At 68.9% G+C, this 109,814-nt stretch carries 107 protein-coding genes, 4 tRNA genes, 1 other RNA gene and 1 pseudogene (1 of these 113 only partly in view); 52 read left to right on the top strand and 61 right to left on the bottom strand.

The features are described 5' to 3' along the window. Window positions 1–42, bottom strand: partial view of a nucleotide exchange factor GrpE gene (gene grpE, locus VGU65_RS08800; RefSeq protein WP_327474782.1) — the 5' portion only. It extends 480 nt beyond the left edge of the window; the window shows 42 of its 522 coding nt (coding positions 1–42); its start codon is at window positions 40–42; its stop codon lies off the left edge, out of view. Between the two features lie 83 nt (window positions 43–125). Further along, window positions 126–1,184 carry a heat-inducible transcriptional repressor HrcA gene (gene hrcA, locus VGU65_RS08795; protein ID WP_327474781.1) on the bottom strand — a complete coding sequence of 353 codons (1,059 nt, stop codon included), beginning with the start codon at window positions 1,182–1,184 and terminating at the stop codon, window positions 126–128. 143 nt (window positions 1,185–1,327) lie between these two features. Between hrcA and recN the strand changes: the two genes are divergently transcribed. Beyond that, entirely contained in the window at window positions 1,328–3,001 is a 1,674-nt protein-coding gene (gene recN, locus VGU65_RS08790; protein WP_327474780.1) for a DNA repair protein RecN, read from the top strand. A gap of 58 nt (window positions 3,002–3,059) precedes the next feature. On the opposite strand, the gene VGU65_RS08785 is transcribed toward recN, so the two are convergent. Next, window positions 3,060–3,698 carry a response regulator gene (locus VGU65_RS08785; RefSeq protein ID WP_327474778.1) on the bottom strand — a complete coding sequence of 213 codons (639 nt, stop codon included), beginning with the start codon at window positions 3,696–3,698 and terminating at the stop codon, window positions 3,060–3,062. A 167-nt stretch (window positions 3,699–3,865) separates the two neighbouring features. Between VGU65_RS08785 and VGU65_RS08780 the strand changes: the two genes are divergently transcribed. Beyond that, the gene (locus VGU65_RS08780) at window positions 3,866–5,461 is read left to right on the top strand and encodes an MASE1 domain-containing sensor histidine kinase (RefSeq protein WP_327474776.1); all 1,596 of its coding nucleotides are present in this window, start codon (window positions 3,866–3,868) and stop codon (window positions 5,459–5,461) included. A gap of 315 nt (window positions 5,462–5,776) precedes the next feature. Here the strand turns inward: VGU65_RS08780 and fur are convergent, their stop codons facing one another. Continuing rightward, window positions 5,777–6,193, bottom strand: coding sequence for a ferric iron uptake transcriptional regulator (fur, locus tag VGU65_RS08775; RefSeq protein WP_327474774.1), 417 nt, complete (start codon window positions 6,191–6,193; stop codon window positions 5,777–5,779). A gap of 75 nt (window positions 6,194–6,268) precedes the next feature. On the opposite strand from fur, the gene VGU65_RS08770 reads away from it, so the two are divergent. Further along, complete coding sequence (locus VGU65_RS08770; protein ID WP_327474772.1) at window positions 6,269–6,721, top strand: outer membrane protein assembly factor BamE; 453 nt, start codon at window positions 6,269–6,271, stop codon at window positions 6,719–6,721. Window positions 6,722–6,724: 3 nt separating this feature from the next. Here VGU65_RS08770 and VGU65_RS08765 read toward each other — a convergent pair whose 3' ends face one another. After that, complete coding sequence (locus VGU65_RS08765; protein WP_327474770.1) at window positions 6,725–6,985, bottom strand: RnfH family protein; 261 nt, start codon at window positions 6,983–6,985, stop codon at window positions 6,725–6,727. Window positions 6,986–6,989: 4 nt separating this feature from the next. Next, window positions 6,990–7,418 carry a type II toxin-antitoxin system RatA family toxin gene (locus tag VGU65_RS08760; RefSeq protein WP_327474769.1) on the bottom strand — a complete coding sequence of 143 codons (429 nt, stop codon included), beginning with the start codon at window positions 7,416–7,418 and terminating at the stop codon, window positions 6,990–6,992. A gap of 71 nt (window positions 7,419–7,489) precedes the next feature. On the opposite strand from VGU65_RS08760, the gene smpB reads away from it, so the two are divergent. After that, window positions 7,490–7,981, top strand: a complete 492-nt coding sequence (gene smpB / locus VGU65_RS08755; protein WP_091336452.1) for an SsrA-binding protein SmpB — start codon at window positions 7,490–7,492, stop codon at window positions 7,979–7,981. A gap of 77 nt (window positions 7,982–8,058) precedes the next feature. Then, window positions 8,059–8,412, top strand: a transfer-messenger RNA (tmRNA) gene (ssrA, locus tag VGU65_RS08750). Between the two features lie 77 nt (window positions 8,413–8,489). On the opposite strand, the gene VGU65_RS08745 is transcribed toward ssrA, so the two are convergent. The 11 genes from VGU65_RS08745 to serC form a co-directional block, all read right to left on the bottom strand. Beyond that, window positions 8,490–8,948 carry a response regulator gene (locus VGU65_RS08745; protein WP_327474765.1) on the bottom strand — a complete coding sequence of 153 codons (459 nt, stop codon included), beginning with the start codon at window positions 8,946–8,948 and terminating at the stop codon, window positions 8,490–8,492. Between the two features lie 18 nt (window positions 8,949–8,966). Continuing rightward, window positions 8,967–9,053 (bottom strand) — tRNA-Leu (locus VGU65_RS08740). Between the two features lie 143 nt (window positions 9,054–9,196). Next, window positions 9,197–9,270, bottom strand: a tRNA-Cys gene (locus tag VGU65_RS08735). Window positions 9,271–9,339: 69 nt separating this feature from the next. Next, window positions 9,340–9,415, bottom strand: a tRNA-Gly gene (locus VGU65_RS08730). A gap of 125 nt (window positions 9,416–9,540) precedes the next feature. Then, window positions 9,541–9,616: transfer RNA gene (locus VGU65_RS08725), tRNA-Gly, on the bottom strand. A 37-nt stretch (window positions 9,617–9,653) separates the two neighbouring features. Further along, the gene (pgsA, locus tag VGU65_RS08720) at window positions 9,654–10,268 is read right to left on the bottom strand and encodes a CDP-diacylglycerol--glycerol-3-phosphate 3-phosphatidyltransferase (RefSeq protein WP_327474763.1); all 615 of its coding nucleotides are present in this window, start codon (window positions 10,266–10,268) and stop codon (window positions 9,654–9,656) included. A 49-nt stretch (window positions 10,269–10,317) separates the two neighbouring features. Further along, window positions 10,318–12,144, bottom strand: a complete 1,827-nt coding sequence (uvrC, locus tag VGU65_RS08715) for an excinuclease ABC subunit UvrC (RefSeq protein ID WP_327474761.1) — start codon at window positions 12,142–12,144, stop codon at window positions 10,318–10,320. A gap of 107 nt (window positions 12,145–12,251) precedes the next feature. Beyond that, window positions 12,252–13,028 carry a 3-deoxy-manno-octulosonate cytidylyltransferase gene (gene kdsB, locus VGU65_RS08710; protein ID WP_327474759.1) on the bottom strand — a complete coding sequence of 259 codons (777 nt, stop codon included), beginning with the start codon at window positions 13,026–13,028 and terminating at the stop codon, window positions 12,252–12,254. A gap of 94 nt (window positions 13,029–13,122) precedes the next feature. Continuing rightward, on the bottom strand, window positions 13,123–14,451 hold the full coding sequence (aroA, locus tag VGU65_RS08705) for a 3-phosphoshikimate 1-carboxyvinyltransferase (RefSeq protein WP_327474757.1): 1,329 nt from the start codon (window positions 14,449–14,451) through the stop codon (window positions 13,123–13,125). Then, window positions 14,448–15,536, bottom strand: a complete 1,089-nt coding sequence (gene pheA, locus VGU65_RS08700; RefSeq protein ID WP_327474755.1) for a prephenate dehydratase — start codon at window positions 15,534–15,536, stop codon at window positions 14,448–14,450. The genes aroA and pheA overlap by 4 nt, the downstream gene beginning before the upstream one ends. Window positions 15,537–15,580: 44 nt before the next feature. Further along, window positions 15,581–16,666, bottom strand: a complete 1,086-nt coding sequence (gene serC / locus VGU65_RS08695; protein ID WP_327474753.1) for a 3-phosphoserine/phosphohydroxythreonine transaminase — start codon at window positions 16,664–16,666, stop codon at window positions 15,581–15,583. Window positions 16,667–16,814: 148 nt separating this feature from the next. Between serC and VGU65_RS08690 the strand changes: the two genes are divergently transcribed. Further along, window positions 16,815–17,951: a GNAT family N-acetyltransferase gene (locus VGU65_RS08690; protein WP_327474751.1), complete on the top strand. Its 1,137-nt coding sequence runs from the start codon at window positions 16,815–16,817 to the stop codon at window positions 17,949–17,951. Next, window positions 17,948–18,670, top strand: coding sequence for a leucyl/phenylalanyl-tRNA--protein transferase (gene aat / locus VGU65_RS08685; RefSeq protein ID WP_327474749.1), 723 nt, complete (start codon window positions 17,948–17,950; stop codon window positions 18,668–18,670). Before VGU65_RS08690 ends, aat begins: the two co-directional genes overlap by 4 nt. Before the next feature lie 236 nt (window positions 18,671–18,906). Here the strand turns inward: aat and ispG are convergent, their stop codons facing one another. Together ispG and VGU65_RS08675 are read right to left on the bottom strand one after the other, a co-directional pair. Then, complete coding sequence (gene ispG, locus VGU65_RS08680) at window positions 18,907–20,166, bottom strand: flavodoxin-dependent (E)-4-hydroxy-3-methylbut-2-enyl-diphosphate synthase (RefSeq protein ID WP_327474747.1); 1,260 nt, start codon at window positions 20,164–20,166, stop codon at window positions 18,907–18,909. 591 nt (window positions 20,167–20,757) lie between these two features. Further along, window positions 20,758–21,240 carry a hypothetical protein gene (locus VGU65_RS08675; RefSeq protein ID WP_327474745.1) on the bottom strand — a complete coding sequence of 161 codons (483 nt, stop codon included), beginning with the start codon at window positions 21,238–21,240 and terminating at the stop codon, window positions 20,758–20,760. On the opposite strand from VGU65_RS08675, the gene VGU65_RS08670 reads away from it, so the two are divergent. Together VGU65_RS08670 and VGU65_RS08665 are read left to right on the top strand one after the other, a co-directional pair. Next, a complete protein-coding gene (locus tag VGU65_RS08670; protein WP_327474743.1) occupies window positions 21,239–22,537 on the top strand; it encodes an NAD(P)H-binding protein in 1,299 nt (432 codons plus the stop codon). The two genes, VGU65_RS08675 and VGU65_RS08670, sit on opposite strands and share 2 nt — an antisense overlap. Further along, the gene (locus VGU65_RS08665; protein WP_327474741.1) at window positions 22,537–23,004 is read left to right on the top strand and encodes a DUF2269 family protein; all 468 of its coding nucleotides are present in this window, start codon (window positions 22,537–22,539) and stop codon (window positions 23,002–23,004) included. Before VGU65_RS08670 ends, VGU65_RS08665 begins: the two co-directional genes overlap by 1 nt. Here VGU65_RS08665 and VGU65_RS08660 read toward each other — a convergent pair. Further along, window positions 22,988–24,940 carry an acetyl-CoA hydrolase/transferase C-terminal domain-containing protein gene (locus VGU65_RS08660; RefSeq protein WP_327474739.1) on the bottom strand — a complete coding sequence of 651 codons (1,953 nt, stop codon included), beginning with the start codon at window positions 24,938–24,940 and terminating at the stop codon, window positions 22,988–22,990. The genes VGU65_RS08665 and VGU65_RS08660 overlap by 17 nt on opposite strands. A gap of 62 nt (window positions 24,941–25,002) precedes the next feature. Between VGU65_RS08660 and VGU65_RS08655 the strand changes: the two genes are divergently transcribed. The 3 genes from VGU65_RS08655 to VGU65_RS08645 all read left to right on the top strand — a co-directional run bounded on the left by VGU65_RS08655 (window position 25,003) and on the right by VGU65_RS08645 (window position 29,390). Then, window positions 25,003–26,445 carry a phospholipase D-like domain-containing protein gene (locus VGU65_RS08655; protein WP_327474738.1) on the top strand — a complete coding sequence of 481 codons (1,443 nt, stop codon included), beginning with the start codon at window positions 25,003–25,005 and terminating at the stop codon, window positions 26,443–26,445. Window positions 26,446–26,536: 91 nt separating this feature from the next. Continuing rightward, the gene (xseA, locus tag VGU65_RS08650) at window positions 26,537–27,892 is read left to right on the top strand and encodes an exodeoxyribonuclease VII large subunit (RefSeq protein WP_327474736.1); all 1,356 of its coding nucleotides are present in this window, start codon (window positions 26,537–26,539) and stop codon (window positions 27,890–27,892) included. Between the two features lie 64 nt (window positions 27,893–27,956). Next, entirely contained in the window at window positions 27,957–29,390 is a 1,434-nt protein-coding gene (locus tag VGU65_RS08645) for an aldehyde dehydrogenase family protein (protein WP_327474734.1), read from the top strand. Window positions 29,391–29,397: 7 nt separating this feature from the next. On the opposite strand, the gene VGU65_RS08640 is transcribed toward VGU65_RS08645, so the two are convergent. After that, window positions 29,398–30,165, bottom strand: a complete 768-nt coding sequence (locus tag VGU65_RS08640; protein WP_327474733.1) for a YdcF family protein — start codon at window positions 30,163–30,165, stop codon at window positions 29,398–29,400. 124 nt (window positions 30,166–30,289) lie between these two features. Between VGU65_RS08640 and VGU65_RS08635 the strand changes: the two genes are divergently transcribed. The 5 genes from VGU65_RS08635 to VGU65_RS08615 all read left to right on the top strand — a co-directional run bounded on the left by VGU65_RS08635 (window position 30,290) and on the right by VGU65_RS08615 (window position 37,688). Next, window positions 30,290–30,886 carry an IMPACT family protein gene (locus VGU65_RS08635; RefSeq protein ID WP_327474732.1) on the top strand — a complete coding sequence of 199 codons (597 nt, stop codon included), beginning with the start codon at window positions 30,290–30,292 and terminating at the stop codon, window positions 30,884–30,886. Window positions 30,887–31,026: 140 nt separating this feature from the next. Beyond that, window positions 31,027–33,042 carry an OPT family oligopeptide transporter gene (locus tag VGU65_RS08630; RefSeq protein ID WP_327474730.1) on the top strand — a complete coding sequence of 672 codons (2,016 nt, stop codon included), beginning with the start codon at window positions 31,027–31,029 and terminating at the stop codon, window positions 33,040–33,042. Window positions 33,043–33,168: 126 nt separating this feature from the next. Then, the gene (locus tag VGU65_RS08625) at window positions 33,169–34,935 is read left to right on the top strand and encodes an ABC transporter transmembrane domain-containing protein (protein ID WP_327474728.1); all 1,767 of its coding nucleotides are present in this window, start codon (window positions 33,169–33,171) and stop codon (window positions 34,933–34,935) included. A 168-nt stretch (window positions 34,936–35,103) separates the two neighbouring features. Next, window positions 35,104–36,093, top strand: a complete 990-nt coding sequence (locus VGU65_RS08620) for a ligase-associated DNA damage response exonuclease (RefSeq protein ID WP_327474726.1) — start codon at window positions 35,104–35,106, stop codon at window positions 36,091–36,093. Continuing rightward, the gene (locus VGU65_RS08615; protein ID WP_327474724.1) at window positions 36,093–37,688 is read left to right on the top strand and encodes an ATP-dependent DNA ligase; all 1,596 of its coding nucleotides are present in this window, start codon (window positions 36,093–36,095) and stop codon (window positions 37,686–37,688) included. The genes VGU65_RS08620 and VGU65_RS08615 overlap by 1 nt, the downstream gene beginning before the upstream one ends. A 27-nt stretch (window positions 37,689–37,715) precedes the next feature. Here VGU65_RS08615 and VGU65_RS08610 read toward each other — a convergent pair whose 3' ends face one another. Further along, window positions 37,716–38,483 carry an FHA domain-containing protein gene (locus VGU65_RS08610; protein WP_327474722.1) on the bottom strand — a complete coding sequence of 256 codons (768 nt, stop codon included), beginning with the start codon at window positions 38,481–38,483 and terminating at the stop codon, window positions 37,716–37,718. Between the two features lie 98 nt (window positions 38,484–38,581). Between VGU65_RS08610 and VGU65_RS08605 the strand changes: the two genes are divergently transcribed. Then, a complete protein-coding gene (locus VGU65_RS08605; RefSeq protein ID WP_327474720.1) occupies window positions 38,582–38,866 on the top strand; it encodes a polyhydroxyalkanoic acid system family protein in 285 nt (94 codons plus the stop codon). 83 nt (window positions 38,867–38,949) lie between these two features. Next, entirely contained in the window at window positions 38,950–39,168 is a 219-nt protein-coding gene (gene infA / locus VGU65_RS08600) for a translation initiation factor IF-1 (protein ID WP_019466733.1), read from the top strand. A 126-nt stretch (window positions 39,169–39,294) separates the two neighbouring features. Here the strand turns inward: infA and clpA are convergent, their stop codons facing one another. Next, the gene (gene clpA / locus VGU65_RS08595; protein WP_327474677.1) at window positions 39,295–41,565 is read right to left on the bottom strand and encodes an ATP-dependent Clp protease ATP-binding subunit ClpA; all 2,271 of its coding nucleotides are present in this window, start codon (window positions 41,563–41,565) and stop codon (window positions 39,295–39,297) included. A gap of 64 nt (window positions 41,566–41,629) precedes the next feature. Continuing rightward, a complete protein-coding gene (gene clpS, locus VGU65_RS08590; RefSeq protein WP_091332759.1) occupies window positions 41,630–41,956 on the bottom strand; it encodes an ATP-dependent Clp protease adapter ClpS in 327 nt (108 codons plus the stop codon). Between the two features lie 129 nt (window positions 41,957–42,085). On the opposite strand from clpS, the gene VGU65_RS08585 reads away from it, so the two are divergent. The 3 genes from VGU65_RS08585 to hflD are packed head-to-tail and all read left to right on the top strand — an operon-like array spanning window position 42,086 to window position 44,326. Next, the gene (locus VGU65_RS08585) at window positions 42,086–42,574 is read left to right on the top strand and encodes an NUDIX hydrolase (RefSeq protein WP_327474671.1); all 489 of its coding nucleotides are present in this window, start codon (window positions 42,086–42,088) and stop codon (window positions 42,572–42,574) included. Beyond that, window positions 42,571–43,683 (top strand): tRNA 2-thiouridine(34) synthase MnmA, encoded by a 1,113-nt coding sequence (gene mnmA / locus VGU65_RS08580; protein WP_327474670.1) that lies wholly within the window; start codon window positions 42,571–42,573, stop codon window positions 43,681–43,683. Before VGU65_RS08585 ends, mnmA begins: the two co-directional genes overlap by 4 nt. 19 nt (window positions 43,684–43,702) lie before the next feature. Further along, a complete protein-coding gene (gene hflD / locus VGU65_RS08575; RefSeq protein ID WP_327474898.1) occupies window positions 43,703–44,326 on the top strand; it encodes a high frequency lysogenization protein HflD in 624 nt (207 codons plus the stop codon). Window positions 44,327–44,393: 67 nt separating this feature from the next. On the opposite strand, the gene VGU65_RS08570 is transcribed toward hflD, so the two are convergent. Beyond that, window positions 44,394–45,305 carry a LysR family transcriptional regulator gene (locus VGU65_RS08570; RefSeq protein WP_327474669.1) on the bottom strand — a complete coding sequence of 304 codons (912 nt, stop codon included), beginning with the start codon at window positions 45,303–45,305 and terminating at the stop codon, window positions 44,394–44,396. A 252-nt stretch (window positions 45,306–45,557) separates the two neighbouring features. Between VGU65_RS08570 and acnA the strand changes: the two genes are divergently transcribed. Beyond that, complete coding sequence (acnA, locus tag VGU65_RS08565; RefSeq protein WP_327474668.1) at window positions 45,558–48,236, top strand: aconitate hydratase AcnA; 2,679 nt, start codon at window positions 45,558–45,560, stop codon at window positions 48,234–48,236. A 155-nt stretch (window positions 48,237–48,391) separates the two neighbouring features. On the opposite strand, the gene VGU65_RS08560 is transcribed toward acnA, so the two are convergent. Then, on the bottom strand, window positions 48,392–48,742 hold the full coding sequence (locus tag VGU65_RS08560) for a hypothetical protein (protein WP_327474666.1): 351 nt from the start codon (window positions 48,740–48,742) through the stop codon (window positions 48,392–48,394). A 187-nt stretch (window positions 48,743–48,929) separates the two neighbouring features. Between VGU65_RS08560 and VGU65_RS08555 the strand changes: the two genes are divergently transcribed. Then, window positions 48,930–50,615: an AMP-binding protein gene (locus VGU65_RS08555; protein WP_327474664.1), complete on the top strand. Its 1,686-nt coding sequence runs from the start codon at window positions 48,930–48,932 to the stop codon at window positions 50,613–50,615. A gap of 40 nt (window positions 50,616–50,655) precedes the next feature. On the opposite strand, the gene VGU65_RS08550 is transcribed toward VGU65_RS08555, so the two are convergent. Beyond that, window positions 50,656–51,024: a PilZ domain-containing protein gene (locus tag VGU65_RS08550; RefSeq protein WP_327474662.1), complete on the bottom strand. Its 369-nt coding sequence runs from the start codon at window positions 51,022–51,024 to the stop codon at window positions 50,656–50,658. 731 nt (window positions 51,025–51,755) lie between these two features. On the opposite strand from VGU65_RS08550, the gene VGU65_RS08545 reads away from it, so the two are divergent. Genes VGU65_RS08545 through arsC form a run of 4 tightly spaced genes read left to right on the top strand, consistent with a single transcriptional unit; the run spans window position 51,756 to window position 55,322 of the window. Continuing rightward, window positions 51,756–52,658 carry a segregation and condensation protein A gene (locus VGU65_RS08545; protein WP_327474660.1) on the top strand — a complete coding sequence of 301 codons (903 nt, stop codon included), beginning with the start codon at window positions 51,756–51,758 and terminating at the stop codon, window positions 52,656–52,658. A gap of 28 nt (window positions 52,659–52,686) precedes the next feature. Then, window positions 52,687–53,547 carry an SMC-Scp complex subunit ScpB gene (gene scpB, locus VGU65_RS08540; RefSeq protein WP_327474658.1) on the top strand — a complete coding sequence of 287 codons (861 nt, stop codon included), beginning with the start codon at window positions 52,687–52,689 and terminating at the stop codon, window positions 53,545–53,547. Continuing rightward, window positions 53,544–54,959 (top strand): pseudouridine synthase, encoded by a 1,416-nt coding sequence (locus VGU65_RS08535; RefSeq protein WP_327474656.1) that lies wholly within the window; start codon window positions 53,544–53,546, stop codon window positions 54,957–54,959. The genes scpB and VGU65_RS08535 overlap by 4 nt, the downstream gene beginning before the upstream one ends. Window positions 54,960–54,971: 12 nt before the next feature. Continuing rightward, on the top strand, window positions 54,972–55,322 hold the full coding sequence (gene arsC, locus VGU65_RS08530) for an arsenate reductase (glutaredoxin) (RefSeq protein ID WP_327474654.1): 351 nt from the start codon (window positions 54,972–54,974) through the stop codon (window positions 55,320–55,322). 92 nt (window positions 55,323–55,414) lie between these two features. Here arsC and VGU65_RS08525 read toward each other — a convergent pair whose 3' ends face one another. Genes VGU65_RS08525 through VGU65_RS08515 form a run of 3 tightly spaced genes read right to left on the bottom strand, consistent with a single transcriptional unit; the run spans window position 55,415 to window position 58,384 of the window. Beyond that, window positions 55,415–56,230, bottom strand: a complete 816-nt coding sequence (locus VGU65_RS08525; protein WP_327474652.1) for an amidohydrolase — start codon at window positions 56,228–56,230, stop codon at window positions 55,415–55,417. Next, window positions 56,218–57,363, bottom strand: a complete 1,146-nt coding sequence (locus VGU65_RS08520) for a pyridoxal phosphate-dependent aminotransferase (RefSeq protein ID WP_327474650.1) — start codon at window positions 57,361–57,363, stop codon at window positions 56,218–56,220. The genes VGU65_RS08525 and VGU65_RS08520 overlap by 13 nt, the downstream gene beginning before the upstream one ends. Before the next feature lie 43 nt (window positions 57,364–57,406). After that, window positions 57,407–58,384 carry a LysR substrate-binding domain-containing protein gene (locus tag VGU65_RS08515; RefSeq protein ID WP_327474648.1) on the bottom strand — a complete coding sequence of 326 codons (978 nt, stop codon included), beginning with the start codon at window positions 58,382–58,384 and terminating at the stop codon, window positions 57,407–57,409. A gap of 118 nt (window positions 58,385–58,502) precedes the next feature. Here VGU65_RS08515 and VGU65_RS08510 point away from each other — a divergent pair, with 118 nt between their 5' ends. From VGU65_RS08510 to VGU65_RS08470, 9 genes are all read left to right on the top strand, one after another. Continuing rightward, window positions 58,503–59,087 (top strand): FMN-dependent NADH-azoreductase, encoded by a 585-nt coding sequence (locus VGU65_RS08510; protein ID WP_327474646.1) that lies wholly within the window; start codon window positions 58,503–58,505, stop codon window positions 59,085–59,087. Window positions 59,088–59,240: 153 nt separating this feature from the next. Further along, window positions 59,241–60,902: an amidohydrolase gene (locus tag VGU65_RS08505; protein ID WP_327474644.1), complete on the top strand. Its 1,662-nt coding sequence runs from the start codon at window positions 59,241–59,243 to the stop codon at window positions 60,900–60,902. Between the two features lie 406 nt (window positions 60,903–61,308). Continuing rightward, the gene (locus VGU65_RS08500) at window positions 61,309–61,629 is read left to right on the top strand and encodes a hypothetical protein (RefSeq protein ID WP_327474642.1); all 321 of its coding nucleotides are present in this window, start codon (window positions 61,309–61,311) and stop codon (window positions 61,627–61,629) included. A gap of 3 nt (window positions 61,630–61,632) precedes the next feature. Next, complete coding sequence (locus VGU65_RS08495) at window positions 61,633–62,007, top strand: GntR family transcriptional regulator (protein ID WP_327474640.1); 375 nt, start codon at window positions 61,633–61,635, stop codon at window positions 62,005–62,007. Then, a complete protein-coding gene (locus tag VGU65_RS08490; RefSeq protein ID WP_327474638.1) occupies window positions 62,004–62,861 on the top strand; it encodes an ABC transporter ATP-binding protein in 858 nt (285 codons plus the stop codon). The genes VGU65_RS08495 and VGU65_RS08490 overlap by 4 nt, the downstream gene beginning before the upstream one ends. Continuing rightward, on the top strand, window positions 62,858–63,841 hold the full coding sequence (locus tag VGU65_RS08485) for a hypothetical protein (RefSeq protein ID WP_327474636.1): 984 nt from the start codon (window positions 62,858–62,860) through the stop codon (window positions 63,839–63,841). Before VGU65_RS08490 ends, VGU65_RS08485 begins: the two co-directional genes overlap by 4 nt. A 124-nt stretch (window positions 63,842–63,965) precedes the next feature. Next, a complete protein-coding gene (locus tag VGU65_RS08480) occupies window positions 63,966–64,664 on the top strand; it encodes a YggN family protein (protein WP_327474634.1) in 699 nt (232 codons plus the stop codon). 271 nt (window positions 64,665–64,935) lie between these two features. Beyond that, on the top strand, window positions 64,936–66,456 hold the full coding sequence (locus VGU65_RS08475; protein ID WP_327474632.1) for a DNA-3-methyladenine glycosylase 2 family protein: 1,521 nt from the start codon (window positions 64,936–64,938) through the stop codon (window positions 66,454–66,456). Beyond that, complete coding sequence (locus tag VGU65_RS08470) at window positions 66,453–66,980, top strand: methylated-DNA--[protein]-cysteine S-methyltransferase (RefSeq protein ID WP_327474631.1); 528 nt, start codon at window positions 66,453–66,455, stop codon at window positions 66,978–66,980. Before VGU65_RS08475 ends, VGU65_RS08470 begins: the two co-directional genes overlap by 4 nt. Before the next feature lie 20 nt (window positions 66,981–67,000). Here VGU65_RS08470 and VGU65_RS08465 read toward each other — a convergent pair whose 3' ends face one another. Further along, window positions 67,001–67,420, bottom strand: a complete 420-nt coding sequence (locus VGU65_RS08465; protein WP_327474630.1) for a hypothetical protein — start codon at window positions 67,418–67,420, stop codon at window positions 67,001–67,003. 46 nt (window positions 67,421–67,466) lie between these two features. On the opposite strand from VGU65_RS08465, the gene VGU65_RS08460 reads away from it, so the two are divergent. Together VGU65_RS08460 and VGU65_RS08455 are read left to right on the top strand one after the other, a co-directional pair. Then, entirely contained in the window at window positions 67,467–68,711 is a 1,245-nt protein-coding gene (locus tag VGU65_RS08460) for an alkaline phosphatase family protein (RefSeq protein WP_327474629.1), read from the top strand. Between the two features lie 99 nt (window positions 68,712–68,810). Beyond that, complete coding sequence (locus tag VGU65_RS08455; protein WP_327474627.1) at window positions 68,811–70,052, top strand: alkaline phosphatase family protein; 1,242 nt, start codon at window positions 68,811–68,813, stop codon at window positions 70,050–70,052. A gap of 86 nt (window positions 70,053–70,138) precedes the next feature. Here VGU65_RS08455 and VGU65_RS08450 read toward each other — a convergent pair whose 3' ends face one another. The 3 genes from VGU65_RS08450 to VGU65_RS08440 all read right to left on the bottom strand — a co-directional run bounded on the left by VGU65_RS08450 (window position 70,139) and on the right by VGU65_RS08440 (window position 73,225). After that, the gene (locus VGU65_RS08450; protein ID WP_327474626.1) at window positions 70,139–71,398 is read right to left on the bottom strand and encodes an MFS transporter; all 1,260 of its coding nucleotides are present in this window, start codon (window positions 71,396–71,398) and stop codon (window positions 70,139–70,141) included. Between the two features lie 219 nt (window positions 71,399–71,617). Continuing rightward, a complete protein-coding gene (locus VGU65_RS08445; RefSeq protein ID WP_327474624.1) occupies window positions 71,618–71,770 on the bottom strand; it encodes a hypothetical protein in 153 nt (50 codons plus the stop codon). A 75-nt stretch (window positions 71,771–71,845) separates the two neighbouring features. Continuing rightward, window positions 71,846–73,225, bottom strand: a complete 1,380-nt coding sequence (locus tag VGU65_RS08440; protein ID WP_327474622.1) for a formimidoylglutamate deiminase — start codon at window positions 73,223–73,225, stop codon at window positions 71,846–71,848. A gap of 99 nt (window positions 73,226–73,324) precedes the next feature. Between VGU65_RS08440 and VGU65_RS08435 the strand changes: the two genes are divergently transcribed. The 3 genes from VGU65_RS08435 to hutI are packed head-to-tail and all read left to right on the top strand — an operon-like array spanning window position 73,325 to window position 77,589. Beyond that, window positions 73,325–74,890: a GNAT family N-acetyltransferase gene (locus tag VGU65_RS08435; RefSeq protein ID WP_327474620.1), complete on the top strand. Its 1,566-nt coding sequence runs from the start codon at window positions 73,325–73,327 to the stop codon at window positions 74,888–74,890. A gap of 42 nt (window positions 74,891–74,932) precedes the next feature. Further along, the gene (locus VGU65_RS08430) at window positions 74,933–76,363 is read left to right on the top strand and encodes a chloride channel protein (protein WP_327474618.1); all 1,431 of its coding nucleotides are present in this window, start codon (window positions 74,933–74,935) and stop codon (window positions 76,361–76,363) included. Further along, window positions 76,360–77,589, top strand: coding sequence for an imidazolonepropionase (hutI, locus tag VGU65_RS08425; protein ID WP_327474616.1), 1,230 nt, complete (start codon window positions 76,360–76,362; stop codon window positions 77,587–77,589). Before VGU65_RS08430 ends, hutI begins: the two co-directional genes overlap by 4 nt. A gap of 101 nt (window positions 77,590–77,690) precedes the next feature. Here the strand turns inward: hutI and VGU65_RS08420 are convergent, their stop codons facing one another. The 8 genes from VGU65_RS08420 to gltX form a co-directional block, all read right to left on the bottom strand. Further along, the gene (locus VGU65_RS08420) at window positions 77,691–78,494 is read right to left on the bottom strand and encodes a cysteine hydrolase family protein (protein WP_327474615.1); all 804 of its coding nucleotides are present in this window, start codon (window positions 78,492–78,494) and stop codon (window positions 77,691–77,693) included. Between the two features lie 8 nt (window positions 78,495–78,502). Then, on the bottom strand, window positions 78,503–78,970 hold the full coding sequence (locus tag VGU65_RS08415) for a PA2171 family ribosome-binding persister protein (RefSeq protein WP_327474613.1): 468 nt from the start codon (window positions 78,968–78,970) through the stop codon (window positions 78,503–78,505). A 144-nt stretch (window positions 78,971–79,114) separates the two neighbouring features. After that, window positions 79,115–79,276, bottom strand: a complete 162-nt coding sequence (locus VGU65_RS08410) for a 30S ribosomal protein THX (RefSeq protein ID WP_327474611.1) — start codon at window positions 79,274–79,276, stop codon at window positions 79,115–79,117. A 103-nt stretch (window positions 79,277–79,379) separates the two neighbouring features. Continuing rightward, entirely contained in the window at window positions 79,380–80,315 is a 936-nt protein-coding gene (locus tag VGU65_RS08405) for a cation diffusion facilitator family transporter (protein WP_327474610.1), read from the bottom strand. Window positions 80,316–80,362: 47 nt separating this feature from the next. Further along, the gene (locus VGU65_RS08400; RefSeq protein ID WP_327474608.1) at window positions 80,363–80,785 is read right to left on the bottom strand and encodes a MerC domain-containing protein; all 423 of its coding nucleotides are present in this window, start codon (window positions 80,783–80,785) and stop codon (window positions 80,363–80,365) included. Window positions 80,786–81,026: 241 nt separating this feature from the next. Next, window positions 81,027–81,479 (bottom strand): transcriptional repressor, encoded by a 453-nt coding sequence (locus VGU65_RS08395; protein ID WP_327474606.1) that lies wholly within the window; start codon window positions 81,477–81,479, stop codon window positions 81,027–81,029. Between the two features lie 102 nt (window positions 81,480–81,581). Beyond that, a complete protein-coding gene (locus tag VGU65_RS08390) occupies window positions 81,582–81,854 on the bottom strand; it encodes a hypothetical protein (RefSeq protein ID WP_327474604.1) in 273 nt (90 codons plus the stop codon). 16 nt (window positions 81,855–81,870) lie between these two features. Beyond that, on the bottom strand, window positions 81,871–83,271 hold the full coding sequence (gltX, locus tag VGU65_RS08385) for a glutamate--tRNA ligase (protein WP_327474602.1): 1,401 nt from the start codon (window positions 83,269–83,271) through the stop codon (window positions 81,871–81,873). A gap of 91 nt (window positions 83,272–83,362) precedes the next feature. On the opposite strand from gltX, the gene VGU65_RS08380 reads away from it, so the two are divergent. Then, entirely contained in the window at window positions 83,363–84,091 is a 729-nt protein-coding gene (locus VGU65_RS08380) for a transporter (protein ID WP_327474600.1), read from the top strand. A gap of 18 nt (window positions 84,092–84,109) precedes the next feature. Here the strand turns inward: VGU65_RS08380 and VGU65_RS08375 are convergent, their stop codons facing one another. Beyond that, entirely contained in the window at window positions 84,110–84,427 is a 318-nt protein-coding gene (locus VGU65_RS08375; protein WP_327474598.1) for a hypothetical protein, read from the bottom strand. A gap of 401 nt (window positions 84,428–84,828) precedes the next feature. On the opposite strand from VGU65_RS08375, the gene VGU65_RS08370 reads away from it, so the two are divergent. Together VGU65_RS08370 and VGU65_RS08365 are read left to right on the top strand one after the other, a co-directional pair. Further along, the gene (locus VGU65_RS08370; protein WP_327474596.1) at window positions 84,829–85,986 is read left to right on the top strand and encodes a glycosyltransferase family 4 protein; all 1,158 of its coding nucleotides are present in this window, start codon (window positions 84,829–84,831) and stop codon (window positions 85,984–85,986) included. Then, complete coding sequence (locus tag VGU65_RS08365; protein ID WP_327474594.1) at window positions 85,964–86,506, top strand: phosphatase PAP2 family protein; 543 nt, start codon at window positions 85,964–85,966, stop codon at window positions 86,504–86,506. The genes VGU65_RS08370 and VGU65_RS08365 overlap by 23 nt, the downstream gene beginning before the upstream one ends. A gap of 350 nt (window positions 86,507–86,856) precedes the next feature. On the opposite strand, the gene accD is transcribed toward VGU65_RS08365, so the two are convergent. From accD to trpB, 3 genes are all read right to left on the bottom strand, one after another. Beyond that, window positions 86,857–87,726 carry an acetyl-CoA carboxylase, carboxyltransferase subunit beta gene (gene accD / locus VGU65_RS08360; protein WP_327474592.1) on the bottom strand — a complete coding sequence of 290 codons (870 nt, stop codon included), beginning with the start codon at window positions 87,724–87,726 and terminating at the stop codon, window positions 86,857–86,859. 90 nt (window positions 87,727–87,816) lie between these two features. After that, entirely contained in the window at window positions 87,817–88,617 is an 801-nt protein-coding gene (gene trpA, locus VGU65_RS08355; protein ID WP_327474591.1) for a tryptophan synthase subunit alpha, read from the bottom strand. After that, on the bottom strand, window positions 88,614–89,825 hold the full coding sequence (trpB, locus tag VGU65_RS08350; protein ID WP_327474590.1) for a tryptophan synthase subunit beta: 1,212 nt from the start codon (window positions 89,823–89,825) through the stop codon (window positions 88,614–88,616). Before trpB ends, trpA begins: the two co-directional genes overlap by 4 nt. A gap of 124 nt (window positions 89,826–89,949) precedes the next feature. Here trpB and VGU65_RS08345 point away from each other — a divergent pair, with 124 nt between their 5' ends. Then, window positions 89,950–90,840, top strand: coding sequence for a LysR family transcriptional regulator (locus VGU65_RS08345; RefSeq protein ID WP_327474589.1), 891 nt, complete (start codon window positions 89,950–89,952; stop codon window positions 90,838–90,840). Here VGU65_RS08345 and VGU65_RS08340 read toward each other — a convergent pair. The 9 genes and pseudogenes from VGU65_RS08340 to prmB form a co-directional block, all read right to left on the bottom strand. Next, window positions 90,837–91,454 (bottom strand): phosphoribosylanthranilate isomerase, encoded by a 618-nt coding sequence (locus VGU65_RS08340; protein ID WP_327474587.1) that lies wholly within the window; start codon window positions 91,452–91,454, stop codon window positions 90,837–90,839. The two genes, VGU65_RS08345 and VGU65_RS08340, sit on opposite strands and share 4 nt — an antisense overlap. Beyond that, window positions 91,451–92,218 carry a tRNA pseudouridine(38-40) synthase TruA gene (truA, locus tag VGU65_RS08335; protein WP_327474585.1) on the bottom strand — a complete coding sequence of 256 codons (768 nt, stop codon included), beginning with the start codon at window positions 92,216–92,218 and terminating at the stop codon, window positions 91,451–91,453. Before truA ends, VGU65_RS08340 begins: the two co-directional genes overlap by 4 nt. A 157-nt stretch (window positions 92,219–92,375) precedes the next feature. Then, the gene (locus VGU65_RS08330; RefSeq protein ID WP_327474583.1) at window positions 92,376–94,697 is read right to left on the bottom strand and encodes a motility hub landmark protein FimV; all 2,322 of its coding nucleotides are present in this window, start codon (window positions 94,695–94,697) and stop codon (window positions 92,376–92,378) included. A gap of 160 nt (window positions 94,698–94,857) precedes the next feature. Further along, window positions 94,858–95,154 (bottom strand): hypothetical protein, encoded by a 297-nt coding sequence (locus VGU65_RS08325; protein WP_327474581.1) that lies wholly within the window; start codon window positions 95,152–95,154, stop codon window positions 94,858–94,860. A gap of 2 nt (window positions 95,155–95,156) precedes the next feature. After that, complete coding sequence (locus VGU65_RS08320; protein ID WP_327474579.1) at window positions 95,157–96,188, bottom strand: aspartate-semialdehyde dehydrogenase; 1,032 nt, start codon at window positions 96,186–96,188, stop codon at window positions 95,157–95,159. Continuing rightward, window positions 96,185–97,225, bottom strand: a complete 1,041-nt coding sequence (locus VGU65_RS08315) for a 2-hydroxyacid dehydrogenase (protein WP_327474577.1) — start codon at window positions 97,223–97,225, stop codon at window positions 96,185–96,187. The genes VGU65_RS08320 and VGU65_RS08315 overlap by 4 nt, the downstream gene beginning before the upstream one ends. A 21-nt stretch (window positions 97,226–97,246) precedes the next feature. After that, window positions 97,247–98,335, bottom strand: coding sequence for a chorismate synthase (gene aroC / locus VGU65_RS08310; protein ID WP_327474575.1), 1,089 nt, complete (start codon window positions 98,333–98,335; stop codon window positions 97,247–97,249). Between the two features lie 65 nt (window positions 98,336–98,400). Beyond that, a pseudogene (locus VGU65_RS08305) lies at window positions 98,401–98,834 on the bottom strand (GNAT family N-acetyltransferase); the annotation flags it as partial. A gap of 123 nt (window positions 98,835–98,957) precedes the next feature. Then, window positions 98,958–99,878: a 50S ribosomal protein L3 N(5)-glutamine methyltransferase gene (gene prmB, locus VGU65_RS08300; RefSeq protein ID WP_327474573.1), complete on the bottom strand. Its 921-nt coding sequence runs from the start codon at window positions 99,876–99,878 to the stop codon at window positions 98,958–98,960. 98 nt (window positions 99,879–99,976) lie between these two features. Here prmB and asd point away from each other — a divergent pair, with 98 nt between their 5' ends. Next, a complete protein-coding gene (gene asd / locus VGU65_RS08295) occupies window positions 99,977–100,828 on the top strand; it encodes an archaetidylserine decarboxylase (RefSeq protein ID WP_327474571.1) in 852 nt (283 codons plus the stop codon). 124 nt (window positions 100,829–100,952) lie between these two features. Here the strand turns inward: asd and VGU65_RS08290 are convergent, their stop codons facing one another. After that, complete coding sequence (locus VGU65_RS08290; RefSeq protein WP_327474569.1) at window positions 100,953–102,437, bottom strand: transglycosylase SLT domain-containing protein; 1,485 nt, start codon at window positions 102,435–102,437, stop codon at window positions 100,953–100,955. 140 nt (window positions 102,438–102,577) lie between these two features. Here VGU65_RS08290 and VGU65_RS08285 point away from each other — a divergent pair, with 140 nt between their 5' ends. Genes VGU65_RS08285 through greB form a run of 3 tightly spaced genes read left to right on the top strand, consistent with a single transcriptional unit; the run spans window position 102,578 to window position 104,718 of the window. Further along, window positions 102,578–102,952, top strand: a complete 375-nt coding sequence (locus VGU65_RS08285; protein ID WP_327474567.1) for a helicase HerA-like domain-containing protein — start codon at window positions 102,578–102,580, stop codon at window positions 102,950–102,952. A gap of 3 nt (window positions 102,953–102,955) precedes the next feature. After that, on the top strand, window positions 102,956–104,215 hold the full coding sequence (locus tag VGU65_RS08280; protein ID WP_327474565.1) for a phosphatidylglycerol lysyltransferase domain-containing protein: 1,260 nt from the start codon (window positions 102,956–102,958) through the stop codon (window positions 104,213–104,215). Next, on the top strand, window positions 104,212–104,718 hold the full coding sequence (gene greB, locus VGU65_RS08275) for a transcription elongation factor GreB (RefSeq protein ID WP_327474563.1): 507 nt from the start codon (window positions 104,212–104,214) through the stop codon (window positions 104,716–104,718). The genes VGU65_RS08280 and greB overlap by 4 nt, the downstream gene beginning before the upstream one ends. On the opposite strand, the gene VGU65_RS08270 is transcribed toward greB, so the two are convergent. The 3 genes from VGU65_RS08270 to rimO form a co-directional block, all read right to left on the bottom strand. Then, window positions 104,703–105,107: a YidH family protein gene (locus VGU65_RS08270; RefSeq protein ID WP_327474561.1), complete on the bottom strand. Its 405-nt coding sequence runs from the start codon at window positions 105,105–105,107 to the stop codon at window positions 104,703–104,705. The two genes, greB and VGU65_RS08270, sit on opposite strands and share 16 nt — an antisense overlap. Window positions 105,108–105,224: 117 nt before the next feature. After that, window positions 105,225–106,022 carry a DUF3025 domain-containing protein gene (locus tag VGU65_RS08265; RefSeq protein WP_327474558.1) on the bottom strand — a complete coding sequence of 266 codons (798 nt, stop codon included), beginning with the start codon at window positions 106,020–106,022 and terminating at the stop codon, window positions 105,225–105,227. 6 nt (window positions 106,023–106,028) lie between these two features. Then, window positions 106,029–107,366, bottom strand: coding sequence for a 30S ribosomal protein S12 methylthiotransferase RimO (rimO, locus tag VGU65_RS08260; protein ID WP_327474556.1), 1,338 nt, complete (start codon window positions 107,364–107,366; stop codon window positions 106,029–106,031). 104 nt (window positions 107,367–107,470) lie between these two features. Here rimO and VGU65_RS08255 point away from each other — a divergent pair, with 104 nt between their 5' ends. Together VGU65_RS08255 and VGU65_RS08250 are read left to right on the top strand one after the other, a co-directional pair. Beyond that, the gene (locus VGU65_RS08255) at window positions 107,471–108,139 is read left to right on the top strand and encodes a dienelactone hydrolase family protein (RefSeq protein ID WP_327474554.1); all 669 of its coding nucleotides are present in this window, start codon (window positions 107,471–107,473) and stop codon (window positions 108,137–108,139) included. After that, window positions 108,136–108,555: an HIT domain-containing protein gene (locus VGU65_RS08250; protein ID WP_327474552.1), complete on the top strand. Its 420-nt coding sequence runs from the start codon at window positions 108,136–108,138 to the stop codon at window positions 108,553–108,555. Before VGU65_RS08255 ends, VGU65_RS08250 begins: the two co-directional genes overlap by 4 nt. A 68-nt stretch (window positions 108,556–108,623) precedes the next feature. On the opposite strand, the gene VGU65_RS08245 is transcribed toward VGU65_RS08250, so the two are convergent. Next, complete coding sequence (locus VGU65_RS08245) at window positions 108,624–109,115, bottom strand: hypothetical protein (RefSeq protein WP_327474550.1); 492 nt, start codon at window positions 109,113–109,115, stop codon at window positions 108,624–108,626. A 98-nt stretch (window positions 109,116–109,213) separates the two neighbouring features. Continuing rightward, window positions 109,214–109,780, bottom strand: coding sequence for a dCTP deaminase (gene dcd / locus VGU65_RS08240; RefSeq protein ID WP_327474548.1), 567 nt, complete (start codon window positions 109,778–109,780; stop codon window positions 109,214–109,216). Between the last annotated feature and the right edge of the window lie 34 nt (window positions 109,781–109,814).

Here is a 109,814-nt window from a genome sequence, read left to right as displayed (position 1 = left end):
TGCTTCGTGCACCTGTCCCGGCGTCTGCTCGTTGTTCTGCATGCATTACTCCCAAACGAAAGTCCGGGCCGGCACCTCCGTGCCGACCGAAAGAAACCTGCGGGAAACCCGCCCTCCGGGGGCGGTTATAGGGACGTCGCGGCGCGATTCAAGGCCTCGCTGAGCAATCCGGCGGTGGCCTGCACCACCGGGATCACCCGCTCGTAGGCCATTCGGGTCGGTCCGATCACGCCGATCGCTCCCAGCACCCGTCCCTGCACGCCGTAGCTGGCGGTCACGACGCTGCAACCGTCGAGCGCCGCGAAACCCGATTCCTCGCCGATGAACAGGCGCACGCCTGGCGCCCGCGCGCACACTTCCATGAGCTGCAGCAGCTCGTTCTTCTTCTGGAACGCCTCGAACAGCTCGCGCAGGCGGTCCAGGTCGGCCAGTTCGGCATAGCCCATCAGGTTGGTCTGGCCGCTGACCAGGACGTCTTCGCCCCCCTGCGGCGCGAAGGAAGCTGCCGCCAGTTCGGTTGCGCTGGCCACCAGGCGGTTCAGCTCGCTGCCGGCCTCGCGCAGTTCGCGCAGCAGGTGGGCGCGGATGTCGTCCACCCGCAGCCCGGCGAAATGCGTGTTGAGGTAGTTGGCCGCCTGCTCCAGCTCGCGGCCGTCCAGCGGCTTGGCCAGCTGCACGATGCGGTTCTGCACCTGGTTGTCGGAGAACACCAGGATCACCAGCACGCGCGCGTCGGGCAGCGGCACGAAGTCGATGTGGCGCAGCGGAAAGTCGCCCTGGCGCGGCACCGTCACCACGCCGGCGAAATGGGTCATCGCCGAGAGCAGGGTCGAGACGTTCCCCAGCAGGTCGCGGGTGGTGGTCGGGCCGGGCGGAAGTTCCCGCTTCAGGCGGGCCATCTCCTCGCGCGGCAGCGGCTGCAGCTCGATCAGGCTGTCGACGAAAAGGCGCAGGCCACGCGGCGTCGGCACGCGCCCGGCCGAGGTGTGCGGCGAGGCGACCAGGCCTGCCTCCTCCAAGTCGGCCATGATGTTGCGGATGGTCGCCGGACTCACGTCCAAGCCGGAGGAGCGCGACAAGGTGCGCGACCCGACCGGCTCGCCGTCGGCCAGGTATTGCGCGATCAGCGTGCGCAGCAGGCGCCGGGCACGGGCATCGAGGTCGTGGCCATGGGAGAGAGGCATGCGCGTTGCAGGTGGTGAGACAGCACACAAATAAGGTGCCCCGCCAAAGAATGCAAGAAAACCGTGCCGCCGCGCGGCGTACGCCGCTACTCGCCCTTCGCCCCTGCCCTTACAATCGCGCGACCTCATTCCGCCCCTAGTCCATGCTCACCTCACTCTACGTCCGCCATTTCGCCGTTGTCGAAGAAGCCGAGGTCACGTTCGGGCCCGGCCTGACCGTGGTCAGTGGCGAGACCGGCGCCGGCAAGTCGCTTCTGGTCGATGCGCTGATGCTGTTGGCCGGCGCCCGTGCGGACAGCGGCATGGTGCGCGAGGGTTGCGACCGTGCCGAACTGGCGGCGGAGTTCGACCTGTCCGCCCTGCCCGATGCGCGCGCATGGCTCGAGCGCGAGGAGCTCGACGACGAGGGCGCCTGCCAGCTGCGCCGGGTGATCCGCGCCGAAGGCAGCTCGCGTGCCTGGATCAATGGTCGTCCCGCCAACGCCAGCCAGCTCGGCGAGCTGGCCACCTTGCTGGTGGAGATCCACGGCCAGCACGAACACCAGGCGCTGCTCTCGCGCAACCACCAACTCGCGCTGCTCGATGCCTTTGCCGGCCACGAGGCGCTTGCCGCGCAGGTGCGCGAGCTGGCGACGCAATGGCGCGAACTGGGCGCACGCATCCGCAAGCTGAGTGGCGGGGAGAATCGCGAACAACGGCTCGAACTGCTGCGCCACGAGACGGCCGAACTGGAAAAGTGGGCGCTGCCACCCGCCGAGCTGGCAGAACTGGAAGCCAGCCACAAGCGCCTGTCCAATGCCGGCCGGCTGGCCGAGGGTGCCGCCGGCGTGGTCGAGCTGCTCGACGGCGACAGCGAGTTCGCGCTGCGCCGCGCGCTGGGCCGGGCACACGCCGAACTGGGCAAGCTCGCCGCGATCGATCCGCGCCTGCGCGCCATGCTGGAACTCCTGGACGACGCCTCGATCCAGCTCGGTGAAGCGGCGGACGGGCTAGGCCGCTACGCGCAGGACGTGGACCTCGATCCCGAACGCTATACCGAAGTCGACAATCATCTCGCGCGGCTGCACGAACTGGCCCGGCGCCACCGCCTGCCCGCCGCCGAGCTGCACGAGCGGTGGGCAACGCGGCAGGCGGAACTGGCCGAACTGGAAGGCGCAGGCGGCGTACTCGAAAAGCTGGCCAGCGAGCGCGTCCGCCTGGAGCGCGACTACGCGGCGGCGGCCGGCGAACTGGGGCAGTCCCGCCGCGACGCCGCCGGACGGCTAAGCGGCGAAGTCAGCGCGCTGATGGCCGAGCTGGGCATGGCGGGCGGCCGGTTGGTGGTCGAAGTCGAGCCTGCCGAGGGCGATGAGCCGGACGCACAGGGGCGCGAGCGCTGTGAGCTGCTGGTCAGCGCCAACCCGGGCCAACCGCCACGGGCGTTGCGCAAGGTCGCCTCGGGCGGAGAACTGGCGCGCATCAGCCTGGCCATCGAAGTGGCGACCCTGGGCAAGGACAGCATCGGAACGATGGTGTTCGACGAGGTCGACACCGGCATCGGCGGCGCCGTAGCCGAAGTGGTGGGGCAAAAACTGCGGGCGCTGGGTGCCGAGCGCCAGGTGCTGTGCGTCACCCACCTGCCGCAGGTCGCCGCGCAAGGCCACGCCCACCTGCGCGTGAGCAAGCACAGCGAGGGCGACACCACCCGCACGCAGATCGACAAGCTCGATGATCCGGGCCGCCGCGACGAACTGGCGCGCATGCTGGGCGGGGTGGAGATCTCCCGCGAAACTCGAGCTCACGCCAAGCAGATGCTGGAGCGCGCGCAGAGCGCTTGAACGGTCTGGCTACGGAGCGGGGGCTCGGAATCGCCGCGGGGACGATTAGGACCGTTGCCTACCCCTTGCGCTCCGACAGCAGACCGCGCTCGCTCGCCATGCGGTACAGGTCCAGTTCCGAGCCGGCACCGAGCTTGCCCATCAGGCTGGCGCGGTGGATGTAGATCGTCTTCTGACCCACGCCGAGCGCCGCGGCCACCTGCTTGGGGGCTTTGCCCGCGGCCAGCAGCAGGAAAACCTCCCGCTCGCGCACGGTCAGCCGGTTGACCGGGTCGAGCGCTTCGCTCGGCCGCTCGGCACGACGCTGGCGCAGGTCGGAGCTGAGGAAGGTGTCGCCCTGCATCACCTGTCGCAGGCCGGCCACCAGTTCTTCCGGCGCGGCGCCCTTGGTGACGTAGCCGCTGGCGCCGCGGCGCAGCGCTTCGGATACGTAGGGCTCGCCGTCGTGCATGCTGAGCACGACGATATGCGTATCCGGGGCGAGGCTGTGCAGGTGCTCGATCAGAGGCAGGCCACTGCCGTCGGGCAGGGAAAGATCAAGCGCGACCAGGTGCGGCCGGCGATGGTTGATCGCCTCGACCGCGTCGTCCGCACAGCGGCACTCGGCGATGACCTCCAGATCCGGCTCCATCTCGATCAGCCGCTTGAATCCCTCGCGGACGATGGCGTGGTCGTCGACCAGAACGATGCTGTACATGGTGCCCCGCTGGCTTCCAGGTTTCGGGCGATCCCACGGCCCGGCCGCCGCCCGCATCGGGCGCGCCGCGTCACCGCCTGTCCCTGAGGAGTCTATAAGAAGAAGGGCCACCGCCCGCAAGGCCGCCCGCGCTCTGGGCAGGCGCCACGGGCATGTACCATCCGCGCATGCGATCGAAGCCATTTTCCTTGCCCGACTCCGGTCCACTGCTGGGCGTGATCTACGTGTCGCTGTGGCTGGTGCTGCTGCCTACCCAGCAGCCCTACTGGATGCTGCCGTTCGGCCTGCGTTTCGCTGCCCTGCTGATAGTGCCGATACGCCAATGGCTTTGGCTGCTGGGGCTGGAACTGGCCGCAACGATCATCCTCGACCTGCGCTCCGGGCTGCCGGCGGTGTGGGAAACCTTCGTGGTGGGCGACCTGCCCGAGCCGCTGGTGATGCTGGTGAGCTTGTGGCTGCTGCGGCGAGTCAACCTGCATGCGAACCTGCGCGACCCGGAGGAAGCCACGCGCCTGTTGCTCTCGGCCGTGCTGGTAGTGGGCGCGGTCGCGGCCGCCGACGCGGTGATCCTGGCGCTGCTGCACGAGAACACCGATCCGGCCGCGATGGCGCGAGCGCTCGGGCGCGAACTGCTGGGCAACTATCTGGGTGTCCTGCTCATCACGCCGCTGGCGATCATGTTGCTGCGTGCTCGCCCCAGCCGGAAGATGGTGGCCAGCCTGGTGATGGACGGCCTGCTGGTGATGCTGCCGGCCATGGCTTTACTGTTGATGCTCTCCGAGCACGCCGCACCGCAGCCGGAGTTCGCCCGCGTGCTGTCGCTGGCGCCCGTGCTGTTCTTCGCGTTCCGGCACGGTTGGCGTGGCGCCACGCTGGCCATGCTGATCTCCTGCCTGGGAATGACCGCGGTGGACCACCAGCCCGGCCATCCTCAGAACGCGGCAGGCTACCTTTTCCTGGCCGTGGCAGGCACAGGGGCGCTGATGCTCGGCGCCGCAACCGATGCCCTGCGCCGAAGCAGCGAGCGAGTCGCCGAGCAGAACGTATACCTCGGCGCCGTCAACCGCCGCCTCGACCAACTCGCACGCCAACTACGCGATGCCGCCCGCGGCAACCTGCAGGCGGAAGAGAGCCAGCGCCGGCACATGGCGGCCGAATTGCACGACGAACTGGGCCAGAACATCACCGCCATCCAGACCCACATGAAGCTCGCCCAGGCGCGCCTGCGCCTGGCCGGGCTGGAAGACATCAGTGTTTCGGTCAACACGATCCTGGGCTACATGCGCCGGGCGCTGCACCGGCTGCTGGACGACCTGCGCCCGGCCGTACTGGACGAATTCGGCCTGCTGCGCGCATTGGACGAAGGCCCGATCCGCGACCTGCTGACCACGGCAGGCATCGCCTTCCACACCGACATGCGCGGCGATCCGCGGCTGCTCGACGAAGACACCCGCACGGCGGTGTACCGACTGGTACAGGAAAGCGCCACCAACGCCGTCAAACACGCCCAGGCCAGCGAATTCCGGTTGCGGCTGCGCATCGGCGAACGCCACGGTGGCGTGCTGGCCCTGCTCGATATCCGCGATGACGGCGTCGGCCTGCCCAGCCGCCTGCCCCGCGGTGGCCGCGGCCTGCAAGGCATGCGCGACCGTGTCACCTCACTCGGCGGCCTGTTCCGGCTGCGACCCAACCATCAGGGCGTGCACCTGCGGGTTTTGTTGCGGAGCAGCACGCCCGGCCGCGATCCGGGGCGTCTGGCCTAGGAATTTTTCCAATACCGCGGTCGTGAACACATCGTTAGCATCGTTCCATCGATGTGGGGGAGCCGCCATCGCAAGATGGCGTGCCGTGGGCACCGTGGGGACGGTGGCCACGAAGAACGGCAGGATGCCGTTCCGCCGATACCAGCGGCGCCGCCGGGCAAGCGAGCAATTCGCACAGGCCGGGCGTCAGGTACCGGATCAGCCGTGGGTGGACAGGAGTCCTCCCGCGGCTTTTTTTATGTCCGCTCTCCAGGGCAGATCGGACGGCCGGGTGGGGGAACAGACGACCCGCCCGAGGGCTAGCCGTTCAGCCCCTCAGCGCCCTTTCCCCTTCGAGCGCACGTACAGCACCAGGCTGTGGTCCTCCAGCACGTAGCCGTGCTTGGCGGCGATCTCCTGCTGCAGCCGCTCGATCTCCTCGCTGACGAACTCGATGACCTTGCCGCTGTCTACGTCGATCATGTGGTCGTGATGCTTGCCGCGGTCGAGCTCGTAGACGGCATGGCCGCCTTCGAAGTTGTGCTTGACCACGATGCCCGCGGCCTCGAACTGGGTCAGGACGCGGTAGACGGTGGCAAGTCCGATGTCTTCCTGGTCCGCGAGCAGCTTCTTGTAGATATCCTCGGCGGTGAGGTGCTGCACGCCCTCCTCCTCGAAGATCTGCAGGATCCGCATGCGCGGATGGGTGACCTTCAAGCCGACCCGGCGCAGTTCTCTGGTTTCCTGTTCCATAGCAAGTTCCAAGCACGGCGCACCAAGGCCGTTAGTGTATCATCCGACACCTTTACGATCCGGACGCAAACACGCATGCACAAGCTGATTCGCACGCTCGGTTCGGCCATGCTGGCGCTCTCGCTGGCAGGCTGTGGACTGGTCTATGTCCCCGACGTGCAGCAAGGCAACGTCCTGGACAAGAAAATCGTCGACCAGCTCCAGCCCGGCATGACCAAGCATCAAGTGCTCGTGTTGCTGGGTTCGCCGTCGGTGCATACGCCGTTCAACGACAACCGCTGGGACTACGTTTCCACCCAGCAGCATCGCGGTGGAGCGATCAAGATCCGCACGTTCACGCTCACCTTCAACAACGACACCCTGGTGCGTACCGAGGGCGACTTCTTCGCGCAGGATCCGGAACAGATGCTCAAGGACAGCAAGAAGTACCACGCCTCCTACCCGGTCGATGAAACCCAGGGCGACAAGAGCAAGAGCGGCGGCGAAGACAGCGGCTCCGGCATGCCCGGTGGCAGCGGCACGCCCTGATCGTTAGCGACCGCGGGCGCGACGGCGCCTCGCGTCCTTGGGATCCAGCGTGAGCGACCGGTAGAGCTCGACCCGGTCGCCATCGCGCAGCCGCTGGTCCGGCGCCACGCGCCGGCCATAGATGCCCAACCGCTGGTGATCGACCGACACGCCCTCGCCTTCCAGGCCTGCGGCGGCGACCGCCTGGGCCACGGTAGCGTCCGCAGCGAGATGCACCCGCCGCAGCAACACGCGCTCGGGCAGCGCCAGTACTACCTCCACCATGATCTCAGCCGTAGGCACGCCGGGCCTCGCGGCTGAAATCCTCGACCATGCGCGTGGCAAGGCCCTGGAAACCCAACTTGATCGCGCCGGCGCCCAAACCTACGTAATCGAAATCCAGCGCGAAGGCGATCTTGCAGCCGTGCTCGCCCAGCGCAACGAACGCCCATACCCCATCCAGGCTGCGGAACGGACCTTCCACCAGATGCATGTGCAGGCGCTGCGGCGGCTCGGTGGTATTGCGGGTAGTGAAGCTCTGGCGCAAGCCGGCGAACTTCAGGTCCAGGCGCGCCACCAGCACGTCACCCTCGCGCTCGAGCACCTGCGCGCCGGCACACCAGGAGAAGCGCTTTGGGTATGCTTCCACATCGTTGACCAGATCGAACATTTGCGCCGGCGTGTAGTTGACCAGGGCGCTTCGTCGGATTTCGATCACGGGTGACCTCACTCATCATGCCCGGTGCCCCGGATTCCGGCGGCATCGGCAAAGGCGCAAGTCTAGCGGACATGGCAAAAGCGAAGGACAAGGACAAGCACGCCGGCGGCACCATCGCGCTCAACAAGCGCGCTCGGCACGAGTACCACATCGACCAGCGCTACGAGGCCGGCATCGCCCTGCAGGGCTGGGAGTTGAAGGCGCTGCGCGCCGGCCGGATCAACTTCGGCGACGGTTACGCGGTGGTGCTCAAGGGCGAGATCTTCCTGGTGGGCACCTCGATTCCGCCGCTGATCAGCGCCTCCACCCACGTGATCGCCGAGGACCGCCGCACGCGCAAGCTGCTCCTGCACAAGCAGGAGATCGACCAGCTGATCGGCGCCGTCGAGCGCAAGGGCTACACCCTGGTGCCGATCGCGATGTACTGGAAGGGCAACAAGGTCAAGGTGGAGATCGGCCTGGCGCGTGGCAAGCAGGCGCACGACAAGCGCGACGCTGAAAAGGAACGCGACTGGCAACGCGAGAAGCAGCGCACCATGCGCGCCCACAACCGCGAGGCCTGAACGCTGAGCTCCGCGCGCATTGAAGCGCATGGCGCCGGCCCATATACTTTCACGACTGACCAGCTCAGCGTTTCCCCGGGGGTGTCCTGGCTTCGACGGGGGTAGTGAGATGGCTTGGTGCATGCCGAGGGGGCAGCTTTCCTCGTAAATCCAGCCGCAAACTCATAGTTGCCAACGACGACAACTACGCTCTGGCCGCTTAAGGCCTAGCCCCGAACCCACTTGTGCCTGTGCTCGTGGATGTAGGGTCATCATCACAGGATCGCTGGAAACGGCCGTCTGCCAGTTTTCGGCTAACTCCTAGCAGACTGGTCCTTCGATGCGCTTCGCACATCGTGCTGTCGCGGGACGAGATCCAACGGTGAGCTAAGCATGTAGTACCGGGCGTCAAGCGCCTTCGGACGCGGGTTCGACTCCCGCCACCTCCACCAACACGGCATCGAGTGATGCAGGACGGCCGGCATGACGCGCAAGCGGATGCCGGCCTTCTTTTTGTCCGGCGTGGGCCCTATGCCGGGCCGTGCGCGCGGCTCAGACTCTGCGCCAGGCTCGCGCTGTCGTAGGGCTTGCCCAGGACGGTCACGCGCGCCCCTTCCTCCCCATCCTGCAATTCCGTGTGGCCGGTGGCAAAGACCAGGCCGATGCCCGGCTGCAACTGGCGGGCCCGCTCCGCAAGCTCCGTACCCGACATGCCCGGCAGTCCCACGTCGGTGACCAGCACGTCGATGTGCCGTTCGCGCAGCACGGCCAGGGCGTCCGGGCCGTATTCGGTTTCCACTACCTCGTGCCCGAGGTCTCTCAGCATGTCGGCCGCATCCATGCGGATCAGGACATCGTCCTCCACCAGCAGGACCGCCAACGGCTTCGGATCGCTTACCGGTGCCCCCACCGCGGCAACGGAAGTCGCAGCAGCCTCCGGCGCCGCGCCGCACTGCCCCGACATATCGGAAATGGACCGAATGGACATGAAAACCGTGGAACCAGTTGGTGCCCGGAGCGGGGGTCGAACCCGCATAGCCTTGCGGCTGAGGGATTTTAAGTCCCTTGCGTCTACCAGTTTCGCCATCCGGGCGGATGCGTGAACCAGCCATGCTAGCAGCACGCGAAGTCCCACCTACCTTTTCATGAGCAGGTCGCGTGTGCAAGAGAGCCGGGCTACTTGTACTGCAAGCAAAAAAAAGGCCCGCCGTAGCGGGCCCTTCGAAGATTGCGCAATGGAGGCCAGGGTCGGAATCGAACCGGCGTACACGGCTTTGCAGGCCGCTGCATGACCACTCTGCCACCTGGCCATCGCGCGCGGAACGCGTGTGCGGTCCGCTCAAAAAACAAAACCCCGGTGGTCCGAGGTTTCAGGAAACTGGAGCGGGAAACGAGACTCGAACTCGCGACCCCGACCTTGGCAAGGTCGTGCTCTACCAACTGAGCTATTCCCGCATCAAGAGTTGGAAATCATAGCAGAAAGCGTCCGGATGGGAAGGCCTCGCAAGCAACGCCAGCAGCCCGCGATACACCGACGCCAAACGACGAAGCCCCGGCATGGCCGGGGCTTCGATCGAAACTGGAGCGGGAAACGAGACTCGAACTCGCGACCCCGACCTTGGCAAGGTCGTGCTCTACCAACTGAGCTATTCCCGCATCGGAGCCGCGCATTTTAGCGGCGAAAAACGACCCGTCAAGCCTCGGCATCCATACCTTCGCCAGGCTGCTTGGGTGGGTCGCCGCGCAACATCGGCCAGGCTGAGCGCACGTAATGCAGGCCCGACCATATCGTCAGCACGCCGGCGATCACCAGCAAACCTTCGCCGATGTGGTACAGCCGCAGCGCCTCGGCGCTCTTCTCGTGCTGAACGATCAGTACCACCAGCGCGATCATCTGCATCACCGTCTTGAGCTTGCCGATGAAGGCGACCTTGACCGTTGCACGCATGCCGATCTCGGCCATCCATTCGCGCAGCGCGGAGATGCTGATCTCGCGTCCCACGATGATCGCCGCGGTCACCGCCATCAGGATGCCCGGCCAGCCGCCGCGATGGGATTCGACCAGCAGGAACAGCGTCACCGCGACCATGAGCTTGTCGGCCACCGGGTCGAGGAATGCGCCGAAGGCCGAAGTGAGGTTGAGCCTGCGCGCCAGATAGCCATCCAGCCAGTCGGTGATCGCCGCCAGCAGGAACACCACCGCGGCGGTGATGTTGTGGCCGGGAAACTTCCAGTAGAAAACCACCACCATCACCGGCAGCAGCGCCACGCGGAACAGGGTCAGCCAGGTGGGTAGGTTGATGTGCATGGTGCTATCCGTCGGTGATCGGCATCAGTGTGGCACAGGGATTCGCGGGCTATCCGTGCAGGGCGGCATAGATGCGCTCTGCCAGGCCGCGGTCGATGCCCTTGATCGATGCCAGTTCCTCCACCCCGGCCGCCTCCACCCCGGCCAGGCCGCCGAAGGCCTTCAGCAGCGCCGCACGGCGGCGCGCACCGATACCGGGCACGTCCTCTAGCACGCTGCGCTCGCGCGCCTTCTCGCGGCGCTTGCGGTGGCCGCTGATGGCGAAGCGGTGCGCCTCGTCGCGCACCGCCGCCACCAGGTGCAACGCGGGAGAGGCCGGACCAGGATGGATCTCGCGCCCGGAGCGGGCCAGCACCAGGGTCTCCTCGCCTGCGCGTCGTCCGGGCCCTTTCGCCACGCCCACCACTTCGGTTCCGTCGACGCCGAGCTCGGCCAGCACGTCCAGCGCCTGTGCAACCTGTCCGCCGCCGCCATCGATCAGCAGCAGGTCCGGCCTGGCCCCCTCGCCTGCCGTCACCTTGCGGAAGCGCCGGATGAGCGCCTGGTGCATGGCCGCGTAGTCGTCGCCCGGCGTGATGCCGGCGATGTTGAAACGGCGGTAATGCGACTTCTCCGGCCCCTCCGGCCCGAACACCACACAGGAGGCGACGGTCGCCTCGCCCATCGTGTGGCTGATGTCGAAGCACTCGATGCGCCGCGGCGGATCGGGCAACTCGAGCAGCTTCTGCAGATCCTCGAAGCGGGCGCCAAGCGTCTGCCGGCTGGCCAGGCGTGAGGTCAGCGAGGCCTGCGCATTGCGCTCGGCCATCTGCAGGAATCGGGCGCGCTCCCCGCGCACGCTGGACTTGATCTCCACCGCGTGGCCGGCCTGCTCGCACAACACCTGCGCCAGCAGGGCCTGGTCGGGAATCGGATCGCACAGGATGAGCTCGCGCGGCACCGGACGCTCCAGGTAGTACTGCGCGATGAACTGGGCCAGCACGTCCGCCGGCTCGGCATCCAGCGGCAAGCGCGGAAAGAAGTCGCGCGTGCCCAGGCTGATGCCGTTGCGGAAGAACAGCACGCTCACGCACGCCATGCCGCCCTCGATGCGGCAGGCGATCACGTCCATGTCGGCACTGGCCCCCTGCACGTGGTGCTGTGCCTGCAGCTTGCGCAGCGCGGCGACCTGGTCGCGCAAGGCCGCGGCGCGCTCGAAATGGAGTTCAGCGGCCGCCTTTTCCATGGATGCGGCCAGTTCGTCGATCACCGCGCTGCTGCGCCCTTCCAGGAACATCTGCGCATGGCGCACGTCGGCGGCGTAGTCCTCCACGCCGATCAGTCCCACGCAGGGCGCGGTGCAGCGGCCGATCTGGTGCTGCAGGCAGGGTCGCGAGCGGTTGCGGAAGTAGCTGTCCTCGCACTGGCGCACCTTGAACAGCTTTTGCATCAGGTTGAGGCTTTCGCGCACGGCGAAGGCGCTCGGGTATGGCCCGAAGAAGCGCCCGGGCAGGTTCTTGGCGCCGCGGTGGAAGGCCAGCCGCGGATAGTCCTCGCCGCCGGAGAGGTAGATGTAGGGGTAGCTCTTGTCGTCGCGCAGCAGGATGTTGTAGCGCGGCTTGAGCGATTTGATCAGCTGCGACTCGAGCAGCAGCGCCTCGCCCTCGGTGCGCGTGACGGTGGTTTCGCAGCGGGCGATCTGCGAAATCATTGCGTTGATGCGCGGCTCCATGCGCGGCTTTAGGAAGTAGCTGCCGACACGCTTCCTGAGGTTGCCCGCCTTGCCCACGTACAGCAGCTCGCCCTCGGCGTCGAAGTAGCGGTAGACGCCGGGCGAGGTGGTCAGGGTCTGGACGAAGGCCTTGCCGTCGAACGGCGGCGTCTGGGGGGACTGCATGCCTTGGATTCTAGCCGCTCCGGCGCGGGAGGCCGTAACTGCGTGCCGAACGCATGGACCAACCCGGGCGAGCCTGTCCGGACGAGCCTGGCCGGCGGTTCCGGCGGCTACGTCTGCGCGCGGCCGGCGAGCCAGCGCTCGGCACGCTGCAAGTCGGCCTCGGTGTCGATGCCCGGCGGGAAAGGCTCGGGCGTCAGCCGCACGGCGATCGCAAAGCCATGCTCGAGCACGCGCAGCTGCTCCAGCGATTCGGCCTGCTCCAGCGGCGTGCGCGACAGGCCGGTATAGCGGGCAAGGAAGCCGGCGCGGTAGGCATAGATGCCGATATGGCGCAGGAAGGGCACGTTCGCGGGCAAGGTCTTGCGGTCGATCGAGAAGGCGTCGCGCGCCCACGGCAGAGGCGCGCGACTGAAGTACAGCGCACGTCCGTCCGCAGCCCGCACCAGCTTGACCACGTTGGGGTCGAACAGCTCGTGCGCCTCGGTGACCGGTGTCGCCAGCGTGGCGACCGGCGCATCGTCCTCGGCGAGCGCACGAGCAACCTCGCGGATGCCGGCGGCAGGGGCGAAAGGTTCGTCGCCCTGCAGGTTGACCACGATGGCATCGTCCGGCCAGGCGTAACGGGCGGCGACCTCGGCCAGGCGGTCGCTCCCGGAGGCGTGATCGGCGCGGGTCATGCAGATGTCCACGCCCTGCCCTTCCAGCGCCGCGGCGATGCGCGCGTCGTCCACCGCCACCACCACCTGGCTCGCGCCGGCCTGCAGCGCACGCTGTGCCACCCGCACGACCATCGGCACGCCTGCGATCGCGCGCAGGGGTTTGGCCGGCAGGCGGGTGGAACCGTAGCGGGCCGGAATGGCGACGATGAAAGGAAGGGCTGGCATGGCTCGGATGGCTGGAGGAAAGGCGGCGAGCCTAGCATCGCATGGGGCGCAACCCTTGGTTCCCCTCCCGGCGGGAGAAGGGAGTCATGCGTGGCTAGGCTTCCGCCAAGGCGAAGCCGCAACCGTTGGCGAGTTCGAGGAACCCCGGGAACGAGGTGGCCACGTTGCGGCAATCCTCGATACGGATCTCACCCGCAGCGACCAGGCCGGCGACGGCAAAGCTCATCGCCACGCGGTGGTCGCCATGGCCCTCGACCGTGCCCGGCCCCAGCGTGCCGCCGGTGACGAGCGCTCCATCGGGCGTCTCCTCCACCGACACGCCGAGCGCGCGCAGGCCCGCCGCCATGCTGGCGATGCGGTCGGATTCCTTCACGCGCAACTCTGCCGCGCCGCGGATCACCGTGCGGCCCCGCGCCGCTGCGGCGGCAATGAACAAGGCGGGGAACTCGTCGATCATGTCCGGCACCAGCGCTCCGGGCAGCTCGATGCCGTGCAGCGGCGCGTGGCGCACGCGCAGGTCGGCGACCGGCTCGCCGCCGCTCTGGCGCGCGTTCAGCACCTCGATGTCGGCACCCATCAGCTTGAGCGCCTGCAGCAGGCCGGTGCGGCGCGGATTGAGGCCGACTGCGCGCAGCAGCAACTCCGAGCCGGGTACCAGGCTGGCGGCCACAAGGAAGAACGCGGCCGAGGAAAAGTCGGCAGGTACCTGCACGTCGGTCGCGCGCAGGGCGTGTCCGCCAGTCAGGCTCGCGCGGCCGGGACCGAATTCGATCGGCCAGCCGAATGCGGCCAGCATGCGTTCGGTGTAGTCGCGGGTCGGATGCGGCTCGAGGATCTCGGTTTCCCCCTCGGCGTAGAGGCCGGCAAGCAGCAACGCGGACTTCACCTGCGCGCTTGCCACCGGCAGCTCGTAGCGGATGCCATGGAGGCGCCTGCCGCCGTGAATGTGCAGCGGCGGCAAACCTTCGCGCGTGTCGATGCGTGCCCCCATGGCCACCAGCGGCTCGGTGACGCGGCGCATGGGCCGGCGCGAAAGGGACTCGTCACCCACCAGCGTCGAGTCGAACGCCTGGCCGGCCAGCAGGCCCGTGAGCAGGCGCATGCCGGTGCCGGCATTGCCGCAGTCGAGCGGCCCTCTGGCGCCGCGTAGACCGTGCAGGCCGACGCCGTGCACCAGCCGCTCGCCGGGCGCGGGAGTCTGGATCGACACGCCCAGCTGCGCGAACACCGCGGCGGTGGCGCGGGTGTCTTCGCCTTCGAGGAAGCCGCGGATGTGGGACTCGCCCTCGGCCAGCGCTCCCAGCATCAGGGCGCGGTGCGAGACGGACTTGTCACCCGGCACGGCGAGCGCACCGCGCAGCGGCGGCCCCGCGGGGCGACTGATCCAGTCCAGGCGTCCGGCCGCCTCACCGACGCCGCTCAAGGCAACGCCACCGGGTAGGAGCCGAGCACGCGCACCTGCGTGGCGACCGGGCCCATGTCCTTGAGCGCGGCCTGCAACGGCGCATCGTCGATGTGGCCGGAGACGTCGATGAAGAAGGCGTACTGCCACTTGCCGGTGTGCGCCGGCCGCGACTCGATGCGGTTCATGCTCACGCCGTGTCGGGCGAACGGGCTCAGCACGTCGTACAGCGCGCCGGGCTTGTCGTTGACGGTGATGAGCAACGACGTGCGGTCGTTGCCCGAAGGCGGAAACAGCGAGCGACCGATCACCAGAAAGCGCGTGGTGTTGTCCGCCCTGTCCTCGATGCCTTCGGCCAGCGGCTTCAAGCCATAGACCTTGCCGGCGGTCCTGCCCGCGATGGCCGCCGCGTCGTCGGCGTGCCGGGCCAGCCGCGCGGCCTCGGCGTTGCTGGCCACCGCGATGCACTCGACGTCCGGCAGGTTGATGCGCAGCCAGGTCTTGCACTGCTGCAGCGATTGCGCGTGCGCGAACACGCGGCGGATATCGCCGGGCGCTGCGGCCTTCGACAGCAGGCACTGGTGCACGCGCAGCTCGATCTCGCCGCAGACGCGCGCCTCGGAGGTGAGGAACATGTCCAGCGTCACCTGGATCATGCCCTGCCCCGAGTTCTCCACCGGCACCACGCCGAAGTCGGCGTGCCCGGCGGCGACCTCCTGGAACACTTCCTCGATGCTGCCCAGCGGCAGGCCGTAGGCGGCGTGGCCGAAATGCTTGCGCACCGCCTGCTCGCTGAAGGTGCCTTCGGGCCCGAGGAAGCCGACCTTGAGCGGGTCCTCCTGCGCCAGACAGGAAGACATGATCTCGCGGAACAGCCGAACCATCTCGCCGTCGGAAAGCGGCCCCTTGTTGCGGTCGACCACCATGCGCAGCACGTGCGCCTCCCGCTCGGGCCGGTAATAGTCGATCGCCGACAGGCCCTCGCCCTTCACCCGTGCCACCTCCTGCGCCCAGTTGGCGCGCTCGGAGATCAGCTCCTGGATCTGGCGGTCGATGCTGTCGATGCGCTCGCGCACCTGGCCAAGCGAAACCTTGGGATCGTTCATCCGGATGTCCAGCCGTATAGAAGTCCAAACACTAGCAGAACCAGTCAACCGTGGCGCTTGGCGAAATCGGCCATGAAAGCCACCAATGCCTCGACCGCCGCCAGCGGCACGGCGTTGTAGAGCGAGGCGCGCATGCCACCGAGCGCCTTGTGCCCCTTGAGCGCGAGCAGGCCGGCGGCCTCCGATTCGGCCAGGAACGCAGCATCCAGCGAGCCGTCGTGCAGGGTGAAGGGCACGTTCATGCGCGAGCGGGAGGCCGGCTCGACCGGGTTGCGGTAGTAGCCGCCGGAACCATCGATCGCGTCGTAGAGCAGCGTGGCCTTCGCCCGATTGCGCTCGCCGATCGCGGCCAGGCCGCCCTGCCCCTTGAGCCACTGGAAGGTCAGCCCGGCCAGGTACCAGCCGAAGGTGTTGGGCGTGTTGAGCATGGAGCCAGCCGCGGCATGCTCGGCGTAGCGGAAGATGCGCGCCATCGGCCGGCCCGGCCGCGCCAGCAGGTCGCGGCGCACGATCATCAACACCAGCCCGGAAGGGCCGATGTTCTTCTGCGCACCGGCGTAGATGAGCCCGAAGCGGCGCACGTCCAGCGGCTCGGCCAGGATGTTGGAGGACATGTCCGCCACCAGCGGCACCGCCCCGACCTCCGGCACGTCGTGGAACTCTACGCCGTGGATGGTCTCGTTGGGCGTGTAGTGCACGTAGGCCGCGGCCGGGTCGAGCTGCCAGCGGTCGCGTGCGGGCAGGTGCATGTAGCCGTCCGCCTTGCTGCTGGCGGCGATGTTCACCTTCGCGTAGGGCGCCGCCTCGCTGGCGGCCTTCTCGCTCCAGTGGCCGCTCACGATGTAATCGGCAGTGTCCTCGGGTCCGGCCAGGTTCATCGGGATTTGCGCGAAGTGCTGGGTCGCGCCGCCCTGCAGGAACAGCACGGCGTAGTCGTCCGGCACATCCAGCAGCTCGCGCAGGTCGGCTTCGGCCTGCTCGGCCATGGCGATGAAGCGCTTGCCGCGGTGCGACTGTTCCATCACCGAGGCGCCGCTGCCGTTCCAGTCCAGCAGCTCGCGTTGCGCCTGCTCGAGCACCGCCTGCGGCAATGCCGCCGGCCCCGCACTGAAGTTCCAGACCCTGCCCACGGCGTGTATCCAAGTTGGAGGAATCGCATTATGGCGCGGCGCAACATGGCGACGTCAATGATCCTCCGCACTCCCGTGCGTTTGGGTCGGAAGAGCCAAGTTCGCTAGTCTTGTCGCCTGCGTCTCTCGCCCTCTCTGCGCACCGCCGATGCTCAACGCCCGCTTCCACCCCGCCATCGCCGAGCTGCCCGCGGCGACCTGGGACGCGTTGGGCGGTGGCGCCAGTCCCTTCGTTTCGCACGCCTTCCTGCACGCGCTGGAACGCACCGGCTGCATTCGCCCGGACTGGGGCTGGCAGGCGCATCACCTGGCCCTGTACGAAGACGAGCGCCTGGTGGCTGCCGCTCCGCTGTATCTGAAGGGCAACTCGCACGGCGAGTTCGTGTTCGACTGGAGCTGGGCCGGTGCGTGGGAGCGGGCCGGCGGCACGTACTACCCCAAGCTGCTCAACGCCGTGCCCTACTCGCCCGTGCCTGGCCCGCGGTTGCTCGCCGGCCAGGGCGCACGCGCGCCGCAGCTGCGGCAGGCCCTGGTCCGCGCCATCCACGCCGAGACCCGGCGGCTGGGCTTGTCCTCGGCACATGCCAACTTTCTGGAGCCGCAGGACCTGGTCGCGTTCGGGGGCGAGTGGCTGGCGCGCTCGGACGTACAGTTCCACTGGCACAACCGTGGCTACCGTGATTTCGACGACTTCCTTGCCACGCTCAAGGCAAAGAAGCGCAAGAACATCCGCCAGGAGCGCGCGCATGTCCAGGCCAGTGGCCCGGAGATCCTCATGCGCGATGGCGCGAGCCTGGAGCCGGACGACTGGCGGCAGATCCACGCGCTCTATGCGGCTACCTTCGATGCCAAGGGCAATCACGCGGCACTTACGCCGGCATTCTTCGCGGCGCTTGGCGAACTGGGCGAGCAGGTGCAGGTGGCTTGCGCCATAGAGGGCAGGCGCATCGAGGCGATGGCGCTGTTCCTGCAGGACGACAGCACGCTCTACGGCCGCTACTGGGGCTCGCGCATCGAATTGCCCGGGCTGCACTTCGAGCTCTGCTACTACCGTGGCATCGAACATGCGATCGCCCGCGGCCTGCGTCGCTTCGAGCCGGGCGCGCAGGGCGAACACAAGCTCGCGCGCGGCTTCGTGCCGGTGCGCACGCATTCGCGGCACTACCTGGCCCACCCACAGTTCCGGCAGGCGGTGCGCGAGGCGCTGGTGCACGAGGCGCATGCCATCGACGACTACGTGACTGCACTGGACGCGCACGCGCCCTATGCCGGCACCTGCCCATGATCCGCCTGCCGCTGCTCGACCCGGCTTCGCCCGGGCGCTTTCCTGATCCGCACCATGCACTGGCCGAGCCCAATGGGCTGCTCGCCTTCGGCGGCGACCTGTCGCCGCGCCGGCTGCTGGCCGCGTACGAGCGCGGCATCTTTCCCTGGTTCAATCCCGGCGAACCGATCCTGTGGTGGTCGCCCGATCCGCGCTGCGTGTTCGACACGGCCACGCTCAAGGCCAACCGCAGCCTGCGCCGCGCGCTGGCCGGCAGCGCCTGGCGGGTAAGCGTGGACGAAGCCTTCGTGCGGGTGATGCACGCCTGCGCGGCGCCCCGGCCGGGGCAACAGGGCACCTGGATCGGCGCGGCGATCATCGATGCGTACGCCTCGCTGCACACCCAAGGCCATGCCCACAGCGTGGAAGTGTGGGAAGGCGATGCGCTGGTCGGCGGCGTCTATGGCGTGGTCGTGGGGCGGCTGTTCTGCGGAGAGTCGATGTTCAGCGCGCGCAGCGGCGGTTCCAGGCTCGCACTGGTGGCGCTCGCCGCATGGTTGCGTGAATGGGGCTTCCCACTGCTGGATGCACAGGTCAGCAACCCGCATCTGCTCAGCCTGGGCGCCCGCGAGGTTCCGCGCGAGGACTTCCTGGCCCAGGTGCGCCGGCTGTCGGCCCAGCCGTTCGATCCGGCCCATTGGCGCAAGGTCGCCTCGCGGGATGCCGGCGACTACCTCTAGGCCAGGGGCTCGGGAGTGTGTGTGCTCCATCGGCAGCGTCGCATCCGTCAGGCCCAGCGACTTGATCTCCCGGTAGTGATCAGGAACAGCTTGACCAGGTGCGGGTCGAGCTGGCTGCCGGCGGCACCGCGCAGGTATGACTGCGCTGTCGACAAGGCCTCTGGCGGATGTCTATGTGGTCGCCGGACGCGTGAACCAGCGCACATTCCGGCGCGCGACGAGGTCCGGCATCCCGCTCAGCCGGCGCGCGTGGCGTACTTACGGGCGACGTAGTCGTCGAGGATGCCGACGAATTCCTCGGCGATGCGGTCCCCGCGCAGGGTCATGGCCTTCTCGCCGTCGATGAACACCGGCGCCGACGGTGCCTCGCCGTTGCCCGGCAGCGAAATGCCGATGTTGGCGTGCTTGGATTCGCCCGGTCCGTTGACCACGCACCCCATCACCGCAAGCGTGAGGTTCTCCACGCCGTCGTACATCACGCGCCATTCGGGCATCTTGGTCCGCACGTGCGTCTGCACGGTCCTGGCCAGTTCCTGGAAGAACTCGCTGGTGGTGCGCCCGCAGCCAGGGCAGGCGGTGACCAGGGGGGTGAACGCGCGCAGACCCATCGTCTGCAGCAGCTCCTGCGCCACGATCACCTCGCCGGTGCGCGAGGCGCCGGGTTCGGGAGTCAGCGAGATGCGGATGGTGTCGCCGATGCCCTCCTGCAACAGCACACCCAGCGCCGCCGCCGAGGCCGTGATGCCTTTCGAGCCCATGCCGGCCTCGGTCAGGCCCAGGTGCAGGGCGTAGTCGCAGCGGGCGGCAAGGTCGCGGTAGACCGCGATCAACTCCTGCACGCCCGACACCTTGCAGGAAAGGATGATGCGGTCGCGCGCCAGGCCGAGTTCCTCGGCGCGCGCCGCCGAATCAAGCGCCGAACGGATCAGCGCCTCGCGCGCGACCACGGCGGCATCCCACGGCTGCTCGCGCTTCGCGTTCTCGTCCATCAGCGCGGCGACGAGCCCCTGGTCGAGCGAGCCCCAGTTGGCGCCGATGCGCACCGGCTTGCCGTACTGGATCGCCTTCTCGATGATCGAGGCGAACTGGCTGTCTTTCTTCTTGCCGAACCCGACGTTGCCGGGATTGATGCGGTACTTGGCCAGCACCTCGGCGCACGCCGGCTCCGCTTCCAGCAACTGGTGGCCGTTGTAGTGGAAGTCGCCCACGATCGGCACCTGCACGCCCATCATCGCCAACCGCTCGGCGATGCGCGGCACCGCCGCGGCGGCCGCCGGCGTGTTGACCGTGATGCGGACGACCTCCGAGCCGGCACGGGCCAGCTCGGCGATCTGCTTGGCGGTGCTGACCGGATCCTCGGTGTCGGTGTTGGTCATCGACTGCACCACGATCGGTGCGCCGCCGCCCACCATAACCTTGCCCACGCGGACACCTACGCTGGGGCGGCGCGTTGCCGGGCCGGCGGGTGACAGCTGTTGGGAGACGGAATCACTCATAGGGTCAGATTGAACGTCGCGCCGCGCTGGGTGCGGCAATGCACAAGAATACCACCCGGGTAAGTCTTGGCTTCTCCACCTTCCTCGTTCTTGCGTGGCTTCTCCGCGCCTTGGCTCGCCTGCGGCGGGCTTCCGATCGCCTGTCGAGTCCGTCGCAAGGATGGGCGCGTTTGAAGCTCACACCCCACTCTTTCCTCATCCGCGGAACATGCATCTCGTCGCTGGCCCCCATAAGGACCAGAGATCGGCAAGCGGAGCGTCAGCCTCCCTTGCCTCAGCTCCCGAGCGCCCGCGGTAAGGCGGCTGCAGCTCCTCTATGAGCATGCCACGCACCAACCAAGGCGAGGCGGCGCCTGGCTCTTATCCCTCACCGGGCTTAGCCAGGCCGTTTCTTTTGGTTACTTTTCTTTGCCAGCAAAGAAAAGTGACCCGAGCGCCGTCAGGCGATCGGAAGCCCGCCGCAGGCGAGCCAAGTCGAGGGGAGGGCGCAAAAAGGCGACAAAAAAAAGGCGCCCTTTCCACTCCTCGCAAGTCCTGCGCCCTCACCCCGACCTTCTCGGAACCAATGCATTAGGCGCCGAGAAAAAAACGTCAGCGCGCGTGGCGACGCCGCGCCCAGGCGCCGGCGAAAAGACCCATGCCGAAGGCCACATAGACCGCCGCGATCGACGTACGACCGATGTGCCGCTCGAACCCCGGCCGGAACCGCCGCGGGGTGATCGTGTAGTCGACCACGCACGCCGCCGTCGCCACCGCCGCGGCGCGCGCCGCCGATACCCGTGACGGCGCAGGGTGGCGCAGGCACCACGCTTCGTAGATGCCCGCCCACAGCAACGAGCTGAAGTGGTGCACCAGATAGCCGACCGCCGTGTAGCGCCAGCTCGCTCCGGTGTGCCACTTCGCCCGCCGGCCCCAGAACCACTGGCTCGCGGCGTTCACCCCTGCAAGCGGCGCGCGCGCTTCGCACGCACTACACGCCGCCACCACCACGCTCGACAGCACCGCGGCAATGGCGCCGCTGAGGTTGGTGCGGGCGATCCATGAGGAGTTCAGGCGCACGGGCGGCGTGGGCATGAGCGAAGGCTCCGGAGGGGGGAAGGCACGTCTGCGCGTGCTGGTGCTGGGCGCCGACGGGTTGATCGGCCGCACCGTATGCGACGCGCTGCAGGCGGCCGGCCATCGCCCGGTACGCGGCATCCGGCACTGGCAGGGTAGCGGCGGCGCGGGTGTAGACCACGTCGAGGTGGACTTCGCGCACGATACGCACCCGTCCGATTGGCTGCCGCGGCTCGAGGGCATCGATGCGGTGGTCAACGCGGTAGGCATCTTCGCCGAGCACGGTGCGCAGACCTTCCGGCCCATCCATGCGCAGACGCCGCGCGCGTTGTTCGCGGCCTGCCGCGAGGCAGGCATAGCGCGCGTGGTGCAGGTCTCCGCGCTGGGTGCCGACGAGCACGCGGTCAGCCGCTTCCATCGCAGCAAGCGCGCCGGCGATGCGGCGCTGCGCGCGATGGTGCCCGGTGGCACGGTGCTGCAGCCTTCGCTGGTGTTCGGCCCGGCCGGCACGAGCAGCCGCATGCTGATGCTGCTTGCGTGGCTGCCGCTGGCGGTGCTGCCTGGCGGCGGACGCCAGCGCGTCCAGCCGATCCACGTGAACGACGTGGCCGCACTGGTGGTGCGCCTGCTGGAGGACGACCGCCGCCCCGAGCGCCTGGCCGCGGTGGGGCCGCGGCCGCTGTCGTTGGCGCGCTACCTCGGACTGTTGCGCCACGCGCTGGGCGGCCGCCGGCTGCGCGTGCTCGGCATTCCCACGGCCTGGCTGGCGCGGCTCGGTCGCCTCGGCGGGCGCTGGGTCGACCGCGAGGCGCTGGCCATGCTCGATCGCGGCAACACGGCCGATGCCGCAGCCGCCACGCACTGGCTGGGTCGTCCGCCCAGGCCACCGCGGCTGTTCCTGTCGCGCGCCGAGGCGGCCGACCTGCGTGTACTGCTTGCTTGGCGCGTGTGGTCGCTGGCGGGACGCATCGCCGTGGCGCTGGTGTGGCTGGTGACCGCCGCGCTTTCGCTGGGCATGTATCCGGTGGCCGGCAGCCTCGCCCTGCTCGCCCACGTCGGGCTGCACGGTGCAGCGGCGTACGCGGCGCTCTATGGCGGGGCGCTGCTGGACCTGGCGCTGGGCGTCGCCACGCTGGCCTTGCGTGGCCGGGCGCTGCGCCTGGCCTACCTGGCGCAGGTCGCGCTGATCCTTTCCTATACGGCCATCATCACGGTCGCCCTGCCGGCGTTCTGGCTGCATCCGTTCGGGCCGATCCTGAAGAACCTGCCGATGCTGGCACTGATCGGTGCCCTGTATGCCACGGAGCGGCGCTGATGGAGTATCTGATCGTCAAGTGGCTGCACGTGTTGTCCTCCACGCTGCTGTTCGGCACCGGCATCGGCACGGCCTTCCACCTGCTGGTGGCGAGCCTGCACCGCGACGTGCGCGTGGTCGCGGTGGTGGCCCGCTACGTGGTGATCGCCGACTGGCTGTTCACCGCGACCACGGTGGTGTTCCAGCCGCTGAGCGGCTTCTGGATGGTGCGATGGGCAAGAATTCCCTGGCACGGCGGCTGGATCGGCTGGTCGGTGCTGCTATACGCGCTGGCGGTGGCGTGCTGGCTGCCGGTGGTGGCGCTGCAAGTGCGCATGCGCGACCTGGCCGCCGAGGCGGCCGCCGCGGAAGCGCCACTGCCGCCTGCCTACTGGCGCGCCTTCCGTGCCTGGGTGGCGCTGGGCGTGCCGGCGTTTGTCGCCTTCGTGGCGATCTTCTACCTGATGGTCGTCAAGCCGCCGCTGTAGTGCGACGCAGGGCGGCGAGCAGGAGGCGGCGTTCCAGGCGTTCGCCTAGGCGCCGGGGCCTGGTCAGTTGCATGCGCTCAATCGCCTCCGTCTCGCCCGCCACCGGCCCGCCTGGCCGCAGCAGGGCCTTGGCCAGGACGACCCGTCCGCGCCAGGACGAGCCCTGCTCCTTCAACCAGCCCAGGGCTGGCATCAGGCGCTGCTCGACCTCGTCGAAATCGCTGCCGAAGGGGAACGCCGGCAGCAGGCCAGCGCGCCGCAGCGGCGCCAGCGCCGCGCGCAGGTGCTCGGGGCGATGCCGGCGCCAAGCATCCGGGATGCGGAAGTCGGCCGCGAGCTTGCCGTTCGCCTTGGCCTCGGCGGCCAGCGCGTCGAGGAAGCGCGCGTCGCAGATCGAAAGCATCGCCTCGATGCATTCGCTGTCGCTCTTGCCGCGCAGATCGGCGGCGCCGTATTCGGTCACCACGATGTCGCGCAAGTGGCGCGCGATGGTGGTATGGCCATAGTTGAAGCGGATGTTGGTGCGCACCTGGCCGCCTTCACGCCGGGTCGAACGCAGCAGCAGGATCGAGCGGCCGTCGTCCAGTTCGTGCGCCATCGCCACGAAGTTGTACTGGCCGCCCACGCCGCTCACCACCTGGCCGTCCTCCAGGCCGTCCGACACGGCGGCGCCAAGCAGCGTGGCCATCATGCAGGTGTTGAAGAAGCGCGCGCCACGACGCTGCAGCGCGGCCAGGCTCTGGTGGTCGCCGTAGAGGTGATTGACGTTGGACACCGGGCACATGTCGATGGCATCCGGATCGGCCGCTTCGGTCGCGCCGAGCCATTCGTACAGCTCGCGGCTGCCCAGGAAGAAGGCACCGCGCAGCCAGTGCCCGCCGGGCGTGGCCGGATTCAGCCGGCCCGCGATGGCGGCGCGCTCCAGCGCGAGGTTGTCCCAACTGCGCCGCTTGAGGATGCCGGCACGGGCCAGGTGCATGAAGCCGTCCATGACCATCTCGCTGGCGCCGTACAGACCGGCCTCGAACGGCTCGAGCCCGCCGATGCGCCGTGCCAGCGACAGCGTCGGGCTCTCGCCATCGAGCGCGCGCAGGCCGTCGCGCCAGGCCGCGTTGTCCTGCTGGCGCAGCAGCAGTGCCCTGACCAGCGCGTCGGACAGCGCACCGATGCCGATCTGCAGGCAACCGCCATCCTTCACCAGCGCGCTGGCATGCAGGCCCAGCGCGTATTCGGCGAGGTCCACCGCGGGCCGCGGCAGCGCGAACAGGCGCGGTGAGCGCGCCGGCGCCAGTTCCAGGTCGAAGAAGTCTGCCGCCACTTCCGCGTGGCCGCTCATGTAAGGCAGGTCCGGGTGCACCACGGCCACGCACAGCGGTCGTGGCTTGCCGGCCCGCGCGCGCTGCGCCAGGAAGTCGAGCGTGAGGTCGGGGTTGCAGGAAAGGCTGTAGCGCAGCCCGTCCGCCGTTTCGCGCCGCGCCACCAGTTGCACGAAAAGGTTGATGTCCTGCGTCGCCAGGTCGCGCGCGACGTGGGTGTAGTTCTGGCTGATGTAGTCCTGCTGCGCGCGCGGCGCATGCAGCAGGGCGCCGGACTGCAGGTAGAACTCGTGCACGGCCACGTTGCCCGGCAAGCCTTGTCGCGCCTCGGCCAATGCGTATTCGGGGTCTTCGTAGTCGGCGCCGAAGTGGCGCTCGAGGAAGGGCGCGAGGAAGCGCCGCTCCAGCCCCGGCTTGGGCTGCGGCCGGGTCAACGACAGCGCGGTGTAGAGGGTCAGCGAGCGGGCCGGATCGGCCACGGTCAGCCGGTAGAGCGCGTTGAGCAGGCCATGCGGCTTACCCAGACCCAGCGGGGCGGCGACGCACAGGTGCGGCCCCAGCCGGTCGGCAATGAGCTTGGCGCAGGCGGCGGTGTCCTCGAGGCGCGGCGCGGGCGACATGGGCGGATCATCGCAGAAGCGGCGTGCCGCGCGCATCCGGTGGCGCATCGAAGCTGCCGGCCATGTCCTACACTGGCCCGATGGCGACGACTCCGCTGATCCCATCCTCGCCCAGCCGCTTCCTGGCCGAACAGGCCTTGAGCCGCGCCGCCGGCGCGCCGCTGATCGGCGGCAACGCGGTCGGGCTGCTGATCGATGCCCAGGCGCACTACGACGCCTGGCTGGCCGCCATCCGCGGTGCGCGCCAACGCATCCTGCTGGAGAACTACCTGATCAGCGACGACGCGGTCGGCCGCGCCTTCCTCGATGCGCTGGTCGAGCGGGCCAGGGCCGGCGTGCAGGTCGCGGTGGTGTACGACTGGCTCGGCTGCCTCGGCCAGTCAGGCCATGCCTTCTGGCAGCCGTTGCGCCGCGCCGGCGGCGAGGCGCGGATGTTCAACCCGCCGCAACTAGGCAAGCCGTTCGGCTGGATCACCCGCGACCACCGCAAGCTGCTGGTGGTGGACGGCGACCTGGGTTTCCTCTCGGGCGTGTGTATCAGCGCGCGCTGGCTGGGCGATGCGCGGCGCGGCGTGCCGCCCTGGCGCGACACGGGCGTATCGCTGCGCGGGCCGGCGGTGGCCGAACTCGAACTGGCCTTCGCGCAAAGCTGGGCGGGCATGGGCAAGCCGCTTGCCCTGCCCGAACCGCGCGCCGCGGCGGCCGGCGAAATCGCGCTGAGGGTGATCGCCACGCAGCCGGCCACCGCCGGCATGTACCGGCTGGACCAGCAGGTCGCAGCGATGGCGCGGCGCACGCTGTGGATCACCGACGCCTATTTCGTCGGCATGGCGCCGTACGTGCAGGCACTGGCCTCGGCCGCTCGCGACGGCGTGGACGTACGCCTGCTGGTGCCCGGCACCAGCGACGTGCCGCTGGTCGCCGGCATGTCGCGCTCGGGTTACCGGCCGCTGCTCAAGGCGGGCATCCGCGTATTCGAGTGGAACGGCTCGATGCTGCACGCCAAGACCGCCGTGGCCGACGGCCAGTGGGCGCGCGTGGGATCGTCCAACCTCAACATCGCCAGCTGGCTGGGCAACCGCGAGATCGACGTGGCGGTGGAGGACACGGGTTTTGCCGGCCTGCTCGAGGCCCAGTACGAGCGCGACCTGACCAACGCGACCGAGATCGTGCTGGCGCCTCGCAGGCATCGCCCCCACATCGAGCGGGTCAAGAGCAGCACCGAGCGCCCGCCGCGCCCCAAACGTCCCGGCGGCAGCTCCAGCCGCGCCGCCGCCGGCGCCCTGCGCATCGCCAACACCGTCGGCGCCGCGCTCACCGATCGCCGCGTGCTGGGCGACACCGCGCGCGGCCCGCTGTTGGCCGGCATCGCCGTACTGACCCTGCTTGCCGCCGTCGCGCTGGTCTGGCCCAAGGTGGTGAGCTGGCCCATCGCCGTGCTCGGCGCGTGGTTCGCGCTCAATCTGGCCATCAGGGTGTGGCGCTTGCGCAGGCGGCGGGATTGACGGCAGGCCCCTGCCAAGAGGTGACACCCAACATGCACTTCCTGGCCCAAGCGCATGTTCCCCAAGCGCTTCGTGCTAGGCTCGCCGGTCCATGCACAGCCCTGACCACTCCACGACCCCGCCACGCAACGTGCTCACCCCCAGCACGCTCAACCGGCTGGTGCGGGGGTTGCTGGAAGACGCGCTGCCGCTGGTGTGGATCGAGGGCGAGCTGTGCAACGTGTCGCGGCCGGCCTCGGGACACCTGTATTTCACCCTGAAGGACGCAGGCGCCCAGGTGCGCGCCGCGATGTTCAAGCCCAAGAGCGGCTGGCTGCGCTTCAAACCCGCCGACGGCATGCACGTGCTGGTGCGCGCGCGGGTCGGACTGTATGAACCGCGCGGCGAATTCCAGCTGGTGGCCGAGCACATGGAGCTGGCCGGCGAAGGCGCGCTGCGCCGCCAGTTCGAGCAGCTCAAGGCGCGGCTGGACGCCGAAGGCCTGTTCGAGGCCTCGCGCAAGCGCGCCCTGCCCCGCTATGCGCGCCGCATCGGCGTGATCACCTCGGCCACCGGCGCGGCGATCCGCGACGTGCTGAGCGTGCTGCGCCGGCGCTGGCCGCTGGTCGAGGTGGAGGTGCTCCCCGTGCCGGTGCAGGGCCGCGAGGCGCCGCCGGCGATCGTAGCCATGCTGCGCAAGGCCGCGGCCGCCGCGCGCCACGACGTGCTTCTGCTGACCCGCGGCGGCGGTTCGCTGGAAGACCTGATGGCTTTCAACGACGAGGCCGTCGCCCGGGCCGTGCATGCCAGCCCGATCCCGGTAGTGAGCGCGGTGGGCCACGAGATCGACTTCTCCATCGCCGATTTCGCTGCCGACCTGCGCGCCGCCACGCCCTCGGCCGCCGCCGAATTGCTGGTGCCCGACGCACAGGCGCTCCACCGCCACCTGGAACAGGCCTTGCAGCGGCTGCGGCTATTGCAGAGCCGCCTGCTGCAATCGCAGACCCAGCGTGTGGACCACCTGCTCGCCCGCCTGCAGGCGCAGCGCCCGCAGGCGCGGCTGGCACGCGACCGCGAACGGCTGGCGGCATTGCAGCGGCGCCTGCACGCCGCGCTGCACGAGCGCCTGCGCATGCACGCCCATCGTCTCGATCGCCTGCATGCCCGCCTGCTGGCGCAGCATCCGCGCCAGCGGCTGCTGCTGCTGCAGCGGCGCCTGGCCGAGCGCGAACGCTCGCTGCGGCAATGCATGAGCCACCGCATGGAGCGCGCGCAGCTGACCCTCCGGCAGTCCGCGCGCGCCCTGCAGGCAGTCAGCCCGCTGGCCACGCTGGAGCGCGGCTACGCGATCGTGTTCGACCGCGATGGCCATGTCCTGCGCGACGCCAGGCAAGCCCCGGCCGGCACGCCGCTGCGCGCGCGGCTGGCCGAAGGCGAGCTTTCCCTGCGGGTGACCGACGAGCCGTAGCGGCGTCGGCTCACGCATCGGCAACGCGCAAGACGGCACCCTGCCCTGCCCCCGGGAGACGTCCATGCTCGACAAGACCTACCCCTACTTCCTGGCCAACCGTCCGCAACAGCCCAATGCCGACCTGGAAGTGCGCGACAAGTACAGCGGCAAGATCGCCACGCGCGTGGCGGTGCCCGACGGCAAGGCGATCGGCAAGGCGATCGCCTCCGCGGCAGCTGCCGCCTCTCCGATGCGGGCGTTCAAGCCGTGGGCGCGCCAGGCGGTACTGGAGCATTGCGTGGCGCGCTTCACCGAACGCCGCGACGAACTGGCGATGGCGCTGTGCATCGAGGCCGGCAAGCCGATCAAGGACGCCGCCGGCGAGGTCACGCGGCTGATCGAGACCTTCCGGATCGCCGCCGCCGAGGCCGTGCGCATCGACGGCCAAACCCTCACCCTGGAGCTGGCCCCGCGCCTGGACGGCTACCACGGGTACACCAAACGCGTGCCGATCGGCCCGGTGTCCTTCATCACGCCGTTCAACTTCCCGCTCAACCTGGTGGCGCACAAGGTCGCGCCGGCGATCGCCGCGGGCTGCCCGTTCGTGCTCAAGCCCTCGGAGAAGACGCCCATCGGCGCGCTGATCATCGGCCAGGTGCTGGCCGAGACCGACCTGCCCAAGGGCGCGTTCTCGATCCTGCCGGTGGATGGCCGACACGCGTCGCCGCTGGTGGAGGACGAGCGCTTCAAGCTGCTCTCCTTCACCGGCGGGCAGATCGGCTGGGACCTCAAGGCTCGCGCCGGCCGCAAGAAGGTGGTGCTGGAACTGGGCGGCAATGCCGCCTGCATCGTCGATGGCGACCAGCGCGGCAAGCTCGACGCCATCGTCGAGCGGCTGGTGTTCGGCGCGTTCTACCAATCGGGCCAGAGCTGCATCGGGGTGCAGCGCATTTACGCGCACGCCTCGATTTACGACACGCTGAAGAAGAAGCTGGTCGCCGCAACGAAAAAGCTCAAGGCCGGCGATCCGAGAAAGAAGGACGTGTTCATCGGCCCGATGATCGACGAGGCCGCCGCCGAGCGCCTGCAGGGCTGGGTCGAGGAGGCACGCAAGGCCGGCGCCCGACTGCTGTGCGGCGGCAAGCGCCAGGGCAACATGCTGGAGGCCACGCTGATGGAAGAGGTGCCGCGCGGGGCCAAGGCCAATCGCATGGAAGCCTTCGGCCCGTTCGCGCTGCTGGCGCCGTTCGACACCTTCGACGAGGCCATCGCGAAGGTGAACGATTCGGACTACGGCCTGCAAGCGGGCATCTTCACCGACTCGCTGGAGCACGCCATGCGTGCCTGGGACGAGCTCGAACAGGGCGGGGTGATCGTCAACGACATCCCCAGCTTCCGCGTGGACAACATGCCCTACGGCGGCGTCAAGCTTTCCGGCTTCGGCCGCGAGGGCGTGCGCTACGCCATCGAGGACATGAGCGAGACGCGGCTGATGGTGATGCGCCGGCCCGGCTGATCCGCCTTCAGTCGACCGGCGGGCCGGCGCCCTCGGGCGGCGCGTCGGTGCGCCCGCGCCATGCGTACCAATGGTACAGCGCCATGCCCACGTACTCGTGCAGCACCGCGTCGGTGACCGACAGGTTGTAGGCGCTGGGCAGCATCGACCAAACGCCGCGCAGGTAGTCGGCGCGCACCGGCGTCACGTCGAGGCCGAAGCGGCGGAACGCGAACACCGCGCGCCGCAGGTGGTGCGCCGAGGTCACCAGCCAGACCCGGTCGGCGTCGATGCGCGCCAGCGGCACCCGCGCGAACTGCGCGTTCTGCCAGGTGGTGCGGCTGCGCATCTCGAGCACCTGGTCGGCCTCGGGCACGCCCAGCCGCTCCAGCGTGCGCTGGTAGGTCAGCGCCAGCGGCTCGCCGGTGGACAGCGCATCGCCGCCGCTGATCAGCACGGTGCAGCGCGCACCGGACATGCGGCAACCGCGGTAGAGCGACACCGCCTCGGCGATGCGCGAGTAGGCCGTATGCCCCGGCTCCAGCGGGCCGCCCGGCGGATAGGTCACGCCGGCGGTGAGCAGCACGATCGCGTTGGATGGCGCCCAGTCCAGTGCCGGCCGCTGCGCGTAGGGCGATTGCCAGGGCCTCAGCAATACCTTGGGCACCAGCCCGCAGCCGACCGCGAACACGCTTACCAGCGCCAGCACGATGCCGGCCTGCCTGGCCCTGCGCCATCCCAGCCGGCCGGCCAGCCAGGCGCCGGCGAGCAGTGCGATCAACAGCGGAACGGTCATCGGCGATCCTTTTGACGAGGCGAGCCCGACATTATGCGCAGCTCCGGGTGAGCGAAGCGCGCACGACGCACGAGCCCTCGTGCCGCATGCTAACGTGCCGCAGCCGCCGCACCGCACCCTACGCATGCCCGATCCATTGCACGTCCTGGCCGCCGTCTGCCGGCATGCGCAGGACATCCGCAAGAGCCGCTTCCTGGCGCAGGCCGCGCCGGTGCAGTCGGTCGAGCAGGCCACGGCGTTCCTGCACGAGGTGGCCGATCCGGACGCCACGCACAACTGCTGGGCCTACCGCATCGGCCAGGACTACCGCTTCAACGACGACGGCGAGCCGGGAGGCACGGCCGGCCGGCCGATCCTGCAGGCGATCGAAGGTGCCGGCACCGACCGCGTGATGGTGGTGGTGACCCGCTGGTACGGCGGCATCAAGCTCGGCGCCGGCGGGCTGGTGCGCGCCTATGGCGGCACCGCTGCCGAATGCCTGCGCCTGGCCGAGCGCGTGCCGCTGGTGGCGATGGCGCGGCTGGTCGTGCATTGCACCTTCGCCGATCTCGCCCTGCTCAAGGCGCGCTGCCCGCTCTGGCAGGCCCGCGTGGAGAACGAAAGCTTCGACGCCGACGGTGCGACGCTCGAACTGAAGCTGCCAGCCGCGCATGCCGCCGAGGCGCAGGCGCGCATCGTCGACCTCACCCGCGGCAGGGGCGGCGTCCACCGGCTCGACTGAGCGGCATCGTCCGCCCTGGGCGGCCGCCGCCGCCACGATCACGCTATGCTCCCGTTGCGGCTGCGGGGAGCGGCCGCAACGGGGGCGTGCCGGCGGTCGGCGCGCGGGGGAACCACCAGCAAGCTCAGGATCCAAACCACGTGACAGCCCAGATCCAAGGCGCCGACCGGCGCACCGAACTCACCTTGCGCGGCGTGCTCATCGGCGTCGTGATCACCGTCGTCTTCACCGCAGCGAATGTGTTCTTCGGCCTGAAGGCCGGCCTCACCTTCGCCACCTCGATCCCGGCGGCGGTGCTGTCCATGGCGCTGCTGCGCGGCTTCCGCGACTCGACCATCCAGGAGAACAACGTCGTCCAGACGATCGCCTCGGCGGCCGGCACGCTGTCCTCGATCATCTTCGTGCTGCCCGGCATGATCATGATCGGCTGGTGGTCGCATTTCCCGTTCTGGATCTCCTTTGCGGTATGCGCACTGGGCGGCATCCTGGGCGTGATGTATTCGATCCCGCTGCGCCGCGCGCTGGTCACCAACTCCGACCTGCCCTACCCCGAGGGCGTAGCCTGCGCCGAGGTGCTCAAGGTCGGCGGCAGCGACGACAGCTCGGCCTCGGCCACCGAGGAGAGCCGCGCCGGCCTGCTGGCGGTGATCTGGGGTTCGGTCGCCTCCGCGGCGTTCGCCATCGTGGTGGCCACGCGGGTCTTCGCCAGCGACGTGGTGAGCTACTTCCGCCTGGGCGACCGCGGTTCGGTCAGTGGCTTCGATTTCAACCTTTCCTTCGCGCTGTTCGCGATCGGCCACCTGGTGGGCCTGTCGGTGGGCATCGCGATGCTGGTGGGCGCGTTGATCGGCTGGGGCTGGGGCGTGCCGCACTATTCGCTGCTGAGCGGCGACCTGACCACCGCCGCGGCCGACCTGGCGCAGGCCACCTGGAGCCACAAGGTGCGCTTCGTCGGCGCTGGCGCGATCGGCGTGTCCGCGGTGTGGACGCTGGCCAAGCTGGTGCGTCCGGTGATCGCCGGCCTGGCTGGCGCAATGGCGGCCGCGCGCGTTCGCAAGGCCGGCCAGGCCGACACGCTGCCGCGTACCGAGCGCGACATCCCGATCGGCCTGGTCGGGCTGATCACGCTGGCCTGCTTCGTGCCGATCGCCTGGCTGCTCGGCTACTTCGGCACCACCAGCGGGCTGGGCGACCACGTCGCCGTGCTGGCCATCGGCGGCGTGGCGTTCGTGGTGCTGATGGGCTTCTTCGTCTCCACCGTGTGCGGCTACATGGCCGGCCTGATCGGCTCGTCCAACAGCCCGCTCTCGGGCGTGGGCATCCTGGTGGTGATCGCCGCTGCGCTGCTGCTGGTGGGCTTCGTCAAGCCGCACGTCGGCCCGGAGGAAGGCAAGGCGCTGGTCGCCTTCGCGCTGTTCATCACCTCGGTTGTGTTCACCGTGGCGGCGATCGCCAACAACAACCTGCAGGACTTGAAGACCGGCCAGCTGGTCGACGCCACGCCGTGGAAGCAGCAGGCCGCGCTGGTGATCGGCGTGGTCGCCGGCGCCGCCGTGATTCCGCCGGTGCTCGACCTGGTGAACAAGGCCTACGGCTTCGCCGGCGTGCCGGGCGTCGGCCCTTCGGCCCTGCCTGCCCCGCAGGCCGGCCTGATCTCGGCGCTGGGCCAGGGCGTGATCCAGGGCAACATCGACTGGGGCCTGATCGAGGTCGGTGCGCTGATCGGCGTGGTCATCATCATCCTGGACGCGGTGCTCGCCAGGACCACCCGGCACATGCGCCTGCCGCCGCTGGCGGTGGGTCTGGGCATCTACCTGCCGACCACCAGCACGCTGATGGTAACGGTGGGCTCCATCGTCGGCTGGTACTTCGACCGCCGCGCCGACCGCAGCGCGCGGCCCGATTCCACCAAGCAACTCGGCGTGCTGCTCGCCTCTGGGCTGATCGTGGGCGAGAGCATCATCGGCGTGGTGATCGCGGCACTGGTGGCGTTCTCGGACAAGCTCGGCTTCTCCAACCGCGAGGCGCCGCTGTCGCTGGTCGGCCCAGAATTCGGCACCTGGGCGATTTTCATCGGCGGTGCGGCGTTCGCCGCGGTAGTTGTGTTGATGTACCGCTGGGTGTGGCGCATGGGGATGCGCAACGGCACCGCCTGAGGCCTGTATCCAGCGTAGGCATGGACGCGGCGCTTCGGCGCCCCGTTCCGTCAGGGCGGCCGGCGGACGATTGAATCGACCGCGGCGGCCCCAATCTGGGCAAGGCTTACCCACACGAGCCCTTGCATGAGCGCGGACCGCACCGACCCATCCAGGCGCCGCATTGGCGCGCTGCGCCAGCTCTGGCCCTTCCTCAAGCCGCACAAGGCGTTGGCGGCCGGATGGCTGGTGTTCCTGGCCTTGTCTTCCGGCTCGACGCTGGTGCTGCCGATGGCCGTGCGGCACATGATCGAGGCCGGCTTCGGGCACGCCAGCAGCGAGGCCATCAACCGCACCTTCCTCGGTCTGTTCGGCGTGGCGCTGGTGCTGGCCTTCGCCACCGCCGCGCGCTACTTCTGCATCACCCTGCTGGGCGAGCGTGCGCTGGCGGCGCTGCGGGCCAAGCTCTATGCGCACGTGATCCGCCTGGATGTGGGCTTCTTCGAACGCTCGCGCGTGGGCGAGCTCACCTCGCGTCTGGGCACCGATACCGAAGTGGTGCAGGCGCTGATCGGCTCGGGCATCTCGGTGGCGCTGCGCAGCGCGGTGATGCTGCTGGGCGCCAGCGCCATGATGGTGTGGACCAGTCCGCGCCTGGCCGGGCTCACCGCGCTGGTGATCCCGGCGGTGATGCTGCCTATCCTGGTGTTCGGGCGGCGCGTGCAGAAGCTCTCGCGCACCAGCCAGGACCGCCTCGCCGATGCCGCCGCGATCGCCAACGAGACGCTCAACGCGGCGCCGGCGGTCAAGGCCTACGCGCGCGAGGACATCGAGAGCGTGCGCTACGCCAGCGCCATCGAGCGTGCGCTGCAGAGCGCGCGGCGGCGCATCGGCATGCGCGCGCTGCTGACCGCGGCGGTGATCGTGCTGTTCTTCGGCGCGATCACGCTGGTGCTGTGGGCCGGTGCGCGCGACGTGGTGGCCGGCACGCTGCAGGCCGGCGTGCTCGGGCAGTTCGTGCTCTATGCCGTGTTCGCCGCGGGCTCGGTGGCCGGCCTGTCGGAAGTCTGGGGCGACGTGCTGCGCGCGGCCGGCGCCATGGAGCGCATCGGCGAGCTGTTCGCCGAGCGCGCGCAGATCGCCGATCCGCCCCAGCCGCTCGCGCTGCCCCGGCCGGTGCGCGGCGCGCTGCGCTTCGAGCACGTCGGCTTCCACTACCCCACGCGGCCGGATGCGCCTGCGCTGCACGATTTCAGCCTGGACGTCCGGCCGGGCGAGACGGTCGCCCTTGTCGGCCCGTCCGGCGCCGGCAAGAGCACGGTGTTTGCGCTGTTGCTGCGCTTCTACGACCCGCAGCGCGGCACGATCCGCCTGGACGGCATGGACCTGCGCGCGATGGCGCTGCCCGAGCTGCGCGGCGCCATCGCGCTGGTGCCGCAGGAAACGGTGATCTTCGCCGGCAGCGCCGCCGACAACATCCGCTTCGGCCGGCAGGACGCGGACGAAGGCGAGGTGCGCGAAGCGGCCCATGCCGCCGAGGCGCACGATTTCATCAGCGCCCTGGCCGAAGGGTACGGCGCGGAATTGGGCGAGCGCGGCGTGCGCCTTTCCGGCGGCCAGCGCCAGCGCATCGCCATCGCCCGAGCCATCCTGCGCGATGCCCCGCTGCTGCTGCTGGACGAAGCCACCTCGGCGCTGGACGCGCAATCCGAAGCGGCGATCCAGCAGGCGCTCGAGCGCCTGGAAAAAGGCCGCACCACGCTGGTCATCGCCCACCGCCTGGCTACCGTGCAGCGTGCCGACCGCATCGTGGTGATGGATGGCGGCCGCATCGTCGCCCAGGGTACGCATGAGAGCCTGCTGGCCGAGGGCGGGCTCTACGCCGAGCTGGCGAGGCTGCAGTTCGTCGCCTGACGATCAGCCGTTCGCCCTGAGCGTAGCCCGCAGGGCGAAGTCGAAGGGTCGCCCAGACGAGCGAAAGGCCTCCCCCTTTCCCAGCCCTCTCCCCCGGCGGTGCCCGAGGAGAGGGAGCTGAAGCGACTGTTGCCGCGAACTTGACGCGTGCCCGCCCAGCATCCAGGCATGCCCGACGCGCTGCTCCAGCCCCGCCCCGAAGGCCTCTACTGCCCCACCGGCGGCTTCTACGTCGACCCGGCCGAGCCGGTGGCGCAGGCGGTGGTCACGCATGCGCACGGCGACCATGCGCGCCAGGGCAACGCGCGCTACCACGTGGCGCGGGCCGGCCTTGCGCTGATGCGCGAGCGGCTGGGTGAACCGGCAGCTATCGAGGCGTACGACTATGGCGAGCCGTTCGTCCTCGGCGGGGTGCGCGTGTCGCTGCACCCGTCCGGCCACATGCTGGGCGCGGCGCAGGTGCGTATGGAGCACGCCGGGCGCGTGGTGGTGGTCTCGGGTGACTACAAGCGCGAGGCCGACCCGACCTGCGCGCCCTTCGAACCGGTTCCCTGCGACACCTTCGTCACCGAGTCGACCTTCGCCTGGCCCGTGTACCGCTGGCCGCCGATGGAACGGGTGATCGACGAGCTGCTCGCCTGGTGGGACGACTGCGTCCGCCGCCAGGTGCCGGCGGTGCTGTTCTGCTATGCGCTGGGCAAGGCGCAGCGCTTGCTGGCCGAGCTCGCGCCGCGCATCGACCGCGTGGTCCACCTGCACGGCGCGTTGCTGCACCTGACCGCGATCTACCGCGAGGCCGGCGTGGCGATGCCGCCCACCCGACCGCTGGACGAGAACGCACGCGGCGCCGCGCTGGCGGGCGAACTGGTACTGGCGCCGCCTTACGCCGCCGGCTCGCCGTGGATGCGGCGCTTCTCCGGCGCGTCCACTGCCTTCGCCTCCGGCTGGATGCAGGTGCGCGGCAACCGCCGGCGGCGCGGCTACGAACGTGGCTTCGTGGTGTCCGACCACGCCGACTGGGACGGCCTGCTGCGCAGCGTGCGCGACACCGGCGCACGCCGCATCTACGTCACCCATGGCGACGGCGATGCCCTGGTGCGCTACCTGCGCGAGCAGGGCCACGACGCGCTGCCGCTGGCGGCATTGGGGCACGGCTGATGCGCCGCTTTGCCGATCTCTATGCCGCGCTGGACCGCACCGGCGCCACCTCCGCCAAGCGCGACGCCATCGCCGCCTACCTGCACGACGCACCCCCGACCGATGCCGCCTGGGCGGTGTACGTGCTGGGCGGCGGCAAGCTGCGCCGGCTCGCCAGCGTCACCGAGTTGCGCCAGGCCACCGGCGAGGCCACCGGCTACCCCGACTGGCTCATCGAGGAGAGCTATGCGCACGTGGGCGACCTGGCCGAGGCGATCGCGCTGCTGCTGCCTTCGGAGAATGGTCCCTTCGACGATGTCCCGCTGCACGCATGGATGGAGCAGCGCCTGCCCGCGCTGGCGCGGCTGGATCCGCCCGCTCGCGTGGCGCAGCTGGAGGCCTGGTGGCGCGTGCTGCCTGCGGAAGAGATCTTCCTGCTCAACAAGCTGATCACCGGGGCGCTGCGCGTGGGTGTCTCCCGGCGCCTGGTGGTGCAGGCGCTCGCCGTGTGGTCGCAGTTGCCCACCGACCTGATCGCCCACCGCCTCAGCGGCGACTGGACACCTGGCGCCGCCTCGCTTGCGGCGCTGGCGCAACCGGCAGGCGACGACGCCCATCGCGAGCACCGGCCCTACCCGTTCTTTCTCGCCTCGCCGCTGGAGGCCCCGGTGGAGAGCCTGGGCGAGCGCCGGCAATGGCTGGCCGAGTGGAAATGGGACGGCATCCGCGCCCAGCTCATGCGCCGCGACGACGAGGCGCGGCTATGGTCGCGCGGCGAGGAACGGCTGGACGGCCGCTTCCCCGAGATCGAGCAGGCCGCCCGCGCCTTGCCGCCGGGTTGCGTACTCGACGGCGAAATCCTCGCCTGGGACGACCTGGCCGCGGCGCCGCGTCCGTTCACCGCCTTGCAGAAGCGCATCGGCAAGCTCAAGCCTGGCCCGAAGCTGCTGGCCGAGACGCCGGTGCGTTTCATGGCCTACGACCTGCTGGAACTGGACGGCGCCGACCTGCGCGAAACGCCGCTGCGCGAGCGGCGGGAGCGGCTGGCGCGCCTGCTGCAGGACGTGCCGCCCGCGCTGACGCTGTCGCTGGCTGCCGATGCGCACGACTGGGAGACCCTCGCGCAGTTGCGCGAGCAGTCGCGCCTGCGCCGCACCGAGGGCCTGATGCTCAAGCGGCTGGACTCGCCCTACCGGGTCGGCCGCAGGCGCGGCGACTGGTGGAAGTGGAAGGTCGATCCCTACACGCTGGACGCCGTGCTGATCTACGCCCAGTCCGGCCACGGCCGGCGCGCCGGGTTGTTCACCGACTACACCTTCGGCGTGTGGGACCGCGGGCATCTGGTGCCGGTGGCCAAGGCGTACTCGGGACTGGACGACGCGGAGATCGCGCGACTGGATGCGTGGATACGCGCCCATACCATCGAGCGCTTCGGGCCGGTGCGCTCGGTCGAACCGCAGCACGTTTTCGAATTGGCCTACGAGGCGATCCAGCGCTCCGGGCGGCACAAGTCGGGCGTAGCGGTCCGCTTCCCGCGCATCCTGCGCTGGCGTACCGATCTTTCCATCGCCGACGCCGACCGGCTGGACGATCTGCGGCGGATGGCCGAAGCCTGAGCAGGCGGCTGGCTGGGCGCGGGCCCGCTAGAACCGCACCAGCAGAATCAACGCGATGCACAGCGCCAGCACCGCGGCCGTGGCGATCAGCCACCACACCTCGCCCCGCGGGCCGGCCGCATCTTCGGGCAGGCGCTCGGCCGACGGCTCCTGGGGCGTCACCGCGGGTGCGGGCAAGAGCCCCGGAGCGTCGACCAGGAAACGGTGCATGGCGATGCCCAACTGGTCATCCGGATGCAGCACCGCCTGCTCCACCGGCACACCGTTGAGGCGCAGCGGGTAGCGCGCCGGCGTCGGTCCGGCCGCCACGCGCAGTTCGCCGTCCTTCCAGAACAGCGCCAGCGTGGCCGAGCCCGCCTGCGGCAGGTCCAGCGACTGGTCGCCCTGCGGTCCGAATTCCAGCCGCCCGCGTATCGGGAAGACGCGGCCCGACAGCGGCCCGGCTACCGCGCGCAGGGCGGCCGTGCATTGGCCTTGCGGCGAGGACGCCAGGGGCGCGCGCGATGCCGGATCCTCGTCCGAGCACAACAGCATGCGGCAATCGCCCAGGCTCAGGATGTCGCCCGGATGCAGCAAGGCACGCTCGCGTACCGGGCGCGCGTTGACGTAGACGCGGCCGGCCCCTGAAAGCACCTCCAGCACCCAGCCGCGGCGATCCTGCCGGATGCGCAGGTGATGCGACGCGCCTTGCTGGGGGGACACCAGCAGGTCGTTGTCCGGCGCACTGCCGATGCTCAACGCGGCCTGCGCCCAGCGAAAATCCTCGCGAGCCGAATTGGGAAACTCGATGCGCATCTGCGAACCAGTCAAAAGACGGCGGGACTCTAGCAGATGCAGGCCTTGCCCTTCGCGCAGGCCGCGTAAGATAGGCAGCTCTCACGGAGCGCTTCCCGATGCCGAAGATCGATATCCGCCGCCCGCACAACCTGCCGCCCGACCAGGCCCGCGCCGTGGTCGACAAGGTGGCCGCGCGCATGCGCGAGAAGTTCGACATGCAGAGCCAGTGGCAGGGTGACACGCTGCGTTTTTCGCGCTCCGGCGTGAATGGCGCCATCGCCATGGCACCCAACGAGGTGCACGTCACTGCCGAGCTCGGTCTGATGCTTTCGCCGCTCAAGGGCATGGTCGAGCAGGAGATCCGGCGCAAGCTGGACGAGTATTTCGGGCGCGCCGCCTGAGCTTTCTTTGATCAGGCGCCTGGACGTGGCATACTTCCCCGCTTACGCGGCCGCCACGGCCGGGCCCAGACACACCGGAACGCATGGCAAAAGACGACGTCATCGAAATGGAAGGCACGGTCCAGGAGACCCTGCCCAACACCATGTTCCGCGTACAGCTGGAGAACGGGCACGTGATCACCGCCCATATCTCCGGCCGCATGCGCAAGCACTACATCCGCATCCTCACGGGCGACAAGGTCAAGGTGGAGATGACTCCCTACGACCTGACCAAGGGGCGGATCACCTACCGCATGAAGTAGGGCGACGTCGCAGACAAGAAAAAGGCCGCGCAGTGCGCGGCCTTTTTTCGTGCGCGGATTCCGGCGACGCCCTCTGCCAGTGCCTGGCTGGAGAGGGTGTCGGCGAAGCGCGCCTTCCCTTCCCGGCTACTCCACTACCGCCGGCATCTTCTCGGCAGCCTCGGTCTCCACGTGCAGTTCGCCGTCGCGCACGCCCAGGATCACCTTGCCGCCGTCAGCCAGCTTGCCGAACAGGAGCTCGTCGGCCAGCGCGCGCTTGACCTTTTCCTGGATGACGCGGGCCATCGGCCGCGCGCCCATCTGCGGGTCGAAGCCGTGCTCGGCCAGCCAGCGGCGGGCATCCGCGTCAACGTCCAGCACCACGTGCTTGTCGGCCAGCTGTGCCTCCAGCTCGATCAGGAACTTGTCGACCACGCGCAGGATGTGCTCGAAGTCCAGCGGATGGAATTGGATTACCGCATCCAGGCGGTTGCGGAACTCTGGCGTGAACATCTTGCGGATCACCTCCATCGCGTCGGTGGCGTGGTCCTGCTTGACGAAACCGATGCTGCGCCGCGCCGCCTGCTGCGCGCCGGCGTTGGTGGTCATCACCACGATGACGTTCTTGAAATTCGCCTCGCGCCCGTTGGTGTCGGTGAGCACGCCGCGGTCCATCACCTGCAGCAGGATGTTGAACACATCCGGATGCGCCTTCTCGATCTCGTCCAGCAGCAGCACGGCATGCGGATGCTTGGTGATCTGCTCGGTGAGCAGGCCGCCCTGGTCGAAGCCCACGTAGCCCGGGGGCGCGCCGACCAGCCGCGAGACCGAATGCGCCTCCATGTACTCGGACATGTCGAAGCGGATCATCTCGATGCCCAGCTGCAGCGCGAGCTGCTTGGTCACCTCGGTCTTGCCGACGCCCGTGGGACCTGCGAGCAGGAAGCTGCCGATCGGCTTGCTCGGGTCGGCCAGGCCGGAGCGGGCCATCTTGATCGACGCGGCCAGCGCCTCGATCGCCTGGTCCTGCCCGAACACCACCATCTTGAGGTTGCGCTCGAGGTTCTTGAGCACGTCGCGGTCGGACGCGGACACCTGCTTGGCCGGTATGCGCGCCATCTTGGCCACGATGTACTCCACCTCCGGCACGTCGATCTTGCCCACGCGCTGGCCTTCCGGCAGCAGACGCTGGCGTGCGCCGGCCTCGTCGATCACGTCGATGGCCTTGTCCGGCAGCAGGCGGTCGGGAATGTGTTTGACCGACAGGTCCACCGCCGCCTTCAGTGCCTCGTTGGTGTAGGCGACGTTGTGGTGCTCCTCGAAGCGGCTCCTCAGGCCCTTGAGGATCTCGATGCTGTCGGCGATGGTCGGCTCGACCACGTCGATCTTCTGGAAGCGGCGGGCCAGCGCGCGGTCCTTCTCGAAGATGCCGCGGAATTCCTGGAAGGTGGTCGATCCGATGCAGCGCAACTCGCCCGAGGCGAGCATCGGCTTGATCAGGTTGGACGCATCCATGGTGCCGCCCGAAGCCGAGCCCGCACCGATGATCGTATGGATCTCGTCGATGAAAAGAATCGCGCCCTGCTGCTTCTTGAGCTGGGTGATCACCGCCTTCAGGCGCTTTTCGAAATCGCCGCGGTACTTGGTGCCGGCGACCAGCGCACCCAGGTCCAGCGCCCAGATCACGGCGCCTTCCAGCACCTCGGGCACCTCACCCTCGACGATACGCTTTGCCAGGCCCTCGGCCAGCGCGGTCTTGCCCACGCCGGCCTCGCCCACGTAGAGCGGGTTGTTCTTGCGGCGGCGGCAGAGCACCTGGATGGTGCGCTCGATCTCGTCCTGGCGGCCGATCAGCGGGTCGATTTTCCCTTCCAGCGCCAATTCGTTGAGGTTGGTGGCGTACTCGTTCAGGGGGTTGCCCTTGCTGTCGGCGCCTTCCTCGCCCTCGCGCTCGCTGCCGGGCATGCCGGTGCTCGGCTCGTCGCCGATCTTGGCGATGCCGTGCGAGATGTAGTTGACCACGTCCAACCGGGTGATCTCCTGCTGATGCAGGAAGTAGACCGCATGGGAATCCTTCTCGCCGAAGATCGCCACCAGCACGTTGGCGCCGGTGACCTCCTTACGGCCCGAGGATTGCACGTGGTAGACCGCGCGCTGCAGCACGCGCTGAAAGCCGAGCGTCGGCTGGGTGTCGCGCTCGTCGCCGTGCGGCAGCACCGGCACGGTCTCGGCGATGATGCGCTCGAGCTCGGCCGACAGCCGCGGCAGGTCCACGCCGCACGCACGCAACGCGCCGAGCGCCGACTGGTTTTCGGTGAGTGCGAGCAACAGGTGCTCCACGGTCATGAATTCGTGGCGCTGCTCGCGGGCCTGCTTGTAGCAGTGGCCGATGGTGACTTCGAGATCCTTGCTGAACATCCGGACCTTCTCCGCTTGGGATGGCTTGGGCGGCTATGCCGCGATGGCTACAAGATGGGGCCGCTCATAGCTTTTCCATAGTGCACAGCAAGGGATGCTGATGAGTCCGTGAATACTCGTTGACCTGGGTGACCTTGGTCTCGGCCACCTCCCGTGTGAACACGCCACACACCCCCTTGCCGCGGGTATGGACGTGAAGCATCACCTGCACCGCACGCTCCTGGTCCATGGCGAAGAAGCCACGCAACACCTCGACCACGAAGTCCATGGGAGTGAAATCGTCATTCAGCAGCACAACTTGAAAAAGTGGCGGCCGTGCCAGTTCCGGACGGCTGGTCTCGACGGCCAGGCCGTGTCCGCTGCCGGGATCGTGTTCGGGTTCGTGGGCCATTGCTCGTGGGGACTTTTTTGCTGGTACGAAGTATACGCCGCGACGGATGCAGCCCTGGTCGCGCCGCCGTGCAGGCTGCGCCTCAGCTAGGTGATGGCACAATGACGCATTTCCAGCCCCCGTCTCCCGATGCCCGTCTCTTCCGCAGCCTCGTTCGTCTGGCGCCCCCACGTCACCGTCGCCTGCGTGGTGGCGAAGGGCGAGCGCTACCTGATGGTCGAGGAAGAGGTCGATGGCCGGCTCGTCTACAACCAGCCGGCCGGCCACCTGGACGACGGCGAAAGCCTGCTCCAGGCCGCCGTGCGCGAGACGCTGGAGGAAACCGGCTGGGCCGTGCAGCCCGAGTGCTTCCTGGGCGTGCACCAGTGGCGCAGCACCGAGCATGGCGAGGGCGTGGTGCGCTTCAGTTTCGCGGCGCGACCGCTGGCGCACGATCCTACGCGCCGGCTGGACGTGGGCATACGCCGCGCCTTGTGGATGGGTCGCGGCGAAATCGCCGATCTTGGCCCGCGCCTGCGCAGCCCGATGGTGCTGCAGAGCATCGATGCCTGGCTCGCCGGCCGGCGCTATCCGCTGGAGGCGTTGTCCAGCCTGCTCGCGGAGTCGGCACGGCCATGAAGGTGATGCTGGGCGTCTCCGGCGGCGTCGATTCCTCGGTCGCCGCGCTGCTGCTGCAGCGGGCCGGCCACGAGGTCGAAGGCCTGTTCATGCAGAACTGGGAGGACGACGGGCAGAGTGGCCCCTGCACCGCGGATGCCGACCGCAAGGACGCGCTGGCCGTATGCGGGCGCCTAGGTCTTCCGTTCCACGTACGCAATTTCGCCGCCGAGTACTGGCGGGACGTGTTCGAGCATTTTCTTTCCGAATACCGCGCCGGCCGCACGCCCAACCCGGACGTGCTTTGCAACCGCGAGATCAAGTTCAAGACCTTCCTGGACGAGGCGCGCGCACTGGGCGCCGAAAAGATCGCCACCGGCCACTACGCGCGGGTCGACTACCGCGACGGGCACTACCGCCTGCTGCGCGCGCTCGACGCGGCCAAGGACCAGACCTATTTCCTGCACGCACTGGGCCAGCAGCAACTGGCGGCCACCCTTTTCCCGGTCGGCGAGATCGAGAAGACTCAGGTGCGCGAACTGGCGCGCACGGCTGCGCTCCCGACGCATGCGAAGAAGGACTCCACCGGCATCTGCTTCATCGGCGAACGCGACTTCCGCAGCTTCCTCGCCCGCTACATTCCGGCGCGGCCCGGCGAGATGCGTACGCCCGAGGGCGCCCTGGTGGGGGAACACCAGGGCACCATGTATTACACGCTCGGCCAGCGCAACGGCCTGGGTATCGGCGGACGCCAGGGCCGCAGCGGCGAGCCGTGGTACGTGGTCGGCAAGGACGTGTCCGCCAACGTGCTCTACGTGGCACAGGGCGGCGAAAGCCACTGGCTGCAATCGCGGCGCACGACGGCCCATGCGCCCGGCTGGGTGGCGGGCGCCCCCCCTTCGACATCCTTCCGCTGCACCGCCAAGACCCGCTACCGCCAGGCCGACCAGGCCTGCGAGGTGCAGGTGGAAGCCGATCGGCTGGAGGTGCGCTTCGACGATCCGCAACGCGCGGTCACGCCAGGCCAGTCGGTGGTCTTCTACGCCGGCGAAGCCTGTCTGGGTGGCGCCGTGATCGCTGCCACCGATGCGCCCTTCGGCGGCCTTCCCCCCATGCCAGCAGGAACCTGACGTGCTCGACACCTTCGCCATCAACGAACCGCGCGTGCTCGCGCTGGCCGGCCTGTTCCAGGCGGTGGGCCTGGCGCAGCAACTAGCCAACCAGGGGCGTTGCGACGAGACGGCGATGGAGGCCAGCGTGGCCAGCGTTTTCCGCATCGATGCGCCTTCGGTGTCGGCCGTCTACGGCGGCGTGGGTGGCGTGCGGCTGGGCCTGCGCCACCTGATCGGCCAACTGGACGACGGCAGCCGCGACATGGCGCTCACCCAGATGGCGGTCACCGTGATGCGGCTCGAGCGCAGCCTGGCACGCCGGCCCGAACTCACCGCGAAGCTGCAGGAAGGCATCCTCGCCACGCGCCGCCAGGTCGAGCATTTCGGCCAGGATTCGCCGCAGGTGATCCGCCGCCTGGCCGACGTGTACGCCTCGACCCTGTCCACCCTGAGCCCGCGTGTGATGGTCAACGGCCATCCCCAGCACCTGCAGCAGCCGACCGTGGTGGAGAAGGTGCGCGCGAACTTGCTGGCGGCCGTGCGCTCGGCGGTGCTGTGGCGGCAGGTCGGCGGGCGCCAATGGCAGATCGTGCTCAACCGTAGGCAATGCAGCATGCTGGCGCGCGGCCTGCTGACCGGGGCGACGCTGGACAACGGCTGAGGCTGCCGCGGGCCACGGAGGTCCGGCTTCCGACCGCCCTCCACCCGCAGTCGCGTGAGGCGCGAGCTCAGTCCTCCGGTGGCACCCTGAGCCCCGGCCGTCCGCGCGCCACCTCCTGCAGCAACGCGGCGAACGCCTGGATGTCTGCCAGCCATGGCGACGCCTCGCGCCAGTACAGCGCGATCTCGCGCCCCGGCGCGGTGCCCTGGACGTGTGCCAGCGTGAGCTCCGGCATCGAGGCCAGCCGCTCGCGCGCCAGCGCCGGCACCAGCGCGTAGCCGCCACGCAGGGCCACCAGCGCCGCCAGGCTTTCCAGGCTGACGTCCTGCACGTGGCCGCCCTGCCCGTCGATGCCGCCGGGGTGGCTCTCGGCCATCAGCGTGGCTTCCGCCTGCTCCAGTTCGGCCAGCGCGACGCTGGCGCGGCCGGCCAGCGGGTGGTCTGCGCGGAACATCACTTCCCATGGCTCGAAGAACAGCGGACGCGTGGCGATGCCGCTGGCCGCGGCAACCGTCGGCGCGAGCACCGCATCCAGCTCGCCCTCGTGCAGGCGCCGAAGCAGGCCGCGCGGCTTGCCTTCGGACAGGCTCAGCCGCGCGGCCGGGAAATGCTGCGGGAACGGCTCGATCAGGTGCGGCAGAAGATAGGGACCGAGCGAGGCCGGCACGCCCAGCCGCAGCTCCCCGCCGAACGCCACCGTGCCGGCACGGGCCGCCTGCTGCAGGTGCTCGGCTGCCGCCAGTACGGCCTCGATCCGCTCCAGCAGGCGCTGCCCGCCTGCGGTCGGCACGACGCGACGTCCGCCTCGCTCGAACAGCGGCGCGCCCAGCGCCTGCTCGACCTTCTGCACCTGGTGCGATAGACCCGATGGGCTGATGTGCATCGCCCGGGCGGCGCTGTTGAAGCTGCCGTGCCGGTGCACCGCCTGCACCAGCGCCAGGTCGCGCAGGGATACCGCCGAGAGCGCCGTCGAAATCATCGAATGCAGCCTGCCACCAAATGCGTTTGTGCGGCGGCGGGTGCCGTCGCAAGCTATGCCGAGTCAGCTTTCCATCGCCGCCGCTCCCGCAGCCGGCCGATTCTAGCTGCCCCGGCCGCTTCGCCGCTTCGCCCGCATTCGACGCCCTGCCTTGCCGGCACGCGTACGGGCGGATTTGCGATAATCGCGATCTTTGCGCGGGTGCGACCGACGCCCTTCCGTTCCGCCTCAGCTTCAGCCAGGAGTTTCGTCATGAAAGACACGTTCAACGTCCGCGACAGCCTCGAGCTAAATGGCCAGCGCTACGCGTACGCCAGCCTCGCCAGGCTCGGCGAGCGCTTCGACCTCAAGCGCCTGCCCTACTCGATGAAGATCCTGCTGGAGAACCTGCTGCGCCACGAGGACGGCCTGAACGTGACGTCCAGGGAGATCGAGGCGGTCGCCCAGTGGGACGCCAAGGCCGAGCCGGACACCGAGATCTCCTTCATGCCGGCGCGCGTGCTGCTGCAGGACTTCACCGGCGTGCCCTGCGTGGTGGACCTGGCCGCGATGCGCGACGCGGTGGTCAAGCTCGGCGGCGACGCCACCCAGATCAACCCGCTGGCGCCGGCGGAGCTGGTGATCGACCACTCGGTGCAGGTCGATGCCTACGGCTCCGCGTCGGCGCTGGAAAAGAACGTCGAGATCGAGTTCGAGCGCAACCATCAGCGCTACTCGTTCCTGCGCTGGGGCCAGAAGGCCTTCAACAACTTCAAGGTGGTGCCGCCGCGCACCGGCATCGTGCACCAGGTGAATCTGGAGCATCTGGCGCGCGTGGTGTTCACCGCGAACAAGGATGGCCAGCTGTGGGCCTATCCGGACACCGTGTTCGGCACCGACTCGCACACCACCATGGTCAATGGCCTGGGCGTGCTGGGCTGGGGCGTGGGCGGCATCGAGGCCGAAGCGGCGATGCTGGGCCAGCCCTCGTCGATGCTGATCCCGCAGGTGGTGGGCTTCAAGCTCACCGGCAAGCTGTTCGAGGGCGTTACCGCCACCGACCTGGTGCTGACCGTCACCCAGATGCTGCGCAAGCTTGGCGTGGTGGGCAAGTTCGTCGAGTTCTTCGGCGACGGCCTGAAGCACCTGCCGCTGGCCGACCGCGCCACCATCGCCAACATGGCGCCCGAGTACGGTGCGACCTGCGGCATCTTCCCGGTGGACCAGGAGGCGCTGAACTACCTGCGCCTGTCCGGACGCGAGGAATCGCAGATCGCGCTGGTGGAGGCCTACGCCAAGGCGCAGGGCCTGTGGCACGACGAGACCACCCCGCACGCCGAGTTCACCACCACGCTGGAGCTCAACCTCGCCGACGTGCGCCCATCCATGGCCGGCCCCAAGCGCCCGCAGGACCGCGTGCTGCTCGAAGGCGTCAAGCAGAGCTTCCACGACGTGGTCGGCCCGCTCACCGCCAACCGCAAGGCCGGCGGCGGCAGCGTCGGCGCGCAGAAGGACGGCGAGAACTTCACGCTGAAGGACGGCTCGGTGGTGATCGCCGCGATCACCTCCTGCACCAATACCTCCAACCCGGCGGTGATGCTGGGGGCCGGCCTGGTCGCCAAGAAGGCGGCCGCCAAGGGCCTGAAGGCCAAGCCGTGGGTGAAGACCTCGATCGGTCCAGGCTCGCTGGTGGTCACCGATTACCTGGAAAAGACCGGTCTGCTGAAGGAGCTGGAGAAGGTCGGCTTCTACATCGTCGGCTACGGCTGCACCACGTGCATCGGCAACTCCGGCCCGCTGCCGGCCGAGATCAGCCAGGGCATCGGCGCCGGTGACCTCGCCGTGGCCTCGGTGCTCTCGGGCAACCGCAACTTCGAGGGCCGCGTGCATCCGGAAGTGAAGATGAACTACCTGGCCTCGCCGCCGCTGGTGGTCGCCTATGCGCTGGCCGGTACGCTGGACATCGACCTCACCCAGGACCCGATCGGCACCGGCAGCGATGGCCAGCCGGTGTATCTGAAGGACATCTGGCCGTCCAACAAGGAAATATCCGACACCATCGCCGGCGCCATCAGCCCGGCCATGTTCGAGAAGAACTACGCCGACGTGTTCAAGGGCGACAGCCGCTGGAACCAGATCGCCTCGCCGGACGGCGCGCTGTATCGGTGGGAGGATTCGACCTACATCAAGAATCCGCCCTACTTCGACGGCATGACCATGGACGTCGGCCAGGTGAGCGACATCCACGGCGCGCGCGTGCTCGGCCTGTTCGGCGACTCGATCACCACCGACCACATCTCGCCGGCCGGCTCGATCAAGAAGGACAGCCCGGCGGGCCGGTTCCTGATCTCCAAGGGCGTGGAGCCCAAGGACTTCAACTCCTACGGCTCGCGCCGCGGCAACGACGACGTGATGGTGCGCGGCACCTTCGCCAACATCCGCATCAAGAACCTGATGCTGGGCGGGGTCGAAGGCGGCTACACGCTGCACGTGCCGACCGGCGAGCAGATGGCGATCTACGATGCGGCCATGAAGTACAAGGCCGAGGGCACGCCGCTGGTTGTCATCGCCGGCAAGGAATACGGCACCGGCTCCTCGCGTGACTGGGCAGCCAAGGGCACGCTGCTGCTTGGCGTCAAGGCGGTGATCGCCGAGAGCTTCGAGCGCATCCACCGCTCCAACCTGGTCGGCATGGGCGTGCTGCCGCTGCAGTTCAAGAACGGGCAGAACGCGCAGTCGCTGGGGCTGACCGGCAAGGAGTCGATCGAGATCGTCGGCCTGGCCGGCGGCGAGTCGAAGGAAGCCAAGGTCGTCGCTACCGCCGCCGATGGCACGAAGAAGGAGTTCGCCGTGCATGTGATGCTGCTCACGCCGAAGGAGCGCGAGTTCTTCCGCCACGGCGGCATCCTGCAGTACGTGCTGCGCCAGCTGGCCGGCCGCAAGGCGGCCTGAGGCTTGGGCTAGTTGCAGGGAAAAGGCCGCCTCCGGGCGGCCTTTTCTTTTGCCCTTCCCGCCAGCCGAAGGCTCGGCCGGACGCGGCCGCCCCTTCCTCCCCCCTGCGAGGGGGGCAGGTAGATGCTCGCAGGCGCACGGCTGCAGGAGGTGCGCTATAGCTGGCGCGTCCACGTCGCGCTGTAGCAGCGCCACTCGCTCCCTTCCCGGCGCCACGCCGATGTCACCTGGTAGATCCCCGCCGCGTCCGGCAGCAGCCGGCTGCCCTGCGTGAGCGTCACGGTGAAATCAGCCACCAGCCGCTCGCCGCGCCTCTCGACCGAAATCGGCCCCAGCGTCGCGCCGATGCGCTCGCCGCGCAGGTGCGCGAGACGGACGAGGTTGGCGATGTCCTTGCGCCCCAGGCTGCCCTGGTTGCCCTCGAAGTCCTTGCCGAGCGGCTCGACCACGCCGCTCGCGTCGGTCTGTTCCGCAGCCTGCTGGGCGGAGGCGATGGCTTCGCGCACGCGCTCTTCGTCGGGCGTACGGTGGCAGGCCGCAAGAGCCGCCAGGAGACTGGCAAAGATCCATAAACCCAACTGTTTTCGCATGCGCGTATGTCCTCGAACCCGCGCCACGGCGCGGCTTGCCGCCGTGCGCGGGCGTATGCTCCAATGCCTTGGCCGCAAGGCCGACGGGGAACAGGAACACTACATGAGCAACGAGCGTCCGTGGCTGGCCCACTATCCGCATGACGTACCCGCACAGATAGACGTCGACGCCTATGCGTCCGTCGCTGCGGTGGTGGAAGAAGCCTTCGGAAAGTTCCGCGAGCGCCCCGCCTTCTCCAGCTTCGGCAAGGTCCTGAGCTACGGTGAGATCGACACGCTGAGCGGCCGGTTCGCCGGCTACCTCACCGGCGTGCTGGGCCTGAAGAAAGGCGATCGCCTCGCGATCATGCTCCCCAACGTACTGCAATACCCGATTGCGCTGTTCGGCGCGCTGCGGGCAGGGCTGGTGGTGGTCAATACCAACCCGCTCTACACCGCGCGCGAGCTCAGGCACCAGATGGAGGATTCGGGCGCCAAGGCGATCGTGGTATTGGACAACTTCGCCGCGACCCTGCAGGAAGTGCTGGCGCAGACACAGGTCGAGCACGTGGTCACCACCGGGATCGGCGACCTGCTCGGCTTCCCCAAGGGCGCTCTGGTCAACTTCGTGCTCAAGCACGTCAAGAAGATGGTGCCGGCCTATTCCCTGCCCAAAGCGGTACGTTTCCGCGAGGCGCTGGCGCAGGGCGCGGCCCATCCGATGCCGCCGGTCGCGCTCAACCACGACGACCTCGCCTTCCTGCAGTACACCGGCGGCACCACCGGCGTGGCCAAAGGCGCGATGCTCAGCCACGGCAACATGGTGGCCAACATGCTGCAGGCCAGCGCCTGGATCGGCGACCTGGCCAAGCCCGGCGAAGAGGTGATCATCACCGCGTTGCCGCTCTACCACATCTTCTCGCTGTGCGCGAACGGCCTGGTGTTCATGCGCCTGGGCGGCCTCAACTGGCTGATCACCAACCCGCGCGACATGCCCGGCTTCGTCAAGGAACTGAAGAAATCCGGCTTCACCGCGCTCACCGGCGTCAACACGCTGTTCAATGGCCTGCTCAACACGCCCGGCTTCGCCGAGCTGGACTTCTCCCGCCTGCACCTGACCCTTGGCGGCGGCATGGCCGTTCAACGTGCGGTCGCCGAGCGCTGGAAGAAGACCACCGGCTGCACGCTCGCCGAGGCCTACGGCCTGACCGAAACCTCGCCCGCGGTATGCATCAACCCGCTGGACCTGACGGACTACAACGGTTCGATCGGCCTGCCGGTTCCCTCCACGGACGTGGCGATCTGGTCGGAAGACGACCACCCGCTGTCGACCGGCGAAGTAGGCGAGCTGATGGTGCGCGGCCCGCAGGTGATGAAAGGCTACTGGCAGCGCCCCGAGGAAACGGCCAAGGTGCTCGGTGTCGACGGCTGGCTGCACACCGGCGACATCGCGCGCATGGACGCGAACGGCTACGTCTATATCGTCGATCGCAAGAAGGACATGATCCTGGTGTCCGGCTTCAACGTGTATCCCAATGAAGTCGAGGACGTGGTCATGCAGCACCCGGGCGTGGCCGAGGTGGCCGCGGTGGGCGTGCCGGACGAACACTCGGGCGAGGTGGTCAAGCTGTTCGTGGTGCGCAAGGATCCCTCGCTCACCGCCGACGCGCTCAAGCAGTTCTGTCACGAGTACCTGACCGGCTACAAGCGCCCGAGGCTGATCGAGTTCAGAGATGCCCTGCCCAAATCCAACGTGGGCAAGATCCTGCGCCGGGAGCTGCGGGACGAACAGAAGAAGGCCACGGCCTGAGGGATGCCCACTTCAAGGCCAGCGAGCCATCCCGCCGACCTCACTCCTCCCGCCAGTGCTCCAGGATGTCCGCGTAGCCGCCCAGCAGGTTCCACAGCGGCACCTGCTTGTCTTCCGGAATGCGTGAATAGGCAAAGCCGATGTGGCGGTCGGAAATGCGCGCAACCGCTGCCTCCAGATGAATGTGCAGGTCGCGGCCGAAGATCATGTCCAGCACCCAGTTCTGCCCCAGTTCGCCCTGCCAGCCCAGCGGCCGGCGCAGCAGCGCGCCTGTGGCCGAAATATCCACCAGCTCGGTCGGGTGCGACTGCACGCCGTGGCTCATCAGCACGGTCGTCTCGATGCGCATGCGCGCCGGCCGCAGGAACTTCGGGCCCGACTCGTCCGCCACGTTGTCTTCGATCGTCATCTAGCTCCCCAAGCGAGGCGCGCCTGCGCCTCCTGCGACGTCCCTGCGATCGTACGACGCATCCGCCACTCATCGACAGGGCTGCTGGCGCCCGACCGCGATCTCCTTGCGACCAGAGCACGCAGCCTGCGCCGCGGTGAATCGGCCGGCGTCCTTCCGGGCACTGCGAAGCAAGTGCCGTGCCATCGTGGGAACCCCGCGGCACCATCCAGTAATCGACGAAGCATGCTGTCCAGGTGCCGTGCTCGGCGTCAGGCGGGACGCGTCGTGTCACAAGCTGCCCAAGCCACGCGGCCGATCCACGCCAGCCAACTCGCCGGCAGCCTGGCGCACACTGGACTTGCCGCGACGGTGCCGCTAACCTGTCGTCATGCGCGGATTCCAGCGTGCGCCGTGCCAGCCGTTCCGGCCACTGCGACACGTATCCCAGGCATCCGGCAGACCGATTTGAACCGTCCCTGGCGCAACGTCGCCATCCTGTCGCGCGTGCAAGCCAGGGCTCAAGTCCCGGCCTGGACTCGATGGCCGCCCGCCTGACCGAACCGCCAACCTGCGGCCTCGTCATGCGATATCGCGGCGACGGTTCCGGCCAGGGAAACGGCTAGCCAGCTGAACCGACTGCCGGCCCCGGGCCGCGGTCACGAGGGGATATCCGTCCGCAGGGCGCCACCCCGGGACGACCGCAGTTTTACGCATTGCCGGCCGCGTGAGCGGCCCCACGACATGCATTGATGAGCACAGATCCGCAGCAGCCGGTCCCACCACCGCAGGACGCCTTCGCGTCGATCCCACAGCAGCAGGAAATGCCGCTGGCGATCGTGCGCGGCGAACCGCTGTTGCAGATGCCGCAGGATCTGTACATACCGCCCGACGCCTTGGAAGTTTTTCTCGAGGCGTTCGAAGGCCCGCTCGACCTGCTGCTTTACCTGATCCGCCGGCAGAACCTGGACATCCTGGACATCCCGATTGCCGAGATCACCCGGCAATACATGGAATACATCGACATGATGCGGGACGTCATGCGGCTGGAGCTGGCGGCCGAGTACCTGCTGATGGCCGCGATCCTGGGCGAGATCAAGTCACGCCTGTTGCTGCCGCGTCCGCCTGCCGAGGAAGGCCTCGAGGACGACCCGCGCGCCGAACTGGTGCGCCGCCTGCAGGAATACGAGCGCTTCAAGAAGGCTGCCGAGGACATCGACACCCTGCCCCGCGTCGAGCGCGACACCGTGGCGGTCCACGCGGAAGTGGGCGAGCGCAACGTGGTCCGGCTGCCGCCGCCGCTGGACCTGAAGGAAATGCTGCTGGCGCTCAAGGACGTGATGCATCGCGCCGAACTGTTCGGCCATCACGCGATCAAGCGTGAGGCGCTCAGCGTGCGCCAGCGCATGGGCGAACTGCTGAGCCGGCTCGACGACGGCGCGTTCCACCGCTTCGAGAGCCTGTTCGACGTCAGCGAAGGGCGCCTGGGCGTGGTGGTGACCTTCCTGTCCATGCTGGAACTGGCCAAGGAAATGCTGGTGGAGATCGTGCAGGAAGCGCCACTGGCCCCGATCTACCTCAAGGCGAAGGCCTCGCTGTCCGAGGAAAGCGCCGAACTGCCGGACGACATGCCGGTTTCCGCCGCCGCCGAATAAGGCGCGGCCCACCCGAAAACCCTAGGCCATGCAGATCGAGCAACTCAAACCGATCATCGAAGCGGCCCTGCTCGCCGCCAGCCAGCCGCTCACCGTGGCACAGCTGGGCGAGCTGTTCGTCGAAGAGGACCAGATCGACCGCGAGGCGATCGCCCGTGCGCTGGAAGCGCTGGCAGAGGAGTGCGCCGGCCGCGGCATCGAACTGAAGGAAGTCGCCTCCGGCTTCCGCTATCAGGTGCGCCAGGAGGTGCATCCGTGGGTGTCGCGCATGTGGACCGAGAAGCCCAGCCGCTACTCGCGCGCCCTGCTCGAGACGCTGGCGCTGATCGCCTACCGCCAGCCGATCACCCGCCCGGAGATCGAGCAGATCCGCGGCGTGGTGGTGTCCTCCAACATCATCAAGACGCTGGAGGAGCGCGAATGGATCCGCGTGGTCGGCCACCGCGACGTGCCCGGCAGGCCGGCGCTGTTCGGCACCACCCGCGGCTTCCTGGACTACTTCAACCTCAAATCGCTGGACGAGCTGCCGCCACTGTCCGAGATCCGCGACATGGAAGACCCGCAACTGCGGCTGGACCAGGAGCCGCTGCCGCCACGAGTCATCAAGGATCTTCCGATCGACCCGGACGAAGCGGACGCCCAGGCCATCGCGGCCGAAGCACCAGGCGAGACCGCCACCACCATCGCCGAGGCCGACCGCGACGCGCTCGTCGACGAGGCACCCGCGCCTGTCGAAGCCGAGGCCGAACCGGCCGACGCCACCGAAACCACCACCGCCGCGTCGGATGACCCGGCACCCACCCCATCCGCCACTGCCGACGAGGCAGCAGCCCAGGCGGGCGTCGACGAAGACGCCGCCGAGCGGGACACCGAGGAGTACCGCGCATGACTGCGCCGCAGAAATCCGTCTTGACCCTCAAGCGCGAGACCCGCGCCGAGGCTACCGCCCCCGCCCTGGAAGAACGCCTGCACAAGGTGCTGGCCAATGCCGGCCTGGGCTCCCGCCGCATGCTGGAGCAGCGCATCCAGGCCGGCGAGGTCGAACTCAATGGTGCGCCGGCCGGCATCGGCGCCAGCGTCCACGCCGGTGACCGCGTGGTGCTCGACGGCAAGCAATTCGTGGTCGCCACCGACAATCGCGACGACACCGAGGTGCTGCTCTACCACAAGCCGGAAGGCGTGCTGACCACCCGCGACGATCCCGAAGGCCGCCCGACCGTGTTCGAGCAGCTACCGCGCCTGAAGGGCGCCCGCTGGGTCGCAGTGGGCCGTCTGGACATCAACACCACGGGCCTCTTGCTGCTCACCACCGACGGCGAGCTGGCCAATGCGTTGATGCATCCCAAGAGCGGGCTGGAACGCGAATACCTCTGCCGGGTGCACGGCGAGGTGCCCGACGAGGTGATCGAGAAGCTCAAGGCCGGCGTCGAGCTGGAGGACGGCCCCGCCCGCTTCGACGAGATCGCCATCATCAGCCGTGGCGGCAGCCACAGCTGGTTCCGCGTGGTGATCCGCGAAGGGCGCAACCGCGAAGTGCGCCGCCTGTGGGATTCCCAGGGCTTCCTGGTCAGCCGCCTCAAACGCATTCGCTATGGCACGGTGGAACTGCCGCGCACGCTGCGCCGCGGTGAAAGCGAGGCGCTTTCCGAAGAGGCGGTCAAGGATCTGCGCAAAGGCTGCGGCCTGGGCCCGGCCCAGCCGGCGCTCACGCTTAGTCCGGTGTTGCACCAGCGCCGTGCCAACCGCAGCGTCACCGAGTACCGTCCCGAACGCGGCGCCACCGGCGGCTGGAGCGGCGCCTACCAAGATGAGGCACGCGAAATCCGCGCGTTCGACCGCATCCGTGAGGAACCCGTGCGCGGCAAGCAGCAGCGTCGCCGGCCTGGCAAAGAGGTCAACGGCAACGTCGCCCGCCCCGAACGCCCGGCCAATCCGGGCCTGCGCAAGAACAAGCGCGGCGTGGCCCCGGGCCAGGAGTTGCCCTCGGTGCGCACGTGGTTTGCCGGCGAAAGCCGCGAAGGCACCGGCCGCGGGCACGGTGCCGGAAACAACCCGGCGGGTGGCAACCGGCGTGGCGGCAAGCCGGCCGGCGCCCGCCAAGGCGGCGAAGCACGCGGCGCCGGCAGCCCCTACGCGGGCTTCGGCGGCGGTGGCGGCAACCGTGGTAACCAGGGCAACCGGCAGGGCGCTACGCCGGGCCGGGGTGGGCGCCCGCAGAACCGTGGCAGCCGCCCGCCGGGCCATGGCGGGGGCGGTCGCCCGCAAGGCGGGCGTGGCGGCAACCGTCACGGCAACCGCTGATACGCCGCCCCGATGAACGTGCGCATCTACCACAACAGCCGCTGCTCCAAGTCGCGCGGCACGCTGGAGTTGCTGCAGGCGCGCGGCTTCGAGCCGGAAGTGATCAATTACCTCGACACGCCGCCCAGCGTGTCCGAGCTCAAGTCCCTACTTCGCCTGCTGGGCATGACGCCACGGCAACTGCTGCGTACCGGCGAGCCGGAATATCGCGAACTGGGTCTGGCTGACCCGGCGCTCGGCGACATGGCCATCCTCGAGGCGATGGTCGCGCATCCGAAGCTCATCGAGCGTCCCATCGTGGTCGCCGATGGCCGGGCCGCCATTGGGCGTCCGCCCACGGTGGTGCTGGACATCCTTCCCTGATTCCGACGCTGGCCCGGCCACGGGCTCCCCCGTAGCCAAGACCGATCATCGGGAGGCCATTGCAATGCGTGGCCTCCCGATGCGTCGGGACGTCAATCGGGTCCCAGCGTGAACGCGTCGGCATCCATCCAGGCAGGGAAGCGCTCGCGGTGGGCGAGCAGCGGCGTCGGGTCCAGCCGCACTGTCACCACCTGTTCCTGCGCGCCCAGTTCGATCACCGTTTCGCCGACCGGATCGATGAGGGCGCTGTCGCCCGCATAAGGCAGGTCGTTGCCGTCCACGCCCACGCGATTGACGCCCACCACGTAGGCGAGGTTCTCGATCGCCCGCGCGCGCAGCAGCGTGCGCCAGGGCTGCCGGCGCGGCGCCGGCCAATTGGCCACGAACAACGCCAGGTCGTAATCCATCCCGCCGATGGCGCTTTCCAGCCGGCGGTTGCGAAGCCAGACCGGAAAACGCAGGTCGTAGCAGACCTGCGGCAGGATGCGCCAGCCTTTGAGCTCGACGACCAGCCGCTCGCGGCCGCCGCCGTAGCGGGTGTGTTCGCCGGCCATGCGGAACAGGTGGCGCTTGTCGTACTGCGCGTGGCTGCCATCGGGCCGCATCCAGAACAGCCGGTTGTAGACCGTGCCGCTCTCGTTGATCGCCAGGCTGCCGCAGATGACCGCACCGACGTCCGCGGCCAGCGCACGCAACCAGGCGACGCCCTCGCCGTCCATCGTGCCGGCGCTCGCCTGGGTGTCATTGCTGAAGCCCGAAAGGAACGTCTCCGGCAGCACGATGAGGTCGCTACCCTTCGCCTGGCGCACCAGTGCACCGTAGTAGTCGCGGTTGGCCGGCGCGTCGTGCCAGCGCGTGGCGCCCTGCACCAGGCCGACAGTCAACGGTTGCATGCTCACAGGCGACATAGGCGCTCCGCGGCGGCGGCCATGGTCGCGTCGCTCTTGGCGAAGCACAGTCGCAGCAACCGCGTGCCCGCCGACTCGGCATAGAACGGCGTGAGCGGAATGCCCGCCACGCCGCCGTGCTCGACCAGCCAGCGCGAAAAGGCGAGGTCGTCCTCGTCGCGGATCGCCGAATAGTCGACCAGTTGGAAGTAGCCCCCCGCCACATCCAGGAGCTTCAGGCGCGAGGGCGCCAGCAGCGCGCGGAAGCGGTCGCGCTTGGCCTGGTAGAAGTCGGGCAGCTCGAGGTAATGGGCCGGGTCGCTGGCGAGGATCTCGGCAAACGCCACCTGCGCCGGATGGAAGGTGCAGAAGGTGAGGTACTGGTGCACCTTGCGGAACTCGGCCGACAGCGCCGCCGGCGCCACTGCATAGCCGACCTTCCAGCCGGTGCAGTGGTAGGTCTTGCCGAAGCTGGACACCACGATGCTGCGCGCGGCCAGCTCAGGATGGCGCAGCACGCTTTCGTGTCGCGCACCGTCATAGACGATGTGCTCGTAGACCTCGTCCGAGAGCACCACGATGCCGGTGTCGCGGATGATTTCGGCCAGCGAGTCCAGGTCGTCCGCCGACAGCACGGCACCCGAGGGGTTGTGCGGGCTGTTGATCAGGATCATCCGCGTCTTGGGCGTGATGGCGTCGCGCACGCGTTGCCAGTCGATCGCGAACTCCGGCAGCGTCAGCGGGATGTGTACGGCGCGCGCGCCCTGCAGCTCGATCGCAGGCTCGTAGGAATCGTACGCCGGATCGAACACGATCACTTCCTCGCCCGCCCGCACGGTCGCGGCGATCGCCGCGAACAGCGCTTCTGTCGCGCCCGAGGTCACGGTGACCTCCGTCGCCGGGTCGATACGCCGTCCGTACACGCGCTGCGTCTTCAACGCGATCTGCTCGCGCAGCGGCGCCGTACCGATGCCGGGCGCGTACTGGTTCTTGCCCTCGGCCATCGCGCGCGCCAGCGCCTCACGCAACGACGGCGGCGGTTCGAAATCGGGGAAGCCCTGGCCCAGGTTCACCGCCTGGTGATCGAGCGCGAGCTGGCTCATCACGCTGAAGATGGTGGTGCCGACCTTGGGAAGCTTGGTATCGATGTTCATGCGTCCGGATGTCTGGAAGGCCAAACGGCAAGCCTAGCACGGCTCACGCCGACGGCCCGGTAAGCGGAGCCAGCGGGCGTACCTTGCATTGCTCGTGCTTCTGGCGGGTCGCCTCGGGCAGGCGCTCGGCAAGGAAATCCACCAGCGCCCGCACGCCCGGCAGCATGCCGCGCCGGCTGGGATAGACGAAGTGCATGGTGCCCTCGGGCACGCTCCAGTCGGGCAGCACCACCTCCAGCTCCCCGCGCGTGACGGCCGGGGCGCAGACGAACTCCGGCAGCAGCGCGACGCCGAGTCCGCGGCGCGCGGCTTCCAGCAGCAGCGCGAATTCCCCGGTGATGAGCCGGGCACTCATCTCCACCGGGACGCGCTCGCCATGTGCATCGATCAATTCCCATACCTGGGCGCCTTCGTGCTCCTGCATCGACAAGGCCGGCAGCGAGGGGAGTTCGGCGGGCACCTTGGGCCGTCCCACGCGATCCAGCAGCGCGGGGCTGGCCACCGCCAGCACGCGCGACAGGCCGAAGGTGCGCAGGACCAGGTTGGCATCGCTGTCGAGCCTGGTGCGTACGCGGATGGCGATGTCGTAGCCCTCGCCCACCACGTCCACGCGGCGGTCGCTGGAGAGCACGCGCACCTGCATCTTCGGGTATTGCGCGAGGAAATCCGGCAACACGTGCGCGACCACCGTCTGCGCCAGCGACACCGGGCAGCTCAGCCGCACCACGCCGCGGGGCTCGGCACGCAATTCGTCGACCGCCTCCTGGGCGGCCCGTGCCTCCTCCAGCACGGCCCGGCAGTGCGCATAGAAGCGCTCGCCCACTTCGGTAATTACGAAACGACGGGTGGTCCGCTGCAGCAGGCGAACGCCGAGCCGATCCTCCAGCTGCGCCACGCGCTTGCTCAGCTTGGACTTGGGCACGCCCAGCGCGCGGCCAGCGGCGGAGAAGCCGTTGTGCTCGACCACCATCGCGAAGTAATAGAGGTCGTTGAGGTCATGCAGGGTACCGTCGAGAGTCACGACATCGTTTCCTTTGAAGAACGACCAGTTCGATATTAGCCGACTTATCAGGGCATTGTCGCAAAACTATATTGAGTCCCGTCGCCGGCCCGCCGGCCCTTTGATCGGGAGTCACGCCATGAAACTGCTGCATATCGATTCGAGCGCCCTGGGCAACCATTCGGTTTCGCGCGCACTGACCGCGGACATCGTGGCCCGGGTCAGGCGAACCCGCCCGGATGCGAACTACCGCTATCGCGACCTGGCGGCACAGCCCCTGCCGCACTGGTCGCCGGTGGCAGACGCCAGCGATCCGGCCGCGCTGCTGGGCAACGAGGTGATGGAGGAGTTCCTCGCCGCCGACGTGATCGTGCTCGGTGCGCCGATGTATAACTTCGGAATTCCGAGCCAGCTCAAGGCATGGATCGACCGCATCGCGGTGGCCGGCAAGACCTTCCGCTACACCGCCAGCGGCCCGGAGGGCCTGGCCGGCGGCAAGCGGGTGATCGTCGCCTCCAGCCGCGGCGGCTTCTACGGTCAGGGCAGCGCCGGCGCGGCGATGGATTTCCAGGAGAGCTATCTGCGCGCGGTCCTGGGTTTCCTCGGCATTACCGACATCCAGTTCGTGCGCGCCGAGGGCGTGGCGGTCAGTGCCGAGCAAAAGGACCAGGCGCTGACGGAGGCCAGGCAGGCCATCGGGACTTTGCTGCCGAAGGCGGCATAGCCTTCCCGTTCCCCGCGGTATTCGCGCGAAACGGTGCATCCGAAGCGGACGAGCCCCCTCCCTCCATCGGAGGGGGCTTTTCGTATCCCGGCGAGTGGAAAAACCGGACACGGCCCGACACACTCATGGTTTCCCGCCAAGGAAGCCGCGCGCATGAACCGCACCCTGCGTCTGTCCCTGCTCGCCCTGCTGGCCATCGCACCGGCGCTGCAGGCTGCCGATCTGTTCGTGCACAACGTCAGGGGCTACACGCTCGACAGCCAGGGCAAGCTGCGGCGCTTCGACGCGCTGCTGGTTGACGACGGCAAGGTCGTGGCCACCGGCCCGGATGCGGCGCTGGCCAGGCGCGCAGGCAAGGCGAAGGTCGTGGACGGCCACGGCAAGACGCTGCTGCCGGGCCTGATCGATGCGCACGGCCACGTGCTCGATCTGGGCTACGCCCTCACCCAGGCCGACCTCACGGGCTCGCAATCGCTCGGCGAAGCGCTGGAGCGCGTCAAGGCCTACGCCGCCGCCCACCCGGACGCACGCTGGATCACCGGCGGCGGCTGGAACCAGGTGATCTGGAAGCTGGGCCGCTTCCCCACCGCCAAGGAACTGGACGCCGTGGTCTCCGACCGGCCGGTGTGGCTGAGCCGCGTCGATGGCCATGCCGCCTGGGCCAACAGCGCCGCCATGAAGCTGGCCGGCATCACCCGCGACACCAAGGACCCGCCCGGCGGACGGATCGAGCGCGACGCCCAGGGCAACCCGACCGGTGTCTTTGTCGACGGCGCGACGGCGCTCATCAGTGCGCCCGAGCCCACGGACCAGGAACGCGCCACCGCGCTCGATACCGCGCTGGCCGAGATGGCCAGGGTCGGCCTGACCGGCGTGGACGACGCCGGCATCGACCTGCCCAACTACCGCCTCTACAAGCGCTACGCCGACGAGCACAAGCTCACCGCACGGATCTACGCCATGGTGAGGGACACCGGCGAGGCGTTCGACACGATCACCGCCGAGGGGCCGCTGGACGGCTACGGCGACGGCTTCCTCACCGTGCACTCGGTCAAGCTGTTCGCCGACGGCGCGCTGGGCAGCCGCGGCGCGGCCATGCTCAAGCCCTACTCCGACGACCCGCACAACCATGGGCTGTTGTTCATGAGCCCGGGCACGATGGTTTCGAAGATCGAGAAAGCCTTCGCCAGGGGCTACCAGGTCAACATCCACGCAATCGGCGACGCGGCCAACCATGAAGTGCTCGACAGCTTCACGGCGGCCTACAAGGCTCACCCGGAAGCAAAGGCGTTCCGCAACCGCGTCGAGCACGCGCAGATCGTTTCGCTGCAGGACATCCCACGCTTCGTGCCGCTCGGCCTGATCGCCTCGATGCAGCCGACCCACGCTACCTCCGACATGAACATGGCCCAGGATCGCGTGGGGCGGGAGCGGCTGGATGGCGCCTATGCATGGCGGCGATTCCTCAAGCAGGGCACGGTGGTCGCCTTCGGCTCGGACTTTCCGGTCGAATCGCCCAACCCCTTCTTCGGCCTGCATGCCGCGGTCACCCGCCAGGACCACCAGAACCAGCCTCCCGGCGGCTGGTATCCCGACCAGAAGCTGAGCCTCGTCGAGGCCTTGCGCGCCTTCACCCTGAGCGCCGCCTATGCCGGGCATGCGGAGAAAACCCAGGGCTCGCTGGAACCAGGCAAGTACGCGGACTTCATCCTGGTCGACCGGGACATCTTCGCGATCGACCCGCGGGACCTGTGGAAGACCAAGGTGCTCGGCACCTGGGTCGGCGGCAAGCAGGTGTACCAGGCCGGCAGGTAAGGCGGGGAGCCACCCCCATCCAACGTCCATCGCACACCTGCGGATAGCCTGCCCGGGGGGCGGGAGGTCCGTGGGTGGAGTCCGTGGGCGGGCGGAACAGCAGCCCAGGCACCGGCAGCCCCATCGTCCTGGCCGCTACAAGGCGGGAATCCAGGCTCCTTGCCCACCCAGGCGGCCTGGATTCCGCATTCGCCTGGGTGCCGCCTGGTGAGAGAGACGGCGCGGCCAAGACCCAAGTCGGTGCCCAAGCTTGAGGCCAATCCGTCGGATGCCCACCTAATCGACTGAAAGCAAAAGCATTCTTTGGATAGGCCATCAGTCACGGCCTGTTGCTTGTTGACGTTCTCGAAGATGGTGTTATAGTTAACTACAACACCGGTCCACGAGGTCACTAAGGAGACCCGCCATGAAAGCGCAGAACCTGATCGCCCTGGCCGCCGCCACGCTGTTTACCGCGACGGGCCTGGCCGCCCTGAACACCCCCGTGCGCATCGCGCCGGTTTCCGAGATCAACGGCATCCGCGTGGTCAACCTGGCCCCTGTCGAAGTGAGCCCCAGCGCGAGCGAGATGCGCGCGGCGCTGCTGGGCAACGCTGACCTTTCCAGCGCCGTGCTGGCGCCGGCACTGGACGCGCCCGCCGAAGCGGGCGCCACCCTGCTCGGGGCGCAGCTGGCCATGCCCTACTATTCGTTTGGCACCAAGTTTGCCCGTGCCAGCAAGGAATAACGTATGACCATCACCTGGAACGACAGCGTCCCGATCTACCGCCAGCTGCGCGAACGCGTGGTGGCGATGATCCTGGATGGCGCCTTGAACGAAGGCGACCCGCTGCCGTCGGTGCGCCAGGTGGCGGCGGATTTCCAGATCAATCCGCTGACCGTGTCCAAGGCGTACCAGGAGCTGGTCGACGATCAACTGGTCGAAAAAAGGAGAGGGCTGGGCATGTTCGTCACCGAGGGGGCCCGCGAGGCCTTGTTGAAATCCGAGCGCGAGCGGTTCCTGCGCGAGGAATGGCCGGCCCTGTTCGCGCGCCTGCAGCGCCTTGGGCTGGATCTCAAAACGCTGATGCGCGAAGCGCCGGCCACCACGGAATCGCAGCCATGAGCGCCATCGTCACCGCGCGAAACTTAAGCAAGCGCTACAAGAACACCACCGCGCTGGACGGGGTGAACTTCCAGATCCAATCCGGCCGCATCGTCGGCCTGATCGGCCCCAACGGTGCCGGCAAGACCACGGCGCTCAAGGCGATCCTGGGTCTCACCTCCTTCGAGGGCGAGCTCAACGTGCTCGGCTTCGACCCGCGCACGCAGCGCGACAAGCTGATGGAACAGGTCTGCTTCATCGCCGACGTGGCGGTGCTGCCGCGCTGGATCCGCGTGCGCGAGGCGATCGACTTCGTCGCCCACGTGCACCCGCGCTTCGACCGCGCCAAGTGCGAAGCCTTCCTCAAGCGCACCAAGCTCACGCCCGACCAGCGCGTGCGGCAGATGTCCAAGGGCATGATCGTGCAATTGCACCTGGCCCTGGTGATGGCCATCGACGCACGCCTGCTGGTGCTGGACGAACCCACGCTCGGCCTGGACATCCTCTACCGCAAGCAGTTCTACCAGAGCCTGCTGGAGGACTACTTCGACGAGAACAAGACGATCATCGTCACCACCCACCAGGTGGAGGAGATCGAGCACATCCTCACCGACCTGATGTTCATCCGCGACGGCAAGATCGTGCTGGACACCGACATGGACGCCGTCGGCGACCGCTTCGCCGAAGTGATGGTCAGCGCGGACAAGGCCTCCGCAGCCCGCGCGCTGCAGCCTATCGATGAACGCCAGGTCTTCGGCAAGAGCATCTTCCTGTTCGACGGCGCCGATCGCATGACGCTGGAGGGGCTGGGCGAGATCCGCCGGCCGTCCGTCAGCGACCTGTTCGTCGCCACCATGAAAGGGACCTACGCATGAACACCCTTGTCGGCAACAACCCGCTCGGACGCAACATGTACTGGCTCGTCAAACGCGAGTTCTGGGAGCACCGCGGCGGCTTCCTGTGGGCGCCGCTGATCACCGGCGCCGTATTCCTGGTGCTGAACCTGATGGGCATCGTCACCGCCGAGGTGGTCGGCGCGCGGCACGGCATCCATTTCGGCGCGAGCGGCCAGATGCAGCACGTGATCTCGCAGATGGACGCCGGCGACATGAGCCACGTCGGCATGGCGCTGGACATCGCCATGTATTCCTCGATGGCGCTGATCTTCGTGGTGATGGGTTTCGTGGTGTTCTTCTACTGCCTGGGCGCGATCTATGACGAACGCCGCGACCGCAGCATCCTGTTCTGGAAATCGCTGCCGCTGTCGGATTCGCAGACCGTGCTCTCCAAGGTCGCCAGCGCCACCCTCGTGGCGCCGATCATCGCGACGCTGGCCGGCATTGCCGCGGGCATCCTGCAGTTGCTGATGGTGGCGGTCACGCTGTCCTTCCATGGCGTCAACGTGTGGCAGTTGCTGCTGCTCGCCCATCCGCTGCGGGTCATGCTCAACATGATCGGCCACATCCCGCTTTACCTGCTGTGGGCCCTGCCCTCGGTCGGCTGGCTGATGGTGTGCTCGGCCTGGGCCCGCACCAAGCCGTTCCTGTGGGCCATCGCCCTGCCGGTCGCCACCGGTCTGCTGGTCACCTGGTTCGGCATCATGGGGCTGTTCAACCTGTCCGCCGGATGGTTCTGGCAGAACATCGTGGCCCGCGCCCTGTTCAGCGCCTTCCCCGGCGCCAGCCTGGTCGCCGGCGACGACCTGGTCCATACCGGCAAGGACAACCTCGACTTCATGAACCTGAGCAACACCTACCACCTGCTCGGCTCGGCCAACCTGTGGATCGGTGTGCTGGTCGGCGCTGGCCTGATCGCCGCAGCCATCTGGTTCCGCCGCTGGCGCGACGACGCCTGACCGCGCAAGGACCCGCAGGCCCGTGACCGCCCGGTTTCCACGTGGGTGTACGACGGCCCTCCGTCCCCCGGCCACAACGATCGGCGCGCCGAATTCAACAGACCGCCATGGAGCGAGAATCCCGATGAAATCCAAAGCGATCACCAGCGGACTTGTGCTGGCCCTGCTGCTGCCGCTGGTCGCCTGCAGCCAATCCGGCACCGCCGGCTCGGACAACGGCAACGGCGTGGCCCAGGCCATGAAGGAAGTCCAGGAACAGACCTCGCCGTCGGCCATATCGGCCGAGGTCCACAAGGGAATCGAGCAGGCCAGGCAGGAGCTGGCCACCAAGGACATCGACGTGGACAGTGTCCACATCGGCAAAGGGCCCGAGCGCCACGACTCACGCCCCAGCGCCGTGATCACGCCCCGTGGCGAACTGGTGATCGCGGGCAAGAAAGTGGAGGCCACGCCGCAGCAGCATGCCCTGCTGCAGGATTACCGCCAGCAGATCATCGGCATCGCCGAGGCCGGCATGGAGATCGGCGAACACGGCGCCAGCCTGGGCGCCAATGCAGCCAGGGAAGCGATCTTGGGTGCGCTCAGCGGCAAGAGCGACAAGGAGATCGAGGCCGCTATCCAGCCGCAGACGGACAAGATCCAGGCCGCCGCAGCCCGCCTCTGCCTGCGCATGCCCGGTCTGCTGGCCTCGCAGCAGAAGCTGGCCGCCGCCATGGCCGAATTCAGGCCCTACGCCACGATGACGCAGAAGGACGTCGACGACTGCGGCAAGGACACGGCCGACAAGAACGGCAAGAAAGGCGACGCGGTGTTTTCCGATTGATTCGTCGTCCCCGCCCATGCCGTAGCGCACGTGACCGATCTGATCGCCGCGGTCCGAGTGCGCCGTGCGCCGCTGACGGCCCCTGCCGGAGACCTTTTTATGTTGCGGCGGAGATCGCGCTGCAGCTCGGCGTGCTCCGGTACGCCTGGCGCTGGCCGTGGCAGGCGATGGCCTGATTTCCCACAGGCGTCTTTTCCACCGCGCGGCGACGGCGTCATCCATGTCCGAAAACGGCGAGTCGTGCTGCAGGCGTGGTGTTAGCCTGCATCGCATGTCCGTGCCATCAAGTCCCCTGCCCGACCACCACGCCTGCGAACGGGCGCGCCTGAGCCGCGATGCGCGGTTCGACGGTCTGTTCTTCACCGCGGTCACCAGCACGCGCATCTATTGCCGTCCCGTCTGCCCCGCGCCGTCGCCGAAGGCCGCCAACGTGCGCTACTACGCGAACGCCGCGGCCGCCGAGGCTGCCGGTTTCCGGCCGTGCCTGCGCTGCCGGCCGGAGCTCGCCCCTGGCCATCCGGCCTGGCACCCGGGCGAACACGTGGTGGCGCGCGCGTTGAAGCTGATCGACGGCGGCACGCTCGCCGAGGGTTCGCTCGAAGGCCTGGCCGATCGCGTGGGCGTGGGCGCGCGGCAGTTGCGCCGCCTGTTCGTCGAGCATCTGGGCGCGCCGCCGCTACGCGTGCACACCACGCGCCGGCTGCTGTTCGCCAAGCAGTTGCTGACTGAAACGGCGCTGCCGGTCACCGAGGTCGCGCTCGCTTCCGGCTTCGGCAGCCTGCGCCGCTTCAATGCCGCCTTCGCCCAGGCCAACCGCGTCGCGCCGCGCGAACTGCGCCGCCGGCCGCGCGCCGGCCAGGCCGGCGGTGCGCTGGTGCTTCGGCTGTGCTACCGGCCGCCGTACGACTTCGACGGCGTGCTGGATTTCCTGCGCTCGCGCGCCTTGCCCGGCATCGAGCAGGTCGATGCGAACACCTACACGCGCGTATTCGGCCCGACCGATGCGCCCGGCTGGCTGCGCCTGTCGGCCTGGCCGGACGGCGAGCACGCGCTCAAGCTGGAGCTGCACGGCCCGCAGTCCGCGCAGTTGCTGCCGCTGGTGACGCGCCTGCGGCGCATGTTCGACCTGGACGCCGAACCGCGCGCGATCGCCGCCACGCTGGGTGCCGGCGGGGTGCTCGCCCCGCTGCTGCGCAAGCGTCCAGGCCTGCGCCTGCCCAGCGGCTGGGACGGCTTCGAAATCGCGGTGCGCGCCGTGCTCGGCCAGCAGGTGAGCGTGGCCGCCGCACGCACGCTGGCTTCACGCATCGTGCAGCGCTTCGGCACGCCGCTGGCCACACCCGTGCTGCCCGGATTGGAGCGGCTGTTCCCGACGCCGGAGCAACTGGCCGATGCGGATCTTTCGCAGATCGGGGTCGTGCGCGCCAGGGCGCAGACCATCCGCGGCATCGCGCAGGCACTGCTGGACGGACGCGCAGACTTCCGCCCCGAGCAGCCGCTGGAGGAATTCGTGGAACGCTGGACCGCGCTGCCCGGCATCGGCGAATGGACCGCTCACTACATGGCGATGCGCGCGCTCGGCCATCCGGATGCCTTTCCCGCCGCCGACCTGATCCTGCGCCGTGCCGCCGCCGGCGGCACGGGCGAACTCAGCACGCGGGCGCTTACCGAGATGGCACAGGCATGGCGGCCGTGGCGGGCGTACGCGGTGATCCACCTGTGGCGCAGCGTGGCGGATGGCACCGATGTCTCCAAGGCGAACGATTCGGCCAAGCTCGGGAAGCGCCGATGAGCACCATTCACTACGACGACCTGCCCAGTCCGATCGGCCGCCTGCGCCTGGTCGCCGATACGCAGGGCCTGCGCGAGGTCTGGTTCGAGACCGGCCGGCACCGGCGCGAACCCGGCCCGACCTGGGTGCGCTCGGCCGGGGCGCTCACGTTCGCCCGCGTGCAACTGGAGGAGTACTTCGCCGGAACGCGGCAGGTGTTCGAGCTGCCGCTGCATCCGATCGGCACGCCGTTCCAACTGGCGGTGTGGCAAGAACTGGGCCGCATTCCCTATGGCGCCACCATCAGCTATGGCGAACTGGCGCGCCGCATCGATCAGCCGCAGGCGGTACGCGCCGTGGGCGCGGCGAACGGGCGCAATCCGCTGCCCATCGTGCTGCCCTGCCACCGGGTGATCGGCGCCAACGGCAGCCTCACCGGATTCGGCGGCGGCCTGCCGACCAAGCGTTTCCTGCTGGCGATGGAGGAAGGCGTGGCGCACGGCGACCTGTTCGGGTTGGCCGTGCACACGCCGCGGCTGGCCTAGCGACGCGGCCGCCGGGCGGATCAACCGCCGCTGCGTGGCGTGGCCGGCTCGCTGGCGGGATGAACCACCGGCGGCGCCACGGCGCTCTGGTAGCGGTCCAGCACGTCCTGCTGGCGCATGCGGTAGAGCTCGCGCTGCGCCTGGTCGGCCTGGTCGAGCCTCGCGGCCCGCGCCGGGTCGGCGGCATAGGGCTTGCGCAGCGCCTGCATCTGGCGCTCGCGCAGCTGTTCCTCGACCTGGTTCTTCTGCAACTGGTCGCGCACCTGTTGTTCCCGGACCGCCTGCTGGAATCGCGCATTCGCCGGCGGCTGCACGATGACCACCGGCCGCGGCGGCGGAACTGGCTGTTTGGGCTTGGCCTGCCATGCACCGGCAACGATCGGCAGCACGGCGAGCGCGATGGCACCGAAGCGAAACAATGGACGGGTTCTTAGCGTCATGGGGCGATGCGATGATGCGCGATTGATTCATCGTAAGTGTCCCCCTATGAAAATCCTGTTTCGCCTGTTGTGCTGCCTGGCGTTGGCATTCAGCGCCGGTTGCGCGACGGCGCCGCGCAGCGCGCAGCGGCCCAAGCCGCTGCTGCTGGTCTCCATCGACGGCTATCGCACCGGCTATCTCGAGCGCGGCCTGTCGCCCACGCTGGCCACATTGGCGCGCCATGGCGTGCGTGCCGAGGCGATGCAGCCCTCGTTTCCCTCGCTCACGTTTCCCAACCACTACGCCCTGGTGACCGGCCTGCGTCCGGACCACCACGGCATCGTCAACAACACCATGTACGACGCGCAGCTGGGCAAGTTCTCGCTCGGCAACCGCAAGGCGGTGAGCGATGGGCGGTGGTGGGCGCAGGGAACGCCGCTGTGGGAAACGGCCGATCGGCAGGGCCTGCGCACGGCCACGATGTTCTGGCCTGGTTCCGAAGCCGACATCCATGGCCATCATCCGGATTACTGGAAGCCCTACGACGGCGCGGTGACGCCGGATGAGCGCGTCGACCAGATCCTGGCCTGGCTGGACCTGCCGCCCGCAAAACGCCCGAGCTTCCTCACCCTCTATTTCGACGCGGTCGACCACGCCGGCCACAGCTATGGCCCCGACACGCCGCAAGTGGATGCGGCCCTGCGCCAGACCGACCAGGCGCTGGCCCGGCTGCTGCAAGGCCTCAAATCGCGTGGCCTGTTCGACCGGGTCAACCTGCTCGTGCTGGCCGACCACGGCATGGCCGCGGTCCCGCTGGAGCACAGCGTGCTGATCGAACGGCAGTTCGACCTCGATGAAGTGCAGGTCGTGAGCCTCGGGGTGCTGGCAGGCTTCAACCCCAAGCCAGGCCACGACTTCGCCGCGGTCGAGGCCAGGCTGGAACAGCCGCATCCGCACATGCGGTGCTGGGACAAGACCCGTGTCCCCGCGCGCCTGCACTATGGGCGCAACCCGCGCGTGCCGCAGCTGCTGTGCCTGGCCGACGTGGGCTGGCGCATCACCACAGCGGAATACCTCGCCTCACACGCGGGCCACGTCAGCCTGGGCGAGCACGGCTACGACAATGCCGCGCCGCAGATGCAGGCATTGTTTGTCGCCCATGGCCCGGACTTCCGCGACGGCGTCACGGTGCCCGCCTTCCCCAACGTGGACGTCTACCTGCTGATGACGCACCTGCTGGGCATACCCGCACAGCCCAACGACGGCGACTACCACGCGGTCGAGGGCATGCTCGTGCCAGCGACACGCTGACGCATGAGTCCGCTCTCGCTGCAATAGCCGTAACGGCAGGTGCGACGCGGGAGGAAGCTCCGGATGATCCGCGGCTCCCTCCCCTCCACGTCCCCCCGCATGCGCAACCTCATTCGCCTCGCCTGCCTGTGCCTGGCCGCGCTGGCCGCCGGCTGCTCGACCCCGCCAGCGCGGCCGGTCGCACGCACGCCGCTGCTGCTGGTTTCCATCGACGGCTTCCGCGCCGACTACCTCGACCGCGGCTTCAGTCCCGCGCTGCGGTCACTCGCCGCCGAGGGCGTGCAAGGCGCGGGAATGCAGCCCTCGTTCCCCTCGCTGACCTTCCCCAACCACTACAGCCTGGTCACCGGCCGCTACCCGGACCACCACGGCATCGTCGACAACGCGATGTCCGTGCCGGCGCTGGGCCGATTCACCCTGGGCAACCGCGCCGCGGTGAGCGACGGGCGCTGGTGGGACCAGGCCGAGCCGATCTGGGTCACCGCCCAGCGCGACGGCATGAAGACGGCGACGATGTTCTGGCCCGGTTCGGAGGCGAGCATCCACGGCCGCCGCCCGGACTACTGGTTGCCCTACGACGGCGACATGGGCTACGACGCGCGGGTCGACCACGTACTGCAGTGGCTGGACCTGCCGCCGGCGCAGCGCCCAGGCTTCATCACGCTGTACTTCGAGGCGGTCGATTCGGCCGGCCACTACGAAGGGCCGGACGCGCCGCAAACCGACGCGGCGATCGCCGAGGTCGACCACGCGCTGGCGCGCCTGATCGCCGGACTGAAGCGGCGCGGGCTGTATGACCGGTTGAACCTGATCGTGCTGGCCGACCACGGCATGGCCTCCACGCCGCCGGCGCAACGCATCTTCCTCGACCACCTGATCGATCCGACGTACGTGCAGGTGGTCTCGACCGGCGCGATCGCCGGCATCGTCCCCGCGCCCGGCCACGAGGCGGAGATCGCCGACGCACTGCTCAAGCCACAGCCGCACATGCAGTGCTGGCGCAAGGCCGACATCCCGGGCCGCCTGCACTACGGCGGCAACGCGCGCGTGCCGCCGCTGTTCTGCCTGGCGCAGGTGGGCTGGCTTATCACCCACAACCAAGCCACCGCGCTGCACCACGGCAAGCCGTTGCGGGGCGAGCACGGTTTCGATAACGCGGACCCGACGATGCGCGCCCTGTTCGTGGCGCACGGCCCGGCGTTCCGCCCTCGTACCTGGATGCCGGTGTTCCCGAACGTGGACGTCTATCCGCTCATGACGCACCTGCTGGGCATACCCGCACAGCCCAACGACGGCGACTACCGCGCGGTCGAGGGCATGCTCGAGCCGGCCGCGCGCTGAGGGACGGTCTATCCGGCATCCGGCGGCTACCCGCCTCCGGTGCCTTCACCACGGGGCGGACGAAAGGCCTCGCAGCCGCCGTTCGGCTAGGGCAGCGGCGGCTCGGTGCCCGGCGAGGGCGGGCCGGGCAACGGCTGCAGGAAATACAGCCGCCACGCGATCAGCAACCCCGCCAGCACCATGGCGCCGATGAATGCAGCCACGCCATTCCAGCCGAGCGCCGCGTAGAACAGTCCACCGCACGCGCCGGCCAGGCTCGAGCCCATGTAGTAGGCGAACAGGTACAACGAGGACGCCTGCGCCTTGGCCGCGCCGGCACGGCGTCCGACCCAGCTGCTGACTATCGAGTGGCCGCCGAAGAAGCCGAAGGTCACCGCCACCACCCCGCCGACCACCAGCACGAGCGGGTGCAGCGCGGTCATGCCCACGCCCGCGAGCATCAGCGCAAAAGTGGTCCAGAGCACCCGACGCCGACCTAGCCGGCCGGCCAGGTGGCCCATCCAGGCCGAGCTGAAAGTGCCGATCAGGTACACGCTGAAGATCAGTCCGACCACCGCCTGGCTCAGGTTGTACGGCGCGGCGAGCAGGCGATAGCCGATGTAGTTGTAGACGGTGACGAAGGCGCCCAGCAGCAGGAAACCCTCGACGAACATCCATGGCAGGCCGGCATCGCGGAACACGCCGGCGAAGCGCGACAAGAGCGCGCGCATTTCGAGCGGTTGCCGCTCGAAATGCCGCGATGGCGGCAGCAGGCGCCAGAACATCAGGGCCGACGCCAGCCCGATCCCGGCCACCACCAGCACGCCCACGCGCCAGTCGAAGAAATCGGCCAGCACGCCGGTGACCAGCCGCCCGCCCATGCCGCCGATCGCGTTGCCGCTGATGTACAGGCCCATGCCCAGGCCGATCGAGTCGGGATGCATCTCCTCGCTCAGCCAGGTCATCGCCACTGCCGGCAAGCCGCTCAGGCTGAGCCCCAACAGGGTGCGCAGCACCAGCAGGCTGGCCCAGCCGGGCACCAGCGCGCTCAGCAACACCAGCAGCGCAGAGGAAAGCAGCGACACCGTCATCACCAGCTTGCGTCCGCAGGCATCGGACACGGCACCGGCGAAGAGCATCGCGAATGCCAGCACGCCGGTCGTCAGCGAGAGAGACAGGGCGCTGGTCGCCGCACTCACGCCGAACTCCTTGCTGAACTCGGGCATCAACGGCTGCACGCAGTAGAGCAGGCCGAAGGTAGCGATGCCCGCGGCGAACAGGGCCAGGTTCGCCTGGCGGAACAAGGGCGTGCCGTGGCGGATCAGGCCGTCGTCGCTGCCGGCGACCGGCGTTGAGGTTTCCTTCATCGGCACGGCGCCTTGCATTGCGGGGAGCGGGAGAGCGCATTGTCCTCTTCGCCGGCAGGCCAGGCCAGCGCACGCATCAGGCGCCCTGCTCGGACGGAGGTAACGGAAGCCGGAGACCTCGCTCCGCGGGAAACGCCGGCCACGACACCCAGGACGCGTGCGACCTGGCCCTACGGCACAACAGACCGAAATGCGCGCGACTGGCAGTCCAGGGCTCGCTCAGCGATACCCCTCGACCCAGACGTGGGCCGGTGCCCAGTAGCCCGGGACCCACACACAGACGCGATGCGCAGGCACGACCACGCACCCGGAAAGTGCGAGGCTGCCGGCCAGCAGCATGGCAGTGGTGAACAACGACAGGACGCGACGCATGGGCAACTCCTTGGCTTGGATGGCAAGCGCAGGAACGCCGTTGCGGGGGCAGCGATGACGTCGGCCCATCGCCTTTCAGGCGGCAGTGCGGTCCGCCAGGCGCCGCACAGTTGCGCGGTAGCGCTGGGCGATGCGCTCCTCGTCGTGGTGGCGGAACTCGCGCACCACCCAGCGCCCGCCGCACATCACGTCGCGGACCAGCGGCGTGTTGCCGGCAAAGATGAAGCTGTCCAGCAGCGAAGCCTCGTCGCGCGAGGCGAGCAGCGGCGAGCCGTCGTCGAGCACGAGCAGATCGGCGCGGCATCCGGGGCGGACCGCGCCGACCGGCACGGCGGCCGCCTGCGCGCCACCGCGTAACGCCGCGCGCCACAGCGTCTGGCCGACGCTCGCGCCTTCGTGGCGGGCGGCGATGTTGCGATGACGGGTAGCCAGACGCTGGCCGTACTCCAACCAGCGCAGCTCCTCGACCGGGGAGATGGAGATGTGCGAATCGGAGCCGATGCCCAGCGTGCCGCCGGCGTCGAGATAGGCGGCCAGCGGAAACAGGCCATCACCCAGATTCGCCTCGGTGGTCGGACACAGTCCCGCGACCGCGCCGCTGCGGGCCAGGCGCGTGGTTTCGTCTTCGCTGAGGTGGGTGGCGTGCACCAGGCACCAGCGTGCGCCGACATCCGCGTGGTCCAGCAACCACTCGACCGGCCGCGCACCGCGGATCGAGAGGCAATCCTGCACTTCGCCGATCTGCTCGGCGACGTGGATGTGGATCGGGCCGTCCTGCGCCAGCTCGCTGGCGAGCACGACCTGCAGCGCGTCTTCGGTCACCGCGCGCAGGGAATGCAGGGCGATGCCCACGCGCAGGCCGGCATCCTGATAGCTGCGCAAGGTATCGAGCAGGCGCAGGTAGCCGTCCACCTCATGGCCGAAGCGGCGCTGCCGCGCACCCAGCGGCCGGCCGTCGAAGCCGCCACGCATGTAGAGCACGGGCAGCAGGGTCAGGCCGATGCCCGCCTCGCGCGCCGCTTCGACCAGCGCCAGCGACATGGCCTCCGGCGGGGCATAAGGCAGGCCGTCGGGACGGTGATGCAGGTAGTGGAACTCGCACACCTGCGTGTAGCCGGCCTTGAGCATCTCCACGTACAGCTGGGCGGCGATCGCCTTCAGTTCATCCGGGCCCACCGAGGCGGCGAACGCATACATGGTTTCGCGCCAGGTCCAGAAGCTGTCATCCACCTTGCCCCGGCGCTCGGCCAGGCCCGCCATGGCCCGCTGGAAAGCGTGCGAATGCAGGTTGGGCATGCCCGGCACCACCCAGGTACCGAGCGTCTCGGCAGGGCCATCCTCCACCGCCTGCACCACACCGTCGGCGTCGATGCCGAAGATGCCTTCGCGCGCCCAGCCATCGTCCTGCCATAGGTGACCGGCGTGGCAACGGCGCAGACGGGTGGACTGGGTCATGGGCGGCTCCTCGCAAGGCGGCAGTGTACCGGGCTTGCTCCCTCCTCCGCGGGCCGGCAACCGACGCTTCCACCACAAACGCCCCCGGATACTGCGCCCATGGCCAAAAAGTCACCAGAGCAGACCGCCAAGCTCCTGCTGCGCCTGGCACGCCCCGAGGACGTGCCGGCGCTGGTGGACCTGACCGCCCGCGTCTATTCGCCCGTGTGGGGCCATTCGGCCGAGATGTTGCGCTCGCAGCAGACGCACTTTCCCGAAGGCCAGTTCGTGGTGGAGTACGCCGGCAAGGTGGTCGGCTACTGCGCCACCTTCCGCATGGACGAGGCCACGGCGCTCGGTCCCCACACCTGGATGCAGATCACCGGCGGCGGCATGGCCTCCCGGCACAAGGCCGACGGCGACTGGCTGTACGGCATGGAGGTGGTGGTGCACCCGGACTACCGCGGCATGCGCATAGGCCAGCGGCTCTACCACGCGCGCAAGCGACTTTGCATGGACCTGAAGCTGCGCGGCATCGTGTTCGGCGGGCGCGTTCCCGGGCTGGCGAAGCACATCGGCCGCTACGGCAGCGCCGAGGCCTATGTGCGGGCGGTCATCGCCGGCGAGCGGCGCGACGCCACGCTCAGCTTCCAACTGGCCAACGGCTTCGAGGTGATCGGCCTGCTGCGCGCCTACGTGCCATCGGACCATGAATCGCTCGGCTGGGCGGTGCACCTGGTGTGGCGCAATCCGGCGCTGCTCGACCACCCGGACATACCGCCGATCCCCTCGCCCCGGCACCTGCCGGACCTGGTTCGCGTGGCCTCGGTGCAGTACCTGCAGCGGCGGATCCGCTCGTTCGAGGAATTCGCCACGCAAGTGGAATATTTCACGGATATCGCGGCCGACTACAACGCCGACTTCGTTACTTTTCCCGAACTGATCACGCTGCAGTTGCTGTCGATCGAGAACGAGGAACTCGCGCCGGTCGAGACCATCCGCAAGCTCAGCCAATACACGCCGCAGGTGAAGGAGCTCTTCGGCCGCCTGGCCGTGCGCTACAACATCAACATCATCGCCGGCTCGCATCCGACCGAACAGCCCAACGGCGACATCCACAACGTCTGCTATGTGTGCCTGCGCGACGGCTCGCTGCACGAGCGCGAGAAGCTGCACCCCACGCCTAGCGAGCGCAATGTCTGGAACATCACCGGCGGCGAGGGCGCCGCGACCATCCAGACCGACTGCGGCCCGATCGGAGTGATGATCTGCTACGACTCCGAGTTTCCGGAGGTGGCCAGGCACCTCACCGACCAGGGCGCGCTGATCCTGTTCGTGCCCTTCTGCACCGACGTGCGCGAAGGCTACCTGCGCGTGCGCTACTGCTCGCAGGCACGGGCGATCGAGAACCAGTGTTACGTGGTGCTCTCGGGCAACGTGGGCAACCTGCCGGGGGTGAACAACTTCGACATCCAGTACGGGCAGAGCTGCATCCTCACGCCCAGCGATTTCCCGTTCGCGCGCGACGGCGTGGCGGCCGACTCCACCCCCAACATCGAAACCGTGCTGTTCGCCGACCTGCGCCTGGAAAGCCTGGCCCGCGCACGCAACGCCGGTGCGGTGACCAACCTCAAGGACCGGCGCTTCGATCTGTACGAGATGCGCTGGCGGCCTGCGCCGCTGTGACGTCCATTGGGACGCACGCGTACTTTCGGCGATAATCGCTCGATGCCTTCATCCAACCCGCGCCTGCGAGCCCTGCTCGGCCACGAGTTCTTCGCCCCGCACCAGTGGAAGCGGCGCATCGCGCTGTGGAGCGGTGCGGTGCTGGTAGCCCTGACCGCGATCCTGTTCGCCAAGGCGAGCACATGGGCATACCACCTGTTCCTGCACATACTGACGTATGGCGTTTGGATTCCGCTGATCCTGACGCCCGCGGTGTTCGGCCTGCTGTCATGGGCCACCGCCGGACGCATGCGTGCCACCCGCGGCAGCGGCATCCCGCAGGCGATCGCCACGCTGCACGTGGAGGACGAACACTTCCGGCAGACGATGCTGGCGCTGCCGGTCGCGGCCGGCAAGATGCTGCTCACGCTGATCGCGCTGGCGGCGGGCGGCTCGATCGGCCGCGAGGGGCCGACGGTGCACGTGGGCGCGGGGCTGTTCTACAGCTTCGCGCGGCGCTTCGGCTTCAGCGACCCGAAGGCGGCTTCGCGCTTCATCCTCGCTGGCGGCGCGGCGGGTATCGCCGCGGCCTTCAATACGCCACTGGCCGGCGTGGTGTTCGCCATCGAGGAACTGGCCGGCACCTTCGAGCATCGCTTCAGTGGCCTGCTGCTTACCGCGGTGATCGTCGGCGGCGTGGTGTCGCTGGGCATCATGGGCAACTACGCCTATTTCGGCACCGTGCAAGCCAGCCTGCCGCTGGGCCATGCCTGGCTGGCAGTGCTGCTGTGCGGCGTGGTCTGCGGCCTGTTCGGCGGCCTGTTCGCGCGGCTGATCCTGCTCAGCAGGCGCGGGCCGCTGGCGCAGATCGGCGCGCTGCGTGCCCGCTGGCCGGTCGCCTTCGCCACCGGTTGCGGGCTGGTGCTGGCGGTACTGGGCGTGCTGTTCCACGGCTCGGTCTACGGCACCGGCTACGACCAGGCGCGTGCGATCGTGCAGCAGGCCGCGGTGACGCCGGGCGAAAGCTTCGGGCTGGCCAAGCTTGCCGCCAACGTAGTCTCGTACTGGGCCGGCATTCCCGGCGGCATCTTTTCGCCGGCATTGGCCGTCGGCGCCGGCCTGGGCCAGAACATCGCGCATTTCCTTCCCGGCGTGCCGGCCGCGGCGGTGGTGCTGCTGGGCATGAGCGCCTACCTGTCCGGCGTCACCGGCGCCCCGCTCACGTCGGCAGTGATCGCCATGGAGTTGACCGCCAACCAGGCGATGATCATTCCGGTCATGGCCGCCTGCCTGCTGGCTCGCGCGGCCGCATCGCTGCTCAGTCCCACGCCGGTCTACAAGGACTTCGCCGAACGCCTGGTGCAGGAGTTCGAGCGCCAGCAGGTAGCGCACCGGGCCGGGCCGGGGAAGCCGGTCGAGCACGTCGGCCCGAGCAGCGCCTTCGACGAGCCGGCGGCTCCTCCGGACGAACCGCCCCCCATGGCTAAGCCATGAGTCCTTCCCGCTGGGACCACTTGTTGCTCGACGCCACGCTGGCGACCTTCGCCGGCGAGCGCCCTTTCGGGCTGATCGAGTCCGCCGCGCTGGCCATCAAGGACGGCCGCATCGCCTGGCTGGGACCGGTCGCCGACCTGCCGGGCCAACCTGAAGCGATGGCCGCCTCCGTCGAGCGGCTGGACGGCGCACTGGTCACCCCCGGGCTGATCGACTGCCACACGCACCTGGTCTTCGGCGGCGATCGCGCGCACGAGTTCGACCTGCGCCTGAACGGCGCCAGCTACGAAGAGATCGCCAAAGCCGGCGGCGGCATCACTTCCACCGTGCGCGCCACCCGCGAGGCCGACGAGGACGAGCTCCTGCGCCAGAGCCTGCCGCGCGCGCAGGCCCTGCTGCGCGATGGCGTGACCACGCTGGAGATCAAATCGGGCTATGGACTGGACCTGCCTACCGAGCGGCGCATGCTGCGCGTTGCGAGGCACCTGGGCGAGAAGCTCGGCATCACCGTCCGCACCAGTTTCCTGGGCCTGCATGCACTGCCGCCCGAGTACCGCGAGCGCCGCGCGGACTACGTGGCGAAGGTGAGCGAGTCGGTGCTGCCCGCACTGGCCGGCGAGGGCCTAGTCGATGCAGTGGATGCCTTCTGCGAGGGCATAGGCTTCAGCCGCGAGGAAACCGCGCGCGTGTTCGAACGCGCACAGGCGCTGGCCTTGCCAGTCAAGCTGCACGCGGAACAGCTTTCCGATCTCGACGGTGCCGCGCTGGTCGCCCATTACCACGGGCTCTCGGCCGACCATCTGGAACACCTGAGCGACTCGGGCGTGCGCGCCATGGCGGCCGCCGGTACCGTGGCCGTGCTGCTGCCCGGCGCCTTCTACGCGCTGCGCGAAACCCGCCTGCCGCCAATCGACGCGCTGCGCGCGCATGGGGTTCCCATCGCCATCGCCACCGACTGCAATCCGGGCACCTCGCCGCTGCTCTCGCTGCGGCTGGCAGCCAACATGGCATGCACGCTGTTCCGGCTCACGCCCGAGGAGGCGCTGCGCGGCGTCACCGTCAACGCCGCCCGTGCACTGGGCGTGGCCGACCGCGGCACGCTCGCCATGGGCCAACGTGCAGACCTGGCGGTATGGCGCGCACGGCGTCCGACGGAACTATGCTACTGGATCGGTGGCGAGCTGCTGCGCAGCGTCTGGGCCGGTGGCGTCCGGGTCGTCACCTAGAGGCGACCGGAACCCACCTTCGCGCAAAGCCCGTGACAGGGCCGACCGGCCTAATCAGGTGCGCAAGCGATGCGGCGCAACATGCCGCCCTACACCGGCGGCTACGGTTCCGGCGTCTTGGCGGGAATGAACGGCGATACCGGATCGCTGGCGGGGAAGGTCTCCTCAACCGCCTCGTCGGTGAGATCGCTCTCGTGGGCCTTGCGGCCTTTCCGCTCGTTTTCCGTCTCCGGCCGCTGCGGCGCGGCATGGTCGGGGTGCCTGATGTCTTTGCGGTCGTGGCTGCTCATGGTGTGGCTCCGCTGGGTGTTGTTCCATTCCGGCAGGCGCGCGTCGATGCGCGTGATGTCGGCCTTGGCAACCTCCTGCATGCAAGCGAGGGCGCGCTGGTTGCGCAAGGGCGTCTGCGATGCGATGCCGTCGGCCGGCACCCACAGCGAGAATCCGCGCATCTGCGCGTCCAGCGCGGTGCGCAGCACGCAGTCGTCGCCGCCGATGCCGACCACGGCGAGCGCCTGCACGCCAAGCTTTTCGATCAGCGTGGACAGCGGCGTCTCGTAGAACGCCGAATGCCGCGGCTTGAGCACGAAATAGTCCTCGACGCCGGGCAACAGTCCGTCGCTCAATGCCGCGCCCCGCGAACCGACGCGCCGGCAATGTTCGATGATCTTGGCCAGGTCGGCGTGCCAGCGCCCGAAGTTGTCGTTGGCGTAGATCACGGGCAACCGGCGCGCGTGGTACCAGTCACGCAGTTGGGCGATGGCGCTGGCCGCCGGCATCGCGTGTTCCAGCAACGCTTCGCCGCCGTCGAACTCGAGGTCGTTGAGCATGTCCACGATCAGCAACGCGCTGCGCGAAAACTCGAAGGGCGCATCGGAGTCGGTCTGGACGGTGCTGTTGCCCATCGCCGCCATCAGCCCGCTTGCGCCTTTTTCTTGAGTTCCAGCTTGCGCTGCGCCAACTGCTCGCCGAGTTCCTCCAGCGTCTTCTTGCTCATCAGCGCCTTGGCGCGCTTGAACATCTCCTTTTCTTCCTCGTCGGCGTGATGCTCGAACAGCTCCTTGAGCACCTTGGTGCGACCGGAGAACTTCTCGCTTCCGGCGTCGGTCTTGAGCAGGTCCGGCAACACCAGGTCGCCGGCAGCGCGATGCTCCTCGAGGGCCTCGAAATACATCTCGGCGTCGTCCTTGCTGTCGCCCGAATTCTTGAAGGCCGGATAGAAGATTTCCTCCTCGATGGTGTTGTGCACCGTGAGGTTGGTCTGGATCTTCTCGAGCAGCTCTTTCCGCTTCTTCACGGCGCGGGTGGTGGTGCCGGAGAGCTCCTCCAGCAGCGCACGCATGTTCTTGTGGTCCTGCGTCAAAAGCTCGATTGCGTTCATGTGCGCTCCGTCGTCCGCCTGCCCGGGAACACTTCCACGGTTGCGGTGAAGCGCGTGTCTTCCAGACTTGGATTCATGCGGAGCTGCAAAAACAAAAACCCCCGCGCGAGCGGGGGTTCTGCAATCGGCCGCGGGAAGGGACGCTCAGGCGGACTTCTTCCTCGGGGCGGCCTTCTTGGCGGCGGCCGGCTTGGTCACGGTCGCCTTGGCGCCGACCACGGCCGGCTGCACGTCATGCGCGCGCGTGTTGCCGTAGCTGCCGCGGTAGGTCTTGCCGCGACGGGTCTTGCGATCGCCCTTACCCATGGGAACTCCTTGATTCGTAATGCGTGAATGGCCTGACATCGTAGCAGCGGCCGGTCAAAGCGCAAGGGCTTCCCGATGCCCTCTGGCACCCGGCGGCACGCGATCAACGGTGCCCGTGCCCGAGGCAGTCGCGCGCCCGGTCGGTGCACGTACCGGCATCGACCTGCACGGTCACGTGCAGGATGCCGAAGCGCTTGCGCAGCAGTGCATGGATGGCCGCCACGGCAGCCCCGCCGTCGCCATCGCCCACCTGCGCGTGCAGCGTGGCCATGCGCGAGCCGGAGGCGAGCTGCCAGACGTGCAGGTGGTGGATGTCGCGGATCGAGCCATCGGCCTGCCGCAGCGCCTGCTCGACCTCACCGACATCGAGATCCTCGGGTACGCCTTCGAGCAGGATGTGCGCCGATTTGCGCAGCAGCCGCCAGGCGTTGCCCAGGATCAGCAGCGACACCAGCAGCGAAAGCACCGGATCGGCCCAGTTCCAGTGCAGCCAGCGCACGGCCAGTGCCGCCAGCACGGCGCCGACCGAGCCGAGCAGGTCGCCCAGTACGTGCAGGCTGGCGCTGGCCATATTGACGTCGTCGTGCGCATGGCCGTGCAGGATGCGCAGCACCAGCAGGTTCACCAGCAGGCCGACCGCCGCCACCGCCAGCATCACGCCGGAGAGGATCGCGCCCGGATGCATCAGGCGCAGCGCCGCCTCGTAGGCGATGAAACCGACCAGTACGAACTGGGTCAGTGCATTGACGAAGCCGGCGAGCACCTCCAGCCGTCCGTACCCATAGCTGCGGCGGGCATCGGCGGGGCGCAGGGCGAGCCTCGCGCCGGCGAAAGCCAGCGCGAGCGCGAGCGCATCGACCATCATGTGACCGGCGTCGGCGAGCAGCGCGAGCGATCCCGACCAGAAGCCGCCGACCGCCTCGGCCAGCAGCATCAGCAGGGTCAGCAGGAAAGCGAGCAGCAGCTTGCGGCCGCGCAGATGGCCGTTCTGGTCGTCGTGATCGTGATCGTGGGATTGTTGCGGCTGAGCGTGAGTCATCGCGCCATCCTAGAAACGCCTCGCCGCGTTACACAATCACCGCGTGCTCAGTGCACGCAGCCGGGCTTGTGCACGTGCGGTTGCCGCCGGTCGATGCGCAGGTTGACGAAATGCGCGCTCGCCAGCAGCACGCCGCCGCAAGTCACCAACGTGGCATGCAAAGCGAGCTGGTACTGCTCGGCCACCGTCACGCCCAGCAGCAGCAGCCACAACCCAGGAAACGCCAGCATCAAAGGCACCGGCCGGCGGTGCCGGCGATAACCGTTGACCAGCGTCAGCAGCGCCAGCACGCAGGCGAACACCACGAAAGCCCGTTCGAAACGAATATCGGCGAGGAACTGCAGCCCCAGCAACGGCAGCAGCGCCAGCACGAACGGAAGCGCCGCGCAATGGATTGCGCACAGAAACGACGCGACGGCGCCGAAGCGATCGGCGGTCTGCCATGCGCGGGAAGGTGGCGGCTGGGCCATCGATGGCGTCCATGGAAGGAACGTCGATCATGTTACTTTATAACGCAGCCGACTGTCATTGTCCCGCAACCGCCGGTCAACCGGGCGGCCATGGCGGCGTTCTAGTCTGATCGGACACAGGACCCGCTGCCTGCCAGCGGGTCGACCATTTTCCGGTGCGGCAACGTTCCCTCCCCGCCAACACCGGGAAAACCGCGGGGCGCGATACGGGATGTATCGCGCCCCGCACCCCTTCCGCCGCTCAGCCCTTGCGGCACTGCTTGCACAGGCCGTGGACTTCCAGCGTCTGCGCTTGCGGGCGGAAGCCGAAGGCGCGGGCCTGGGCCTCGATCAGCTCCGCCACCCGGGCGTCGCACACTTCCTGCGCGCTCGCGCAGTTGTCGCAGATCAGGAACGGCACCTGATGCGCCTCGGCCGGATGATGGCAGGAGACGTAGGCGTTGATCGACTCGAGCTTGTGGATGAAGCCCTGTTCGAGCAGAAAATCCAGCGAACGGTAGACCGTGGGCGGCGCGGCATTGCCGTGGCGCTCGCGCAGCTGGTCGAGCAGGTCGTACGCCTTGATCGGCTTGCCAGCCGCGGCGATCAGCTCGAGCACCTCCTTGCGCAGCGGCGTCAGGCGCAGTCCACGCGCCTCGCTGGCGTGCTCGACCGCCGCCACGAAACCGTGGGCGTCGTCGTGATGATGGTGCATATGCGCCTTGCCTGACACGTCGCGTTTCCCGTAAGCCTCGGCAGATGATAGACCCGTGCCCAGCCGATAGGTTGGGACGGCTGCGCGCGTTCCCAACCGCCGCTAGCGCCGCGGCAGCGGCGGTGGCGCTCCGCGTCGGGGCCGGCGCAGGATGACCAGCCAGCCGATCGGACCCAGCACGAACGACCAGGCGATGCCTTCGGCGGTTCGCCCCCTCCACCGGCCCAGGACGGCGCCGACCGCAATGAAAAGAAGATTCCACCAGATCAGCGCGCCCCACGGCACCAGCGCCATCAGGTTCAGGAAGACCCGCCAGAATGCGCCCGGCGCTTGCGGATCGACGCCCTGCATGGCCCGGGCGAGCAGCTCGTCCACGTGGGGGCGCCGCGCCTCAGCTCTGCGCGCGCGCGAGCGCGTCGGCGATGCGCTCGATCGCTACCGAACGACCGGCCAGATAGATGGTGTGGTCGATCGACGGCGATACCTGGGTGCCCGTCATCGCCACGCGCAGCGGCTGGGCGATCTTGCCCATGCCTAGCTCCAGTTTTGCGGCGATCCGCTCGATCGCCTGGTGAATCGACTCCGGCTTCCATTCGACCTCGGCCAGCAGGATCCGGGCTTCCTTCAGCACGGCCACGGCGCTTTCGTTCTGCAGGTGCTTGGCGACCGCCTTGTCGTCCCATTCGGTGATCGGCGCGTACCAGATCCTGGCGCGCTCGGCCATTTCCTTGAGCGTGTGCACGCGGTCGCGCAGCGCAACGATGACATCGGCGGGCGCGGGTCCCCGTCCGGCGTCGATTCCTGCACGCTGGAGGTGCCACGCGAACTCGGGTGCGAGCGCCTGCGGATCGTCGGTCTTGAGGTAGTGCTGGTTGAGCCAGGCGAGCTTTTCGGTATCGAACCGCGAGGCGGCCTTGTTCACGTCGGAAATATCGAACAAGCGGACCATCTCCTCGCGCGAGAAGATCTCCTGGTCGCCGTGCGACCAGCCCAGCCGCACCAGGTAGTTGAGGATGGCGTGAGGCAGGTAGCCCGCGTCGCGGTACTCCATCACGCTGACCGAGCCGGTTCGCTTGGACAGCTTCTTGCCTTCCTTGTCCAGGATCATCGGCAGATGCGCGAACTCCGGCACCGGCGCGCCCAGCGCCTTGTAGATGTTGATCTGGCGCGGGGTGTTGTTGACGTGGTCGTCGCCGCGGATGACCTCGGTGATTCCCATGTCGATGTCGTCCACGACCACGGCGAAGTTGTAGGTCGGCCAGCCGTCGGAGCGGAAGATCACCAGATCGTCGAGTTCGGCGTTGGCCCACTCCACTCGGCCCTTGACCTTGTCCTCGAACACCACCGAACCCTCGGTCGGGTTCCGGAAACGGATCACGCGGTTGGGGTCTTCCCGATACGGCTCGTTGCGGTCGCGGTAATAGCCGTTGTAGCGGGGCTTCTCGCCCTTGGCCATGGCGGCCTCGCGCATGGCTTCGATTTCTTCCTTGCTCTCGTAGGCGTAGTAGGCCTTGCCCTCGGCGAGCAGGCGCTCGGCCACTTCCCTGTAGCGGGCCAGGCGATGGGTCTGGTAGACCGCCGGCGCGTCGGCGGAAAGGTCCAGCCAGGCCATCGCGTCGAGGATCGCCTGCACCGCCTCGTCCGTGGAGCGCTCGCGGTCGGTATCCTCGATGCGCAGCAGGAACTGCCCGCCGCGGCGGCGCGCTTCCAGCCAGCAGTACAGCGCGGTGCGCGCGCCGCCGATATGCAGGAAACCGGTGGGACTGGGAGCGAAACGGGTGCGGACGGTCATGGGAAGTCTTCTGGTGCGAGGCCAAACGAAGGATTTTAGCCGATACCCGGCGTCCAGCCGACGTACGGTGCGTGCGGCACGTACGTTGCTGATGGCGGCTGCCGGATGGCTCGTAGCCATCGGGGGCGCGCGTGCGGACAACCCCGGCTACGATCGCCCGGGCATCGGCTTCACCCCTGCGGTGCTCGGCGCAGGCCAGGTCACCTGGGAACAGGGCCTGCCCGACTGGAGCCTCGACCGCGTCGATGGCGTCACTTCGCGCCAGGCCAACATCGACACCTTGCTGCGCGTGGGGCTGGGAGGCCCGCTCGAACTGCAGCTCGGCATCGTGCCCTACGCTCGCCTGCGCAGCGGCGACCAGAGCAACGATGGCCACGGCGACAGCAGCCTGGGCCTGAAATTCGCCCCCTCGGCCGAGGGCCCGTTCACCTGGGGCCTGCTCGCCAGCGTGGAATTCACCGACGGCTCGCCGCCGTTGCGCGCGGATCGGCGGCAGTACTTGCTGGGAACGCAATTCAACCTTCAACTCGATGCGCGCAACGCGCTGGGCCTGTACCTGGAGGACGTTCGTGCCGGCCGCACGAACCGCACCACGATCGCCCTGGGCGAGAGCTTCGCGTTACGCCCGGACCTCAATGTCTACACCGAGGCGGCCTGGCTGCGCGTGCCCGGACGGGGAAGCGGCGGGCTGGCCGGCGCCGGGATCGCCTGGCAGGCCACGCCGCGCGTGCAATGGGACGTCGGGCTGGACCGGCGCCTCGCCGGCGCCGCGCCGCGCTGGCTGGCCAATCTCGGTGTCTCGGTGTACTTCGGGCGCTGACCGCACCCGTTCGCCCGATCAGCGCACGCCGTTCTCGCAGCCCCAGCCGGAGCAGATGAGCATGTTCGGGTCGCGATGGAACGCTCCGAGCAACATCGCCGAAACGCTGCCTGCCGAAGGCGGCATGATCTCGGGCGTGGCCTGGTCGATCTCAATCTGCGGTGGCGCGTTGTCTGGCGGTGCCTGACGCAGGACGAACTTCACCACGAAGAGCTGGTGATGTGAGGAAGGCGCTTCATGCAGCGTCGCCGCGGCCTGCAGCGGTTCCATCGCCACGGTGGCGATCGCGGCGCTCGGTAACGCCAGCATCGCGGCGGCAATGAGCCTGGCTTTCATGGGGGACCTCCGGGCGAGCCTGCGTATTTCACGTGGATGGTAATCCTGCGGGAGATTACCGGCGCATCGGCACGTGATTGGAGTCTCCCGACTCCAGCGTATCGGATCAGGCACGAGCTTGAGAACGGTTCTGGCCGGTCGGCTGAAGGTCGGATACGTCGACCGGCAAGTAGTGGCGCCCAGTGTGCTGCGTGTCCACCCCAGCCGGCGCCACGCCCACGCCCTTCAATCCGAAGCGGGCCGTGACGTCGCGCCCCACGGTGGCGCCATCCGTTTCATGGGCCGGCTCCTCGCCGGGCCGGCCGTACGGCGCTGGCTTGCGTCATGCCGTGGTCACCGGCCCGCCACCGCCGCGCAACGCGTCGGTCCGAAGCTGTCCCCGACCGTGATGGGGACTTGCAATGCGCATCGGCATCGTCAGCGAAACCTATCCGCCACAGATCAACGGCGTCGCGCTGACCGTGCATGGGCTCACGGCCGGGCTGGCCGCGCGCGGGCACAGCGTCGAGCTGGTGCGCCCGCGCCAGCGCGATGCGTTCGAGGATGAGCCGGGCATCCTGGTCCAGGAAGTACACGGCGTGGCGCTCCCACGCTATCCCGGCCTGCGCATGGGGCTGCCCGCGGGCCGCCTGCTGCGCGAGCGCTGGCGGCGCCTGCGGCCGGATGCACTGTACATCGCCACCGAAGGCCCGCTCGGCCACTCCGCCCTGCGCGCCGCGCTCCGGCTGGGCATTCCCGTGGCCACCGGCTTCCACACCCGCTTCGACACCTATGCCGCGCACTATGGCCTGCGCGTGCTCGGGCCGGCCGTGCGGCGCTACCTGCTTCGCTTCCATCGTCGGGCCGATGCCACGCTGGTGCCCACCGACGCGCTGGCCGCGGAGCTGCGCGGCCAGGGCCTCGACAACGTGCAGCTGCTGCGCCGTGCGGTGGATACCGCGCAGTTCCATCCCGCCTGGCGCGACCCGGCGCTGCGTGCCGGTTGGGGCGCCGACGGAAGCACGCCGGTGGTTCTGTACGTAGGACGCATCGCGGCGGAGAAGAACCTTGCGGTGGCCGTCGAGGCCTTTCGGGCCATCCAGCAGCGCATGCCCGCGGCGCGCTACGTATGGGTGGGCGAAGGACCTGAGCGCACCGCGCTGGCGGCAGCGAATCCCGATTTCATCTTCGCCGGCGCGCAGCGCGGCGAATCGCTCGCGCGCCACTACGCCAGCGCGGACGCGTTCCTCTTTCCCAGCCTGAGCGAAACCTTCGGCAACGTGATTCTCGAGGCGCTTGCCGCAGGACTGCCGGTAGTGGCTTTCGACCAGGGCGCCGCGCACGATCACCTGCGCCATGGGCACAACGGCTATGGCATCGCACCGGGAGACACGGAGGGTTTCATTGCCGCCGCGGCGACGCTGGCATGCAACCCGGGTCTGATAAGGCACATGGGACGTGCCGCGCGGGCCAGCGTCGAACGGCTGTCGCCCGATGCCGTGTTGCGCGAATTCGAAGCACTGCTTTGCGGGCTTGCACGCGGGGAGAGTCCGGTCCATGGCATCTGCGCCCACGCCTGAGTTGCCGCGCTTCGCGCTGGACCTCAAGGTCTGCGTGCTCGCCAATCGGTGGGGTACGCGGCGCGCGGTCGGTGTGGCGTTCGGGATCGTAAGCCGCCTGGGCGACGGCGTGTTCTGGTATGCACTGATGCTGGCGCTCGCGCTGGCCGATGGCAGGCGCGGCGCCAGCGCTGCGGCGCACATGGCGGCTACCGGCTTGGGTGCGCTGCTGCTCTATCGCGTGCTCAAGCGCTGGACGCGCCGGCCACGGCCGTTCCACGCCTGCCCGGGCGTGGTCGCGCACGTGGCGCCGCTGGACGAATTCAGTTTTCCCTCCGGACACACCCTGCAGGCCGTGGGCTTCACGATCGTGGCGCTGGCCTGGTATCCGGGCCTGGCGCCTTTGCTGCTCGGCTTCACCTCGCTGGTGGCGATGTCGCGCGTGGTGCTCGGTTTGCACTACCCGAGCGACGTGCTGGCGGCGATCGGCCTGGGCAGCGTTCTCGGCTGCGCCTCGCTTTGGCTCGCCGGTCTCATCTAGCGGTACCGCCGCAGGCCGGTCCGGGACGTGTCAGCGGTGGTAACCGCAACACTGGTCAGTTCGTGTCCATGCTGTCGCTTCTCGCTTGCCGATCAGCAGGATAGGCCACCTATCCACAGGCTTGCCCCAGCCGGCTCCACAGGCATTGTGGAAAAGTCGTCGAGCGACGGCGCGCTCCGCCTCGCTCATGGGCAAAACTTCGCCAGGATGTGCCAAGTGCCTGTCGGCAAAGCGGGCTGCGTGGTTTGTCCACAGGCTTATCCGTAAGGCATCCACACAAGCTGTGGAAAAGCCGGCCGCCGAAACGACGATGCCGCCCGAAGGCGGCATCGTCATCGCACGGGCGGCGATCACGCCGCGCGCGGTGCCTTCATCAGCAGGCCGAACAGCTCGGCGAGCTTGTCGCGCATCTCGCGGCGGTCGACGATGAGGTCGATCGCGCCGTGCTCGAGCAGGAATTCCGAGCGCTGGAAGCCCTCCGGCAAGGTCTCGCGCACGGTCTGCTCGATCACGCGCGGGCCGGCGAAACCGATCAGCGCCTTGGGCTCGCCGATGTTGATGTCACCGAGCATGGCCAGGCTGGCGGATACGCCACCGGTGGTCGGGTTGGTCATCACGCTGATGTAGGGCACGCCGGCGTCGCGCATGCGCGCCAGCGCGGCGGACGTCTTGGCCATCTGCATCAGCGAGAACAGCGCCTCCTGCATGCGCGCGCCGCCGGTGGCGGAAAAGCACACCAGCGCGCTCTTGTCGGCCAGCGCGCGCTCGGCGGCGCGAGTGAACTTCTCGCCCACCACCGAACCCATCGAGCCGCCCATGTAGGAGAACTCGAACGCTGCCGCGACCAGCGGGCGGCCCTTGAGGCGGCCGCTCATGGTCACCAGCGCATCCTTCTCGCCGGTGGACTTCTGCGAGGCGACGATGCGGTCGCGATACTTCTTGGAGTCGCGGAACTTCAGCGGATCGGTGGGCTCGAGGTTGGCCCAGAGCTCCTGCATGGAGCCCTCGTCGAACAGCGACTTCAACCGCTCGCGTGCACCGATCGGATGATGGTGGCCGCACTTGGGACAGACCATCAGGTTGCGCTCGAGCTCCGGCCGGTACAGGACCGTACCGCAGCCGCCACACTTCTCCCATACGCCCTCGGGTACCTTGCCCTTGCCGGCCGGCGCACTGCGCGCGCCCGCGCGTGGAGTCATGATTTTCTGCAGCCAGTTCATAGTGACGCCTCTGGTGAAGCAACCATTCTAACCGAGAACGGCCCCTTCCCCAGCGCAGCGCCCTACCCCACGCAGGCCCCATGCGGCGGCTCAGGCCGCGTCCAGCGCGGCCCGGATCGGCTGCAGGAACGCCCGCGCGCGGCCGGCGATCTCCGGCTCGGTGGCCGCACCGGCCAGGCTCTCCACCAGCGCGCTGCCGATCACCACCGCGTCGGCGAAACCGGCGATGGCCTTGGCGGTGGCCGCGTCGCGCACGCCGAAGCCCACGGCCACGGGCGCGGCGGCGTACTCGCGCAGACCCGCCACGCGGGAGGCGATGTCTGCCGTGCTCAGCCGCGCAGCCCCGGTGATACCGGCGAAGGACACGTAATAAAGGAAGCCCTCGGCGGCAGCGCACAAGCGCGTCAGGCGCTCCGGCGCCGTGGTGGGTGCGGCGAGCAGGATCTGCCGCAGCCCCGCCTCGCGCAACGGCTGCACCACGGCCGATTCCTCCATCGGGCAATCCACCAGCAGTACGCCATCGACGCCCGCCTGCACCGCCGCCTCGGCGAAGCGCGCGTAGCCGTACATCTCGATCGGGTTGAGGTAGCCCATCAGCACCACCGGGGTATCGCCATCGCGCCGGCGGAACTGGTTCACCCAGCCAAGCACGTCGGACAGGCCAACGCCCCTGGCGATCGCCCGCTCGCTGGCGTGCTGGATCACCGGCCCGTCGGCCATCGGGTCGGAGAACGGCACGCCCAGCTCGATCAAATCCGCGCCGGCCTCGACCAACGCGTGCATCAACGCGACCGTGTGTTCCGGCGACGGGTCGCCCGCGGTTACGAACGGAATAAGTCCAGTGCGGCCGGCGTCCCCGAGCGCGGCGAAGCGGCGGTCGATGCGGTTCATACCTGAACTCCCTCGCGCGCGGCGATGGTGTGTACGTCCTTGTCGCCGCGGCCGGAAAGATTGCACAGCACCAGCGCATCCTTCGGGTACTCGCGGGCCAGTTTCATCGCCTGCGCCACGGCGTGGCTCGACTCGAGCGCGGCCAGGATGCCCTCGTTGCGCGCCAGCAGATGGAATGCCTCCAGCGCCTCGTCGTCGGTGACGCCCACGTACTGGGCGCGACCGGCATCCTTGAGGAAGGCGTGTTCAGGGCCGACGCCGGGGTAATCCAGGCCCGCCGAGACCGAATGCGTCTCGGTGATCTGTCCGTCGTCGTCGCACAGAACGTAAGTGCGGTTGCCATGCAGCACGCCTGGCCGTCCGGCCGCGAGCGAGGCGGCGTGATGACCACTGGCCAGGCCCAGGCCCGCCGCCTCGGCGCCGACGATGCGCACGCCGGCGTCATTGAGAAAGGCATGGAACAGGCCGATCGCGTTGGAGCCGCCACCGACGCAGGCGGTGATCACGTCGGGCAGCCGGCCGTATTGCTCCAGCACCTGCTCGCGCGCCTCGCGCCCGACGATGGCGTTGAAGTCGCGCACCATCTGCGGATAGGGATGCGGACCGGCCACCGTGCCGATGATGTAGAAGGTGTCGGCCACGTTGGTCACCCAGTCGCGCATTGCCTCGTTGAGCGCGTCCTTGAGCGTCCTGGAGCCCGAGGTAACGGGTACGACCTGCGCGCCCAGCAGCTTCATGCGGTAGACGTTGATCTTCTGCCGCTCGATATCCAGCGCGCCCATGTAGACCACGCATTCGAGCCCGAAGCGGGCGGCGACCGTGGCGGTGGCCACGCCGTGCTGGCCCGCGCCGGTCTCGGCGATCACCCGTGGCTTGCCCATGTGGCGGGCGACCAGCGCCTGACCGACCGTGTTGTTGATCTTGTGCGCGCCGGTGTGGTTGAGGTCCTCGCGCTTGAGCAGGATCTGCGCGCCGCCGACGTGCCGGGAAAGCCGCTCGGCGTGGTAGACCGGGCTGGGTCGGCCCACGTAGTGCCTGAGGTCGCGATCGAGCTCGGCCAGGAAGCGGGGGTCCTGGCGCAGGCGCTGGTAGGTCGCGGTCAGCTCGGCCAGCGGCGCCATCAGCGTCTCGGCGACATAGCTGCCGCCGTAGGCGCCGAAACGGCCGTGCTCGTCCGGCCAACGGTGGAAATCCTGGATCGATGACATGTGAGTTCCCGTGCAGTACCCGCGGCCGCCCGGCGGACTGGGACGGCGGATCACGCACGCTAACGCAGGGCGGCTGAAGGGAAAAGCGATAAGATCGCTTCCATCTGTCAGCAAAACTCACACGATGTCAGCCCCACGCGACCTGCCGCCGCTCAACGCACTGCGCGCCTTCGAGGCAACCGCCCGGCTGACCAGCGTCAGTCGCGCGGCCAGGGAACTGCACGTCACCCACGGCGCCATCAGCCGGCAGATCCGTGCCCTGGAGGAAGCCCTGGGCCAGCCGCTGTTCGCCCGGCAGGGACGCGGCCTGGCGTTGACCGCGCCTGGCCAGCAACTGCGCGATGGCGCGGGGGCGGCGTTCGAGCATTTGCGCGATACCTGGAAGCGCCTGTCCGCAGCCGAGGCGGAACGGCCGTTCGTGCTCGGATGTCCTGGCAGCCTGCTGGCACGCTGGGTCATTCCGCGGCTGGACCAGCTCGGCCGTGACCTGCCCTCGCTGAAGCTGCACCTGAGCGCACAGAAAACGCCCTTCGAGCCGGCACTGCCGGGCCTGGACGCCGCGCTGCTGCTCGCCGAGCCACCCTGGCCACAGGATTGGCGGGTACGCGAACTGGCAACCGAGCACATCGGACCGGTGCTGAGCCCACGCTGCACGCTCGCCGGCCGCCTGAGCGGCCAGCCCGCGCGCGCGCTCGTCGGCGAGCCGCTGCTGCACACCAGCTCGCGCCCGCAAGCATGGTCCCAATGGGCGACCGCTAACGGCATCGCACCGCAGGAGCTGGTTCACGGCCAGGGCTTCGAGCACCTGTACTACCTGCTGGAAGCGGCCGTGGCCGGACTTGGAGTCGCCATCGCGCCGATGCAGCTGGTGGCCGATGACCTTTCCTCGGGCCGCCTGATCGCGCCCTGGGGATTCGCCCCGACGCAGGGCCGCTGGATTCTCGCCGCCTCGCGCCGCAGCCAGGACGAGCGCATCGACGCACTGGGTGCGTGGCTGCGCGAAGCACTCGGCTAGCAGGCCTCGCGCACCGCCTGGATGAAGGCGCGCATCCTTTGCGGGTCCTTGATTCCGGGCGCCGACTCGATCCCGCTGGACACGTCCACGCCCCATGGCCGGGCGATGCGGATCGCCCGGGCCACGTTGCCCGCGTCCAGGCCGCCGGCCAGGATCAATGGCTGCGCCAGGTCACGCGGCATCAGCGACCAGTCGAAGCTCCGGCCGGTGCCGCCGGCCTCGCCCAGCCCGTGGCCATCGAGCAGCAGGCCCGCGGCGCCGGGGAAGGCGCGCAGCAGCGGCAGGGCCGCGTCGGGCTCGCCCATGGCGATGGCCTTGAGGTAAGGCCGCCCGAACTGGGCGCACCAGGCATCGTTTTCGGAACCGTGGAACTGCAGGAGTTGCGGCTGCACGGCGTCGATCACCTCGTCGACGAACACGGCGTCGTCGTCCATGAACAACGCCACCGTAGCGACCATCGGCGGCAACGCGCGCACGATGGCACGCGCCTGCCCGATGCCCACCTGCCGGCGGCTGCGCGCGGTGAAGACCAGGCCGATGGCGTCGGCGCCCAGTTCGGCGGCGAGCAAGGCGTCCTCGATGCGGACCATGCCGCAGCACTTGATGCGGGTCACGCGCTCACCTCCGCCGGCAGCTGCCAATGGTGCTCGTAGCGTGGCCCGAGGAAGGTAAGGCCCGAAGCCGGCGCGGTCGGGCCCGCGACCTCGCGGTCGCGGCCGGCCAGCAGCTCGCCCGGCCAGGTGACCGGCCGCTGCCCGCGCCCGACCAGCAGCAGCGAACCGACGATGTTGCGAACCATGTGGTGCAAGAAGGCATTGGCTTCGATGTCGATGATCACCTGTGCGCCCTCGCGGCGCACCTGAAGCCCGAGCACGCTGCGGCGCGCATGGGCGGCCTGGCAGGACACGGCGCGGAACGCGGAGAAGTCGTGTTCGCCGAGCAAGGCCTGCGCCGCAGCATGCATCGCCCCGGCATCCAGCGGCAGCCGTTCCCAGGTCACGTAGCGAGCATCCAGCGCTGCCCGCACCGGGCGATTGAGGATGGCGTAGCGATAGCGCCGGCTGCGCGCCGAGAACCGCGCATGGAAGGCCTCCGGCACGGCTCGCGCCCACAATACCGCCACACTTGCCGGCAGGTTCGAACACGCCCCCAGCACCCAGGCACGCATATCGCGCTCGACCGGCGCATCGAAGTGCACCACCTGGCAACGCCCGTGCACGCCGGCATCGGTGCGCCCGGCGCAGGTCACCTCGACGGGATGGGCCGCCACGCGCGATAGCGCCCGCTCGAGCGCACCCTGCACGGTGGCGCCGTGGGTCAGGCGCTGCCAGCCGAGGAAATCGGTGCCGTCGTATTCGACGCCCAGGGCGATGCGCATGGATGGAATCCTGCAGAACAGCAGAAAAGCTTAGCAGCTGTCGCCATCCCTGCAGGGCGCCCCCACCGGGGCACAAGACCAGCCTGACTGCGGCCGCTCCCCTGAAAGCACGACGGGCCGGCATGGCCGGCCCGTCGTGCAAGTATGCGAGGGAAACTCAGGCCAGCGAATCGAGCAGGCGCTGGGCCGCGTCCTTCTGCATCTGGCTGCCCTCGTTCATCACTTCCTCGAGCATGGCGCGGGCACCGTCCGCATCGCCCATGTCCATGTAGGCGCGGGCGAGATCGAGCTTGGTGTCGATCGGGTCGTCGCTGAATTCGGCCGGTTCGTGCGGCGCGGCCGCGTGCGCCGCTCCCGCGGCCTCCTCGATCGGCTCTTCGAAGGCCCATGAGGAGTGAGCGGATTTTTCGTCCTCCGAAACCGATGCGAGATCGCGGGCCACAGTATGGTCGGACTCATCGTCCGCCATGTGCGCGTCCGCCACCTCCGGCGCCGGGTTCGGACGCGGCGGGGTGAGGTCGAAGTCGAAGTGGTATTCGCTGACCTTCGGTTTCGCGCTCGCGGGCTCGCGGGTCGGCGACGTCCCGTTCTCCTCGTCGTCCGACGCGTAGCTGCCGAGGTCGAACGGATGCAAGGCTTCTCCGGCGTGGTGGTCAGGCTCTTCGGCGAACGCCTCCGGCGCCTCGTAGCCGGCGCCCGCGAACAGCGGATGGCCTGGCACCAGGTCCTCGCCCATGGCGAGCACGTCCTGCCATTCGTCCTGCTGCGGATCGGCGATGTGCGCATGCATCGCCTCGGCGGCGGCCTCGAAGTGCTCGACGTCGCGGCGCGAGTAGTAGAGGCTCACCAGCTCCAGGTGCAGGCCGATGTCGTCCGGATGCTCGGCCAGCTGATCGAGCAGTTCGTCCTGATCCGGATCGGCGCTGGCCGCGGGCACGGCCGGCATGTTGCCGAAGCGGTCGGCCAGCGAGGGCGCCACCGGCGTGGCCCGGCTCGGCTCGGCCGGCTTGCGCCGGCGCCCAAGCAGGGCGAGCAGGATCAGCAACAGGACCGCACCACCGGCCGCAGCCCAGGCCCACTGCTGCATGTACCAGGGCTCCTCGACCGGGCCCCGCCCTGGTGCCGGCTTGGGCTTGGCGACCGGCTTGCTGGCCGGGACGACCGCCGGCTTGGCGGTACCCGCAGTGGTGGCACCATGCGCTGCCGAGGCACTGGCCGCGCCTGCGACGCGTGCGGCAGAGCCGACGCTGGCGGGCGTGGCCGGCGCGGCGCTGTGCGCGGCGGCGGCAACCAGTGGCCGGCTGGCCGCCGCCGGGACGGACGAGGCGGCGGCAGCGGCGGAGGGTGTTGCAGCCGCCGGCAGGCCGGCCTTCTTGCGTGCATCGGCCAGCTTCTGCTGCAGCTCGGCGATCTCGTTGTCCTTGAGCGCCAGCAGGCGGGTGTTCTTGTCGTTGATGTCCTGCAGGTCCTTGAGGCGCGACTTCAGCTCGGCGCTCTGCTGTTGCAGGGTGGTCAGGGACTCCTGGCTGCGCAGCAGGTCCTGCCGCAGGGCGGCGTCACCCTTGCCACTGCCACCCTTTGCACCGGCACCCTTGCCGCCCTCCTTCGCGGGCACCAGTGCGAGCCGGTCGGCCGCAGAGCCGCCGCCTGGGGCGCTGGAGGTCTGGGCGCGGGTAGCCGCATCGGCCACGGTGGTGGTGGTCGAACGCACGGCACCGGCGCGCCAGTCGCTGTTCTGCCGGCGAACCTCGGCCATGGCGGCAGCCATGTTCCTGGCCTGCGCCTCCTGGCTGGTGGGCACGCGCAGCACTGCGCCGCTCTTCAACGCGTTGATGTTGTCCTGGTAGAAGGCACCGGGGTTGGCCTGCTTGAGCGCCATCATCATCTGGCTTGCATCGACGCCGGCGGGAGCGAGCTTGCGCGCGATGCTGGACAGCGTCTGGCCCCGCTCGACCGGGCCGTATCGGCCGCCGGGCGCCTCCTGGCTTGCGGCAGGCCGGGCGGATGCAGGCCCGGCGGGCGCCGCGGCCGAACGCGGCGCGGCGCGCGACGCGCTACGCGGCGCGCTCACGACGGGCGCCGCCTGGGTGCCCGGCGGATCGAGCAGGATCGGGAATTCGCGCAGACTGCGGCCGCTGGCGTTGTCCACTTCGACCAGCAGATCGAGGTAGGGGTCGTTGATCGCCACCGCACTGGTGATGCGGATCACCTTGCGACCGCCCACGTCGACGACGGCGAACTGCAATGGGACGTCGGGCCGCGCACCGGACAGGCCCGCATGGGCGAAGTCTTCCGGCGAGGCCAGGCGCGCACTCAGATTGCGCAGCTCCGCGGGGCTGTCGGGCGTAAGCGGAATCTCCGCGAGCAGCGGCTGGCCGAGCGCCGACTTGACCTGGACCTGGCCCAGGTCGAGTGCCGCCGCCTGGGTGCTGCCCAGCGCGAGCGCCAGCAGCATCGACAGTTTCAACGAACGATTCATCGTGATTCCCCCAAGACGACCCCGAGACGCTTCATGCCATCGCCGCAGGCCGCGGCGACACCGGAACGCGCGTCACTTTAGTTATATGCCGGCCAATCAACAATAGCTGCGGCGAATGCTTAGCGCATATTGCTGCGCCATATTCTCGCTGCGCGGGCGGTCACTGGCCCGCCGCCGAAGCGGTCTGGGACCTGGCCGCTTCCACCAGCTGGCGCTGGAGCTCGGCGATCAGCCGGTCCTTTTCCTCCAACTGGCTAACGGCCGCGCGGCTGCTCGATTCCTGCTTGTCGACCTGCAGTTGCAGCCGGGCGACTTCGGTCCCGTGGGCCTTCAGCTGCTGCTTGAGGCGCGCCGCAGCAGGCACGTGGGCAACCGCGGCCTGCTCGGGCGCGCCATCGGCGTGGGCCGCCAGTGCGGCCACTAACAGCAGGCAAGAGGGAAACCAGATTCTTGGCATCTTTATAGATAGTCCTCGATCAACCGCTCGGCAATCTGCACCGCATTGAGGGCGGCACCCTTGCGGATGTTGTCGGCCACGATCCACAGATCCAGGCCGCGCTCGTGCGAGATGTCCTCGCGGATGCGGCCCACGAACACCGGGTCCTTGCCGGCCGCATCGCCCACCGGGGTCGGATAGCCGCCGGCCTTGCGCTCGTCCATCACCACCACGCCATCGGCCTGCTCAAGCAGCTCGCGGGCCTGTTCGGCGCTGATCTTGTCGCGGGTCTCCACGTGCACCGCTTCAGCGTGGCCGTAGAACACCGGCACGCGAACCGCCGTCGGGTTTACCGCTATGGAGTCGTCCTCCAGGATCTTGCGCGTTTCCCACACCATCTTCATTTCTTCCTTGGTGTAGCCGTTGGGCTGGAACTCGTCGATGTGCGGGATCACATTGAAGGCGATCTGCTTGGGGAATTTCTTGCCCGGTTCCACATCCTGGAAGTTCAACAGCGCCGCCGTCTGGCGGCCGAGCTCCTCCATGCCGCTGCGCCCGGCGCCGGAAACCGACTGGTAGGTCGCCACGTTGATCCGCTCGATGCCCACGGCGCGATGGATCGGCGCCAGCGCCACCAGCATCTGCATGGTCGAGCAGTTGGGGTTGGCGATGATGCCGCGCGCGGTGTAGTCGGCGATGGCGTGCGGGTTGACCTCGCTGACCACCAGCGGGATGTCGTCCTGGTAGCGGAATTCGGAGGTGTTGTCGATCACCACCGCACCGGCCGCCGCGGCCCGCGGCGCATGCACCTTGCTGACCGAACCCCCGGCGGAGAAGAACGCGATGTCCACGCCGTCGAAGTCGTAGTCGGCCAGGTTGCGCACGGTGACCTGCTTGCCGCCGAAGGAGATCTTTTCGCCGGCCGAGCGCTCGCTCGCCAGCGGCACCAGCTCGCCGACCGGGAAATCACGCTCCGCCAGGATCGCCAGCAGGGTCTCGCCGACCGCGCCGGTAGCGCCGACCATGGCGACCTTGTAGCTGCTCTTCTTGCTCATGGGTGTTCAATGCCTTTGTCTTGTGGAATCCAGGGCGCCGGCCGCGTGGCCAGCGCCTCGGGGTTGAGGAGGGACGGCGGCCGGCCCGCGTGCGGACCGTGACCGAACAACGCCAGCACGTTGTCCACCGCCATCGCGGTCATAGCCCGGCGAGTGTCCCAGGTGGCGCTGGCGATATGCGGGCTGAGAATGACGTTATCGAGCTCGCGCAGTGCCGGGTGCACGTCCGGCTCGCCTTCGAAGACGTCCAGCGCCGCCGCGGCCAGCCGGCCCCCGGCGAGGGCGGCGGCCAGGGCAGCGTCGTCCACGATGCCGCCGCGGGCGATGTTGACGAGCACGGCGGTCGGTTTCATGCGGGCCAGTTCCGCGGCGCCGATCGCATGGCGGCTTTCGTCGCTGAGCGGCAGGGCGAGCACCAGGAAGTCCGACTGCGCCAGCAGCGCGGGCTTGTCGACGTAGCGCGCGGCGCACTCGTCCTCGATCGTCCGCGGCAGCGCCGAACGGTTGTGGTAGACCACCTGCATGCCGAAGCCAGCCGCGCGCCGCGCGATCGCCTGTCCGATGCGGCCCATGCCGAGGATGCCCAGCGTGCGGCCGCGCGTATCCAGCCCCAGCCAGGCCTTGAACCCGGTGCCGTGCCAATGCCCTGCCCTGAGCCAGCGTTCGGCCGCTCCCATGCGTCGCGCCGAGCCCAGCAGCAAGGCCCACGCGTAGTCGGCCACGCTTTCGTTGAGCACGTCGGCCGTATTGGAGGCAAGGATGCCGGCGGCGGTCAGTGCCGGCAGGTCGAGGTTGTCGAAGCCTACCGCCAGGTTGGCGATGATGCGCAGGCGCGCCGCTGCTGCGATCTCCTGGGCACCGATGCGCTCCTTCAGGCCGACGATGGCCGCGTCGCAGGCAGCCAGCTTCGCCGCGAGTCCGGCAGCGGTGAATACGGTTTCCTCCGGCTCGGCCGCCACCACGAAGTGCGGCTCCAGCCGGGCGACGACGTCGGGAAAGGTGGGGCGCGAGATCCACACCCGCGGCTTGCCGGTCATGAGCGGTCCGAACGGTGGATGTCAGGCGATGCGCGGAGCCACCGGCCCCACGTCGCCGCATTGCGCGCGATGCCGCAGCGCGTGATCCATCAGCACCAGCGCCAGCATGGCCTCGACGATGGGCGTGGCGCGGATGCCCACGCAGGGATCGTGCCGTCCCTTGGTGACCACCTGCACCGGTTGCCCGGCGAGGTCCACGCTGTCACCGGGAACCAGGATGCTGGAGGTGGGCTTGAACGCCACCGACACTGTCACCGGCTGGCCGGTACTGATCCCGCCAAGGATGCCACCTGCGTGGTTGGACGTAAAGCCGTCCAAATGCATTCCGTCGCGATGCTGGCTGCCGCGCTGGGCGATCGCTGCAAAGCCGGCGCCGATCTCCACGCCCTTGACCGCGTTGATCGACATCATGGAGGCGGCCAGGTCGCCGTCGAGCTTGCCGTACACGGGTTCGCCCCAGCCCGGCGGGACGCCGTCGGCTACGGCATTGACGCGTGCGCCGACCGAATCGCCGGACTTGCGCAGCGCGTCCATGGCGCTCTCCAGCTCCGGCACCTGTGCGGCATCCGGCCAGAAGAACGGATTGGCCTCCACCGCATCCCAGTCGAAGCCGCGCGGCGTGATCTCGCCCAGTTGCGCCAGGTGGCCGCGCACGCGCACGCCATGGCGCTCGGCCAACCATTTCTTGGCGATCACCGCGGCGGCCACGCGCATGGTGGTTTCGCGCGCCGACGCGCGCCCGCCGCCCCTCGGGTCGCGGATGCCGTATTTCTGCCAGTAGGTGTAGTCCGCGTGGCCGGGGCGGAAGGTCTGCGCGATGTCGCGATAGTCCTTGCTGCGCTGGTCGGCGTTGCGGATCAGCAGCGCGATCGGCGTGCCGGTGGTGCGGCCCTCGTACACGCCGGAGAGGATCTCGACCTCGTCCGCTTCGTGCCGCTGCGAGGTGTGGCGGCTGCGGCCGGTCGCGCGCCGGTCGAGGTCGTGACGGAACTCTTCCGGCGCGATCGCGAGGCCGGGCGGACAGCCGTCGATCACGCAGCCGATGGCCGGCCCGTGGCTCTCGCCGAAGGTAGTGACGGTAAAGAGCTTGCCGAAGGAGTTGCTGGACATGCGCCGCGGGCCGGTTTCAGATCGGTCGAAGCATAGCCGCTCGCTCCGCCCTGCGTGGAAGCGCCCTACAGACCCGCGGCCGGCCATTCCCGCGCCAGGATGGCGAACACCGCATCGTCAACCCACTCGCCGTGCAGCCAAAGGCTTTCCCGCAGGTGCGCCTCCTGGCGCATGCGGAGCGCTCGCAGCAAGGCCACGCAGGCCAGGTTGCGCGGATCGACCGAAGCATGCACCCGGCGCCAGCCCAGCGTGCCGAAGCCGTGCCCGAAGAGCGCCTGCAGGGCCTCGCGCGCATATCCCCTGCCCTGGTGCGCGGGTGCGAGCTGATGCCGAACTCCACCGAGCCGTCCGGTTCGGCCGGCAGGCAGATGCCGAGATCACCGACCAGCGTGCCCTCTTCGCGCAGGCGGATGGCACGCTGGAACCAGCCGGCCGCCGGCTCGCCCGGCTGCTCATGGATGAAGGCACGCGCCGCGCCGGCATCCGCCGGCCGCCACCCCTGGAAGCGCGCGACGGCCGGATCGCTGCGGTAGGCGTACGGCGCCTGTGCGTCCTGGGGTAGCGCAGACGATCGATCCGCAGGCGCGGAGAGATGAGCTCCACGATCAGGCCCAACTGCCGTTCAGCGGCGCGCCGCGGCCGCCGCGCGGATCGCCGCGGCGTGCTCGACCAGCTCGCGCCGCTCCAGCGCGAATACGCCCATCGGCCCGACCTTGAACTCGATCCACACGAACGGCACCTGCGGCAACAACGCGGCAAGCGCGTGCTCGCTCTCGCCCACCTCGACGATCAGCAACCCGTCCTCGCTCAGGTGATCGGCCGCCTGGTCCAGGATGCGCAGGCAGATGTCCAGGCCGTCCGCACCGGAGGTCAGACCCAGCTTGGGCTCGTGGCTGTACTCGCCGGGCAGCGCAGCGTATTCGTCCTCGGTGACGTAGGGCGGGTTGGAGACGATCAGGTCGTAGCGGCGGCCGGCCAGTGCGCCGAAAAGGTCAGAGCGGACGGCCTCGACACGCCCATCCAGGTGGTGGAAGGCGATGTTCTCGCGCGCCAGGGACAGCGCCTCATCGCTGATGTCCACGATGTCCACCTGCCAATGCGGGTGGTACTCGGCCATGGCGATGCCGATGCAGCCGGAGCCGGTACAAAGGTCGAGCGCGCGCTCGACGTGGCGGCCGTCCAGCCAGGGCGCGAAGCCCGACTCGACCAGCTCGGCGATCGGCGAGCGCGGCACCAGCGCGCGGCGGTCGCTCCTGAACTTCATGCCGGCGAACCAGGTCTCGCCGACCAGGTAGGCCACCGGCAGCCGCTGGTTCACGCGCCGCTCGATCAGCTCGAGCACGCGCGCCTTCTCTTCGGCGGTGAGCCGGCCGGCGCCGTAGGCCGGCGGGATGTCCGGCGGCAGGTGGAGGCTCGCCAACACCAGGTGCGTGGCCTCGTCGATCGGGTTGTCGTGGCTGTGCCCGAAAGTGAGCCCGGCCGCGGAGAACCGGCTCGCGCCGTAGCGGATGAAGTCGATGATGGAGGACAGTTCGGCGGTCACGGCGGGCGGCCAGCTTGGAGGGTCGGCAAGTATAGGGCTTCCCTACATTTCCTCCGCAGAGCGGGGCCCCCGTGTACGGCATCGCCTATACTGGCCGGATGACTTTCGCCGTCCTGCTGCAATACATCCTCCCCCATCGCGCACTCTCGCGCATGGTCTACTGGGCCACGCGCTGGACCTGGGGGCCGTGGAAGAATTTCCTGATCGGCCAGATCGTGCGCCGGTACAAGGTCGACATGGCAGAGGCGGCGCAGAGCGATCCGTTCGCCTACCAGCACTTCAATGCTTTCTTCACCCGCAAGCTCAAGCCGAACGCGCGCCGCGAGGATGCCGATCCGACGGCGCTGGTTTCGCCGGCGGACGGCCGCATCAGCCAAGCCGGGCGCATCGTCGAGGGGCGCATCTTCCAGGCCAAGGGGCAGGATTACACCGCCGCCGAGCTGCTGGGCGAGGAGGCCGCCGCCGCGCCCTATCGCAACGGCGACTTCGTCACGATCTACCTGTCCCCGCGCGACTACCACCGCGTGCACATGCCGCTGGGCGGCACGCTGCGCGAGACGGTGCACGTGCCCGGGCGCATCTTCAGCGTGGCGCCTTTTGCCGTGGAAGCCATACCGCGCCTGTTCGCCCGCAACGAGCGGCTGGTGTGCCATTTCGACAGCCCGCATGGGCCGTTCGTGGCGGTGATGGTCGGCGCGGTACTGGTGTCCTCGGTCGCCACCGTATGGGACGGCTTGGTGATACCGCCGTATGCCTCGAACATCCGGCGCAAGTCCTTTGCCGGCCAGGGCATCACCCTGGCTCGCTTCGCCGAGATGGCGCGCTTCAACATGGGCTCGACGGTGATCCTGCTGCTGCCACCGGGCATGATCGAGCTCGATGCGCTGCAGTCCCAGCAGACGGTGAAGCTCGGCCAGCGCCTGGGCCGGCGCCCGCTGCCGAACGACTGACGCGCGTGGTGCACGAGCTGAAGGATCTGCAGGGCCATCGCGCCACGCGCGAACGCAAGGACCCTGTCGACCGCTGGATGCAGCCCAGCGCCGCGGCCTGAGCATGCGATAGGTGCCCTGCCGGTCAGCGGCAGGACGGCAGCTGCAGCACCTGCCCCGCCTTGATGCGGTGGTGCTTGAGGTCGTTCATGTCCGACACCTCGCCCACGTCCGAGCAACCGAGCTTGCGCACGATGCCGGCCAGCGTGTCGCCGTGGCGCACGACATAGCGCGTATGCCGGCTGGCGGTACGGCTGGGCGGCGGATCGGACTTGGCCACTTGCGGCACCACGGCCGAATGCAGGTCGCTGGCCAGGATCGGCCACGGGCCATCGACGCAGCGCGAGGCATACGCGGCTTCCAGCTGCTTGGGCACCTGCAGGTCGCTGCCGGCCGGCTGGGCCACTTGCGGGTCCAACCGGGGGTTCAAGTTGCGAAGGGTGCGGAACCAGCCATCGTCCATGCCCTGCGCCGAGCCCAGGCAGATCGTCAGTTCGGACAGCGAGGCCGGCCGCTTGAGCGTGATGTGCCCCGGCGCGCCGTCGATCTTGGGGAAATGCAGGTTGTAGCTGTCCGGATGCAGGAACAGCCATGCCGCCGCGAGCACCGCCGGGACATAGCCGCGGGTCTCTTCCGAGAGCTGGTCGTAGATCTTCGGGTCGTAGAAGCTCACGCCGGTGTCGCCGCCGATCATCCGCCGCATGCGACCCTCGCCGCCGTTGTAGGCGGCCAGCGCCAGCTCCAGGTTGTTGTTGAACACCCGCAGCTGCTCGTCCATGTAGGCCGCATTGGCGCGCGCCGATTGCGCCGGATCGAAGCGGGTGTCGAAGCCGCTGTCGCTGCTCAGGCCGAAACGCAGGCCCGTGGAGTACATGAACTGCAGCGGCCCGGCCGCGCCGGAACGCGACACCGCGTGCACCTTGCCGCCGGACTCCTTGGCCATGATGCCGAACAGCAAGGCCTCGGGCAGGTCGGCCTTCTGGTACTGCGGCCACATTTCGTAGCGCATGTACTGGTAGTTGATCCAGGTGTCGACCAGGTTGGAGCGCCACTGCGTCAACCACATCTCCAGCGCCGCCTTGACCGGGCCGTTCATCGCAATCAGTTCGGAGAGCTTCTGCCCACGCAACAAGGTCACGCTGCGCTGGGCCTGCGGCAGGGCGGCGGCCCCCCCCGGCGCTGCGCCGGCCGCATCCTCGGAGCCCTCTTCACCCAGGGCGTCCAGGTCAGCGCCGGCGAAGAAGCTGCCGTCCTTCATGCGCAAAAGGTGGTCGAACACCGAGAAGAAGCGCTGCGGATCGCAGCCGGGCGTGTTGCCGCACCGCGCGGCAGCCTGCTTGAGGCCGTCCAGCGCATCCTTGAGGCTTTTCTCCGAAGCCTGCCCGTTGCCCTCGCGCGCCTGTTGCAAGGCGGTCTCGTAGCCCTTGCTGGACGCATCGAGCTGCGCGTAGAGCGTGTTGACCGCGGCGGGCGCGCGGTTGCCTCCGCCCGTGGCGCAGGCTGCCAGGAGAACCAGCCCGGCAGCCAGCGGCGCCAGGCGAAAACGACGAGCAAGGTTGGACAACGGCATGACGAAAACTTGACGGTTGGAATACATTCACCATAGCGCATGCAGACGCGATGCCAAAGCCGAGAGCCTGTGCGAAAGCGCGGAGCTGCGATGCGCATCGGCCCGGCTACAATCGGCCCTTCCCAGCACGGGGCGCTTAGATGTCCGACATCCTGATCGGCCACAACGACAGCACCGAGACCTGCCTGGAACCGCGCTACGGCAACCGTCACGGCAAGGTCGCCGGCGCCACTGGCACCTTCAAATCGGTGTCGCCGATGCTGCTGGCCGAGGGCTTGTCGCGGCTGGGCGCGCCCTGCGTGGTGACCGACGTGAAGGGCGATCTGGCGTGCCTGGCTATGCCAGGCAAGCGAGCCCGGCGACAAGCCCAAGGCGCGGCTGTCAAAACTCCGTCTCGCCGACTGACCGCCGCAGGCCAACCCGACGATCCTGGGCCTGTACGGCGAGCGCGGCCACAGATCGGCAGGCAGATCCTGCGCAGCGTGCTCTGCGGCGTTTTTGGCGGACGTCGCTGACCCATGCCGCACGTAGCTATCGTCGATGCCGACACGCCCTTTCGAGAGCGCCTGCGCGGGAGCTTCGGCTATCCGGTGCGCGGCGGTGCGCTGGCCACCTGCACGGCGCTTGCGCTCGCCCACTACGTCGCGCTGCTGCCGGCGTTCATCGGCCTGCTCGGCGGCGCGCTGGTGTGGACGGCTACCTGGCGCTACGCCGCCGACTGCATGCGGCACACCGCGCATGGCTACGCCGACCCGCCGGACGTGGGCGTCGACGGCAACGACGCGGCCGGCTGGGCGCTGACCGCCATCCACCTGCTCGCGATCGCCTGCGGCGTGCTCGGCATCGTGTTCTTCCCTGCCCTGCTGTGGCCGGTGATCGTGGTGTTCGCGCTGATCCTGCCGGCAGTGGACATGACGCTGGCGTTCGACGCCAACCTCGCGCTGGCGCTCAACCCTGTGCATCTGGCCCGCGTCATGGCCGGCTTCGGTGGCGCCTACCTGGTGCCGGTGGCGATCAACCTGCTGCTGGGCGCGCTGGTGATGCTGGCCTCGGTCGCCACCGCCGCGCTGCCGCGGTTGCTGGCGGTGCCGCTGTTCGCCTTTGCCTACACCTACCTGGTCATCCTCGCCTTCCACCTGATGGGCGGCATGCTGCAGCAGCGCCGCGAACACTTTGGCATCGAGGCCCAGGCCGAAGCGCTGATCAACGCCGCCGGGCAGGACGCCGACGGCCGCCTCGCCGCCCAGGCCAGCGAGCTGGCGGCCGAGGATCCGCAGGCCGCACTCCGCCTGCTCGCCGGGCGCCTGCAGGACCGCGCCGCGCCGCCGCTGCTGCATGAAACCTATCGCGCTCTGCTGCGCCGGCAAGGCCTGCGCGACGGCCTGCTGGTGCACGGCCAGATCTGGATCGCCGCGCTCGTCGCGGGCAACGAGGCCGCCAAAGCGCTGCGCCTGGTGCAGGAATGCAGCGAACTGGACCCGGCTTTCCTGCCGGATGATCGGGGCAACGCCGCCACGCTGGCGGAACTTGCCGCGCGGCAGGGCATGAACCGCATGGCCGCACGGCTCTGCCGCGGCTTCGTCAAAGCCTGGCCGCGGGATGCGCGGGCGCCCCAATGCGCACTGCTCGGCGCACGCCTGCTCGGCGGGCCGCTCGGCCAATCAGCCGAGGCGCTGGTGCTGCTCGGCCGGCTGGGCACGCCTCCCGCCGACCATCCCTTGCGCAACGACTTCGATGCCCTGGCCGCGCAGCTGCGGCAACCGGCGGGCGCGGCATGAGCCGCTGGCGGCCCCCGGCCCCCTCCTCCACCGCGATCGTCACCCGCGAGGGTTTCGAGAAACTGAAGGCGGAGCTGGACCACCTGTGGCACACCTTGCGCCCGGAAGTGGTCAAGGCGCTCGCGACCGCCGCGGCCGAGGGCGACCGCTCGGAGAACGCCGAGTACACCTACCGCAAGAAGCAGCTCGGCGAGATCGACCGGCGCGTGCGCTACCTCAGCAAGCGCATCCCCATGCTCAAGGTGGCCGAGGGCGTGCCGGCGGACCGCGAGGCGGTGTTCTTCGGCGCACAGGTGGAGCTGGAAGATACGGCCACCGGCGAGGTGGTGCGCTACCGCATCGTCGGCCCGGACGAGACCGATGCGCGGCGCGGCTGGATCAGCATCGATTCCCCGTTGGCCCGTGCGCTGCTCAGGAAGCGCGTCGACGACGAGTTCGAAGCCGAGCTGCCGGTCGGGCGGGTGCGCTTCGCCCTCCTGGCGGTGGACTACGCGTCGGGTTGAGCGCCGAGCGCCGCCAGTTCCTGCCCCACGTACACCACCAGGAACAGGCCCAGCAGCACCAGGATGGCCGCCAGCAGTTTCTCGCCCACCGGGCCGGCGTAGGCCTCGGTGCGCGCCAGCGCGATGTCGCGGCGGTTGCGCAGGAAGCGCGCCGATGCGAGCAGGATGATCAGCGCGCCGAACACGATCAGCAGCAGTCCGATCCATTCGGTGGTGCGCAGGTGCAGGTGCAGCTTGCGCGCCGCGTGCGAGGCGCTGGTCGAGGCGTAGGCCAGGAACAGGTCGAAACGCTCGATCAGGAAACCGAACGCCATGACCGCGATCGCCGTGCGCACCCAGGCCAGGTAGGTACGCTCGTTGGCGGCGTGGTCGCTGAAATGCGGGATCACGCGGGGGACTCCGCGCCGTGGGAGGGGCCACTGTGCCGGCCGGGGCGTCAAGGGCCCGTGGGTTGGGGGCCTGCGTCCCGGCCCTCTCCACCCGCCCGCCAGGAGCGGAACACCTGGCTACGCCCTTAGCGGCTCCGGATACGCCCGTCCCGCACGCAGCAGTTGGTAACAAGCGGCCTCCCGGTGAAAGGCCTCGCACGCGTTGGCTTCATGCCATCCGGGGATACCCGATAGCGGCAACGGTCGCAGCTCCTGCGGGTCGCGCAGCAGCCGCCCTTGCGCGATCGTCCGCGCCACCCGCTCACAGGCCGCATGCGCCTGGCCCATCACCGCGACCGCCTTGCCCACCAGCAGCCGCCCGGGCTCAAGCGCGTGTTCGAGCAGCGCATGCCCGAACACCACCAGTTCCAGCGAACCATCCAGCCACGCCTCCCGGTGGCGCCAGAACAGGCCGAACCAGTCGTGGGCATCCCACAGCGCGAGCAGGGCCGGATCGCGCAGCACCAGGATCACGCCCGCCTCGTCGAAATGCGTGAGCGCGCACTGCGGGCGCGTGCGCTGCTTCGGCCCGGCCTGGCCGATCCCGGCCACCTGCTGGGCGTTGAGTGCTCGCTTGAGCGGCGCATGGCGCAGCCACACCAGCGCGTTGAACAGGTCGTGCCAGTTGCCCTCGCGGGTGGCGATGGCCCCGCTCCCGGCGATGCGCTGCTCGTAATGCAGGCCATCGGCCAGCAGCGCAGGCGTCTGTGCGACGAACCGCTCGCGCGCGGACGCCGGCCAACGCGCGTTGAGTGCGTCCAGCGCAGGCCAGTCCGGCCCCTGCACCAGGTCCGCGTACTCGCTCCACCCGACCAGCGGCGGCCGCCCGAACACGGCCGGATCGACCGCTCCGCGCGCCGGCGCGACGTAGCGCATGGACGGCTAGACGACCTTGAGCAGGGACGGCGCCAGGCGCGCGTGCAGGTCGTGCTCGTCGGCGCCCTCGACCGTCACCTGCACGAACTGGCCGGGCTTGAGGCCCTGCCCGTCGGCGATGTGCACCAGGCCGTCGATCTCCGGCGCATCGGCCGAGGAGCGCGCGACGGCGCCATCCTCGCCCGCCGCGTCGACCAGCACGGTGAGCGTGCGGCCGATCTTGCGCTGCAGCCTGGCCGCGGAAATCTCCGCCTGCACTTCCATGAAACGCTCGAGCCGGTCTTCCTTGAGCTCCTCGGGCACCGCGCCGGGCAACTCGTTGGCCTTGGCGCCCTCGACCGGCGAGTAGGCGAACGCGCCCACGCGGTCCAGCTGCGCCTCGCGCAGGAAGTCGAGCAGTTCCTCGAACTCCGCGTCCGTCTCGCCGGGGAAGCCGACGATGAAGGTGCTGCGCAAGGTCAGCTCCGGCACCGCCGCGCGCCAGCTCCTGATGCGCTCGAGCGTCCTGTCGATGTTGCCCGGCCGCTTCATCAGCTTGAGGATGCGCGGGCTGGCGTGCTGGAACGGGATGTCCAGGTAGGGAAGGATTTTTCCTTCCGCCATCAGCGGCATTACTTCGTCGACGTGCGGATAAGGGTAGACGTAGTGCAGGCGCGTCCACACGCCAAGCTCGGACAGGCCCTGGCACAGCTCGGTCATGCGCGTACGCCAGGCCTTGCCCCGCCACTCGCGCTCGGCGTACTTCAGATCCACGCCATAGGCGCTGGTGTCCTGCGAGATCACCAGCAACTCCTTCACGCCGCCCTTGACCAGCCGCTCGGCCTCGAGCAGCACCTGGTCGACCGGCCGCGACACCAGGTCGCCGCGCATCGAGGGGATGATGCAGAAGCTGCAGCGGTGATTGCAGCCCTCGGAAATCTTCAGGTAGGCGTAGTGCTTGGGCGTGAGCTTGACGCCGGTGTCCGGAATGATGTCCAGCAGCGGGTTGTGCTGTGGCGGCAGCGCCTCGTGCACCGCGCTCATCACGCTGGCGTAGTCCTGCGGGCCGCTGATCGAGAGCACCTCCGGGTAGGCCTCGCGGATCAGTTCCGAGCGCTTGCCCAGGCAGCCGGTCACGATCACCTTGCCGTTCTCGTGCAGCGCCTCGCCGATGGCGTCGAGCGATTCCTGCACCGCCGCATCGATGAAGCCGCAAGTATTGACCACCACCGCGTCGGCCGCCTGGTAGCTGGGCACGATCTCGTAGCCCTCCACCCTGAGCTGGGTGAGGATGCGCTCCGAATCGACCAGCGCCTTGGGGCAGCCGAGGCTGACGAAACCGATCTTGGGGGAAGCCTGCGACATGGGGGTGACCGCGGAAGTGCCGGGAAAACCTGCAATTATACGTGAGCGGGCCGCTCACCGGCGGACCGCTATGCTAGGCAGCTCCAGATGCAAGGAGTCCGGCCATGGGCGAGTCGATCAACATTCCCACCAACCGCACGCAATGCATCGGCGGCTATCTGGCCAAGGCGCACGGCAAAGCCAAGGGCGGTGTGATCGTGATCCAGGAGATCTTCGGGGTCACCGCGCACATCCGCGACGTGGCCGACCGCTTCGCCGCGGCCGGCTACACCGCGCTGGCGCCGGCCTTCTTCGACCACCTGGAAAGCGGCCTGCAACTGGGCTACGACCAGGCTGGCATGGAGCGCGGCAAAGCGCTGGTCACCGAGCTGGGCCTGGACCGCGCGGTCGAGGACGTGGCGAGCGCGGCCGAGACGATCGCCTCGGCCGGCCGCATCGGCACGGTCGGCTTCTGCTGGGGCGGCACCGTTGCGCTGTTGTCGGCGCTACGGCTGGGTTTGCCTTCGGTGAGCTACTACGGCGCACGCAACGTGCCGTTCCTGGGCGAGAAACCGAAGGCGCCGGTGATGTTCCACTTCGGCGAGAAGGATCCCAGCATCACGCCCGAGGCGGTCGCCAAACACCGCGAGCTGCTGCCACAGATGGACGTCTATACGTACCCGACCGGACACGCCTTCAACCGCGACCACGACCCGCACTACGACGAGGCGAGCGCCAAGCTCGCCTGGCAGCGCACGCTGGCCTTCCTCGACCGGGAGCTGGCGGGCGCATGAGCGCCGGCTTCCTGCTCGATGCGCGCCTGGCGGCCGACACCCGGCCGATCGCGCGGCTGGACCTTTGCGAGGCGCGCCTGATGGACGATGCGCGCTTCGCCTGGCTGGTGCTGGTGCCGCAGCGCGCGGGCCTCGTCGAGATCGCCGATCTGACCCCCTCGGAACGCACCCTGCTGTGGCACGAGGTCGACCGCGCCGGCGCGGCGCTGCAGGCGACCGTGCCATGCGACAAGCTCAACCTCGGGTCGCTGGGCAACATCGTGCGGCAGTTGCACGTGCACGTGGTCGCGCGCCGCGAAGGCGATGCGGCCTGGCCCGGCCCGGTGTGGGGCAGCGGCGCGGCCGTGCCTTACGGCCAGGACGACCGGGAAGCGCTCGCGCAGCGCTTGCGAGAGGCATTGCAGAGCGCGCGCTGAGCGGCACCCGCCACGCAGCCGCGCGGGTGCGGCCGGGCCTTCCTGAAAGTGGAGCCCGGCCTTGCCGGTTACTGCTGCTGCGGGTCGAAGCCGCCGCTGGAGGCATCCTTGCCCTTCTGCTCGTCGGTCATCTTGACCGGGGCGTGGTAGTCCTCCAGCGCGCGCGCCTTGGTCTCGACCGGGTTGATCTTCTTGAGCGTGCCGCCGTCGTCGTAGTACACGGCGAAACCGTAGTCGAGCTGCATGCGCGCCATGAACTGCAGGTGCGCCTTGCGGATCTTGGAATCGTCGCTGGGCAGCAGCAGCACGGTCTTGGGCAGCTTGCCCACGTCCTTGAGGTAGGCGAAATGGCTGCCGGTATCCAGCGCGGAGAGCACGGCGCCGTCGACCAGGAACTGGCCGCTCTTGTAGGCCTTCAGGGTCACGTCGTAGTGGTTCTGCGACTGCTCGATGGCGGCCTCGTCCTTGACGCTTTCGCGGTGGCAGCCGGCCACCACCAGCAGGCTGCCGAGCAGAACCGCCGCGCCAGTGCGTTGCATCAGGGTCGAAAAGCGGATCATGCGGGTCTCCTGCAGGTGGTTCGTGGTAGGCCCGCGCAGTGTAGCGCCGGGCCGGAAGGTGGCAGCCGATCGGGGCGAACGGCCGTTCAGTCGCGCGCTCAGGTACGCGGCAGGGTCACGCCCTGCTGACCCTGGTACTTGCCGCCGCGGTCCTTGTAGCTGGTCTCGCATTCCTCGTCGGATTCAAGGAAAAGCATCTGCGCCACGCCCTCGTTGGCATAGATCTTGGCCGGCAGCGGCGTGGTGTTGGAGAACTCCAGCGTCACGTGGCCCTCCCATTCGGGCTCCAGCGGCGTGACGTTGACGATGATGCCGCAACGCGCGTAGGTGCTCTTTCCCAGACAGATGGTGAGCACCTTGCGCGGGATGCGGAAGTACTCGACCGTGCGCGCCAGCGCGAAGGAGTTGGGCGGGATGATGCACACGTCCGCCTCGACGTCGACGAAGCTCGTCGGATCGAACGCCTTCGGATCGACGATGGTCGAGTTGATGTTGGTGAAGATCTTGAACTCGCGCGCGCAGCGCACGTCGTAGCCGTAGCTGGAGGTACCGTAGGACACCAGCTTGTTGCCCTCGCGCAGCTTCACCTGGCCTGGCTCGAACGGCTCGATCATGCCTTGCTGCTCGGCCATGCGGCGAATCCACTTGTCGGACTTGATGCTCACGCTTGCGCTCCATCGATGGCCCGGTCGCCGGGCG

It is taken from the genome of Frateuria sp., assembly GCF_035943815.1.
Taxonomy (GTDB): Bacteria; Pseudomonadota; Gammaproteobacteria; order Xanthomonadales; family Rhodanobacteraceae; genus Frateuria_A.
The sequence above is the reverse complement of the archived record's forward strand: the minus strand, read 5'-3'. Positions and strand labels throughout refer to the sequence as shown.

What these genes read in the sequence shown, in the direction of transcription:
- hrcA (WP_327474781.1), bottom strand. Translation starts at nt 1,184, where the DNA reads ATGCCTCTCTCCCATGGCCACGACCTCGATGCCCGTGCCCGGCGCCTG.
- recN (WP_327474780.1), top strand. Translation starts at nt 1,328, where the DNA reads ATGCTCACCTCACTCTACGTCCGCCATTTCGCCGTTGTCGAAGAAGCC.
- VGU65_RS08785 (WP_327474778.1), bottom strand. Translation starts at nt 3,698, where the DNA reads ATGTACAGCATCGTTCTGGTCGACGACCACGCCATCGTCCGCGAGGGA.
- VGU65_RS08780 (WP_327474776.1), top strand. Translation starts at nt 3,866, where the DNA reads ATGCGATCGAAGCCATTTTCCTTGCCCGACTCCGGTCCACTGCTGGGC.
- fur (WP_327474774.1), bottom strand. Translation starts at nt 6,193, where the DNA reads ATGGAACAGGAAACCAGAGAACTGCGCCGGGTCGGCTTGAAGGTCACC.
- VGU65_RS08770 (WP_327474772.1), top strand. Translation starts at nt 6,269, where the DNA reads ATGCACAAGCTGATTCGCACGCTCGGTTCGGCCATGCTGGCGCTCTCG.
- VGU65_RS08765 (WP_327474770.1), bottom strand. Translation starts at nt 6,985, where the DNA reads ATGGTGGAGGTAGTACTGGCGCTGCCCGAGCGCGTGTTGCTGCGGCGG.
- smpB (WP_091336452.1), top strand. Translation starts at nt 7,490, where the DNA reads ATGGCAAAAGCGAAGGACAAGGACAAGCACGCCGGCGGCACCATCGCG.
- VGU65_RS08745 (WP_327474765.1), bottom strand. Translation starts at nt 8,948, where the DNA reads ATGTCCATTCGGTCCATTTCCGATATGTCGGGGCAGTGCGGCGCGGCG.
- pgsA (WP_327474763.1), bottom strand. Translation starts at nt 10,268, where the DNA reads ATGCACATCAACCTACCCACCTGGCTGACCCTGTTCCGCGTGGCGCTG.
- uvrC (WP_327474761.1), bottom strand. Translation starts at nt 12,144, where the DNA reads ATGCAGTCCCCCCAGACGCCGCCGTTCGACGGCAAGGCCTTCGTCCAG.
- kdsB (WP_327474759.1), bottom strand. Translation starts at nt 13,028, where the DNA reads ATGCCAGCCCTTCCTTTCATCGTCGCCATTCCGGCCCGCTACGGTTCC.
- pheA (WP_327474755.1), bottom strand. Translation starts at nt 15,536, where the DNA reads ATGAACGATCCCAAGGTTTCGCTTGGCCAGGTGCGCGAGCGCATCGAC.
- VGU65_RS08690 (WP_327474751.1), top strand. Translation starts at nt 16,815, where the DNA reads ATGCTCAACGCCCGCTTCCACCCCGCCATCGCCGAGCTGCCCGCGGCG.
- aat (WP_327474749.1), top strand. Translation starts at nt 17,948, where the DNA reads ATGATCCGCCTGCCGCTGCTCGACCCGGCTTCGCCCGGGCGCTTTCCT.
- ispG (WP_327474747.1), bottom strand. Translation starts at nt 20,166, where the DNA reads ATGAGTGATTCCGTCTCCCAACAGCTGTCACCCGCCGGCCCGGCAACG.
- VGU65_RS08670 (WP_327474743.1), top strand. Translation starts at nt 21,239, where the DNA reads ATGAGCGAAGGCTCCGGAGGGGGGAAGGCACGTCTGCGCGTGCTGGTG.
- VGU65_RS08675 (WP_327474745.1), bottom strand. Translation starts at nt 21,240, where the DNA reads ATGCCCACGCCGCCCGTGCGCCTGAACTCCTCATGGATCGCCCGCACC.
- VGU65_RS08665 (WP_327474741.1), top strand. Translation starts at nt 22,537, where the DNA reads ATGGAGTATCTGATCGTCAAGTGGCTGCACGTGTTGTCCTCCACGCTG.
- VGU65_RS08660 (WP_327474739.1), bottom strand. Translation starts at nt 24,940, where the DNA reads ATGTCGCCCGCGCCGCGCCTCGAGGACACCGCCGCCTGCGCCAAGCTC.
- VGU65_RS08655 (WP_327474738.1), top strand. Translation starts at nt 25,003, where the DNA reads ATGTCCTACACTGGCCCGATGGCGACGACTCCGCTGATCCCATCCTCG.
- xseA (WP_327474736.1), top strand. Translation starts at nt 26,537, where the DNA reads ATGCACAGCCCTGACCACTCCACGACCCCGCCACGCAACGTGCTCACC.
- VGU65_RS08645 (WP_327474734.1), top strand. Translation starts at nt 27,957, where the DNA reads ATGCTCGACAAGACCTACCCCTACTTCCTGGCCAACCGTCCGCAACAG.
- VGU65_RS08640 (WP_327474733.1), bottom strand. Translation starts at nt 30,165, where the DNA reads ATGACCGTTCCGCTGTTGATCGCACTGCTCGCCGGCGCCTGGCTGGCC.
- VGU65_RS08635 (WP_327474732.1), top strand. Translation starts at nt 30,290, where the DNA reads ATGCCCGATCCATTGCACGTCCTGGCCGCCGTCTGCCGGCATGCGCAG.
- VGU65_RS08625 (WP_327474728.1), top strand. Translation starts at nt 33,169, where the DNA reads ATGAGCGCGGACCGCACCGACCCATCCAGGCGCCGCATTGGCGCGCTG.
- VGU65_RS08620 (WP_327474726.1), top strand. Translation starts at nt 35,104, where the DNA reads ATGCCCGACGCGCTGCTCCAGCCCCGCCCCGAAGGCCTCTACTGCCCC.
- VGU65_RS08615 (WP_327474724.1), top strand. Translation starts at nt 36,093, where the DNA reads ATGCGCCGCTTTGCCGATCTCTATGCCGCGCTGGACCGCACCGGCGCC.
- VGU65_RS08610 (WP_327474722.1), bottom strand. Translation starts at nt 38,483, where the DNA reads ATGCGCATCGAGTTTCCCAATTCGGCTCGCGAGGATTTTCGCTGGGCG.
- VGU65_RS08605 (WP_327474720.1), top strand. Translation starts at nt 38,582, where the DNA reads ATGCCGAAGATCGATATCCGCCGCCCGCACAACCTGCCGCCCGACCAG.
- infA (WP_019466733.1), top strand. Translation starts at nt 38,950, where the DNA reads ATGGCAAAAGACGACGTCATCGAAATGGAAGGCACGGTCCAGGAGACC.
- clpA (WP_327474677.1), bottom strand. Translation starts at nt 41,565, where the DNA reads ATGTTCAGCAAGGATCTCGAAGTCACCATCGGCCACTGCTACAAGCAG.
- clpS (WP_091332759.1), bottom strand. Translation starts at nt 41,956, where the DNA reads ATGGCCCACGAACCCGAACACGATCCCGGCAGCGGACACGGCCTGGCC.
- VGU65_RS08585 (WP_327474671.1), top strand. Translation starts at nt 42,086, where the DNA reads ATGCCCGTCTCTTCCGCAGCCTCGTTCGTCTGGCGCCCCCACGTCACC.
- mnmA (WP_327474670.1), top strand. Translation starts at nt 42,571, where the DNA reads ATGAAGGTGATGCTGGGCGTCTCCGGCGGCGTCGATTCCTCGGTCGCC.
- VGU65_RS08570 (WP_327474669.1), bottom strand. Translation starts at nt 45,305, where the DNA reads ATGATTTCGACGGCGCTCTCGGCGGTATCCCTGCGCGACCTGGCGCTG.
- acnA (WP_327474668.1), top strand. Translation starts at nt 45,558, where the DNA reads ATGAAAGACACGTTCAACGTCCGCGACAGCCTCGAGCTAAATGGCCAG.
- VGU65_RS08555 (WP_327474664.1), top strand. Translation starts at nt 48,930, where the DNA reads ATGAGCAACGAGCGTCCGTGGCTGGCCCACTATCCGCATGACGTACCC.
- VGU65_RS08550 (WP_327474662.1), bottom strand. Translation starts at nt 51,024, where the DNA reads ATGACGATCGAAGACAACGTGGCGGACGAGTCGGGCCCGAAGTTCCTG.
- VGU65_RS08545 (WP_327474660.1), top strand. Translation starts at nt 51,756, where the DNA reads ATGAGCACAGATCCGCAGCAGCCGGTCCCACCACCGCAGGACGCCTTC.
- scpB (WP_327474658.1), top strand. Translation starts at nt 52,687, where the DNA reads ATGCAGATCGAGCAACTCAAACCGATCATCGAAGCGGCCCTGCTCGCC.
- VGU65_RS08535 (WP_327474656.1), top strand. Translation starts at nt 53,544, where the DNA reads ATGACTGCGCCGCAGAAATCCGTCTTGACCCTCAAGCGCGAGACCCGC.
- arsC (WP_327474654.1), top strand. Translation starts at nt 54,972, where the DNA reads ATGAACGTGCGCATCTACCACAACAGCCGCTGCTCCAAGTCGCGCGGC.
- VGU65_RS08525 (WP_327474652.1), bottom strand. Translation starts at nt 56,230, where the DNA reads ATGTCGCCTGTGAGCATGCAACCGTTGACTGTCGGCCTGGTGCAGGGC.
- VGU65_RS08520 (WP_327474650.1), bottom strand. Translation starts at nt 57,363, where the DNA reads ATGAACATCGATACCAAGCTTCCCAAGGTCGGCACCACCATCTTCAGC.
- VGU65_RS08510 (WP_327474646.1), top strand. Translation starts at nt 58,503, where the DNA reads ATGAAACTGCTGCATATCGATTCGAGCGCCCTGGGCAACCATTCGGTT.
- VGU65_RS08505 (WP_327474644.1), top strand. Translation starts at nt 59,241, where the DNA reads ATGAACCGCACCCTGCGTCTGTCCCTGCTCGCCCTGCTGGCCATCGCA.
- VGU65_RS08500 (WP_327474642.1), top strand. Translation starts at nt 61,309, where the DNA reads ATGAAAGCGCAGAACCTGATCGCCCTGGCCGCCGCCACGCTGTTTACC.
- VGU65_RS08495 (WP_327474640.1), top strand. Translation starts at nt 61,633, where the DNA reads ATGACCATCACCTGGAACGACAGCGTCCCGATCTACCGCCAGCTGCGC.
- VGU65_RS08490 (WP_327474638.1), top strand. Translation starts at nt 62,004, where the DNA reads ATGAGCGCCATCGTCACCGCGCGAAACTTAAGCAAGCGCTACAAGAAC.
- VGU65_RS08485 (WP_327474636.1), top strand. Translation starts at nt 62,858, where the DNA reads ATGAACACCCTTGTCGGCAACAACCCGCTCGGACGCAACATGTACTGG.
- VGU65_RS08480 (WP_327474634.1), top strand. Translation starts at nt 63,966, where the DNA reads ATGAAATCCAAAGCGATCACCAGCGGACTTGTGCTGGCCCTGCTGCTG.
- VGU65_RS08475 (WP_327474632.1), top strand. Translation starts at nt 64,936, where the DNA reads ATGTCCGTGCCATCAAGTCCCCTGCCCGACCACCACGCCTGCGAACGG.
- VGU65_RS08470 (WP_327474631.1), top strand. Translation starts at nt 66,453, where the DNA reads ATGAGCACCATTCACTACGACGACCTGCCCAGTCCGATCGGCCGCCTG.
- VGU65_RS08465 (WP_327474630.1), bottom strand. Translation starts at nt 67,420, where the DNA reads ATGACGCTAAGAACCCGTCCATTGTTTCGCTTCGGTGCCATCGCGCTC.
- VGU65_RS08460 (WP_327474629.1), top strand. Translation starts at nt 67,467, where the DNA reads ATGAAAATCCTGTTTCGCCTGTTGTGCTGCCTGGCGTTGGCATTCAGC.
- VGU65_RS08455 (WP_327474627.1), top strand. Translation starts at nt 68,811, where the DNA reads ATGCGCAACCTCATTCGCCTCGCCTGCCTGTGCCTGGCCGCGCTGGCC.
- VGU65_RS08450 (WP_327474626.1), bottom strand. Translation starts at nt 71,398, where the DNA reads ATGAAGGAAACCTCAACGCCGGTCGCCGGCAGCGACGACGGCCTGATC.
- VGU65_RS08445 (WP_327474624.1), bottom strand. Translation starts at nt 71,770, where the DNA reads ATGCGTCGCGTCCTGTCGTTGTTCACCACTGCCATGCTGCTGGCCGGC.
- VGU65_RS08440 (WP_327474622.1), bottom strand. Translation starts at nt 73,225, where the DNA reads ATGACCCAGTCCACCCGTCTGCGCCGTTGCCACGCCGGTCACCTATGG.
- VGU65_RS08435 (WP_327474620.1), top strand. Translation starts at nt 73,325, where the DNA reads ATGGCCAAAAAGTCACCAGAGCAGACCGCCAAGCTCCTGCTGCGCCTG.
- VGU65_RS08430 (WP_327474618.1), top strand. Translation starts at nt 74,933, where the DNA reads ATGCCTTCATCCAACCCGCGCCTGCGAGCCCTGCTCGGCCACGAGTTC.
- hutI (WP_327474616.1), top strand. Translation starts at nt 76,360, where the DNA reads ATGAGTCCTTCCCGCTGGGACCACTTGTTGCTCGACGCCACGCTGGCG.
- VGU65_RS08420 (WP_327474615.1), bottom strand. Translation starts at nt 78,494, where the DNA reads ATGGGCAACAGCACCGTCCAGACCGACTCCGATGCGCCCTTCGAGTTT.
- VGU65_RS08415 (WP_327474613.1), bottom strand. Translation starts at nt 78,970, where the DNA reads ATGAACGCAATCGAGCTTTTGACGCAGGACCACAAGAACATGCGTGCG.
- VGU65_RS08410 (WP_327474611.1), bottom strand. Translation starts at nt 79,276, where the DNA reads ATGGGTAAGGGCGATCGCAAGACCCGTCGCGGCAAGACCTACCGCGGC.
- VGU65_RS08405 (WP_327474610.1), bottom strand. Translation starts at nt 80,315, where the DNA reads ATGACTCACGCTCAGCCGCAACAATCCCACGATCACGATCACGACGAC.
- VGU65_RS08400 (WP_327474608.1), bottom strand. Translation starts at nt 80,785, where the DNA reads ATGGCCCAGCCGCCACCTTCCCGCGCATGGCAGACCGCCGATCGCTTC.
- VGU65_RS08395 (WP_327474606.1), bottom strand. Translation starts at nt 81,479, where the DNA reads ATGCACCATCATCACGACGACGCCCACGGTTTCGTGGCGGCGGTCGAG.
- gltX (WP_327474602.1), bottom strand. Translation starts at nt 83,271, where the DNA reads ATGACCGTCCGCACCCGTTTCGCTCCCAGTCCCACCGGTTTCCTGCAT.
- VGU65_RS08380 (WP_327474600.1), top strand. Translation starts at nt 83,363, where the DNA reads ATGGCGGCTGCCGGATGGCTCGTAGCCATCGGGGGCGCGCGTGCGGAC.
- VGU65_RS08375 (WP_327474598.1), bottom strand. Translation starts at nt 84,427, where the DNA reads ATGAAAGCCAGGCTCATTGCCGCCGCGATGCTGGCGTTACCGAGCGCC.
- VGU65_RS08370 (WP_327474596.1), top strand. Translation starts at nt 84,829, where the DNA reads ATGCGCATCGGCATCGTCAGCGAAACCTATCCGCCACAGATCAACGGC.
- VGU65_RS08365 (WP_327474594.1), top strand. Translation starts at nt 85,964, where the DNA reads ATGGCATCTGCGCCCACGCCTGAGTTGCCGCGCTTCGCGCTGGACCTC.
- accD (WP_327474592.1), bottom strand. Translation starts at nt 87,726, where the DNA reads ATGAACTGGCTGCAGAAAATCATGACTCCACGCGCGGGCGCGCGCAGT.
- trpA (WP_327474591.1), bottom strand. Translation starts at nt 88,617, where the DNA reads ATGAACCGCATCGACCGCCGCTTCGCCGCGCTCGGGGACGCCGGCCGC.
- trpB (WP_327474590.1), bottom strand. Translation starts at nt 89,825, where the DNA reads ATGTCATCGATCCAGGATTTCCACCGTTGGCCGGACGAGCACGGCCGT.
- VGU65_RS08345 (WP_327474589.1), top strand. Translation starts at nt 89,950, where the DNA reads ATGTCAGCCCCACGCGACCTGCCGCCGCTCAACGCACTGCGCGCCTTC.
- truA (WP_327474585.1), bottom strand. Translation starts at nt 92,218, where the DNA reads ATGCGCATCGCCCTGGGCGTCGAATACGACGGCACCGATTTCCTCGGC.
- VGU65_RS08330 (WP_327474583.1), bottom strand. Translation starts at nt 94,697, where the DNA reads ATGAATCGTTCGTTGAAACTGTCGATGCTGCTGGCGCTCGCGCTGGGC.
- VGU65_RS08325 (WP_327474581.1), bottom strand. Translation starts at nt 95,154, where the DNA reads ATGCCAAGAATCTGGTTTCCCTCTTGCCTGCTGTTAGTGGCCGCACTG.
- VGU65_RS08320 (WP_327474579.1), bottom strand. Translation starts at nt 96,188, where the DNA reads ATGAGCAAGAAGAGCAGCTACAAGGTCGCCATGGTCGGCGCTACCGGC.
- VGU65_RS08315 (WP_327474577.1), bottom strand. Translation starts at nt 97,225, where the DNA reads ATGACCGGCAAGCCGCGGGTGTGGATCTCGCGCCCCACCTTTCCCGAC.
- aroC (WP_327474575.1), bottom strand. Translation starts at nt 98,335, where the DNA reads ATGTCCAGCAACTCCTTCGGCAAGCTCTTTACCGTCACTACCTTCGGC.
- asd (WP_327474571.1), top strand. Translation starts at nt 99,977, where the DNA reads ATGACTTTCGCCGTCCTGCTGCAATACATCCTCCCCCATCGCGCACTC.
- VGU65_RS08290 (WP_327474569.1), bottom strand. Translation starts at nt 102,437, where the DNA reads ATGCCGTTGTCCAACCTTGCTCGTCGTTTTCGCCTGGCGCCGCTGGCT.
- VGU65_RS08285 (WP_327474567.1), top strand. Translation starts at nt 102,578, where the DNA reads ATGTCCGACATCCTGATCGGCCACAACGACAGCACCGAGACCTGCCTG.
- VGU65_RS08280 (WP_327474565.1), top strand. Translation starts at nt 102,956, where the DNA reads ATGCCGCACGTAGCTATCGTCGATGCCGACACGCCCTTTCGAGAGCGC.
- greB (WP_327474563.1), top strand. Translation starts at nt 104,212, where the DNA reads ATGAGCCGCTGGCGGCCCCCGGCCCCCTCCTCCACCGCGATCGTCACC.
- VGU65_RS08265 (WP_327474558.1), bottom strand. Translation starts at nt 106,022, where the DNA reads ATGCGCTACGTCGCGCCGGCGCGCGGAGCGGTCGATCCGGCCGTGTTC.
- rimO (WP_327474556.1), bottom strand. Translation starts at nt 107,366, where the DNA reads ATGTCGCAGGCTTCCCCCAAGATCGGTTTCGTCAGCCTCGGCTGCCCC.
- VGU65_RS08255 (WP_327474554.1), top strand. Translation starts at nt 107,471, where the DNA reads ATGGGCGAGTCGATCAACATTCCCACCAACCGCACGCAATGCATCGGC.
- VGU65_RS08250 (WP_327474552.1), top strand. Translation starts at nt 108,136, where the DNA reads ATGAGCGCCGGCTTCCTGCTCGATGCGCGCCTGGCGGCCGACACCCGG.
- VGU65_RS08245 (WP_327474550.1), bottom strand. Translation starts at nt 109,115, where the DNA reads ATGATCCGCTTTTCGACCCTGATGCAACGCACTGGCGCGGCGGTTCTG.